This window comes from Microbacterium sp. 71-23 (genome assembly GCF_001897265.1).
GTDB lineage: Bacteria > Actinomycetota > Actinomycetes > Actinomycetales > Microbacteriaceae > Microbacterium > Microbacterium ginsengisoli.
This window is the reverse complement of the sequence record NZ_MKSL01000012.1, coordinates 187,810-300,191: the sequence shown is the minus strand read 5'-3', so window position 1 is coordinate 300,191 and position 112,382 is coordinate 187,810. Positions and strand designations below refer to the sequence as shown.

Genomic DNA, 112,382 nt, shown 5'->3' with positions numbered 1-112,382 from the left:
GCAGACCCCCCGCGATGACCACGGTGGTGTCCGGGTCGGCGGCGAGCACCAGCGCGACGTCGGGCGACGGGGTGACGATCGTGAGCCCGAGGCCCCGCCCGATGAGGGTGCGCGCCACGCCGTGGCCGATGGCGCCCCCCGCGATCATGACGGTGGATCCGGGTTCGAGCACGTCGACCACCGCCTCGGCGAGCGGGGCGGCACGATCGAGGTGCACTCCGGGAACGTCGGCGGTGCGACCCTCGGGCCGTGGGGCGGACGCGCGGCGCGGAATGGCCCCTGCGCTGCGCAGCGCCTCGATGTCGCGCCGCAGCGTCATCGCACTCACACCCAGCTCCGCCGCCAGACCGGCGAGTTCGACGTCGCCGGTCGATGCGACGCGCGACACGATCGCCGAACGGCGCTCCGCGACATCCATCGTCGTCCTCCATCCCGCCGCGGATCGGGTTCCGGGCGAGTGTGAGAAGACTGTCATACCCGGCGCCCGTGCGCCTATCGGCCGGCCGTGCGAATGCTCAACGTCGACGCGGCGATCTCAGTCGCGCGGCGCGTGGGTCGCGAGGAACTCGTAGACCTCCGTCGTGTCGACCCCGGGGAAGGCTCCGGTCGGGAGGGTGGCGAGCAGGGTGCGCGGGGTGCGCACGTTCGGCCACGCGTTCTCGCGCCATTGGGCTTCGAGCTCGACCGGTGCGCGGCGGCAGCACACCTCGACCGAGTGCTTCGAGACGCCCCGGTTGGGGGTGTCCCGTCCGAGGAACCACTTCGTGTCGTCGAAGCGCACCCCGACGCTCACCGAGTGCTGCCCCTCGCTGGAGTTCTCGACGCGGGCCGTGCACCAGTAGGTGCCGTTGCCGGTGTCGGTGTACTGGTAGTACGGGTTGAAGCGGTCGTCGACGTCGAAGACGGCCCGGCTCGTCCAGCGACGGCAGCACATCTGGCCCTCGGTGGCCCCCAGCCGGTCGGTCGGGAAGTTCACGTCGTCGTTCTCGTAGGACTTCGTGATCGTGCCCGACTCGTGCACCTTGAGGAAGTGCACCGGGATGCCGAGGTGCACCGTGGCGAGGTTGGTGAACCGGTGCGCGGCGGTCTCGTACGAGACCGAGTAGGCGTCGCGGAGGTCCTCGATCGAGATGGCCTTGCGCGTCTTCGCCTCGCCGAGGAACGGCACGGCGTGGGCCTCGGGAATGAGCAGTGCGCCGGTGAGGTAGTTCGTCTCGACCCGCTGACGCAGGAAGTCCGCGTAGCTGGCGGGTTCGGTGTGCCCGAGGATGCGGCTCGAGAGCGCCTGCAGCACCGCGGTGCGCGAGTCGCCCTTCTGCGTGAGCTTGCTGGAGAGGTAGAGCCGCCCGTTCTTGAGGTCGGCGACGCTGCGGGTGGTCTGCGGCAGGTCGGGCACGTAGTGCAGCGTGAACCCGAGGTGGGCGGCGATGTCGCTCGTGGTGCGCTGGGTGAGGGGGCCGCCCGGGTGGTGCACGGCATCGAGGATGTCGCGGGCCTGCCGTTCGAGCTCGGGGAAGTAGTTGTTCTGCCCGCGCATGAGATGGCGCAGCTCCACGTTCGCGCGCCGGGCCTCCTCGGGGGTGGCGGCGCGCTCGTCGCGGAGCCGCTCGATCTCGTGCTGGAGGGCGAGCATGGCCTTCAGCGCCTCGTCGGGCACGGTCTTGCCGATGCGGAAGGGCGAGATGCCGAGGGCCTGGAAGGTCTGCCCCTTCATGGCGCGCTCGAGGGAGACCTCGAGGGTGGCGCGCTCGTCGAGCGTCTCGGCCTCGAGCAGCGCGTCGATGGAGGTGCCGAGCGCCTTCGCGATCGCGCGCAGCAGGGTGAGCTTCGGCTCGCGTTTGCCGGTCTCGATCATGGACAGCTGGCTGGGGGCGCGTTCGACCGCCTCGGCGAGCGCCTCGAGGGTGAGCCCCTGCTTCGTGCGCAGCTGACGGATGCGTCGGCCGATCGTCAGCGCGTCGGCCTCGACGTCAGTTTCGGTGGGAGTTTCCGCGAGCGTCATGCCGCGCAGTCTGTCACGAAGAGTGAATTTTTTGCAATCTTCACTCCGAAAATCGCAGGGTTCGCTCTTGAACTTCACGGATAGTGGTCTCACGACGACCTGCCGGTCCACCGACGGACCCGGCATCCGATGAAGGAGACCGCCATGACGATTCAGGCCACGCCCGGACAGCCGCCGCTTCGCGCCGGCGACCAGACGCAGACCGCAGCCGAGCTGCAGGAGATCTGGGACACCGACCCCCGCTGGGACGGCATCGAGCGCACGTACACCGCCGAGGACGTCGTCCGTCTGCGCGGCTCGCTGCGCGAGGAGAGCACCCTCGCCCGCCGCGGCGCCGAGAACCTGTGGAACCTGCTCCACACCGAGGACTACATCCGCGCCCTCGGCGCGTACACCGGCGGCCAGGCCGTGCAGCAGGTGCGCGCGGGCCTGAAGGCCATCTACCTCTCCGGGTGGCAGGTCGCCGCCGACGGCAACCTCGCCGGCCAGACCTACCCCGACCAGAGCCTCTACCCCGCCAACTCGGTTCCGTCGGTCGTGCGCCGCATCAACAACGCGCTGCTGCGTCAGGACCAGATCGAGCACGCCGAGGGCACGATCACCCAGGACTGGCTCGCCCCCATCGTCGCCGACGCCGAGGCCGGCTTCGGCGGCCCGCTGAACGCGTACGAGCTCGCCCAGTCGCTCATCCAGGCCGGCGCCGCCGGCATCCACTGGGAGGACCAGCTGGCCAGCGAGAAGAAGTGCGGCCACCTCGGCGGCAAGGTGCTCGTGCCGATCCAGCAGCACATCCGCACCCTCAACGCGGCCCGCCTCGCGGCCGACGTCGCGGGCGTGCCGACCGTGATCATCGCGCGCACCGACTCGCTCGCCGCCGACCTGCTCACGAGCGACGTCGACCCCCGCGACCAGGAGTTCACGACCGGCGAGCGCACCACCGAGGGCTTCTACCGCGTCCGCGCCGGCATCGAGCCGGTCATCGCCCGCGGCCTCGCCTTCGCCCCGTACGCCGACCTGATCTGGGTCGAGACCGGCGAGCCCGACATCGAGCTGGCGCGCGAGTTCGCGGCCGCGATCCACGCCGAGTTCCCGGGCAAGATGCTCGCGTACAACTGCTCGCCGAGCTTCAACTGGAAGCGTCACCTGAACGACGAGCAGATCGCGACCTTCCAGCAGGAGCTCGCCGACCTCGGCTACAAGTTCCAGTTCATCACCCTCGCCGGCTTCCACGCCCTCAACTACTCGATGTTCGACCTCGCCCGCGGCTACGCCGAGCGCGCGATGAGCGCCTACGTCGAGCTGCAGGAGCGCGAGTTCGCCGCCGAGGACGACGGCTACACCGCCACCAAGCACCAGCGCGAGGCCGGCACCGGCTACTTCGACTTCGTGTCGACCGCGCTGAACCCCGACAGCGCCACCCTCGCGCTGGTCGGTTCGACCGAGTCCGAGCAGTTCCACTGATCCGCGACAGCGTCATCGGATGCCTCGGGGCCGGGGCACACCTCGCGCCCCGGGGCATCCCCCACACCCCCTGACAGAACATCTCCTAGGAAGAACGGGCCAATGACTCCCACCGCCACGGGCATCGCGCCCACGACGAACTCCACCCCCACGACCCACGCGGGTCCCGCGATCGAGATCACGGGCCGCCTCGGCGAGCGCTACGACGAGATCCTCACCCCGGACGCCGTCGCCTTCCTCACCGAGCTCCACCACCGCTTCTCGGGACGCCGCCACGACCGGCTCGCCGACCGCATGCGCCGCCGTTTCGAGATCGGCAACGGCCGCGACCCGCGCTTCCGCGACGACACCGCCGCCGTGCGCGCGAACCCCGACTGGAAGGTCGCCGGTGCCGGACCCGGCCTCGAGGACCGCCGCGTCGAGATCACGGGTCCGACCGACCCCAAGATGACCATCAACGCACTCAACTCGGGCGCCCGCGTGTGGCTCGCCGACCAGGAGGACGCCACCTCGCCGACGTGGAAGAACGTCGTCGAGGGCCAGCTGTCGCTGTTCGACGCGATCCGCGGCCAGTTGTCGTTCACCAGCCCCGAGGGCAAGGAGTACCGCGTCACCGCCGAGCGCACCCCGACGATCGTGATGCGTCCGCGCGGCTGGCACCTGGTCGAGAAGCACATCCGCTTCATCGACCGAACGGGCCGCGGGATGGCGGCATCCGGGTCGCTCGTCGACTTCGGGCTGTACTTCTTCCACAACGCGCAGCAGCTGATCGCGAACGGCTCGGGTCCGTACTTCTACATCGCCAAGCTCGAGTCGAGCGAGGAGGCGAAGCTGTGGGACGACATCTTCACCTTCAGCGAGGAGTACCTCGGCATCGCGCACGGCACCATCCGTGCCACGGTTCTGATCGAGACGCTGCCGGCCGCGTTCGAGATGGAGGAGATCCTCTACGAGCTGCGCGACCACTGCGCGGGCCTGAATGCGGGCCGCTGGGACTACATCTTCTCGATCATCAAGAACTACCGCGGCCGCGGCGCCCGCTTCGTGCTCCCCGACCGCAGCGACGTGACGATGACGGTGCCGTTCATGCGTGCCTACACCGAACTGCTCGTGAAGACCTGCCACAAGCGCGGCGCCTTCGCGATCGGCGGCATGAGCGCGTTCATCCCGAACCGTCGTGACCCCGAGGTGACGCAGCGCGCGTTCGAGAAGGTCGCGGCCGACAAGAAGCGCGAGGCCGGCGACGGCTTCGACGGCACCTGGGTCGCCCACCCCGACCTGATCCCGGTGGCGCAGGCCGAGTTCGACGCCGTGCTGGGCGAGAACCCCAACCAGGTCTCGCGTCAGCGCGACGACGTGGAGGTCACCCCGGCGCAGCTGCTCGACGTGCACATCGGCCTGCCGATCACCGCGGCGGGCGTGCACGGCAACGTGTCGGTGGCGATCCGCTACATCGAGGCGTGGCTGCGGGGCCTGGGGGCGGTGGCGCTCGACAACCTCATGGAGGATGCGGCGACCGCCGAGATCAGCCGCTCGCAGGTGTGGCAGTGGATCCACCAGGACCGCGAGACCGAGGACGGCACCCCCATCACGGTGGCCTACATCGAGGAGCTCATCGCGCAGGTGCTGGGCGAGGTCGACCGCCGCGACGGCGACCGGTTCGACGACGCGGCAGAGGTGTTCCGCGAGGTGGCGCTGCGAGAGGAGTTCCCGACGTTCCTGACGATCGTGGCCTACTCGCGGTTCCTCGTCGACACCGAGTGAGACGGCGCCGCGGGGGGACGCGGCGCGAAAATCGGATGCCCCGGGGCCCCGCACCCCGGGGCATCCGTCTGTCTGCCGGCAGGATGCCTAGGATCGCGGGTATGGGAGCGCAGGCATGACCCGCAACGGTGAGGTGTCGTTCTGGTGGGCGCGTCGGGGCGGGGCGCCCGCGCCGCGCGCGGCGCTTGCAGGGTCGATCGAGGCGGACGTGTGCATCGTCGGCGCCGGCTACACCGGACTCTGGACGGCGTACTCGCTCGCGGGCCTCGATCCGTCGCTGCGGATCGCGGTGATCGAGCAGCGCTTCGCGGGCTACGGCGCCTCGGGCCGCAACGGCGGCTGGCTCACCAACTCGGTGACGGGCGGCCGCGAGCGCTACGTCCGCAGCCACGGCCGCGAGGCCGCGATCGACCAGCAGCGCGCGCTCAACGACACGGTCGACGAGGTGCTCGCGGTCGCCGCCCGTGAGGGCATCGACATCGGTGCGCACAAGGGCGGCGAACTGACCGTCGCGCGCACGCCCGCCGAGCTCGCGCGGCTGCGCGCGTTCGCCGATGCCGAGGCGGCCTGGCCCCACACCGACCTCGAGTGGGCGGATGCCGCGGCCACCGCCGAGCGCGTGCGGGTCGCCGGGGCGCTCGGGTCCCTGTGGCATCCGCACTGCGCGCGCATCGACCCGGCCGCGCTCGCCGCGGGGCTGGCCGCGGCGGTCGAGCGGCGGGATGTGACGATCTACGAGCAGACCCGGGTCGAGGAGATCGTGCCGGGCCGCGCGCGCACCGCGCACGGCGACGTCAGGGCGCCGATCGTGATCCGCGCGACGGAGGGCTTCACGGCGGGCCTTCCCGCGACCCACCGCACCTGGCTGCCGATGAACTCGTCGATGATCGTCACCGAGCCGCTGCCGGCGGACGCGTGGGACGAGATCGGGTGGGACGGGCGGGCGACCCTCGGCGACATGGCGCACGTCTACATGTACGCGCAGCGCACCGCCGACGATCGCATCGCGTTCGGCGGCCGCGGGGTGCCGTACCGCTACGGCTCGCGGGTCGATGCCGACGGCTCCACCGCGCCGGGCACCGTGCGCCAGCTCACGGCACTGCTGCGCACCTTCTTCCCCGCGGCCGTGCGCGTGCCGATCGCGCACGCGTGGTCGGGCGTGCTCGGGGTGCCGCGCGACTGGGCGGCGACCGTCGGGTTCGACCGCGCTACCGGCCTCGGCTGGGCGGGCGGGTACGTCGGCACCGGGGTGACCGCCACGAATCTCGCCGGCCGCACCCTCGCCGACCTGGTGCTCGGCCGCGACACCGCACTCACCCGCCTGCCATGGGTGAACCACCGCGCCCACCGGTGGGAGGTCGAGCCGCTGCGGTGGCTGGCCGTCCGCGGGCTCTACGCCGCCTACCGCGCGGCCGACCGCGTCGAGGCGGCGACGGGCACGGCGCGCACCTCGGTCGTCGCCCGCATCGCGGACGCCATCTCCGGCCACTGAGGGCGGCGCCGCGTCGGCGGGGTGCCGTCAGCGCAGCAGCGCGGCGGAGTGCCGTCACCGGGGGAGCGCGGCGGCGAGACGGGCGTTGACCCGCTCGAGCTGCGACGCGAGGCGCGCGGCGAGGGCCGCGGCATCCGCGTCGTCGATGCGCTCGCACACGGCGTCCCAGTGCACCGTGACCGCATCTCCTACCGCGAGTTCGTCGCCGTACGGCACCGCCACCCGGCGCGGGACGGCATCGCCCCACGCCAGGCTGCCGTCGGCGTAGTGCAGCGCCGGGGCGTCGACGAGGCATCCGTCGTCGACGACCTCGCGCACGCGCGCCGGCACCACGCTGCAGTCGGCGAGCACCTGCACGGGCTCGGGGAGGCCGGTGTCGAGCAGGCGCGTCCACGGGTAGACGCCGAACACGTGGAACGCGTGGTGCGGTGCCGCCTCGGCGGCGAGCCTGTCGTCGAGGTGTGTCCAGTACGAGCCCGCCTGCGGCCCGATGATCGCGACCAGCCGTCGCCACACCTCGTCGGCGTCGAGCGCGTCGCCCTCGGCCGAGCCCGTCCAGTAGGCCCGCACCGCCCGCTCGTCGAGCGGGTCGACGCCCAGCAGACCGCCCACGACAGTGAGGTAAGGCCAGGCGCCCGAGAAGCGCCGGGCGACGTCGGGCACCGAGACGGATGCCGCCTCCCCCCGCGCGACCGCGGCGAGGCCGTCGGCACCCTCGGGGCCGCAGTACCCGCGTTCGTTCGGCTGATGCGCGTAGCGCGCGAACAGCCGCTCACCGGCGGCGGTCACGCCCGCGCCACCGCCTGCGCGGCCTCGCGGTGCAGGCGCCCGAAGTTGTAGTACGCGGCGCACGCACCCTCGGGCGAGACCATGCAGGTGCCGATCGGCGTCTCCGGGGTGCAGGCCGTACCGAACACCTTGCACTGCCAGGGCTTGATGACCCCGCGCAGCACGCTGCCGCACTCGCAGGCCGGCGGGTCGGCGACCCGCACGCCCGGCATCGCGAACTTCTGCTCCGCGTCGAAGCGGGCGTAGTCGGGGTGGATGCCGTAGCCCGAGCGCGGGATGTAGCCGAGCCCGCGCCACTCGAAGGTCTCGCGCACCGCGAACACCTGTCGCATGAGGGCGAGGGCGGCGGGATTGCCTTCGGGCCGCACGACGCGGGCGTACTGGTTCTCGACCTCGCAGCGCCCGCTCTCGTACTGGGCCAGCAGCATCTCGATCGACTGCAGGATGTCGAGCGGCTCGAAGCCGGTCACCACGATCGGCAGGCCGTACTCCTCGGGGATGAACCGGAAGATCTCGGTGCCGACGACGGTCGAGACGTGCCCGGGGCCGATGAAGCCGTCGAGCTCGAGGTCGGCCGAGTCGAGGATGGCGCGCAGCGGCGGCTCGATGAGCACGTGGTTGCAGAAGATCGAGAAGTTCCGCACGTCGAGGGCCGCGGCCCGCGCGATCGTCACCGCGGTGGAGGGAGCGGTCGTCTCGAAGCCCACGGCGAAGAACACGACCTCCTTGTCGGGGTTGTCGATCGCGATCTTCAGCGCGTCGAGCGGCGAGTAGACGAACCGCACGTCCGCGCCCGAGGCCTGCGCCTGCAGCAGGCTCCCCTCGGTGCCAGGCACCCGCATCATGTCGCCGAAGGTCGTGAAGATCACGCCGGGACGGTGCGCGAGCCAGACCGCGTCGTCGACGCGACCCATCGGGATGACGCACACCGGGCAGCCGGGACCGTGCACGAGCTGGATCGACTCCGGCAGCAGGTGCTCGAGGCCGTGCCGGTAGATGGTGTGCGTGTGACCGCCGCACACCTCCATGAACGACAGCGGGCGACCGAGGCGCTCGGCCTGGCCCTCGATGACCGTCAGCAGCGACCGGGCAGCCGCCGGGTCGCGAAACTCATCGACGAAACGCATCAGACGATCTCCGTCTCCATGAAGGCCTCGAGCTCCTCGTCGTAGGTGCGACCGAGCTTCCGGATCTGATCGAGGGTGAGGTCGGCCTCGCGCTCGTCGATCTTGCTCATCGCGAACCCCACGTGCACCAGCACCCAGTCCCCCACCCTCACCCCCTCATCGGCGAGGAGGCGGGTCGAGATGGTGCGGCGCACGCCGCTCACCTCGACGGACGCGAGGTCGTCGGCGTCGTCGACGATGGCGACGATCTCGCCGGGGATGCCCAGACACATGGGGGGTTCCTTCTTTCCGTGCGGCCGGTCAGCAGATCCGCGGGAGCGGATCGCCGACGAGCATGTCGACGATGCGGGTGCCGCCGAACGCATTGCGCACGGCGACGATGTCGGACGGCGAGGCGACGACCTCGCCGATGCGGGCGGCCTGCGCGCCGCCGGGCAGCGACCGCAGGGCGGCGAGCGCGGCATCCGCCTGCGCCGCCGGCACGATCGCGGCGAACATGCCCTCGTTCGCGACGTAGAGCGGGTCGATGCCGAGCATGTCGCACGCGCCGCGCGCGGCGGGTTCCACCGGCACCGCGTCGTCGTCGACGATCACGCCGAGACCGGCCGCCTGCACGAGCTCGTTGAGCACCGTGCCGAGGCCGCCACGGGTGGCGTCGCGCATCCACCTGGTGCCGGGCGCGGCATCCATCATCGCCTCGACCAGAGCGGACACTGCTCGTGAGTCGCTCGCGACCGGCGCATCGATCGCCAGGGTGCCGCGGGCGAGCATGACCGCCATGCCGTGGGAGCCGATGGGTCCGGACACGAGGATCGCGTCGCCGGGCTCGACGAGGTGCGCGCCAAGCTCACGGCCCTCGGGGATGAGGCCGACCCCCGCGGTGGTGATGAAGACCTTGTCGGCGGCTCCCCGCGGCACCACCTTCGTGTCGCCCGCGACGATCGCGACGCCCGCCGCGTCGGCGGCGCGCCGCATGTCGGCGGCGACCTCCCGCAGCACATCGATCGACAGGCCCTCCTCGATCACGAACGCGGCTGTGATCCACCGCGGCACGGCGCCGGTGACCGCGAGGTCGTTGACGGTGCCGTTGACGGCGAGGTCGCCGATCGAGCCGCCCGGGAAGCGGATCGGGTTGACGACGTACGAGTCGGTCGTGAACGCGAGACGCCCGGCGGGCACCTCGAGCACGGCCGCATCGCCCGGATCCGACGGTGTCGGCGAGCCGAACGCCTCGAAGAACACCGCGTCGACGAGCGCCGCGGACGCCTTGCCGCCGGCGCCGTGGGCGAGGGTCACGAACTCGTCGATGAGACGGGGCCGTCGACGGCGGAACGCCTCGATGCGGGCGAGGACGTCGTCCTCGCTGTCGTTGAGCCGGTTCTTGGAGCGCGGGGGCGCAGCCTGGTCGGTCATCGGGGGTCTCCGATCGGGGGAAGGGATGCGGGCTCGGCGACCAGGGCGATCGCGGTGCCCGCGTGGATGACGAGGAGGTCGCCGGGCAGCACCTGCCCGACGATCGTCACGTCGACGTCTTCGAGGCCATCGGCCGTGCGCACCCGCGCCGGCTCGAACAGGCCCTCGGGGGCGGCGACCACCTCGCCGAGGCGCCCCTCGTCGCTGCAGGTGATGCACACCTCGTCGGTGCACTCCACGATCGCCGGGGCGATCGCGAGCGGGTCGGCCGCCAGGCGCGGCGCCGACTCGGCCCAGTCGGCGAGGAGCTCCCGCGGGTCGCCCGGCACGCACACCGTCGCGAGCCCGTCGTCGGGGCGGGACGACTCCCCCACCCAGATCGCGTTCGCGCCCCACGCCGACGCACGGCGCAGGATGCGGTCGCGCCCCGGGAAGTCCGCCACTGCCACGACGCTGTCCCCGGCCCGCACCCGGGCGCGCAGCACCGCCTCGGCGCCCGCCGTCGGCACCGCGACGAACGGCGCGGGAGCCGCGGCATCCGTCACGACATACAGGGCGCCGTCGATCGCGCGACTGCGAGCGAGGTGCACCGCCGCGACCCGCCCGTCACTCACGACGCCACCGCCGGGAACTCGTCGAGCAGGCCCGCATCGCGCATCGCGGACATGACCTGCGCGACCTGCTCCTCGGGCACTCTGGTGAGCGCGAAGCCGGCGTGCACGATGACGTGGTCGCCGACCTCGAGGTCGGGCAGGAAGTTCAGCTTCACCCGGCGCAGCTCGCCCGCGAAGTCGACCTCCGCGAGCAGCGCGCCGCCCTCATCCCACCGTCGCAGGATGCGACCCGGAATCGCGAGACACATGTGCGTCCTCCCCTCTCTCCAGCAGCAGGGTGCCGGCCCAGGCCTGCCCCAGACTGAGACCTCCGTCGCCGGCCGGCACGCGCTCGTGCACGAGCACCGGCACCTGCAGTGCGGTGAGCGTGGCACGCACCGCCGTGCGCAGGGCGAGGTTCTGCCAGGTGCCGCCCGAGAGCCCCACCAGACGCGCGCCGCGGGCGGCGGCGACGTGCGCGAGGGTCTGGGCGGTCCACATGGCGATGCCGTCGTGGAACCGCCGCGCAAGGCACGCGACGGCGTCGCCGGCGCGCAGCCGGTCGGCGAGCTCGCGCACGAGCGTCTCGGGCGTGACGTCGGGTGCGGCGCCGTGGCCGCCGTGTCGGCAGGCGGATGCCGCGGCCTCCAGCTCCATCGCGGCCTGCGCCTCGTACGTCACCCGGTGGCGCACACCGAGCAGTGACGCGACGGCGTCGAACAGGCGACCGACGCTGGAGGTCGTCGGGCACGCGATGCCCGCGGCGAGCTGCGAACGCACGACGGCGAGCTCGGCGGGCGGGGCGGCGTCGAGGCAGGGCAGGCCGGTGTCGTCGATGCCCCAGTCGGCGAGCACGGCGACGGCGGTCTTCCACGGGTTGCGGGTCGCGCTGTCGCCGCCGGGCAGCCGGAACGGGCGCAGGTGGGCGGCGCGCTCCCACCGCAGCGGCCGCGCGTCGAGCGCGAGGAACTCGCCGCCCCAGCTCGTGCCGTCGTCGCCGAACCCGGTGCCGTCGAAGGTCGCGACGACGACGGGCTCACCGCCGGCCTGGTGCTCGGCGACGAGGCTCAGCGCATGCGCGTGGTGGTGCTGCACCTGCAGCAGGGGGATGCCGCGGGCCTCGGCGTGCCGCTCGGCCCACCGGGTGGTCGCGTAGTCGGGGTGCCGGTCGGCGACGAGCAGGTCGGGCTCGCGGCGGTGCAGGGCCGCGAGCTGGGCGACGCTGCGCTCGAACGCGCGCTGGCAGGCCAGCGACCCCATGTCACCGATGTGGGGCGAGAGGAACGCCATGCCGTCACGGGTGAGGGCGAACGTGCTCTTCAGCTCACCGCCGACCGCGAGCACCGCGCCGGCGCCCGAGGCGAGCCGCACCGGCAGGGGCGCGTAGCCGCGGCTGCGCCGCAGCGGCACGAGCTCGTCGCGGTCGGGGTCGGCGAGCACCACGGAGTCCTCGACGGGCACGTGGATCCGCCGGTCGTTCGACACGAACGCGTCGGCGATGCCCGCGAGCCCCGCCCGCGCCTCGTCGTCGTCGAAGAACAGCGGATCGCCCGACACGTTGCCGCTCGTCGCCACCCACACGTCGCCGTCGCCGAGCAGCAGCTCGTGCACCGCGGCGCTCGCGAGCATCACGCCCACCCGATCGAGCCCGGGGGCCACCGACGGTGCCAGATCGGATGCCGCGGCCTGCCCGGCGATCACGATGGGGCGCGCCGGTCCCGCCAGCTCCCGTCCCGCACGCGGGTCGAGGTCGATGAGCTGGGCGGCGAGCGCGACCGATCCCGCCATCACTGCGAACGGCTTGTCGGGGCGGTGCTTGCGCTCCCGCAGGCGCGACACGGCGTGCTCGTCGCGCGCGTCGCACATGAGGGTGTAGCCGCCGAGCCCCTTCACCGCGAGGATGCCCCCGGAGCGCACCAGCGCACGGGCGGCGTCGATCGCGTCGAGGCCGGTGGCCGCGGCATCCGGTTCGGCGTCCTCGTCGTAGCGGAGCGTGGGGCCGCACTCCCAGCAGCTGATCGGCTGGGCGTGGAAGCGCCGGTCGAGCGGGTCGTCGTACTCGGCACGGCACGCGTCGCACATCGGGAACACCGACATGGTCGTCAGCGGGCGGTCGTAGGGCAGGTCGCGGATGATGCTGAGCCGCGGACCGCAGTTCGTGCAGGTGATGAAGGGGTACCGGTAGCGGCGGTCGGTCGGGTCGTGCAGCTCGCGGCGGCAGTCGTCGCACAGCCCCGCGTCGGCGGGGATCAGGGTGCGCGCCCCCTCGGCCCGCCGCGAGGGCACGATGCGGAAGCCGCTCTCGTCGGGGATGGTCGCGACCGCGCGCACCTCGACGTCGTCGACCACGGCGAGCGCGGGCGCATCGGCGCGCACCGCGGCGACGAACGCGCCGAGAGCGCCCCTCGTGGCCTGCGCCTCGATGAAGACGCTCTCGTCGTCGTTGCCACACCAGCCGGTCACCCCGTAGGCGGCCGCCACCCGGGCGACGTGCGGCCGGAAGCCGACACCCTGCACCACGCCGCGCACGGTGAGTGCGTGGCGTTCGAGCGAGGGGGATGTCGGGGAGAGCACGTCGACCTCAGTGCGCGCCGCAGCCGCAGCCCTCGGGTCCGCAGGCGTGCGCGCCGACCCCGCAGGCGCCGATCGGCACGGCCCGGGGGCCGCGCAGCATCGCCTCGAGGCTCACGAACGCGGGTCGCCGCTCGACGGGAGCGGCGATCCCGGCCGGGTCGGGCATGCGGATGATGCCGTGCATGCCGAGCAGCATGCGCACGGCCGGGTCGTCGACGAGCTCGAACAGCAGCTCCTTGCCGCGCGGGTCGGCGCGGAGAGTGCGCACGATCGTGGTCAGCGCGTCCTTCGCGAGCGCGTCGGCGGCGAGCGCGAACTCGTCCGCGACCGCGCGACTCTCCGGAGACAGCTCGGCGAGGGCCGCGACGGCCCGGTCGAGCCGCGTGGCGGCGGCGTCGAGGTCGACGGTCTCGTCGGCGGGGGTGGGGGCGATGGTGGTCATGCGGGGCATCCTCTTCTCAGTCGTCGGCGCCCACGGCGATCAGGCTGCCGCGCAGATCGCGCACGATCGCGGCGGAGCTCTCATCGCCCTTCGACGCGAACAGGAACTCGGCCTCATCGAAGCGCTCGCGCGCATCGCCGAGCAGACCCAGGTGCGCGAGCGCGTTGCCCTGGTTCGACAGCACCCGCGCGCGCCCGAGGGCGTCCTTCTTCGGCGAACGGGTGCGCAGCACCACCTCGTACAGGTCGACGGCCTCCATGAGGTGGTCGCGCTGCTTCGCGGACGGAGCGTAGACGAGCGCGTTCGCGAGGTTCAGACGGGCGCTCGCCCATTCCTCGGCGTCGCGCTCCTCGTCGAGCAGCCGCACCGCGGTGCGCAGCGACTGCAGCGCGATGCCGACCCGCAGGTGATCGGCGTCCGAGACGATCGGGGCGGCGAGGTAGGCGGTGCCGAGGTTCAGATGGATGCGCGCGAACAGCGACCGCTGCCCGACCTCGTCGATCCGGCGCAGCGCCTCCGTGTAGCCCGCGATCGCGTCGCCGAGCGAGCGGCGTCCCTCGATCGCGAGGCCGTGCACGAGCCCGGCACGGTGGAAGAAGGCCTCGGCGGCCGCCGCCGGCAGGTCGGTGCCGCGCAGCAGCGCGACCGCCTCCTCGGCGTCGACCAGATCGTGGCCGCGGCCGGCGAGCTCGCTCAGCACCACGCCGGCGAGCGCCGGGGCGACGTCGCGGGCGGCGTCGGCGGCGAGCCGCAGGTGGGCGAGGGCCACGGGCTCGTCGCCGTCGGCGAGGGCGGCGGCTGCCTCGGCGGTGCCGACGAGCGCGGCCAGTTCGCCGTCGAGCCCCTCGGACGTCGGCGGCACGCTCGTGAGCCCGACCGTGTAGGCGACGTGATCGACGAGCGGACGCCAGTCGTCGCCGACGGCGGCGGCGGCCTCCGACCGGCTCACACGCTCGGGGTCGAGCACGAACAGGTTGTAGCGGTCGACGGGGTCGTCGGAGTCCGCGAACCAGGCGGCGGCCTCGTCGAGGCGGCCCTCGTGCACGAGACGCACCCCCTCGAGGCGGGCCGGCCAGGTCTCCGGCAGGATGCCGCGCACGAGCGCGGTGCGCGCGGCATCCGTCTCCTCACCCCCGGCGATCAGCAGAAGACCCGCGGGGAACGGGAACGCGCCCAGTGCCTGGGGACGGGCGATGCCGGTCACGACGTCGCCCCCGCGGGAATGGTGAGCCGGCGGCGCTTCGCCGACCACTCGGCGTCGACGGGGCCGACGGTGAACTCGTCCGAGAGGGCCTCGCGCAGCAGCGCGCTGCGGTCGCCGAGCAGGTTGCGCTGCTTCATCATGATGCCGTTCGGGGCGGCGACCCCGACCGGCATGATGACGATGTGCGCCGGGTCGGTGCGCAGCGCCGCCAGTCTGTCGTCGGGGAAATGGGCGCGCGCGAACGCCGCCGGCAACCGCAGATGCCCCTCGGCGGTGAACTCGACCGTCACGGTCTCGACGGCGACGTCAGGCATACTCGGCGATCCTCTCGGTGACCAGCGCCACGGCCCGCTCGACACCGCGCTCGACCGCGGGGCTGAGCGCGTCGCCGTAGCCGAACGAGGCGCCCTCGATCAGCACCACGTCGACCTCGGCGGGGAAGTACGGACCCAGCAGCCACCGCGCGAACGCGATGGCGTGGTCCCAGCGGAAGTCGTGGCTGCCCAGCGTGCCGGCCGCCGGAAGCCCCGCAACCACGTCGCCCGGCACCGCGTACAGCGTGCCGGGCTCGGCGCCCGTGCTCGCGGCATCCACGATCAGCACCCGGTCGGCGCGCTGCATCTGGAAGGCGACATCCATCCCGCTCGTGCCGCCGTCGGCGAGCCGCACGCTCTCGGGGAGGGCGCCCGCCTCCCACAGCCGCCGCACCACCACGGGTCCGGCGGCGTCGTCGCCGCGCAGCACGTTGCCGCAGCCGATCACCAGGAGGTCGAGCCGCGGCCCCACCACCTCATCGAGCAGCTCGTACGGAGCCGGTCCTGCGCCGGTCACATCACACCATGCTGTTGATCACGAACGACGACAGCTCGCGACCGGTCTTGCCGTCGTACGCGTGCACGGTGCACACGATGCAGGCGTCGAAGCTGCGGGTGACGTGCCCGAGCTCGATCGGATCCTCGGGGTTGTGGATCGGCGTGCCGATGAGGGCCTTCTCGATCGGGCCGACGACGGCGTCCTTGTCGCGGGGGCCGAGGTTCCACGCGCTCGGGGTGATCACGTTGTAGTTCGCGATCTTGCCGTCCTCGATGACGATCCAGTCCTGCAGCGCGCCGCGCGCGGCCTCCGTGCCGCCGTAGCCGCGGGCCGACACCGGGTCGACCGGGGTCTGGTAGAACGACCCGTGCAGGTCGATCTCGCCGAGCCACTGCAGCACCTTCTCGTAGTACTTCGGCGCCTCGTGCATGCGGGCGAGCTGCCGCACCAGCACCGACGGGCCCTTCTTGGCCAGCACGTCGGTGAACAGCGGGTCGTAGTCCTGGAAGTCGGATGTCGCGGGCTTGCCGGCGACGATCTGCCGGGCGAGGGGCCCCGCCTCCAGCGGCAGGCGTCCGATGCCGGGCACGTCGTAGCGGGGCGACTTGGCGAAGGAGTACTTGTCCTCCTTCGCACCGATGAACGGGTCGATCGCGTTCTGCTCGCCGTCGAACGGGTGCACGTTGTCGGATCCGCGGTAGAACGAGTGCGCGACATCCTCGGACACCCGTGCCTGGTCGTACTCGAAGTGCTGCCCGCCCGCGTAGACGCCGGAGCGCACGATGAGTCCCGCGTTGCGGCCCTCGATCGTCGGACGGTCGTAGGACGCCGGGTCGAAGTAGGTGCCCGAAGCGATGTAGTTGCCCCAGCCCTGCCCGTAGGTGTCGAGGCCGATGTCGAGCGCGAACCGGATGAAGAAGCCGCAGTCGGAGTTGCGCTGCGCGTGGTTCTCGTCGACCCAGGCCAGCACGTCCTCCCAGGTGCGGTTCTCGAGCCAGCGCTCGACCGACGACCCGAGCCACTGCTTCTCGAGCCAGTTGTCCTTCCAGTTCTTCAGGATCGCGACCGAGCGCGTCACGTCGCTCAGCGTCGGTGCGCCCATGATGCCGCCCGGCACCATGAACGACGAGTGCGGCCACTGCCCGCCGAAGATCGCGTAGATCTCGACCGGCTTCTGGCTGAGCACGACGCCCGGCTGGTAGCTCGTGCCGACGTACGGCGCGAACCGGCGCACGGCCTCCTCGTACAGCGGCGAGCTCTTGTACTTCTCGTTGACGAGGTCGATCGCGAAGATCGCGTAGAAGTAGCGCGGGATCGACTGCAGCGTCTCCACCGCCTGGGCGATGTTGCGCACGAGCGTCGCGTTGTGCGGCACGAAGGTCTGGAACGCGGTGTCGAGCGCGTAGCACGCCTTGTAGAGGTGGCTGCCGCCGCAGATGCCGCAGATGCGCGGCGTCATGATGAGGCCGGCGCGCATGTCCTTGCCCCGCAGGATCGTCTCGAACCCGCGGAACATCTGACACTGCGTCCAGGCGTCGGTGACGACGCCGTCCTCGATCGTGACGCGCACGTCCAGGTCACCTTCGACGCGGCCGAGGGGGCTGACGTGGAGATCGATGGTCGAACTCATGATCCGGATGCCTCTTCCTGCCCGTCAGACGACGAACATGTCTTCCTTCGACCACTTCGGGGCAGAGATGCGTGCCGCCGCAGCCATCGCGAGATAGGTGACGTGGTCCTCCCCGGGCGGGAGGTCCTTCGGGATCGCCCCGGCGATGAGCTGGGTGGCGAACACGGTGCCGGGCGCGAGGTCCGCGTGGGGGAACTCGGGCTCGGTGCAACCGAGGCAGGGCATGCCGGCGCGGGTCTTGGACGACTGTCGGTTCCACAGGATGCGGTTGCAGGGCGCGTGGGTCATCGGGCCGCGGCATCCGAACTCGTAGAACAGACAGCCCGTTCGGGTGCCTTCGCCGAAGGCCAGGGTGGACTGCTTGAACTCGAAGAACGTGTTGCGCGTGCAGCCGTTGTGCACGAACTGGGTGAAGAAGGTCTGCGGGCGACCGAGGTCGTCGAGGGCGATGTCGCCGGCGCGGCCGGTGGCGAGGGCGACGATGATCTGCGTGATCCAGTCGGGGTGCGCGGGGCAGCCGGGGATGTTCACGACCGGCAGGCCCGACTTCGACACCCAGTCGGCGCCGAGGTAGCCGCCGCGGGCCTTGCGGTGGAACTGCAGGCCGGTCGATCCGCTCGGGTTCGGGGCGACCGCCGGGAGACCTCCGAACGCCGCACAGTCGCCGATGGCGACGACGATGGATGCCGCGGCCGCGAGCTCGGTGACCCAGTCCTTCATGGGACGGTCGGCGAACAGGTCGAAGCGGCCGGTGCCGTCGGGGCCCTCGATGACGCTTCCCTCGAAGACGAAGATGTCGAGGGGGCGGGTGCCGTCGACGCAGTCGGTGAAGATCTTCTTCGCCGCCGCGCCCGCCTCGACGCCGAGCGAGGGATGCCACAGCACCTCGAGCCCGAAGTCGACGATGAGGTCGACGACGCTGGGCTCGTCGGCATTGAGGAACGACATGGTGTTCCCCGAACAGGCTCCGCCTTGGAGCCACAGCACACTGGTCACGCGGTCTTCCCCTCTTCCTGGGCATCATCGGCGGCGCCCTCTGCGCGCAGCGACCGGCCGAGTTCCTTCACGATGCGCAGCGCGAACACGAGTCCGCGGCGCACATCGGGGTCGTTCGCCATCCCGGCGATCTTCATGAGTCCCGCCGGCTTCTGGTCGGCCTCCTCGGTCGCCTGCCGCTGTGCCCGGTGCACACCCTCGGCGACCCGCCAGGTGAGATCGAGCAGGGCGGGATCGAGCAGTCCGGAGCGGTTCAGCCGTTCGACGAGGTCGACGTCGGCGATGTGCTCGACGAGCGGCAGGGTCTGGTCGGCGAGCTTCACGAACTTCGGCACCGCGTCGACGACGCGCTTGCCGACGGGGCTCGCGGTGACCATCGCGACGGCCTCGTGGTAGCTGACGGCCACGTTGTCGATGATGTTGTCGGAGTGGGCGAAGAACCCGGCGACGACGTCGAGCAGGCCCGCGACCATCTCGGCGTTGTCGAGCAGGTGGTTCAGGGTCGCGACGGTGCCGGGATCGCTGAGGCGCTGCTGCAGGCGGATCGCATCGGCGTCCGACGCGCCGACGACGTCGAGGACGGGTGCGCTCATGGCCTCTCTCCTTCGCTGGGGCGAGCCGGTTCGGTCGCAGCCGACCCCCTGGCGGGCTGCGTATTGGGGTCAATGTAGGCCGGTGCCTCACGGCGGCGTATCCGGATAGCGCCGTGAATATCCGCGGAGCGCACAATGGGTGTCGTGACGAGCGACCGCGCCCTCCGCGTGCCCCCTGCGCTGACGGGTGCGCCGCTGGTGCGCACCGACGATGCGGGCGTCGCCGCCGACGCCCTGCACGACCTGCTCGGCCGGGGCGTCGTCGCCCCCCACGATGCCCGGGAACGCCTCGACCTGGTCGTCGCCGCGCGCCGCTTCGGCACGGTGACCCTCGCCCACCTCGATGTGGGAGCGGCCGCGACCGTCGATGTGCCCGCGAGCGCCGACGCGGTGACCGTGCATATGAACCAGGCGCGCACCTCGACGACCCGTGTCGCCGGGAACGAGCTCACGACGTCGTCGGTGCAGGCGGTCGTCGTGTCCCCCGGCATGCCGGTGCGCCTCGAGCTCGCACCCGAGTCGCCGCGGCTGCTGGTGCGCGTGGAGCGCCGCGCGGTCGAGGATGCGCTGGCCCGCATGCTCGGCCGCCGCCTCGACGAGCCGGTGCGCTTCGCGCCGCTGTTCGATCTCTCCGGGCCCGAGACCATCCGGTGGAGCATCGCTGTGCAGCTGCTCAGCACCGAGTCGATGATGGATGCCTCGCTGCTGCAGGCGCCTCTCGGCCGCCAGAGCATCGAGGACCTGCTCGTCTCGTCGCTCCTGCTGCTGCAGCCCTCGAACCACTCGCCCCTGCTGCAGGCTCCCACCTCCGGCACGGCGCTCATGCAGGACGCCCTCGACCACATCGAGCGGCATCTCGCCGAGCCGTTCTCGATCGACGATCTCGCCGCGGCGGTGCACGCGTCCGCTCGCCACGTTCAGCAGACCTTCCGGGCGCGACTGGGCACGACACCCGGCGCCTACGTGCGGCGGCAGCGCCTGCTGCGGGTGCGCGCCGACCTGCTCGCGGGCGACGCACGCCGCGGTACGAGCGTCGCCGGCGTCGCCGAGCGGTGGGGCTTCGGTCACGGCGGCCGCTTCGCCGGCTGGTACCGCGAGGAGTTCGGCGAGACGCCCGCCGAGACACTGCACCGGGGCTGAGCGGGCTCGGCGACCGCCCCGGCGCCCGTGTCGCGCTGGGGATTCTCACGGCGATCGCCTCTCCCGCTGCCGCGGTGGGCGTCCTAGGGTGACCAGCACGCGGCATCCGCCGCGCACCCGAGGGAGGGCCGCCGATGCACGAGCTGTCGCTGTGCCGGTCGATCGCCGGCATCGCCACGCGCGCCGCCGGCGGGAGGCGGGTCGAACGCGTGCAGCTCGACGTCGGGCACCTTCGTCAGGTCGTGCCCGAGACACTCGTCTACTGCTGGGGAGTCGTCTGCGAGCAGACCCCTCAGCTGGCGGGCTCGCGGCTGGATGTGACATCCATCCCCGCCGTGCTCGACTGCCGGCGCTGTGGGGCCGAGACGACGCTCACGGGCCTCCCGATCATCGTGTGCAGCGCGTGCGGCACGAACGATGTGGCCGTGCGCTCGGGTGAGGAGTTCCTGGTGCGATCGATGGATGTCGCCACGACAGAGGGGTACGACCGAGATGGGTAGATTCCACCGCCACGACGATGGCACCGTGCACAGCCACGACCACGAGCACACGCATGGCGACGTGCATGACCACGCGCACGGCGACCACGACCACGATCACATCGGCGACCACTCCGGCTACGAGACCGGCAGCGAGCGCATCGAGGTGCTCGAGCGCATCTTCGACGAGAACGACGCCGCCGCCGCCCGCAACCGCGCCGCCCTCGACGGCGCGGGCGTCGTCGCCGTCAACGTGATGTCCTCCCCCGGCGCGGGCAAGACCGCGCTGCTCGAGCGCACCCTCGCCGACCTCGGCGCGCACGTGCGGTTCGGCATCGTCGAGGGCGACATCGAGACCTCGCTCGACGCCGACCGCCTCGACGGCCACGGCGCCCAGATCTCGCTGCTGAACACCGGCAACGGCTTCGGCGGAGAATGCCACCTCGACGCCCCCATGGTGCACCGGGCGCTGCACGGCCTCGACCTCGACGCCCTCGACGTGGTGCTGATCGAGAACGTCGGCAACCTCGTCTGCCCCGCGGAGTTCGACACCGGCGCACACCATCGCGCCATGGTCGCGAGCGTGACCGAGGGTGAGGACAAGCCGCTGAAGTACCCCGTCATGTTCCGCTCGGTCGACGTCGTGGTCGTCAACAAGATCGATCTGCTCCCCCACCTCGACTTCGACCTCGACCTGTTCCTCGCGAACGTGCGCGCCGTCAACCCGACGGCCCGCATCATCCTCACGAGCGCGCGCACCGGCGAAGGACTCGACGAGTGGGAGGGATGGCTGAGCTCGCTCGCTCCGAGCACGGTCGACGCGCGCTGAGCACGCGACACGCCCGGGTGCGAGACCCGTCGGGCGACTACGCTCGAGAGCGTGTCTGAACGCGCTCCGCTGTCCCGCAAGCTCTCCGCCATCGCCGAGTCCGCCACGCTGAAGGTCGACGCCAAGGCCAAGGCCCTTCAGGCCGCCGGCCGCCCGGTGATCTCCTACGCGGCCGGAGAGCCCGACTTCGCGACGCCGTCGTTCATCGTGGATGCCGCGGCCCACGCACTCGAAGACCCCGCGAACTTCCGCTACACCCCCGCGGTCGGCCTCCCGGTGCTCCGCGAGGCGATCGCCGCGAAGACCCTGCGCGACTCCGGTCTCGAGGTGGACCCGTCGCAGATCATCGTCACCAACGGCGGCAAGCAATCGGTGTACCAGGCCTTCCAGGCGGTCGTGAACCCCGGCGACGAGGTGCTGCTGCCGGCGCCCTACTGGACCACCTACCCCGAGGCCATCCGTCTCGCCGACGGGATCCCCGTCGAGGTGTTCGCCGGCGCCGACCAGGACTACAAGGTGACCGTCGAGCAGCTCGAGGCGGCCCGCACCGCGCGCACCACCGTGCTCGTCTTCGTGTCGCCGTCGAACCCCACCGGCTCCGTGTACACCCCCGACGAGACCCGCGCGATCGCCGAGTGGGCCCTCGAGCACGGCATCTGGATCATCTCCGACGAGATCTACCAGAACCTCGTCTACGAGGGCGCGCGCGCGGCATCCGTCGTCGAGGTGGTTCCCGAGGTCGCCGGCCAGACCATCCTCGTCAACGGCGTCGCGAAGACCTACGCCATGACCGGATGGCGCGTGGGCTGGATGGTCGGCCCGAAGGACGCCATCACGCTCGCCGCCAACCTGCAGTCGCATCTGTCGAGCAACGTCAACAACATCGCCCAGCGGGCGGCGCTCGCCGCGCTGACCGGCCCCCAGACCGAGGCCGAGGAGTTCCGGCAGGCCTTCGACCGACGCCGGCGCCTCATGGTCGCCGAGCTCGCGAAGATCCCGGGCGTCACGGTGCCGAACCCGCTCGGCGCGTTCTACGTCTACCCGGATGTCACAGGGCTGCTCGGCCGCGAGTGGGGCGGCGTCACGCCCACCTCATCGCTCGAGCTCGCCGACCTCATCCTCGAGCAGGCCGAGGTCGCCGTGGTCCCCGGTGAGGCGTTCGGCCCGAGCGGCTACCTGCGGCTGTCGTACGCGCTCGGCGACGACGCGCTGCTCGAGGGCGTGCACCGCCTGCAGCGCCTTTTCGGCGCCGCCTGACCGGGGTCGCAGCCTGACCGACCGCGGCAGAACCGAGGTCGCGGCCTGACCGCGGTCGTTGCGGGGCGCGTCAGCGGATCGTCGCGCCCGGCGTCGGCGTCGGCGTCGCCGGATCGATGATGTGGTCGACGACGGGCGACTTGTTGCCCGCCACGTCGAAGCCGTAGGCACAGAACCGCAGCGGCAGCGCGCCGCGCTCGTACAGGAACGGCTGACGGTAGGCCTCGGAGTAGCCGGTCGGATCCGCACAGACCGTCTCGGACGGGTCGCCGAACTTCACCCAGACGCTCGACATGTCGGGCAGGTCGAAGACCGGCTCCACGAGCACCCCGCCATCGGCGAAGCGCTGCACCGTGAGCTCGGGGCCGTCGGTGGGGGCGACGGTGTCGATCGAGAACACGATGCGGGCGGCGTTCGCCTCATCCCCCGGCACCGCGATGCACGCCACCACGAACGAGTTGGTCGTCGGCAGTGCCACCGGCACGACGCGCTCATCGCCGGGATCGAGGATGTAGCGCCGCCCGGCGTCGTACGTCGATGCATCAGTGCACGTCGCGGCATCCGCGATCGGCACGTTCAGCTGCACCTCGAGTCCTGCCGTCGTCGCGGCCTGGAGGGTGAGGGACGGGGTTCGTCCGGTGCCGTCCTGCCCGTCGCCGCCGAAGATGCCGCCGCCGTCGATGCTCCACTGCGCGTCGGAGAGACCGCACCCCGAGCCGAGCGCGAACCGCCCGGTCGCGAAGCAGCCGGACACGGATGCCACGGGCATGCTGTAGCTGGAGTCGGCGACGAACGTGGCACCGTCGGAGCCGACCTCGCAGGGTCGCCCGACGTAGCAGGAGGATCCGCGGCCGGTCGGCACGCCCACGTTCGTCGTGCCGATCATGCCGACCACCTGGCCGTCGGCGATGAGCGGGGCGCCGGCGGTTCCGCCGATCACGCCGGGACACGGCGTCGAGAGCGCACCGAACCACAGCCACTTGTACTCGAGCACGGTGCGCGTCGCACCGATCGTGCACTCGCCCTTGCGCATCACGCGATCCGCCTCGGGGAGGTCCTCCGTGGGCACCGCCACGTTCGTGACGGCGATGCCCTGGTCGGGCACTGTCGAGGAGACGGTGAGGGGTGTCACACCCTTCGCGGCCAGATCGGCCAGCGAGGCGTCGAGGCGGAGCACGGCGATGTCGTCACCTCGGCGCGTGGCGTACTCGACGCGCGCGATGTTCGACGTCACGATCGCATCGCTCGAGGCGCCGGTGATGTCGAGGAAGCGGGCCGTGCCGCGACCGGGCTGGTCGACGATCGTCTCGTTCGCCTCGCTCTGGGCGTCGAGGCCCGCGCAGCGACCGGTGGTCAGCACGTATGCCGGAGCGGATGCGGCATCCGTCGCCGATGTCGGGATCGAGATCAGGGTTCCGGTGCAGTCCAGGGCGCCACTGAGCCGCGCGACCGCCGTGTACGACGGCAGCTCGGCAGCGGTCACCGGCGTCGCGGGCTGGGCGGGCGGCGTCGCCGACGGCGAGGGAGTCGCGGGTCCGAGCGCATCGCCGGTGCACCCCGACAGCACGATCGCGAGGGCGAGGGTCGCGATCGCCGCGGCACGGCGCCGCGCGCTCACAGCTCCACCCCGACGAGCACGGGCTCGGGCTGCAGCTCGATGCCGAAGTCGGCCGCGACCCGCTGCTGCACGAACCGGGCCAGCTCGGCGACCTCGGCGGCCGTGCCGTCCTCGCGGTTCGTCAGGGCGAGGGCGTGTTTCGACGAGACGAAGGCGCGGGAGCGGCCCAGCCGCATCCCCTTGCGGATGCCGGCGTTCTCGATCAGCCACGCGGCGCTCAGCTTGTACTGCACGTTGCGGGGCGCCGCGCGGGGGACGTACCCGTCGTATGCCGCCAACGGAATGACGATGACGGGCTCGCGGGTCGACTCCATCGGCCACCGCGGGCAGGCATCGGGAAGGCTGCGGGCGAACTGCTCGGACACGATCGGGTTCTGGAAGAACGACCCGGCGCTGCGCGTGTCGGGGTCGGCCTCATCGAGCACCATCCCCTTCGCACGCCGGGTCTGCAGCACCAGATCGCGCACCTCCGCGAGCGAGAGCTCGGCGCCCGCCGCGACCGGCAGCGCCTGGCGCAGCCGGTCGGAGGTCAGCGGGCGCGGGGCGGTGCCGATCTCCGCGAGGTCGAGGGTGACGGTGAGGATGACGGCACGCCGGGCGGGCACCGATCCGTAGTGGTGCTTGAGCACCGACGTGCGGAAACCGAGGCCCAGCTCGCCCGCGGGCACTTCCACGACCTCGCCGGTCGTCTCGTCGATCAGCTCGACGGCGACGAGCGTGTCGGCGATCTCCTGCCCGTACGCGCCGACGTTCTGCACCGGCGCGGCGCCCACGGTTCCCGGGATGCCCGACATGCCCTCGATGCCCGACAGCCCCCACGCGACGCTCTGTGCGACCAGATCGTCCCAGGCGTGACCCGCCTGCACCCGCAGTCGTGCGATGCCCGGTTCCGGGGCTGCGAGCCGCTCGACGCCCGCTGAGCGCACCCGCACGACCGTTCCCTCGAATGGCTCGTCCCCGACGAGCAGGTTCGAGCCGCCGCCCAGCACGAGCCAGTCGTCGCCGCTCGCCCAGACGTCGCGCAGCACCGTCACGAGCTCGTCGCGGGTGAGCGCGTCGATCATGCGCTCGGGGGCGCCACCGGTGCGGAGGGTCGTGAGCTGCGCGAGCGGCAGCGGGTCGATCTCGGGCATGGGTCAGGCGGTGCGCACCCGCACCTGGGCCTTGCCCAGCACGGTCGTCTCGCCGAAGGTCACGGTGAGGTCGATGCGGGCCTCCCCGTCGCTGACGGCGCCGACGGCCGCCACGACGTGCACATCGGCACCGTCCTCCGCGTCAACCAGCACGGGCCGGGTGAAACGCACCCCGTACTCGAGGATGCGTCCGGCGTCACCGAGCCACGGCACGACGGTCTCGACAGCGAGGCCCATCGTGAGCATGCCGTGTGCGAGGACGCCGGGAAGACCCACGCGCTGGGCGATGTCGTCGCGATAGTGGATGGGGTTGAAATCTCCCGACGCGCCCGCGTAGCGCACGAGCGCCTCGCGGGTCAGGTGCACGTCGCGCTCCGCGACGACGTCGCCGATCTGCAGGTCGGTCATTCGTCGCCTCCCACGAGAAGGATGGATGTCGCGGTCACGACGTGTGCGCCCGAGGCATCCGTGACCTCGGCCTCGCTGGTCACCATCGCACCCTTGCCGACGGCGCGGACGCCCGTGACCGACAGCGTGCCGACGAGCTCGTCGCCGGCGACGATAGGCCGTGTGTAGCGGAAGCGCTGCTCGGCGTGGATGAGGCGCTCGAGCACGATGCCCGAGTCGGGCTCGGCGAGCAGCTGCTGCAGGGTGAGGTCCTGGATGACCATCGCGAAGGTCGGCGGGGCGACCACGTCGGCGTAGCCGAGCGCCTGGGCGGCAGCCGGGTCGACGTGCTGGGGGTCGGTGGCGAAGACGGCGCGCGCGAACTCGCGCACCTTCTCACGGCCGACGATGTACGGGGCGGTCGGCGGGAAGACGCGGCCGACGAGCTCGGTGTTCACGGGCACCCGATCATCCTACCGAGGGGGCCCGGCCGCGCCCGGGAGGACGCTGGAGGTGCGCACCGTGGACGTCGGGGCGCGTCGGGGGTGCGCCTCCGGCGTCAGCGCGCCCGGCGCGCCGTGAGCGCCTTGCGCGCCATCTGCACCGCGATGAAGACGAGGTAGGCGGCGAGCAGCACGTTGCCGACGAAGGGATCGACGATCGTCGCGACCCACGCCCCGAGGGCGGTGGTGGCGCACGCGGCGATGCCGATGATCAGGCCTGCGGCGAGGTCGACGTTGTGGCGGCGGAGGTTGCCGACGGTGCCCGAGATCGCCGTCGGGATCATCATGAGCAGCGACGTGCCCTTGGCGATCAGGTCGCTCGCGCCGAACGCGAGCATGAGCACCGGGGTGACGACGATACCGCCGCCGACCCCGATGAGGCCCGAGACGACGCCGGTGACGACGCCCAGGGCGACGAGGGCGATCGCGGTGTACCACGCGACGTCGAAGGGCTCGCCGCGGGAGGGGATGACGAGGAAGAGGCTCACGACGACGACCGCGAGGAACGCCACGAAACCCCAGCGCAACGCGTTCCGCGACACCTTCGGCAGCAGCCAGGTGCCGATCTGGGCGCCCACGACAGCGCCCGCGGCGAGCAGCAGCGCGGGGATCCACGCGACCGATCCGTGCACCGCGTAGGAGATCACCCCGACGGCAGAGGTCGGCACGATGGCCGCGAGCGAGGTGCCGGCGGCGCGCCGCTGGTCGAAGCCGAGCAGCAGCACGAGCAGGGGCACGATGACCGTGCCGCCGCCGACGCCGAACAGGCCCGAGAGGAAGCCCGAGAGGAGCCCGATGCCGATGCACGCGAGCACGAGGCGGCGCGAGCGGGAGGCGGGGGCGGCGGGGAGCGACATCCTTCGGAGCCTAACCGCCCCGCCGGCGCTACTCGCGGCCGGGGTCGATCGGCGCGAAGCGGCCGAGGGCGCCACGGCCGACGAGACGGGATGCCGCGAGCGAGCCGGCGACCGCGAGGAAGATCGGCACGAGCAGGTCGAACCCGGTTCCGGTGAAGCCGACGATCAGCGCGATCGCCGTGAAGGGGGCCCGCATGTTGGAGGCGAGGAAGGCGGCCGCCGCGACGATCGCGAGCGCCGTGCCGTCGGCGCCCGGCCAGATGAACGCCCATCCGGCCGCGGCCGCCGCTCCGAGCGCCGCACCGATCGCGACGGAGGGCTGCAGGGTGCCGCCGATCGCGCCCGAGCCCAGCGAGATCGAGGTGGCGACGTACTTGAGCACGGCGAGCACGAGCAGCAGCAGTGCGGGCTGCGACAGGTCGAAGCCGGCGGTCGCGAGCGCACGCCCGTTGCCGAGTATCAGCGGGAACACGATGCCGACGGCACCGACGGCGGCGAAGACGACCGGAAGCGCGACGAGCAGCCTCCAACCGGTGGGCCGCAGCCCGGAGAGCCGCTTGGTGGTCGCGGCGAACCCGGTGGCACCGAGACCCATGAGGGGGCCGATGATGATCGCGGCGACGATGAGGGACGCATTCACCTCGACGGATGCCACGTGGTAGAGCGACTCGTCGGGCACGAGCGGGCGCGCGACGAGCGTCGCGATGGCGCTGACCGAGAGGGCTGTCACCGCCGCACCGATGCTGAACTGGGCCAGCAGGATCTCGACCGCGAACAGCGCACCGCCGAGCGGCACGTTGTAGACGGCGGCGAGGCCCGCGCCGGCGGCGGAGGCGATGAGGATGCGGCGCCAGCGGGCGTCGAGTCCGAACCACCGCACGATCTTCGAGCCCGCCATGGCCGAGAGCTCGCGCGGGGCGACCTCCTTGCCGATGGAGGCACCGAGACCCACGGATGCCACCTGCAGCACCGTGTCGATGAGCGTCTCCCACCACGGCATGGGCGTGCCGGCGACGCCCTCCTCGACGCTGGCGATGCGGCGACCGAAACGTCGCACCAGGTACCAGCCGGTGGCGGCGATCACGCCCGCGGCGGTGACGCTGACGAGCGGCAGCCACCACACGCTCGGGTAGGCGATGCCGTCGAGGAACGGCCCCTCCTCGTGCCCCCACACGAGATGCTCGATCGAGTGCACGATCCACACCAGCAGCAGGACGGCAAGGCCCGTGGCGACCCCGATCACGACGGTCGCAAGCCCCAGTCGCAGCAGCGTGAGCAGTGCCGGCAGACGTCGCGCGGGCAGGGCGCGGGCGGCGGATGTCACGCCGTCACGTTAGCGCACCCGGTGAGACGTGCCCGGCGCTCAGGGGGTCGGCCGCATACGCAGGTGGGTGACGCCGCCGTCGACGTCGAGCGCCGTGCCGGTCGTCGACCCGGACGCCGGGTGGGCGAGGTAGAGGATCGCCGCGGCGACCTCGGCGGGCGTGACCATGCGACCGGTGGCCTGGCGTGCGTCGAGGGCGGCCCGCTCGGCGACGGGGTCGGGGAAGTTCTGCAGCATCCGATCGACAAACGGCGTGGCGACGGTGCCGGGGCACACGCAGTTGACGCGCACCCCCTCGCGGACGTGGTCGGTCGCCATCGCCAGGGTGAGCGCGTACACCGCGCCTTTCGAAGCGCTGTAGAGCGCGCGCTGAGGCAGGCCGTTGCGCGCGGCGATCGAGCACACGTTCACGATCGCCGCGCGCTCCGAGCGCCGCAGCCACGGCAGCGCGGCGGCCGACGCGCGCGCCATGCCGATGACGTTCACGTCGAGCACGCGCGCCCATTCGTCGTCGTCGTTCTCCTCGACCGTGCCGATCGCGCTGATCCCCGCGTTGTTGACGAGCACGTCCACTCCGCCGAGCGTCGTGGCGAGCGCATCGATGGCCGCGGCGACCGATGTCCGCGAGCGCAGGTCGGCGGATGCGCCGATCGCCGCGCCCGGCAGGTCGTCGACGGCGAGGTCGAGCACGCCGACCGTGGCGCCGGCGTCCTGCAGGGCCTCGACGGTGGCGCGTCCGATACCCGAGGCGCCGCCGGTGACGATCGCGCGCACACCCCGCCAGGCGCCGGCGCTCATGCCGCCACGCACAGCTGGCGCGCCGTGCCCAGACCGTCGATGCTGAGCTCGACCCGATCGCCGGGGGCGAGGTAGACCGGGGTGGGCATGCCCAGTGCCACCCCCGCCGGGGTTCCCGTGTTCACGACGTCACCCGGCCGCAGAACCATGAACTGCGAGAGGTAGCGCACCACCTCGAGCACGCCGAAGATCATCGTCGAGGTCGACCCGTTCTGGCGCTGCTCTCCGTTGACCGACAGCCGCATCCCGAGGTCCTGCGGGTCCGCTACCTCATCGGCGGGCACCAGCCACGGACCGAGTGGGTTGAAGCTCTCGCAGCTCTTCCCCTTGTCCCACTGTCCCCCGCGCTCGAGCTGGAACTCGCGCTCGGACACGTCGTTCGAGATCGCGTAGCCGGCGATGGATGCCGCCGCCTCCTCGTCGCTCGCGAGGTAACGCGCGGTCGTGCCGATGACGACGGCGAGCTCGACCTCCCAGTCGGTCTTGCGCGACCCGCGGGGGATCAGGACCTCGTCGAACGGGCCGACGACGGTGCCCGGGTCCTTCATGAACACGACGGGCTCCTGCGGGATCGCGGCGCCGGTCTCCTCGGCGTGGTCGCGGTAGTTGAGCCCGATGCACACGACCTTCCCGGGGGTCGCGACCGGGGCTCCGATGCGCGCACCCGTCAGATCGATGCGCTCGAGTCCGCCGCCGCGCGCGGCGTCGCGGGCTCGCCGCAGCCCGTCGGCGGCGAGGAACGCGCCGTCGATGTCGTGCGTGAGCGGGCGCAGGTCGTAGTGCGCCCCCTCGTGCCGGAGCACGGGGATCTCGGCACCGGGCGCCCCGATGCGCATGAACTCGGTCACAGGTCCTCCTTCGCCCGGGCCAGACGCCCAGGGTCGATCCGATAGCACTCGGCGGCCGTACCGCCGAGCAGGCGGGAGCGCTCGTCGGCGCTCCAGGTGTCGCTGGCCCGCTGGATGCCCTCCCAGGTGCGGGCATATCCGCCGGCGATGAGGGAGATCGGCCAGTCGCTGCCGGCCAGCAGCCGGTCCGCGCCGAACAGCTCACGCGCGGCATCCAGCAGGGGGCGGATGTCCCCTGCCGCCCAGTCGGCGGGAGTGACGGCGGGGTACAGTCCGGAGACCTTCGCGTGCACACGGGGGTTCTCCGCGGCCGCGGCGAGCAGGCGCCGCCAGAGCGCGGTGTCGCCGCCGCCTCCCACGGGCGGCTTGCCGAGGTGGTCGATGATCAGCCGCAGGTCGGGATGGCGCTCCCCGAGACGCGGGAGGTGCGCGAGCGCGGCCGGTGACGCCGTCACGTAGTCGAACGCGAGGCCTGCGGCGGCGACCTGCGCGAGACCCGCGGCCACGTCGTCGCGCAGGATCCAGTCCGGATCGTCGCGCTCATGGATGAGCGCGCGCACACCGACGATCCGGTCGTCCTCCCGCAGCCGCTCGAGGGCGCGGGCCGTGGCGGCCGGGGCGTCGAGGGGCACCCAGGCGACGATGGCGACAACGGCCGGATCGGCATCCGCGGCCCGCTGCATGTGGGCGGTGTCGCGCGCGTCGTCCGCGGCCTGCACGAGCACGACCCCGGCGACGCCGGCGGCACGGCGGTCGGCCGCGACATCCGCCATCGTGAAGTCCCGGTAGAGCACGCCCGCCGCGGGGGTCAGCCAGTCGTAGTCGGCGACGGTGCGCGTCCAGATGTGCTGGTGGGCGTCGATGATCACGGCGCCACCGTGTCGATCGCGTCGTCGGCGACGAGGAGGCCGGTGGCGCGCAGGTCGTCCCAGAGCGCGACGGGGATGCGTGCGGCGAGACGGTCGAGGGTCGAGTCGACCTGATCGGCCGTGCGCATGCCGACGACGACCGACGCGGTCGCGGGGTGCCGCAGCGGGAACTGCACGGCCGCCTCCGGGAGGCGCACGCCGTGACGCTCGCACACCTCGGCGATGCGGGTGACGCGCTCGATGAGAGACTCCGGCGCGGGCAGGTAGTCGTAGGTGAGGCCGGCGGCGGGGCGATCGGCGCTGAGCAGACCGGAGTTGTAGACCGCCGCGGCGATCACGGCGACGCCCCGATCGAGCGCGGCGGGCAGGAGGTCCTCGGCGGCCCCCTGCTCCAGCAGGGTGTAGCGCCCGGCGAGCATGACGACGTCGACATCGCACTCGCGGACGAACCGCGCGAGCATCGCCGACTGGTTCATCCCGGCGCCGATCGCCCTCGTCACGCCCTGGTCGCGCAGCTCGATGAGGGTGTCCACGCCCGTCGTCGAGGCGGCCTCCCACTCGTGGTCGGGGTCGTGCAGATAGAGGATGTCGACGCGGTCGAGACCGAGCCGGGCGAGGCTCTCGTCGACCGAGCGCAGGATCGCGTCGCGGCTGAAGTCGAAGACGCGTCGGTGGGTGGCGGGCACGACGAACCCGTCGTCGGTGCCGTGGGGAGGCTCGTTCGGCTCGAGCAGCCGGCCCACCTTGGTGGAGATGACGTACTCGTCGCGCGGACGGGCGGCGAGGGCGGCGCCGAGGCGACGTTCGGAGAGGCCGAGTCCGTAGTGCGGCGCGGTGTCGAAGTACCGGATGCCGCGGCGCCAGGCCTCCTCGACCGCGCCCGCCGCCTCGTCGTCGGTCGTCACGCGGCCGAGGTTTCCCAGCTGCGCGGCGCCGAATCCGACGTCGGTGAGCCGGACGCCACGGGGCGAGGGTCGGGTGCTCATCATCAAGCCTCTCTCTTCCCTACAGTTCTAACATGTGATGTATGCTCTTTCCAGCACGACTCGTGCAGGAGCTTCTCGATCAAGGACGACATGAAGATCACCGGATACCGCGTGCTGCGCACCCACCGAGACTGGGGCCGCCCCATCGGCGACGTCAATGGGCACATCGCCTCGGGCATCACCGACGTGCCCGTCGTGCTGCTCGAGACCGACGCCGGGCTCACCGGAATCGGCACCGGCTCCGACCACGATCTCGATCGGCTCTTCCCCGCCCTCGAGGGCGAGGACCCCCGGGCCGTCGGCGCGCTCTACGACCGCATGCTCGCCCGCGTGTTCAAGGACGGTCACGGCGGGGCGACCTTCGGCGGGATCGGCACCTTCGACATGGCACTGTGGGACCTCAAGGCGAAGGCCGCCGGGGAGCCGCTGTGGCGCCTCATCGGCGGACGCGACCGCTTCGTCGCCGGCTATGCGTCCGGCCTCGACATCGCCCTCGACGACGAGTCCCTCGCGACGTTCTACTCGGCCATGGCCGATCGCGGCTTCACGAGCGGGAAGCTCAAGGGCGGGCGTGACGCGGATGTCGACATCCGGCGCCTCGGCATCGTCTCCGACGCCCTGCGCCGCAACACCTCGCGGCCCGCGCTCATGCTCGACGCGAACGAGTCGTGGAACCTCAAGCAGGCCGTGCGCTATGTCAGCGCGGTCGAGGAGCACCACGACCTGACCTGGATCGAAGAGCCGCTGCGCCGGTGGGATGCCGCGGGCCACGCCCGCCTCACGCGGTCGATCCGCGCGGCTGTGGCGACCGGCGAGAACCTGACCGGACTCGAGCAGTACCGTGCGCTGTTCGACCACGGCGCCGTCGACATCGTGCAGTCGGGATGCGTCTGGGGCATCACCCACTTCCTGCGCGTCGCCCACGCCGCCCATGCCCGGGACCTGCCGATCAGCCCGGTCGGCCTCACCGCCAACGAGGCGGTGGCGCACGCCGCCGCGGGTGTGCCCAATCATCTCGCCGCCGAGGTGCAGGACCTCGGCATGCCGTTCGGCCTCGCGATCGACCGCGAGATCGCCGACGGCGGGATCGTCCTCGGCGACACCCCCGGACACGGCATCACGGTCGATGAGGACGCCATCGCGACCGAGCGACGCAACGGCAGCTGGACCGTTCCCGAAGGACCCCACGTGCGCTCCCGCCGCACCGGACTGCGTCTCGTCGCCGACGACGCCCCGCACGATCGGGAGGTCTGAGGTGCTGCTCCGTGAGGGACTCCACCGCGTGGTCGCACCCCTCGGCGAGCGCGTCGTCGCGCTCTACCTGCTCGAGGGCCCCGAAGGGATCCTCCTGTGGGACACCGGCGTCGCCGACAGCGTCACGGGCACGCTCCTCCCCTATCTCGCCGACGCCGGAATCGATCCGGCGCGCATCCGCTGGGCGATCAACTCCCACTGCGATTTCGATCACACCGGCGGCAACGCCGCCCTTCGCGAGGCGGTGCCGCACGTCGCCCTGTTCGCCGGCGCCGACGACCTTCCGCTCGTGACCGACCTCGATCGCCTGATCGCCGAGCGCTACGGCGAGTTCCGCGTCTCGGACGGCTTCGACGACCCGGCCGAGACCACCGCCCACATCCGCGCGGTCACGGGCCTCGTCGACGATGTGACGCCTCTCACCGGAGGCGAGACGTTCGACCTCGGCGACCGCCGCATCGTCGTCCTCGCCGCGCCCGGCCACAGCCCCGGTCATCTCGCGCTCTGGGACGATCGCTCGCGTGCGCTCCTCATCTCCGATGCGACACTCGGCACGACGGTGCCCTACGCCGACGGGAGCGCCGCGTTCCCCCCGACCTACCGCGATACCGACGACTACCTGCGCACGCTGGCCGGCTTTCGCACGCACGGGGCAGACCTGCTCCTCACGGCGCACTACCCGCTCTACGAAGGCACCGAGGTCGAAGGGTTCCTGGCGGCATCCGAGCAGTACGTCGACGTGCTCGACGCGGCGATCTCGCGTGTGCTGAGCACCACCGAGGACCTCACGACGCTCGAGATCGTGCGTCTCATCGCCGCCGAGGTCGGGACGTGGCCGGACGCCGCCGCCGACTACCTCGTCTTCCCGGTGACGGGAAACCTCGAGCGGATGCAGCAGCGCGGGCTCGTGCGGCAGTCCGCCCGCGGCGAGCGCCGCACGTGGCTGCGGAGCGCCGCGTGAGCCGCGTGCGCCTCGGCGCGATCGGTGCCGGATGGTGGGCGACCAGCAACCACTTCCCGATCTTCCAGGCGCGGGAGGACGTCGAGCTCGTGGGCGTCTGCGGTCTGGGCGACGACGTGTTCGCCGTGCGTGACCGGTTCGGCTTCGGCATGGCCACGCACGACATCGACGAGCTGCTCGATGCGGGCCTCGACGCGGTCGTCATCACGACCCCGCACGACCTGCACTACCCCGCGGCGGTCGCCGCCCTCGATCGCGGACTGCACGTGCTGTGCGAGAAGCCGATGACGCTGCACGCCGGGCAAGCCTGGGACCTCGCCCGGCGTGCGGAGACGGCGGGAGTGCACCTGCTCGTCCCCTACGGCTGGAACTACAAGCCGTTCACCGTCGCCGCGAAGCGCCTGCTGGACGAGGGGGCGATCGGGGAGATCCAGTACGCCCTGTGCCACATGGCCTCGCCGACGCGAGGTCTGTTCGGCGGCGACCCGACCCACATGCTCGAGCGCTGGGAGTCGGCCACCGCGCCCCAGCAGAGCACCTGGGCCTCACCCGCGCACGGCGGCGGGTATGCCCACGGTCAGGTCACGCACTCGTCCGCGCTGCTCTTCTGGCTGACCGGGCTGCGCGCCCGGACCGTCGCCGGACGCACGGCGCACGCCGGCTCCGCCGTCGACCTCTTCGACGCGGCGGTGGTGCGGTTCGACAACGGCGCGCTGGCGTCACTCTCGGGTGCGGCGACCCTCGCAGACGGCGATCCGTACCAGGTGGACATCCGGCTCTTCGGCAGCGACGGCGTGCTGATGATCGACGTCGAGCGCGAACGAGTGCGCCTCAGCCGTTACGACGGCGGACACGAGGAGCTCGTTATCCCGCCGGGTGAGGGTGAGTACGAGTGCCTGGTGCCGCCGGCGAGGTTCATCGACCTGATCACCGGAGCGCACACCGACAACAACAGCACGGCGGATGTCGCGGCCCGATCCGTGGAGCTCATCGAGGCGCTCCTGCGCTCATCCGCCGACGACGGACGGGAGGTCCGGATCCATGACTGATCACGACGAACCGCGCGGGGTGCTCTCGGGCTACCGCGTCATCGACTGCTCGATCGCGATGGCGGGGCCGTTCGCCGCCCAGCGCCTCGGCGATCTCGGTGCCGACGTCATCAAGGTCGAGCCGACCGCCGGCGAGTGGCAGCGTTTCGCGTCCGCCGGCGGCGCTCGGGGAAACCGCATCAACGTGTCGTTCCTGTCGCTGAACCGCAACAAGCGCTCTCTCGCGATCGACCTGAAGTCGGTCGAGGGCGCGGCGGCGGTGCGCGCGCTGCTGGCGACCGCCGATGTGTTCCTGCAGAACTACCGTCCGGGAGTGGCGGCCCGCCTGGGCCTCGACTACGAGAGCGTGCGCGCGGTCAATCCGTCGATCGTCTACGTCTCGATCTCGGGCTACGGCGAGACGGGCCCGTACGCGACGCGCCCCGGGCAGGACCTTCTCGTGCAGGCGATGTCGGGGGCGATGCTCTCGGCCGGCCGCGCCGGGGAGCCTCCGTCGCCCGCCGGCCAGTACCTCGCCGATGCGGTCACCGCCTCGACGGCGTTCGAGGGCGTGCTCGCGGCGCTCCTCCACCGTGAGCGCACCGGGGAGGGCCAATTGGTGACCGTCAACATGCTCGACGCGCTGACGACCCTGCAGATGCAGGAGCTGTCGGTGTTCACGGTCGGCGGTGTGCCCCAGGAGCGTGGCTCCGAGCCGAACGCGCACGTGTACATCCGGGCGCCGTATGGCGTGTTCGCCACGGCCGACGGCTACCTCGCGCTGGGCTTCGCCGACCTGGATACGCTCGGGCGACTGATCGACGAACCGACCTTCGCCGGCATGGATCCCGAGGTCGAGGGCTGGACGCACCGCGATGAGCTCTACCGCCGCACGGCCGACCGCCTGCGCGCGAAGACGACCGACCACTGGCTGGAGACGCTCCTCCCGGCGGGTATCTGGGCAGGACCCGTCTACGGCTATGCCGATCTCGTGGCCGATCCGCAGATCGCCCACAACGGCACGTTCGTCACCTACGACCACCCGACCGAGGGGACGATCAGCGTCCCCGGGTTTCCGTACCGCTTCTCGGCCACACCGCCGCGCATCGACCGCGGTGCCCCGCTCGTCGGGCAGCACACACGCGAGCTGCTCGACGAGCTCGGCCTCGACGCCGACGACCTGCTCGGACGCGGCGTGGTCGCCGAGACCGTGCTGACGCCGGCCGACACGCTGTCATGACGCACTATCGCGGGCTCACCTGGGACCATCCGCGCGGCACCGATGCGCTGCGCGCCGCCGCGGCGGCGTTCTCGGCGGACGGACCCGACACGCTGACATGGGAGGCGCAGCCGCTCGAGGGGTTCGAGTCCGCCCCGATCGAGCGGATCGCGGCGGAGTTCGACCTGGTCGTGCTCGACCACCCCCACCTGGGCGACGCGCGGGCCCATGATGCGCTGCATCCGCTGGACGCGCTGTTCTCGACGGACGAGCTCACCGCATGGTCGGATGCCGCGGTCGGCCCGAGCTTCACCAGCTACGTGCTCGAGGGTCGCCCGTGGGCGCTGCCGCTCGACGCCGCCACCCAGGTGGCGGCGTGGCGGCCTGACGCCCTCGATGCGGCGCCGGCGACCTGGGACGAGGCCGTGGCGCTCGCCTCGCGCACAGCACGCGTCGCGCCGAGCCTGGCAGGCCCGCACGCGTTCCTGAGCTGGTGCTCGATCGCGGTCGGCCTCGGCGAGGAGCCGGCGCGCGGCGACATCCTGCTCTCCCGCGCCACCGGCGCCGAGGCCCTGCGTGTGCTGCGCGCCCTTCACGGCAGCGCACCCGCGGGGACGATCGGGCAGAACCCGATCTCCCTGCTCGAACGTCTGCGCACCGGTGACGACCTCGACTACCTCCCCCTCGTGTACGGCTACGTAACCTACGCCCAGGGCGAGGGGGGCGTGCGGTTCGGCGCCCCACCCACCGCGGGCCCGCGGATCGGATCGACCCTCGGCGGGACCGGCATCGCCATCAGTCGGCGATGCTCGCCGTCCGCGGCGCTCATCGACCACCTGCGCGCACTCATGTCCAGCGACCTGCAGCGCGGCCTCATCCCCGCGCACGCCGGCCAGCCGAGCGCCCGTGCTGCGTGGACCGACGAAGCTGTCGACTCCGCGTCCGGGGGCTTCTACAGCAGCACGCTCACCACGATCGACCAGGCATGGGTGCGGCCGCGATTCGCCGGCTACATCCCCTTCCAGTCGGCGGCATCGGCGCTGCTGCGCGCCGGCGTCACCGACGACATCGAGACCGGGACGGTCCTCCACGAGCTCGAGGAGCTCTTCCACACCGCCCGAGCAGCCGCAGCCACCCCCGAGAGGATGCCCGCATGAGTCCCCTGACCGAGGAGTCGACCTTCGTCTCGCGCATCGCGGAGGTGGTGGTCGAGGTCGAGGACGGCGTCGCCGTGCTCACGATCTCGCGCCCCGAGAAGCTCAACGCCGTCACGCCGGAGATGTCGGCGGAGCTCGAGCGCGCCGCGCACTGGATCAACGACAGCGACCGCGTCCGCGCCGTCGTGCTCACCGGCGCAGGCGAGCGGGCGTTCTGCGCCGGATCCGACATCCGCACGCTCGACGCGTACGCCAGCCCCTGGGCGTTCCGCAACCGCCGCGACTACTGCGACGCCCTGCGAGAGGTGCGCAAGCCCGTCATCGCGGCGGTCAACGGCTACGCCTTCGGGGGCGGCCTCGAGACCGCGTTGACCTGCGACATCCGACTCGCGTCCTCGTCTGCGAGCTTCGCGGCGCCGGAGGTCAAGCTCGGCTGGATCGGCGGCGGCGGGATGTCGCCCCTGCTCGCGGCGGCCGTCGGACCCGGCAACGCCGCAATGATGCTCATGACCGGAGACGCGATCGACGCCGAGACCGCGCTGCGCTGGGGGCTCGTCTCGGAGGTGCTCGCCCCCGACGACCTGCTCCCGCGGGCACGCGGCCTGGCGCAGACGATCGCCGCCCGCCCGCCCATCGCCGTGGAGACCGCGAAGGCGAACCTCGTCGCGGCCGCCGACCTGCCGCGCAGCGGTGCGATGGCGTACGAGCGCGAGATGCAGGCGATCACCTTCGCGACCCGCGATGCCGCAGAGGGTCGCGCGGCGTTCGCCGAGCGACGCGCGGGCGTCTTCGAAGGACGGTGAGCGGGATGACGACGACGTGGCACGGCGGCGCGACCGCCGCCCTCCCGACAGATGCCGCCGACGCCCTGCTGGTCGGACGGGTCTGGGACCCCGCGGCCGAAGGTCCGTCGGTCGTGGCCGTGCGCGGCGACGACGTGATCGACCTCAGCGCGAGCTTCCCGACGATGCGCGCGCTCACCGAGAGCGCCACGCCGGCGGCCGCCGTGCGCGCCGCCTCCGGCCGGCGGCTCGGCTCCGTGGACGCCGTGATCGCGAACACGCCCGTCGAGGCGCGCGACCCGCGGCATCCGTGGCTCCTCTCCCCGATCGACCTGCACGTCGTCAAGGCGGCGGGGGTGACGTTCCCGGTCTCGATGCTCGAGCGCATCATCGAGGAGCGCGCGCACGGCGACCTCGACCTCGCCGCCGACATCCGCGACGAGGTGCTCGGCACGCTCGGCGACGACCTGCAGTCGCTCGTCCCCGGGTCGCCCGAGGCGATGGCGCTCAAGCACCTGCTCGTCGAGCGCGGACTGTGGAGCCAGTACCTCGAGGTGGGCATCGGCCCGGACGCCGAGGTGTTCACCAAGGCTCCCGTGCTCGCGACGGTCGGCGCCGCCACCGATGTGGGAGTGCGCAGCGACTCGGCGTGGAACAACCCGGAGCCCGAGGTGGTGCTGGTCGTGTCCTCGCGCGGAGAGATCGTCGGGGCGACGCTCGGCAACGACGTGAACCTGCGCGACATCGAAGGGCGCAGCGCCCTGCTGCTCGGGCAGGCGAAGGACAACAACGCATCCGCCTCCGTCGGCCCGTTCGTACGCCTGCTCGACGGGCGCTTCACCCTCGACGCGCTGCGTGCGCAGACCGTGACGCTCGAGGTCGTCGGCGCCGACGGGTTCACGATGGTGGCCGAGTCGCCGCTCGCTCTCATCAGCCGCGACCCCGTCGACCTCGTCGCCCAGACGATCGGTCCGAAGCACCGCTATCCCGACGGTTTCGTGCTCTACCTCGGCACGATGTTCGCCCCGGTGCAGGATCGGGACGCCCCCGGGCTCGGATTCACCCACCACCCCGACGACGTCGTGCGCATCGGCTCGCCGGCGCTCGGCACGCTCGTCAACCGCGTGCGCCATGCCGAGACGGTCGAGCCGTGGGCCTTCGGCCTGCACGACCTGTTCGCCTCGCTCGCGCGGCGCGGTCTCCTGACGGACGGAGCATCCCGATGACCCTGACCTCCACCGATCCGCGCACCGGCGTCGCGTCCCCGACGGCCCTCGAGGCCACCTCGGATGCTCAGGTCGACCGCATCGCGACGGCTGCGGCATCCGCCGCCGACGAGCTCAGACGGATGCCCCGGGCCGCCCGGGCAGCGCTGCTGCGTCGCATCGCCGACGAGATCGAGGCCGACCGGGACGCACTCGTCGCGATCGCGGCGGCAGAGACCGGACTCGCTGAGCCGCGTCTGAACGGCGAGCTGACCCGATCGGCGTTCCAGTTCCGGTTGTTCGCCGATGCCGTCGACGAAGGCGGCTACCTCGAGGCGGTCATCGACCACGCGGGTGACACGCCCATGGGTCCCGGTCCCGACATCCGCCGCATGCTCGTGCCGATCGGCCCGATCGCGGTGTTCGGCTCGAGCAACTTCCCGTTCGCGTTCTCCGTGCTCGGCGGCGACACGGCATCTGCCCTCGCGGCGGGCAACCCCGTCGTCGTGAAGGCGCATTCGTCCCACCCCCTCACCTCGGCGCGCTCGTTCGCGGCGCTCGAGGCGGCGGCCCGTGCGGCGGGCGCGCCCGACGGCGTGCTCGGCATCGTCTACGGCCAGCAGGCCGGCGCCGCGCTCGTCGCACATCCCCGGGTCGCCGCGGTCGGGTTCACCGGCTCGCTCCACACCGGACGTGTCCTGCGGGAGATCATCGAGTCCCGCGAGAACCCGATCCCGTTCTACGGCGAGCTCAGCAGCCTGAACCCGCTGATCGTCACCCCGGGCGCGGTGACGGCGCGGGGGGCCGACATCGCCGCCGGGCTCTTCGCCTCGGTGACCGGCTCGGCGGGTCAGCTGTGCACGAAGCCCGGCGTCGTCTTCATCCCGCGGGACGGCGACGCGGTCGTCGACGAAATCGTGCGTCTCGCGAAGGATGCCGCGGCCCAGCCGCTGCTCAACGGCGGCATCCACGCCTCGCTGTTCCGCATCGAGCACGCGCTCGTCAGCGCGGGCGGCGCGCACGCCCTGGTGCCGGCGCGGGTGGGCGACACCGGTTTCACCGCGACCCCGGCGGTGCTGGAGATCGATGCCGCGCAACTCACCCCGGCGGCGACCGAGGAGGCGTTCGGCCCGCTCGTCGTGGTGGTGCGGTACGACACGCTCGACGACGTGCTCGCCGCCCTGGACGCCGTGCCCGACTCTCTCACCGCGACTGTCCACGCACAGCCCGACGAGCTCGACGCGGCGGGCCCCCTTGTCGACGACCTCTCCCGGCGCGTCGGCCGGCTCGTGTTCAACGGCTACCCGACGGGCGTGCGCGTCTCGTGGGGTCAGCACCACGGTGGCCCGTGGCCGGCGACGAACACGCTCCACACCTCGGTCGGCGTGACGGCGATCCGGCGGTTCCTGCGCCCCTTCGCCTGGCAGGACGCCCCGGAGGCGCTGCTGCCGATCGAGCTGCGCGACGCCACGACGAGCGTGCCGCGTCGCGTGGACGGAATTCTGCGCCTGGCTACACTGGGCGCATGACCCTCGACCGCCCCGCCTCCGGCGCGACGTCGAGCGTGTTCGGCTCCGCGCCCGCGCGCCTGCCGGCGGCCCGTCTGGGCGTCGCCGTGGTGCGCGACCTCGTCGGCGTCGTCATCAACGGCGAGGTCGCCCCCGGCGACACGCTGCCCCCGGAGGAGCGCCTCGCGCAGCACTTCGGGGTCAGCCGCACGGTGATCCGCGAGTCGGTGAAGCGCGTCGAGGAGAAGGGGCTCGTCTCGGTCGCGCCCGGTCGCGGCACGACCGTGCAGCCCCCCACCTCGTGGAACGTGCTCGATCCGGTGGTGCTGTCGGTGATGGTCGAGAACGACGATTCGCTGGGTGTGCTCGATGAGCTCGCCGTCGTGCGCTCGGCCCTCGAGGGCGCGATGTCCGCTGCGACCGCCGAGCGGCGCACCGATGACGAGCTCGCCCGTGTCGAGGCGGCGCTGGCGCACATGGAGGAGTCGATCCACGACGTCGACGCCTACGCGCAGGCCGACGCCGACTTCCACTTCCTGCTCATGGAGCTTTCGGGCAACCAGCTCGCCAGCAACATCACGCAGATCCTGTTCCAGCGGGCTCGCTCCAGCTCGCGGTTCGTGCAGAACCAGACCGACGAGGCCTTCCGTCTCACGCTCGACGAGCACCGCCGCATCTACGACGCGATCGTCGCAGGCGATGCGGATGCCGCTGCTTCCGCGATGCGCTCCCACATCGTCGACGCCTGGCAGCGTCGTCGCCTCCCGACGCGGCGCGATCCGTCCTGACGGGCGTCAGTCGAGGTGCCACGCCTCGTCGAGCTCGACCCAGTTGGCGGCGCCCGACGACTCGTCGAACGGACGCTGGCACGGCCCGGTGCGCGCCCACCATTCCTGGGTGACGGGATCGGCGGCCATCCGCCGCTGGTCGGCGGCGTAGTCGTCGCCGATGTACTCGTAGTAGCCGAACAGCACGTCGCCGGTCACGAAGATCGTGAAGTTGCGGATGCCGCAGGCCGTGATGGTGGCCTCCACCCCGGGCCACACCGCCCGGTGCAGCGCGAGGTACTCCTCACGCCTCTCCGGGGCGGTGCGGGCCACCATGCCGAAACGGCGCACGCTCACTCCTTGGTGCCACCCGCGGTCATTCCCGTGACCAGGAACCGCTGGGAGAACAGGAAGATGATGAGCACAGGGGCGACGGACAGCAGCGTCGCGAGGGCGAGCGTCGGCATGTCGATCGTCACCGACCCCGCCGAGGTCGGGTTGAACAGCGGCACGTTCGAGAGCAGTTCGGCCAGGCCCACCTGGATGGGCGACTTGCGGCCGGGAGCCATGACGAACGGCAGGAAGTAGTTGTTCCAGTTGCCGACGAGGTTGAAGAAGCCGACGAGCGCGATCACCGGCGTCGCGAGCGGCATCGCCACCGACCAGAACACCCGGAACTCGCCCGCACCGTCGATGCGCGCCGCGTTGAGGAGGTCGCGCGAGACGCTCGTCGAGAAGTAGATGTACGTCAGATAGACCCCGAACGGGAAGAACGAGAAGGGCAGGATGACCGCCAAGGGGGTTCCGACCAGCTTCACCGCGCTGAGCTCGAGGAACACCGGGAGGACGAGCGCGGTGCTGGGGATGAGCATGACCACGAGGGTCACGGCGAGCAGCGCCCGGCGCAGCCGGAACTCCGTCAGCGCGAGGGCGTAGCCGGCAGGGATGCTCACGGCGAGGGTGATCACGAGGGCGACACCGCTGTAGAGCACCGAGTTGCCGAGCCACGTCCAGACGATGCCGTTCTGGAAGGTCATCAGGTTGTGCCAGTTGGTCGCGAGCGCGTCGAGGGACCCGATGCTGAACGGGTTGTCGACCAGCAACTGCCGGGCGTCCTTCGTCGGGGCCAGCAGCAGCCAGACGAGCGGCAGGGCGAAGAACACGACGAAGAACGCGGCCACGACGAGGGCGAGCACCCGCCCGACCCAGCGTCCCGGGGCGAAGCCGGTGCCGCGCACGGCGTGCGGCTCGGTCGTCGTGAGCGGTTCACGCACGTCGATGTCAATCACGCTCAAAGAGACCACCCCGGAAGACGAAGAAGGTGGCGAGTCCGAGCGCCACGACGAGCAGCATGAGCGAGATCGCGGCGGAGCCGTTGAAGTCGTTCTGCTTGAAGGCGAAGAGATAGGCGAGCTGGTTGAGCGAATAGTCCGGCGGGACGACACCCTTCGACGCCTGCGAGAGCACGCGGGGTTCGACGAACAGCTGCGTTCCGGCGGCGAGGGACATGATCCCCATGTAGGAGATCCACTTCTTCATGAGGGGCAGCTGGATGTACCAGGCGGTCTTGACGGCACCGGCGCCGTCGATGCGGGCGGCCTCCATGACCTCCACCGGGATGTTGTTGAGCGCGCCGTACATGATGACGATCCATCCGCCGGCGCCGGTCCAGAACGCGATGACGGTGAAGACGACGGGCAGGTTCTCCAGCGACACCGTCTGCACGAAGGACTGCAGGCCCAGCATGTTGAGCACGCCCGAGACCGGGCTCACCGTCGGGTCGAGCAGGAACAGCCACAGCATCACGCTCGAGGCCCCGGCGAGCGCGCCGGGGATGTAGTAGATGAACCGCACCGTCGAGGAGAGCCAGCGCGCCCCGATCGCGTGCACGATCAGCGCGAGAAGGACGACGAACACGGTCTGCATCACGAGCCAGATCACGAGGTACACCGCGACGTGCTGCACGGCGGGCCAGAAACGGTAGTCGTCGAACACCTTCGCGAAGTTGGCGACGCCGACGAAGGCGCCGTTCTTGGTGAAAGCCAGGTAGACGGCGTAGAGGGCCGGGATGACCCCGAACAGAAGCAGCAGCACGCTGTATCCGCTCGAGAACGCGTACCCCATGACGGCTTGGGCGCGGGTGGGGTTCCTCCGCGCGGCGGCGTCCCGCCGCCGACCCCGTGAGGAGCCGACGGCGGGCGCCGTCATCGTGTCGACAGTGATGATGTGTTCCTTCCGCTGCGGTGCGGGGCTGTCACTGGATCGTGTATCCCTGGACCTTCGCCTCGTTGACCATCTCGGTCTTCCAGTCGGAGGTGAGGGAGGCGAGGGTCTTGCCCGCGGCGAGGCCCGGGACGACAACCTTCGCATACGCGGTCTCGGGGCTGAAGCTGGGGTAGCCCCAGCCCGACCAGATCTCGCCCGCGGCATCCGTCACGTTCTTCTCGAAGTCGCCGACGAAGTAGCCGCCGCTGGCCTGCTTGGCGATCCACTTCTGCGCGGCCGAGGCGTATGCGGGGTAGCCCGGCGCGAGGTCGACCTGGTACTCGTCGGCGCTCGTCACGAACTGCAGGAACGTCTTGACGGCCTCGAGGTTCTTCGTGTGGCTGGAGGCGTACCAGACGCCGCCGCCCACGTTGCCGGTGCCGATCGAGTCGCCGTTCCAGTGGAGCGGCACTCCGGCGCCGATCTGGCCGGCGGGGACGTTCAGGCTGTCCTTGCTCTGGAAGATCGCTCCGGTGTACCAGACCGGGCCGGGCATGCCGAGCACCTTGCCCTGGTACTTCTTCACGAAGTCGGCGCTGAAGACGCTGTCCTGGACGAGAGTGCCGTTCTTGAGCATGTGGTCGATCAGGTCGGTCATCTTCTGCGACTTCGGGTCGTCGAAGTTGCTCGAGAAGGTCGACGCGGTCGACTGGAAGATCGGCGCCTGGGCTCCGTAGTAGTACACGTAGGTGCCGACGAACGAGTCGCCGACCGATCCGAGGATGTAGCCCGGGTGCTCGGCGGCGAGCTTGTCACTGAGGGCCGCGTAGTCCTCCCACGTCTGCGGGATCTGGTAGCCGAACTGGGTGAACAGCGACTGGTCGTACCAGAAGACGACCTGTGCGAGGTCGTTGCGCAGTCCGTACACCGTGCCGTCGACGGTCACCGGGTCGAGCGCGCCCTTCGAGAAGCCGTCGAGGAAGCTCTGGTCGAACCATCCCTTGTTCAGGGGCGCCGCGAAGGCCTGCTGGCCGTTGTTCTCCTTCGATGCCCATGAGGCGTCGTTCGTCTGGGTCGACCAGACGACGTCGGGCCAGCCCTCCCCCGACTGGTCGAAGAGGGAGATCTTGGTCTGGAAGGACCCGGACCCACCGGCGTTGCCGTCGTAGGTCTCCTTGTTGACCTTGATGTTCGGGTACTTCTTCTCGAACGCGGCGACCGCCGGCTCGCGCGCGGCATCCACCCACACCGTGATCGCACTGTCGGCGACCTGGTCGGCGGGCGTGAAGCCGAGACCGCTGTCGGTGGCCGTGCCGGTGCTGGATCCGCTGCAGGCGGAGAGCACCAGCAGTGCGGTGGCGGCGGTGGCGATGAGGGCGGCGGATCGGGAGAGGCGGGTGAAGCGTCTTTGCTGTGGAGCCATTGCTCGTCCTTTTCTGGTCGACGTCGTTGACGACTCGCGGCCGGACTGGCCGGCGGGTGAGTTGATTAGATCATACATGTGACCTATTAGCAATGAACCCCTGTTCTCGGCCCGGATCGACTGTTACATTCGTCTTACGTCATACCTTTGGAGTGCCATGCGTACAGTGCAGTACCTCGGCGACGCGACCGTCGCCGTCGCCCATGTCGAACCCACCCCGCCGCCGCGCGGCTACGTGCAGATCGCCGTCGCGTACACCGGGCTGTGCGGCACCGACCTCCATGTCGTGCACGGAAGCATGGACTCCCGCGTGACGACCCCTCTCAGTTTCGGGCACGAGATGAGCGGCACGGTAGCCCGCATCGGCGAGGGCGTGTCGGGATGGCGGATCGGCGCACCCGTGACCGTCATGCCGCTCTCGTGGGACGGCACCTGCCCCGCCTGCCGTGCGGGTCACTCCCACATCTGCCAGAACCTCGACTTCATCGGCATCGACTCCCCCGGCTCGCTGCAGGAGTTCTGGAACGTTCCGGCGGAGACCCTCGTCGCCCTCCCCGACGGACTCCCGCTCACCCACGCCGCACTCGTCGAGCCGACCGCCGTCGCCGTGCATGACGTGCGACGGTCGGGTCTGCGGCACGGCGACAAGGCCGTCGTGATCGGCGGCGGGCCGATCGGAACGCTCATCGCGACGGTGGCGCGCCGGTTCGGCGGTGAGGTCGTGCTGGTCGAGCTCGATGAGCGTCGTCGCGCGCAGGCCGCCTCGCTCGGATTCACGACCCTCGATCCGACGAGCGTGGACCAGGTCGCGTGGATCGAGGAATGGACGGGCGGCGCCGGCGCCGATGTCGTCTTCGAGGTCTCGGGCTCGGCGGCTGCCGTGCGCGGGGCGACGGCGCTCGCGAAGGTTCGGGGAACTCTCGTCGTCGTCGCGATCCACGGCGTGCCGCGTGAGATCGACCTGCAGCGGGTGTTCTGGCGGGAGCTGACCATCGTCGGCGCCCGCGTGTACGAACGCGCCGACTTCGAGACGGCGGTCGAACTCCTCGCCGAGGGCCACATCCCCGCCGATGCGCTCATCACGCGCATCGTGCCGCTGAGCGAGACCGCCGCCGCCATCGCCGACCTCGAGCAGGGGCTCGCGATGAAGGTGCTCGTCGACGTGGCGGATGCCTCGTGAGCTCGCCGTTCGATCTCACCGGACGTACCGCGGTCGTCACGGGGGCGCGGCGCGGGATCGGCTTCGCGATGGCCCGCGCCTTGGCGACCGCCGGCGCGGACATCATCGCGGTGAGCTCGCAGATCGAGGAATCGGGCAGTGCCGTCGAATCGGTCGTGCGCGGCCTCGGGCGCCGGTTCCGCGCCCTGGCGTGCGACCTGTCCGATCGTGACGCCGTCGACCGCCTGGTCGGCGCACTCGACGAAGAGCGTGTCGACGTGCTGGTCAACAACGCCGGCACCATCCTCCGGGCGCCGGCGGCGGAGCATCCGATCGAGTGGTGGGACGAGGTGCTCGACGTCGACCTGCGCAGCCAGTTCGTGCTCGCCCAGGCGGCCGGCCGGGCCATGATCGAGCGCGGCACCGGGAAGATCATCTTCACGGCGTCGCTGCTGAGCTTCCAGGGCGGCATCAACGTACCCGGCTACGCCGCGGCGAAGTCGGGGATTGCGGGGCTGACGCGGGCGCTCGCGAACGAATGGGCGCCTCGGGGTGTCAACGTGAACGCGATCGCGCCGGGCTACATCGCCACCGACAACACCGCCGCGCTGCGCGCCGACGAGGAGCGGTCGGAGAGCATCCTCGCCCGCATCCCCGCGGGACGCTGGGGCACGGCCGAGGATCTCGGCGGCGCCACGGTGTTCCTCGCCTCGGCGGCGTCGGACTACGTGTCGGGCGTCGTGCTCCCCGTCGACGGCGGATGGCTCGGACGATGACGGGCATCCCCGGCACCATCCTTCCCGTGGTCACCGTCTCGGCGGAGGAGGATGCCGTGGAACTCGCTCGCGCCCTCGCCGCGGGCGGAGTACGGGCCATCGAGATCACTCTGCGCACACCCGAGGCAGCGGCCGCGATCCGCGCGGTCGCCGCGGAGGTGCCCGAGATCACCGTGGGAGCCGGCACCGTGACCGACGGCCGCTTCGCCCGCGCCGCCTGCCAGGCGGGCGCGGCCTTCCTCGTGAGTCCGGGGCTCAGCGAGAGCGTCGCCGCCGCCGCGCGCAGTCTCGCGGTGCCGTTGATCGCGGGCGTCGCGACGGGAACCGAGCTGATGCGCGCGGTCGGCATGGGGCTCGAGGTCGTGAAGCTCTTCCCCGCACACCTCCTCGGCGGCGCCGCCGCCGTCGACGCCTTCTCGGCACCCTTCCCCGGGCTGTCGTTCGTGCCGAGCGGCGGCGTCGACGCCGCGAACCTCGCCGACTATCTCGCACGACCCGCGGTCGGCGCCGTCTCGGGCAGCTGGCTCGTTCCCCGGGGACCCCTCGACGCCGACGCCCTCGCGGAGGTCACCCGACGCGCAGCCGCGGCGACGGAGACCGTGCGGCGCCTGCGGGGCGACGAATGAGCGCCGACCTCGTCACGCTGGGCGAGACCATGGCGCTCGTGCGCGCGACGGAGGTCGGCTCCCTCGAGCACGTCACCGGGATGCGGCTCTCGGTGGGGGGTGCGGAATCGAACGTCGCGATCGCTGCGCGGCGACTGGGCGCATCGGTCGCGTGGATCGGACGGGTGGGCGACGACGGCGCGGGACGGCGCATCACGCGGGAGCTGCGCGCCGAGGGCGTCGACGTGCACGCCCACGTCGATGACGGTGCCGGCACCGGGATGATGCTGAAGTCTCATCCGTCGGCGACGACGACCGAGGTGACCTACGGCCGACACATGAGCGCGGGCAGTCGCCTCGCTCCCGACGATCTTCCGGCCGACGTGTTCGCGACGGCGCGGATCGTGCACGTGACCGGCATCACCCCGGCACTGTCGGCGTCGGCGGAGTCGGCGATGTGGGACGCCCTCGACCGAGCGGATGCCGCACACGCGATCGTGTCGTTCGACGTGAACTATCGTTCCCGGCTCTGGCGGCACCGTGACCCGTCGACGCTCTACCGCGCCGTGACGGCGCGGGCGGGGATCGTCTTCGCCGGGCTCGACGAGGCACGGCTCGTGGTCGGCGACGGCACACCCGCGCAGGTGGCGCGGCGCCTCGGCGAGCTCGGCCCCGCGGCCGCGATCGTGAAGCTCGGCGCCGAGGGGGCCGTCGCCGTGATCGACGGCGCGGAGCTGTGGGTCCCCGCGGTCCCCGTGGCGGTCGTCGACACGGTCGGCGCCGGTGACGGGTTCGTGGGCGCCTATCTCGCAGCGACCCTCGCCGGCGCCCCGGTCGCAGAGCGGCTCGCCCTCGCAGCGCGGGTCGGCGCCGCCGCGTGCACGGGACCGGGCGACTGGGAGTCATATCCCCACGCCCGCGACCTCGCCCACGAGGGGCCGCTCGATCCCGTGCAGCGCTGACCCGGGACATCCGGCGCGCCTAGAGTGTGCGCATGACGATCACCTTCCGCGGTACCACCGCGCTCATCACCGGCGCGAGCGCAGGGCTCGGCACCGAGTTCGCCGACCAGTTCGCCCGTCGCGGCGCCGACGTGGTGCTGGTCGCTCGCCGGGCCGACCGTCTCGAGGAGATCGCGGCCGAGGTGCGCTCCCGCCACGGCGTCAGCGCCCACGTCGTTCCGCTCGATCTCACCGAGCCGGGCGCCGTCGCGTCCCTCGCGGACGAGCTCGAGGGACGCGGCATCCGCATCGACCACGTCGTGAACAACGCCGGCTTCGGCATGAAGGGCGCGTTCGCCGAGGCCGATGCGGAGCGCATCGACGCGCTCGTGCAGCTGAACGTGGCGGTGCTCACGTCGCTCACGCGGGCGTTCCTGCCGGCGCTCGTGGCCCGCGGCAGCGGCACGGTCATCAACATCGCGAGCACGGCCGCGTTCCAGCCGCTGGCGTCGATGGCGATCTACGGAGCGTCGAAGGCCTACGTGCTGAGCTTCACCGAGGCGCTCGCGCACGAGGTGCGCCCGCAGGGCGTGACGGTGCTGGCGGTGTGCCCCGGAGCCACCGCGACCGAGTTCTTCGACGTGGTCGGCGATGCGCGCGCCGCGGTCGGCGCCATGCAGACCCCGACCCAGGTGGTGGATGCCGCGTTCCGCGCCCTCGCCCGCCGGAAGCCGCCGTACAGCGTCGTCTCGGGCGTGCAGAACAAGACCGGTGCGGTGATCGTCGGCCTCGTGCCCCGGCGGGCGCGCGTCGCGCTGACAGCGGGGCTGCTCGAGCGCTGAGCGCGGAGCAGGGGCAGGCTCAGGACGGCGCGAGCCCGGTCGTGCCGCGCACGATCAGGGTCGGGGCCGAGGTGCGCGTCAGCCGTTCCGCATCGGGACGCGAGACCCGCTCCGCGGCGAGCTCGGCGGCCGCGCGTCCGAGCTCCGCGCCGTGCAGGTCGACCGTCGTGAGCGCGGTGCCGGGAGCCCGGCTCATCGAGCTGTTGTCGTAGCCGACGACCGACAGGTCGACGCCCGGCACCAGCCCCCGGTCGTGGGCGGCATCGAGCACCCCGAACGCCGCCTGGTCGTTGTGCGCGAAGATCGCGGTGGGCGGCTCCGGCCCGTCGAGCAGCGCCGCCGCGTCGATCGCGGCCTGCGCGCGCAGGTACGAGCTCGACGCCACCCGGGGTGCGAGGCCGGCTGCGCGCATCGCCGCCGCGTAGCCGCTTCCGCGCCCGCCGTAGCCGTCGCCGGGCGGGTTCGCGAGGAACGCGATGCGCCGGTGGCCGAGCCCGGCGAGATGCTCCACCGCGGCACGCGCGCCCGCCTCGTTGTCGGTGATCACCGCATCCACCGACGGGATGTCGCGTGCCACCGCGACGACCGGAACATGGCGCGAGACGGCCTGCACCGCGACATCCGGCAGCTGGAGGCCCACCCCGACGATCACGTCGACGCGGCTGCGCCGCAGCGTGTCGAGGGCCGCCGCATCGCCGCGGCCGTCGAGTGTGCCGACGGCCATGACCAGGCTCTTCCGGGCCGGCTCCACGACGGCGCGCACTCCGTCGAACACGTCGGCGAACACGTCGTTGTGGAGGTCCTGGATGAACACGCCGACCGTGCGCCCGCCCACGCCGGCGAGCCGGGCCGCGACCTGGTCGGGTGCGTAGCCGAGCCGCTCGCCGATCGCGAGGATGCGGGCGCGGGTCGCGGCGCTGACGCCAGCGGCGTCGCGGTAGGCGATCGAGACGAGCGCGCGGGAGACCCCCGCCTCGCGCGCGACGTCCTCCATCGTGACCCGCTTCACGTCACGCACCTTCCCGTGCTCCTCACACTGACTCCCACCGTAGAGTGCGCGACGACCGGCGCACCGCCTCGGCGATCGCGAACGCCTGCGCGCCGTCGGCGAACGTCGCGAGGTCTCCGCTGCGGTCGCCGCCGTCCGCGATGGCGCCCGAGATCGAGACCCATTCGTGCAGCACCGTGTCGTCCCAGCCGAGCACGTGGCCCGGCGCGTACCAGTTCGCCATGAGCGGATGCCCCGGCTCGGTCACCAGCACACGGCGGAACCCCTCGCGCTGATCGTCTCCCGAGTCGAGGAAGAGCTCCAGGCTGTTGAGATCCTCCATGCTCCACCGGAGCGCGCCGAGGGACCCCGTGAGGTGGACGAATTGATCGCCCTTCCGGCCGGTGGCGATGCGGGACACCCGCACGTCGGCGGTGACACCGCCCTCCATCGTGAACAGCGCCGCGTAGGAGTCCTCCGGGTCGGTCCCCACGCGCGCCGGGACGACACCGCCGCCGCTGAGCGTCTGCACGTTCGCGACCGCGCTCCGCGGCTCACCGACGAGCCAGCGCAGCAGATCGAGCACATGCGACAGGTCGAAGACCACGCTTCCGTCGATGGGGTCGTCGAAGCGCCACCCGGTTCGGTCGACCGGGCGTGACGCCCAGTCCTGCTCGTAGCCGAGCGAGACCGATCGCAGCGCTCCCAGCTCGCCGGACCGGAGCAGCCGGCGGGCGAACTGCAGCGCCGGCACGAAGCGATAGTTGTACGAGGCCACTGCGAGGGTCGGCGCGGCGGCCGCGGCATCCACCATCGCGGCGACGTCTTCGGCGCGGGTCGCGAGCGGCTTCTCGCACACGACGTGCCGGCCCGCGGCCAGCGCGGCGATGCTGGCGGGCGCGTGCACGGCGTTCGAGGCGAGGTTCACGACGACGCCGACGTCCGGATGGGCGACGACCCGCTCCCAGTCGTCGGTCGACTCGCGGAAGCCCCAGGTGGCGGCCGCAGCCGAGGTGCGTGCCGCATCCCTCCCCGCCACGACGACGAGGTCGACGCCGTGGGCGCGTCCCGTCAGCACATCGAGGCGCCGCAACGCGCTGACATGGGCGCGCGCCATCCAGCCCGTACCGATGACTCCGACGCCGAGACGCGTGCGTGCGGTCATGCCCACTCCTCTCACGACGAGCATCGCCCGCCGTCGCTCTTGCACACAGACCTAGAGCGCTCTAGATTACCCTTTGTCCGTACAATAACAACCCGAAAGGAGTGCCGGTGAGCACCCCTGACAACGACGTCGCCGCTCCACGCGTCGGCATCGCCCCCGACTCCTGGGGCGTCTGGAACGCCGTCGACGACCGCCAGCCCCCTCCCGAGCAGTACCTGCGCGAAGTACAGGAGGCCGGCTACCACTGGACCGAGCTCGGCCCCTACGGCTACCTCGGCACCGAGGCATCCGCTCTCGCCGACGACTTCGCGGCCCACGACCTCGCCCTCTCGGCGGGAACCGTGTTCACCCACCTGCACCGGTCGCCGGAGGAGGTCGAGAACGCGTGGCGCGACGTCACCGAGGTGGCGCGACTGGTCACCGCGCTCGGCGGTGAGCACGTGATCACCATCCCCGGCCTGTGGGAGCGCGACGCGAACGACGACGTCGTGGGCGCCCGCACCTTCACGGCCGACGAATGGGGCACCTTCACAGCCGGGCACGACGAGATCGGCAAGCGCCTCTGGGAGGAGTTCGGCCTCCGCCAGCAGTTCCACTCCCACGCCGAGAGCCCCATCGGCTCGTACCTCGAGGTGGTGCGCCTGGTCGAGAACACCGACCCGCGGTACACGAACCTGTGCCTGGACACCGGGCACCTCGCGTACTACTGGGGCGACAGCGTGCGCCTCATCCGGGCCTTCCCCGACCGCATCGGCTACCTGCACCTCAAGCAGGTCGAGCCCGACCTGCTGGCGCACGTGCTCAAGAACGAGATCTCGTTCGTCGAGGCCGTCACCCGCGGCGTCATGGTCGAGCCGCCCCACGGCGTGCCTGACTACGGACCTGTGCTGCACGAGGCCGCCCTCGCCCACCCGGGCGTGTTCGCGATCATCGAGCAGGACATGTACCCCGTCGGCGACTTCGCCGCACCCCTCCAGATCGCGCGACGCACGCGCGAGTACATCACCGGATGCGGCGGCCCCGCACGCTTCCGCTGACCCCGCCTCGACACCCATCACCCAAGGAGAACCACCCATGTCCACCCCCATTCGTGTCGGCGTCATCGGCGCCGGAATGGCCGGCCAGGCGCACGCCTTCGGCTACCGCAACGCGATGATGGCGACCAGCTCGCCGCTCTCAGTCGAGCTCGTCGCCATCGCCGACCCCAACCTCGCCCTCGCCCAGTCGGTCGCGGACCGCTACGGGTTCGCGAGCGCCACCGCCGACGTCGACGCGTTCATCGCGAGCGACGTCGACGCCATTAGCGTCGCGCTTCCGAACTTCCTGCACGCCGAGGTGCTGCCCAAGGTGCTCGCCTCCGGCAAGCACGTCTTCGCCGAGAAGCCCATCGGTCGCACCCCGGCGGAGTCGTCGCACCTGCAGGCGCTGGCCGAGGCCTCGCCCGCCGTGACCGGTGTCGGCTTCTCGTTCCGCCGACTGCCCGGCCTCGCCGCACTCGCGCGTGCGGTCGCCGACGGGCTCGTCGGAGACATCCACACCGTGCGCGGCTGGTACAACGCCGACTACGCGGCCGACCCGGCCGGCGCGCTCTCGTGGCGCTTCTCGCAGGAGCAGTCGGGCGGCGGCGCGCTGCTCGACATCGGCGCCCACGCGATCGACGCCGTGCAGTTCGTCGCCGGACGCATCGCGGAGGTCTCGAGCGCGTCGCTGCGCACCGTGATCACCGAGCGACCCCTGGCGACCGCGGGCGCGATCGGCCACGGGGCATCCGGATCGTCCGAGAAGGGAGCGGTCACCAATGACGACGTCGCTCTGCTCGGGGTGACGCTCGACTCGGGCGCCATCGGGCAGATCGCGCTCAGCCGCATCGCCGCGGGGGTTCCGAATTCGCTCGGCGTCGAGGTGTTCGGCTCCGCGGGCAGCGCCGTGTTCGACTCGATCTCGGCGGGCGAGTTCCACCTCTTCGAGAACGCGACGTCGCCGGCCGCCTACAACGGTCCGCGCCGCATCTTCACCGGGCCTGCACACCCGTACTTCTCGGATGTCGCCGCCATGCCGGGCGCCGGCGTGGGCACCGGCTACGCCGAGGCGTTCGTCGCGGAGATCCAGGAGTTCCTCCGGGCCATCACGAACGGCACGCCGATCGACACGGACTTCGCCACCGCCACAGCGATGATGAACGTCGTCGGTGCGGCGTTCGAGTCGGCACGCACGCGAGGCCCCGTCCCGGTCGCCTGACCTCCGGGAACAACGAACCCCCTCCCCGATTCGGGGAGGGGGTTCGTGCTTCTGGGAACGCCAGCGCGATCAGGCGCGGATCGACGAGATCTCGTGGGCGAGGGACTCGAGCTCGGCACCGCCGGCCATCGCCTGGATGAGTTCCTCGAGCTGCACCTTGCCCCGCTCGAACTCCGCGAGCAGCCGGCCGCGGTTGAGCAGGTAGAACCGGTCGCCGACCATGAAGGCGTGGTGCGGGTTGTGCGTGATGAACACGACGGCGACGCCGCGGTCGCGCGCCGCGAGGATGTACTTCAGCACGATGCCCGACTGACGCACACCGAGAGCGCTCGTCGGCTCGTCGAGGATGAGCACCTTGGCACCGAAGTGCACGGCCCGGGCGATCGCGACGGCCTGGCGCTCACCGCCCGAGAGCGTGCCGATCGGCTGGTCGGTGTCGCGCAGGTCGATTCCCATCTGCTTGAGGGCGGACTTCGTGACGTCCTTGGCGTTCTTCACGGAAAGGAGTCCGAGAGCCTTCGGGCCGCTGACGGGCTCGTTGCCGAGGAAGAAGTTGCGCCAGATCGACATCAGGGGAACCGTGGCGAGGTCCTGGAACACCGTCGCGATTCCGCGCCCGAGCGCATCGCGCGGCGACGAGAACTCGACCGGCTCGCCGTCGAGCGTGACGGAGCCCGAGCTCGGCTTGTGGACGCCCGACAGGATCTTGATCAGCGTGGACTTGCCGGCGCCGTTGTCGCCGAGGACGCACGTGACGGTGCCCGGGTCGACACGGAGGCTGATGTCGCGCAGCGCGATCACGCTGCCGAAGGTCTTGCCGACCTTCTTCAGCTCGAGGGCGGCCTGAACTCCGGTGGGAAGCTCGTGCGCGTTCTCGGCCGCGGCTTCTTCGACGGCCGCGACGATCTCCTGGTCGGCGACCGCGTTCGTCTCGTCCTGAGGCTCGTTGACGGTGCTCATTTCTTGCGACCTCCCTGGGCGCGACGCGAGATGGTGATGTTGATCAGCACGGCGGAGAAGAGGATGACGCCGAGGAACGTCGACACCCAGTCCTGGTCCCAGAGCGCGTAGGGGATGCCGATGGCCGCGAAGCCCATGATCAGCGCACCGATCGAGGCTCCGATCGCGGAGCCGGCGCCACCGGTGAGGAGCGTGCCGCCCACCGCCGCGGCGATGATGTAGTAGAACTCCTGGCCGACACCCTGGCCGGCCTGCATGCCGCGAAGACGCAGCAGGAACATGATGCCGACGAGCGATGCGGACACCGAGGTCATCACGAACAGGGTGATCTTGGTGCGGTTCACCGGGACGCCGGCGTTGCGCGCGGCGTTCGCGTCGCCGCCCGAGGCGAAGATCCAGTTGCCGAAGACCGTGCGGGTGAGCAGAAGCGTCGCGAAGATCGTGATCACGAGCCACCACACCAGGGAGATCTGGAACTGGGTGCCGGCGACGTCGAAGGTCGAGGAGAACAGCGACCTGGCGGAGTCGAACCCATCCCCCTGGTCGACGCCCGAGACGCGGACCGTGCCGGTGAGACCCTTCGTGATGGCGAGGTTCGCGCCCTTGAGCACGAAGAAGGTGCCGAGGGTGACGATGAAGGACGGGAGCGCGGTGCGGATCACCAGGATGCCGTTGATGAAGCCGATCACGGCGGCCATGACGACGGTGGCCGCGATGGCGGCCCAGACGTTCCAGCCGAGCTGAGTGATCAGCAGACCCGCGAACAGGCCCGACGTTCCGACCATGACGCCCGAGGAGAGGTCGAACTCGCCGCCGATCATGAGGAGTGCGACGAAGACCGCGACGATGCCGACGGGGGCCGCGAAGTCGGTCCAGCCGGCCGCGCCCTCGAGGGTCGCGAACTTGCCGGTCGTGTCGACGAAGGTGAAGAGGAGGAAGATCGCGACCGCGCCGATCAGTGCGCCGAGCTCGGGGCGGCGGAGCGTCTTGAGGTACCAGGGGGTGCGGCTCACGCGTTCATCGACCGCGATGTTGCTCGTGTTCGTGAGGAAAGACATGTTGTGGCTGCTCTCTGAAGAAGGGCGGCGCGCCCGTCATGGTGACGAACGCGCCGCCCGGAGGGACTAGCGGGTGCCGGCCTGGACCGAAGCCTGGACCGCCTGGACGTTGTCCTTGGTGACGAACGCCGGACCGGTGTAGACGGGGTTGCCGCCACCGACCTCGATCGCGTCCTTCACGGCCAAGTACAGGAGCTGCACGGCGAGGAAGCCCTGCGCGTACTGCTGCTGGTCGATCGCGAAGGCGAGCGTGCCCGCGCTGATCGCCTTGAGGGCGTCGTTCGACAGGTCGACGGTGCCGACGACGATCTTCGGGTTGACGGCCTGCACGGCGGGGAGCACGGCTCCCGTGGCGACGTCGGCGTTGAGGGCGAACACGCCGTCGATCGTCGGGTCGGCCTGGAGGGCCGCCTGGATCTTCGCCTCTGCACCGGTCAGGTCGGCGAGCGCGCCGTCGACGTTGAACTGCTGCACGGTGCCCTTGAAGGTCTTCGCGGCGCCGTTGCATCGATCGGTGAGCCCGGAGTTCGCGGCCTCCTGGATCGGGCAGAGGATCTTCTTGAGGCCGAGGTCGTTGAACTTCAGACCCGCCTGCTCACCCGCCACGGTCTCGTCCTGACCGACGTGGGTGAAGGCGCCGAGATCCTTGTAGACATCCGAACCCGAGTTCAGGGTGAGGGTCGGCAGGTTCGCCGCCTTCGCCGCGAGCATCGCGTCCTTGATGGCGCCCGGGTCCGGAGCCGATGCGCCGATCGCCGAGCAGCCGCCCTTGACTCCGGCGGAGATCGTCGAGGCCTGCTTGGCGGAGTCGTTCGACGAGCCCTGGTAGTCCAGCGTGACGCCGAGCTGCTTGGCGGCGTCCTCCGCTCCCTTCTGCACGACGGACCAGAAGGTCCCGCCGTCACCGTGCGTGTAGATGCAGATCTTGATCGACGCGTTCGCCGCGTCTGCGGTTGAGCTGCTCGAGGCCTTCCCCGAACAACCTGCGAGGGCGAGAGCGAGGACCGCCACGCCTGCCGCCATGATGGCGAGCTTCTTCTTGACCAACTCTGGTGCTCCTTCTCTTCGTTGAGTGAGTGCGGACGGGCTCTGGGACCGACCCGTGAATGAGAGTATGTCCGATCAAATGAACGATGTCCAGCATTTCTCGACAATTTGTTCTTACATTCTGTCAACTAGCGCGTAGGCTGGCCACAGACTCGCGCGGGAACCCCGCCCGCGCACCGATGTCGATCCAAAGGAGGACCGAGATGACCACGCGCACGCCGCTCGGCGTAGGCCTGATCTCCGTCGGGTGGATGGGACGGCTGCATGCCCGCTCCTACCTCGCCGCCGGCCAGCACTACCCCGACCTGACCTATGCGCCGCGCCTCGTCGTGGCCGCCGACCCCGATGCCGGCGGACGCGAGTACGCGACCGACGTTCTCGGATTCGACCGCGCCGTCGCCGACTACAGCGAGGTGCTGGCCGACCCGGAGGTCGACGTGGTGTCGATCTGCTCGCCGAACTTCCTCCATCACGAGATCGCCCTCGCCGCCATCGAGGCGGGAAAGCCGTTCTGGATCGAGAAGCCCATGGGACGCGGTGCTGTCGAGTCCCGCGAGATCGCCGAGCGTGCCGAATCAGCTGGACTGGTCACGTCGGTGGGATTCAACTACCGGCACGTGCCCGCCGTCGCCCGCGCGCGCGAGCTGGTGCGCTCGGGGGCCATCGGCACGATCACGAACGTGCGGGTCTCGTTCCTCGCCGATTACTCGGCCGACCCCGCCGGAGCCCTGACCTGGCGGTTCCTCACCGCCCGCGCCGGCTCCGGAGTCCTGGGCGATCTGCTCTCCCACGGTGCCGACCTCGCCCAGTACGTCGTGGGGCGCATCACCTCGGTGAACGGGCTGACGGCGACCTTCATCCCCGAGCGCCCCCTCCCGGCAGCGGGTGCCGCCAGCCACTTCTCGAAGGGTTCCGAGGACGGCCCCCGCGGCGCCGTCGAGAACGAGGACTACGCCGCACTTCTCGCGCGATTCGAGGGAGGCGCCGTCGGTGTGCTCGAGTCCAGCCGCGTCGCGATCGGTCCGCGTGCCGAGTACGTGCTCGAGGTGTACGGCACCAAGGGCTCCCTGCGGTGGGACTTCCAGCGCCTGAATGAACTGCAGATCGCCGACGATCCGTCGGGCTATCGCACGGTCATGGCAGGTCCCGAGTTCGGTGACTTCTCACGATTCCAGCCCGGCGTCGGCACGAGCATGGGATTCGACGACCTCAAGGCGATCGAGGCATCGCTGTTCCTGCGCTCGGTGGCAACAGGCACGCAGCTCGCCCCCTCCGCCGCCGACGCCTGGGCCGCCGCCGAGATCGTCTCCGCGGCGCTGCGCTCCGCGGAGACCGGCGGCTGGGTCGAGGTGCCCGAGGTCGACGGCGAGACCACGTTCGGCTGAGGCATGACGAGAGGGGCCGGTGAGCGAACCGCTCACCGGCCCCTCTCGTCATCAGCTCAGGCGAAGGCGCGTCGGAAGGCGTCGAGAGCGTCGTCGCTCGATCCGCTCGCCCAACTCTCCAGCCCCACCACGCCGTCATACGCGATCGCGGCGAGCGCATCGCCGATCGCACGGTAGTTGATCTCACCCGTCCCCGGCTCCTGTCGACCCGGGACGTCCGCCACCTGGATCTCGCCGATCCAGGGCTGCGCGCGACGCACGAGCTCGATGAGGTTCCCCTCGCCGATCTGCGCGTGGTAGAGGTCGAGGTTGAGTCGCAGCCCGGGGCTGTCGACCGCGGAGACGAGCGCGAGGGTGTCCTCGGCGCGGGCGAAAGGTGTGCCCGGGTGGTCGACGGCGGTGTTGAGGTTCTCGAGTGTGAACACCCGCCCGGCGCGCTCCCCGAGCTCGGCGAGACGGCTGAGCGTGTCGGCCGCGATCAGCCACTCGGCGCCGGTGACGACGTCGTGCGGCACGACGGGCAACCCGTTCGGGTCGAGTCCCGTGCCGTGGAGGTTCAACCGCGGCGAGTCGATGAGCTCAGCGGCCCGAAGGGACTCTTCGGCAGTCGCGAGCAGTTCGGCGATGCCGTGCGGCGTCGTGAGGTCGCCGCGCAGATATCCCGTCATCGACGAGAAGGTGGCACCCGTGGCGGCCAGCTCCGAGAGGTCCTTCGTGCTCCAGTCCCAGATCTCGACCTCGAAGCCGAGTTCGTGGATGCGGCGCACCCGATCGACGAACGGGAGGTCGCGGAAGAGCATCTCCGCGGAGGCCGCGAGACGGACGGGCATCTCAGGCCGCCGGCACGAGGATGTCGCGCACGAGCGCGTCGAGCTGGGCGTCGGCCTCGAGGAACTGCCGCAGGGTGTTGCGGGAGGCGCCGAACGTCGCGAACTCCTCCGGCGCGAGCCCGTCGGGCTCGTACGCGCGCCGGAACTCGCTGAGCGTCTCGAGCTCGGCGAGGATGTCCGCCGCAACCGGCACGTCGATGCGGTCGGCCACCGCGATGCGGTTCTCGTTGATGCGAGCCTGCCAGTCGAACGGCGGCGAGACGACGAGGTCGCCCCCGACCAGCTCCGACCACTGCAGCGCGTTGCGGAAGGCCGCCGAGAGGATGCGGCTGCGGTATCCCCGCTCCCGGAAGAGGTGATGCGCCCGCTTGAGAGCTGCCACTCCCGCCCAGTCGAGCACCCCGGGGGTGGTGAGGATCCGCTGCGCGTTCGCCCACTTCTTCAGCCAGTCATCGAGACGACCGCCCATGATCGTGACGACGTGACCGAACTCGCGCTCCTCGAGCCCGTCGGCCGCACGCCGGTCGAGTGCCCGCTCGAGCGCTGCTCCGACGGCGAGCGCCTGCGGCACCGTGAAGCTCAGCGTCGCGTTGATGCTGACGCCGCGGTACGCGGCCTCCTCCATCGCGGCCACGCCCGTCGCGGTCGCGGGGATCTTCACGATGATGTTCGGCGCGAGCGTCGAGAACTCGACCGCCTGGGCGACGAGGGCATCGCGATCGCGGTGGAGCCGCGGGTCGGTCTGGATCGACAGTCGCCCGTTGCGTCCGCCGCTGGCGGCGAAGGCCGGTTCGAGCAGCCGCGCCGCGGCCACCGACAGCTCGCGCACCGCCGCCCACCCGAGCTCCGACTCGCCCCACGTCGGATGCTCGTCGGCGAGCTCGCGCAGGCGGGGACCCCAGACATCCGGTCGCTTGGTGATCGCGGTCAGCGCGATGACCGGATTGCAGGTGGCTCCGACCGCGCCGAAGGCGATGGACTGCGCGAGCTCGTCGGGGTCGGCCGAGTCGTTCCAGAGCGAGGTGGGGGTGGTCGCGGCCGCGCGGGCGAGCGGGGCGTCGGTGTCGATGGTCATGGTGGATCCTCGGGGGTCAGGAAAGGTCGACAGGCACGATGACGCGCTCGGTCGCCGAGCGCTGCGCCGCGTCGGCGAGAACGAGCGCCGCACGGCCGTCCTCGAAGGTGGGGCTGGTGGACGCCTCGCCGCGGGCGAGCTTGATGAACTCGTGCAGCTCCGCCGCATAGGCGTCGGCGTAACGCTCGAGGAAGAAGCTCTGATACGGCGGACGGGCTTCGACGGCGGCGGCGCCCGAGACGCTCACGAGGCTCGTGGGCATGTTGGCGACCGACAGCGAGCCGAGCTCACCGAACGCCTCGATGCGCTGGTCGTATCCGACCGCGCTGTGGCGGGAGTTCGTGATCGAGACGATCGCCCCCGAGGCGGACCGCAGCGTGATGACGGCCGTGTCGAAGTCGCCGTGCTCGCGGGCGCCCGGGTCGAAGGTGGTGGTGCCCGTCGCGCTCACCTCGACGATGTCGGGCAGGAAGAAGCGCGCCATGTCGAAGTCGTGGATCGTCATGTCGCGGAAGATGCCGCCCGAGATGCCGACGTAGGCGGCGGGCGGTGCCGACGGGTCGCGGCTGATGATCGACAGCTGCTCGAGCGCACCGATCTCGCCCGCGTCGACCCGTGCCCGCACCTCGGCGAACGCCGGGTCGAAGCGACGGTTGAAGCCGAGCGCGACCGGCACGCCGGATGCCGCGACGCGGGGGCGCAGCGCGTCGACGCGGGCGATGTCGAGATCGATCGGCTTCTCGCACAGCACGGCGATGCCCGCGTCGATCGCACGGGCGATCAGGTCGACGTGCGTCGGCGTCGGGGACGCGATGAGCACCGCGTCGAGGTCGCCGGCGGTGAACAGCTCCTCGGCGTCAGCGGTCGCGATCGCGCCGTACGTCTCGGCGACGGCGCGGGCGCCGTCGATGAAGGGGTCGGCGACGCGCGCCAGCACGGCGTCGGCATCGGCGGCGATGCTCGCTGCGTGCACCTGGCCGATCCGGCCGGTGCCGATCAGACCGAAGCGGAGAGGGGTCGTCATGGTGGTGTCCTCGAAGGTCTCAGGCCCAGATGCGCAGGGCGTCGCGGTTGATCTGCTGGTCGGCGGCACGGTCGCGCTGGAACGCCGAGAGGGAGACATCCGGGCCGTTGAGCACGTCCTGCTCGACGACGATCCATCCGTCGTAATCCTGCGCGGCGATGGCGTCCATCACCGCGGCAAGGTCGACGTCGCCGCGCCCGAACGCCACGAACGACCCCGACGACCACACCTCGGGCATGCCGCCGCCGGCCGCGAGCACACGGCGCAGCTCGGCGAGATCGACATCCTTCAGGTGGAGGTGGTTGATGCGGGACCCCCAGCGGCGCACCGCGTCGGCCGGGTCGCCGCCCGCGATGAACAGGTGCCCGGTGTCGAGGGTGAGGTCGACGTTCACGTTCGCGAGGAACCGGTCGATCTCCGCGGGCGACTCCACGAACGTGCCGGCGTGGTGGTGGAACGTCGGCTCGAAGCCCGCAGCCCGCACGATGTCGGCGGCGCGCTCCGCGTTCGCGATCAGACGCTCCCAGGCCGCCTCCGCGAGGGGGTCGACCTCCTCGCCGCGCCCCGGGGCGCCGCGGCGGGCGACCGACCCGTCGTCGGCGAGGGTGGGCAGCGGCAGTCGCGCGGGCCCGGCGGCCGCGGCATCCGAGAACACCCGGAGGGCGGCGTGCAGCGACGGGATGCTGGCGGCGAACGCATCGTCGTCGGAGAACGGCAGCTGCACCCACCCGCCGGCGAGCGACAGGTCGTACTCGGCGAGACGGCGACGCAGCACGTCTCCCTCGCCGAGGAAGCCGAGGGGACCCAGGTCGACGCCCCGGTAGTCGGAGTCGGCGAGGATGCGCAGCATCGCGTCGGGACTGAGGGTCTCGGCACCCTCGGGGGTGAGCTCGAACACTCCGAAACTGACGGGTGCTCCGGCGACGGTGGCCTTCATCGCCCACCTTCCTCTCCGAGCAGCGGGCGCTGGGCCCGACGCTGCTCCTCGTATGCGGCGCGTGCGCGCTGGGTGGACGGCAGGGTGGAGACGGCCGGGATCGGCACGTCCCACCAGCCCTCGCCGTCCGGGGCGTAGACGAGAGGATCGCTCTCGATGTGGATCAGCGTCGACCGGGTGCTCGCCTTGGCCGCGACGACGGCGGCGTGAAGATCGGCGGTCGCGGTGGCGCCGGGGGCGATCTCGACGACGTCGAGCCCGTAGCTGCGGGCGTTCGCCGCCAGGTCGACCGGCAGCACCTGGTCGCCCTGGAAGTTGCGTGCGTCGGCGTCGTAGGTGCGGTACTTCGTGCCGAAGCGGTCGGACCCGACGGTCTCGGACAGGTGGCCGATCGACGCGTAGCCGTGGTTCTGCACGAGCACGACGATGATCTTGATGCCCTCGGCGACCGCCGTGACCAGTTCGGAGTTGAGCATGAGGTACGACCCGTCGCCGACCATGACGATGACGTCGCGGTCGTCGTCGAGGGCGTCGAGCCCGCGCTTGACGCCGAGGCCGCCCGCGATCTCGTATCCCATCGTCGAGAACGCGTATTCGACGTGGTACCCGAGCGGATCGCGCACCCGCCACAGCTTGTGGAGATCTCCCGGCAGCGAACCGGCGGCCTGCACGATGACATCCGCCGGGGCCGACGCCGACTGCACGGCGCCGATGATCTCGGGCTGGCCGGGACGCGGCGCGTCGGTCGCGGCGAGCGCACGGTCGACCGCGGCATCCCAGACGCCCTTCTCCTGCGCGGTGCGCGCAGCGTACTCGGCCGACACCTCGAAGCCCTCGAGCTCGATCGCGAGCTCCGCGAGGGTCTCGCGCGCGTCGGCGACGACGGCGATCTGCGTGCCGTGCTTGTAGGCGTCGAAGGAGGCGATGTTGATGTTGACGAAGCGCACGTCCGGGTTCTGGAAGGCCGTGCGCGAGGCGGTCGTGAAGTCGCTGTACCGCGTGCCGATGCCGATGATGACATCGGCCTCTGCCGCGAGCCGGTTCGCCGCGGTCGTTCCGGTCGCCCCGACCCCGCCCAGGTACTGCGGGTGGTCGAAGGCGAGCGCGCCGCCGCCCGCCTGCGTGGTTCCGACCGGGATGCCGGTGGCCTCGACGAGCGCGCGCAGGTGCTCCTCAGCCCCGGAGTAGATCACACCGCCGCCGACGACGAGGAAAGGACGCTCCGCGGAGCGGATCGCCGCGACGGCGCGCGCGAGGGCGGCACGCTCGGGGAGCGGCCGGCGGATGTGCCACTCGCGGTCGGCGAGGAACGCGACGGGCACGTCGATGGTCTCCGCCTGCACGTCCTCGGGCAGCGCGATCGTGACGGCGCCGGTCTCGGCCGGGTCTGTCAGCACGCGCAGGGCGGCGAGCGCGATCGAGTAGAGCTGCTCGGGCCGCTGCACGCGGTCGAAGAAGCGCGAGAGCGGACGGAACGCGTCGTTGACCGTGAGCCCGATGTCCCAGGGCTGCTCGAGCTGCTGCAGCACCGGGTCGGCGACGCGGGTCGCGAACGTGTCGGAGGGCAGCAGCAGGGCGGGCAGACGGTTGGTGGTCGCGAGCGCGGCGCCGGTGAGCATGTTCGTCGCGCCGGGCCCGACCGACGCGGCCGAGGCGAACGTGGCGCGGCGCCGGTGGATGCGCGCGTAGCCGACCGACTGATGCACCATCGCCTGCTCGTTGCGCGCCTGGTAATAGGGCATCAGGTCGGGCTGCTCGACGTTCAGCTGCTTGAGCGCCTGGCCGACACCCGCGACGTTGCCGTGGCCGAAGATGCCGAAGACGCCCGGGATGGTGCGTTCGCGGATGTCGCCGTCCACCGTCCACTGGTGGGCGAGGAACTCGACCAACGCCTGGCTGACGGTCATGCGCTTCGTCGCGCTCATCGGGTGCTGCCTTCCTCGCCGGCCGCGGTGAACGGCAGGCGCGGGTCGATCTCGAGGCCGTCCCAGGTGCTGCGCACCCAGGCGTGGGCGGGGTCGTCGCTGATGAGCCAGGCGCGATCGGGGTCGGGGCCGGCCATCACGTTGAGGTAGTAGAGGTCGTAGCCGGGCGCCGCGACCGCGGGGCCGTGGTAGCCGTAGGGCACCAGGGCGATGTCGCCCGAGTGCACCATCGCGTCGATCTCGATGTCGCCCGCGGGAGACGAGTAGGTCGAGAACATGCCGAAGGCGGATGCCGCGGCTCCCCCGGCGGCGCCGCGCGCCGGCGCGGACTCGAAGTAGTAGATCTCCTCGAGCCGTGTCTCGTGACCGGGGTCGTGCTCGTCGTGCTTGTGCGGCGGGTACGATGACCAGTTCTCGGCGGGGGTGATCACCTCGCAGACGATCAGCCGCGCGGCGTCGAGGGCCTGCGGGGTGCCGAAGTTGTGCACCTGGCGGCTGGATGCCCCCGCCCCCCGCAGCTCGACGGGCACATCGCTGCGGGCGATGTGGCGCGTCGGGCGCTGCTCGGTCGTCGGCGAGGTGGCGACGGCGACGCGCCCGCTCCCCGTCAGGGTCGCGGCCGCGCCCGCGCCGAGGTAGAGCACGTCGGTAGGGCCGTCGAACACGCTCGCCCGCCCGGCGAGGTCGTAGGCGGCGTCCGCCGTCTCGATCCGGAAGCTCCCCGCGAGCGGCACCACGATGCGCTCCACGTCGCGCTCATCGAGGGCGAGCACGTCGCCGGCGGCGAGCTCGGCCACCCGGATGCCCGTGTGGGCCCAGCCGGGAGTCGAGGCGTCGACGACGCTCTCCCACCCGTCGCGGGCGAGGGCGCCGCGCCGGTGGAACCAGCGCTGGTCGGGAGCGGGCATGGCAGTGCTGCTTTCGTGAGGGAGGAGAGGAGCGGATGCCGCGGCCAGATCGGCGGGGCCGCGGCATCCGGGTCTGGATCAGGTGTTCTGCGGGAACCCGAGGTTGATGCCGCCGTGGGTTGCGGGGTCGAGCCAGCGGCTCGTGATGGCCTTCTCGCGGGTGAAGAAGTCGAACCCGTGCACGCCGTAGGCCTTCGCGTCGCCGAACAGCGACGCCTTCCAGCCGCCGAACGAGTGGTAGGCGACCGGCACGGGGATCGGCACGTTGATGCCGATCATGCCGACCTGCACCTCGTTCTGGAACCGCCGTGCGGCGCCGCCGTCGTTGGTGAAGATCGCGGTGCCGTTGCCGAACTGGCCCGAGTTGATGAGGTCGAGACCCTCCTGGAACGTCTGGATCCGCACGACCTCGAGCACGGGGCCGAAGATCTCCTCCTGGTAGGCGCGGGAGGTCGTCGGGATCTCGTCGATCAGGGTCGGACCGAAGAAGAAGCCGTCCTCGTGACCGTCGACGGTGAAGCCGCGACCGTCGACGACGATGGTGGCGCCATCCTGCTCGGCAATGTCGACGTACGACGACACCTTGTCGCGGTGCACACCCGTGATGAGCGGCCCCATGTCGGGCTCGACGCCGTCGATGCCCGCACCGTTGCCGATTTTGAGCTTGCCGATGCGCTCGACGATCTTCGCGATCAGCTCGTCGGCGACCGGCTCGACGGCCAGCACGACCGAGATCGCCATGCAGCGCTCGCCCGCAGCGCCGTAGCCCGCGTTGACAGCCTGGTCGGCGACGAGGTCGAGGTCGGCGTCGGGCAGCACCAGCATGTGGTTCTTCGCGCCGCCGAGGGCCTGCACGCGCTTGCCGTTGCGCGAGGCGGTCTCGTAGATGTACTGCGCGATGGGAGTCGAGCCGACGAAGGAGACCGACTGCACGACGGGATTCGTGAGCAGCCCGTCGACGGCGAGCTTGTCTCCCTGCAGCACCGTGAAGACGCCGTCGGGAAGTCCGGCCTCCTTCCACAGCTGAGCGATCCAGAGCGAGGCGGAGGGGTCCTTCTCGCTGGGCTTGACGACGACGGCGTTGCCGGCGGCGATCGCGATGGGGAAGAACCACATCGGCACCATCGCCGGGAAGTTGAACGGCGAGATGATGCCGACGACGCCGAGGGGCTGACGCAGCGAATAGACGTCGATGCCGGTGGAGACGTTCTCGGAGTACGCACCCTTGATGAGGTGCGGGAACCCGGTCGCGAGCTCGACGACCTCCTGGCCGCGCAGGATCTCACCGATCGCATCGGAGACGACCTTGCCGTGCTCGGCGGTGATGATGCGGGCGAGCTCGCCCTTGCGGGCGTTGAGCAGCTCGCGGAACGCGAACAGCACCGTCTGGCGCTTCGCGATCGAGTAATCCTTCCAGATCTCGAAACCGCGCTGCGCGGAGGCGATCGCCTCGTCGATCTCGGCCTGATCGGCGAGCGCGACGTGCGCGCTCACGGCGCCCGTAGCCGGGTTGTAGACGGGGGCGGTGCGGCCGCTCGTCGACACGCGTTCGGCGCCGTCGATCCAGTGCGAGATCACACGCACATCGGTGGCGTCGGCGGTGCCGGCGGGGGCGGAGACAGTGGTGCTCATGTCGGAACTCTCCTCGGTTGGGGTCACAGGTCGGGGTGCACGAGGCCGGCCGCGATGTCCACGGCCGCGGCGACGTCACCGTCGGGCGGATAGAGCAGGGTACGGCCCACGGTAAGGCCCCGCACCCCGGGAAGTCCGAGCGCGGCCTCCCAGGACGCGAAGGTCTCGTCGGGATCGGCCCCCGAGTCTCCGCCGAGCAGCAGGGTCGGCAGCGTCGTCGCCGCCATCACCCGCTCCATGTCGTCGACGACCGGCAGCTTCAGCCAGGTGTAGGCACTCGTCGATCCGAGACCCTGGGCGATGGCGATCGAGAGGATGACTGCGTCCGTCGACAGGTCGTTGACGATCCGTCCGTCCACCCACCGGCTGATGAACGGCTCGAGCATGATCGGCAGTCGGGCGGCGGCGGCCTCGGTCACGGCGTGCGCCGTGGTCTCGAGCGTCGGGGCGGTCGCGGCATCCGCGAAGTTGACACGCAGCAGCGTCTTGGCGACGTCGATGCCGTCGGACACCATGCCCGCGACGTCGTGGCCGGTGAAGCGGTCATCCATCTCGAACGCGGCGCCGCGCAGCCCGCCGCGGTTCATCGAGCCGACGACGATCTTGTCGTCGAGCAGGCCGAGGGCGGCGAGGTCGTCGATCACATCAGGGGTGCCGAGCACGCCATCGACGCCGGGCCGCTGCAGGGCGGTCGCGAGGCGGTCGAGCAGGTCGTAGCGGTCGGCCATGGCCTGCGCGTCGGCACCGACCGAGAGGGCGCCGCGCGCCGGGTGGTCGGCGGCGACGATGAACAGGCGCCCGTCACCGCGCAGCAGCGGCCGGCGGACACGGTCGGCCAGGGCGGTCCGAATCGATTCGGGCCGGTGGGCGCGGATGTCCCGCACGCGGGCGAAGTCCGCGTCCCCCAGAGTGTGCGCGGCCATCTCAGCGGATCCTCTCGAGTACGGCCTCGACCTCATCGGTCGTCGGCATCGCCGTCGAGCACTCGCGCCGCGAGGCGACGATGGCACCCGCGACGTTCGCGAAGCGCACGATGCGCCCGAGGCTCCACCCCGACAGCAGTCCATGACAGAGCGCCCCGCCGAAGGCGTCGCCCGCGCCGAGGCCGTTGACGACATCCACGAAGTAGGGAGCGACCTCGACGCTCTCGTCCGCGGTCTTGGCGAGCACGCCACGCGGTCCCTGCTTGACGATCGCGATCTCGACACCCCGCTCGAGCAGTGCGTCGGCGGCGCGGTGCGGATCGGTCTCGCCGACGGCGACCTCGCACTCCTCACGGTTGCCGACGGCCACCGTGACCTGGCCGAGGACGGGCTCGATCTGCTCGCTCGCAGCGGCAGGACCCGACCAGAACATGGGCCGGTAGTCGAGATCGAGCACGGTGTGGCGGGCACGGTCGCGTGCGGCGAGAGCGGTGTGGTGCGCCGAGCGACTGGGCTCCTGGGTGAGTCCGGTCGCGGTGAGCCAGAGCACGTCGGCTCCGCGCACGGCGGCGAGGTCGAGCTGCGCGTCGTCGATGTTGAGGTCGGGCGCCTTCGGCTCGCGGTAGAAGTACAGCGGGAAGTCGTCGGGCGGGAAGATCTCGCAGAAGGTGACGGGGGTCTTCAGCGCCGGATCCACGGCGACGAGCCGCGGGTCGACGCCGAGGCGGTCGAGCTCACGCAGCAGATAGCGACCGAACGGGTCGTGGCCGACGCGGCTCACGAGGCCCGAGCGCCGACCGTGGCGTGCGGCGGCCACCGCGACGTTGGCGGCGCTGCCGCCGAGGTATTTGCCGAACGTCGCGACGTCCTCGAGCCCGACACCGTCCTGAAGGGGATAGATGTCCACGCCGAGGCGACCGATCGCGAGGATCTCGGGTGCCGTGTTCTGCGTCATACTCCGCTGTACAACTCTCTTCGGAAACCTGCGCCGCCCTGGTCGACGGCATGTCCTAACAATAGCACATGTTGACCTGTCGGCAAGGGGCACTTCGGATGCCGCAACACCCCGCTCCGCGTCGATATCACCGAACATGTGTCGACATACGTAAGATTGTCGCGACATGGGAGTGAGCCCCGAAGAGGAGGCGGCGAGCGCGATGGCGAGCGACGAGATCTACTGGCCGGAAGAGCTGTTCACCGACCTCGACCGCACGGGACCGGTGCCCCTCTACTTCCAGGTGTCGAGCCGGCTCGAGGCCGCCATCCACGACGGCGTGATCCCCGCCGGCGCCCGTCTCGAGAACGAGATCGCCATCGCCGTACGGCTCGGTCTCTCCCGGCCGACCATCCGGCGCGCGATCCAGGAGCTCGTCGACAAGGGCCTGCTCGTGCGCCGCCGCGGGATCGGCACTCAGGTCGTGCAGGGGCAGGTCACCCGCCCCGTCGAGCTCACGAGCCTCTACGAGGACCTCCGCAACAGCCACCACGAGCCCGGCACGCGCGTGCTCGCCCACGAGATCGTGCCCGCGACCGATCCGGTCGCGGAGGGTCTCGGGGTGGCCGTCGGCACCGACGTCGTCTTCATCCGCCGCCAGCGCAGCACCGACGGCGTGCCCGTGGCCGTGCTCGAGAACTACCTCCCGATCGAGTTCTCCGACATCACGACCGAGCAGCTGCAGGATCGCGGGCTCTATCAGATCCTCCGTGCGCGCGGTGTGACGATCCAGATCGCCAAGCAGAAGATCGGCGCCCGGCGCGCGCAGGGCGATGAGGCCGAGTTGCTCGATGTCGAGCGCGGCGGCCCGCTGCTCACGATGGAGCGCATCGCTTTCGACAACTCCGGCCGTGCTCTCGAGTACGGCCACCACTGCTACCGGCCCGACATGTACAGCTTCGAGACGACCGTCGTCGCGAAGTAGCGGGGGTACCGCCAGTACCTCCCGCGCCGCACCGGCGAGACGTAGCGTGGACGCATGCACGACATCCGCGCCGAGGTGCGCGAGTTCCTGAGCTCGCGTCGCGCGCGCATCACCCCTCAGGAGGCGGGTCTGCCCGCCTACGGCGGCAACCGTCGCGTGGCGGGGCTGCGCCGCGAGGAGGTCGCGATGCTCACGGGCGTCTCGGTCGACTACTACATCCGTCTCGAGCGCGGGAACCTCGCGGGCGCCTCCGAGAGCGTGCTCGACGCGCTCGCGCGCACGCTGCGGCTCGACGCGGCCGAGCGCGACTACCTGTTCGACCTCGCGCGGGCGGCGAGCCCCGGCATCCGCGTGCCCGCGAAGCCCGCCGAGACGGTGCGCCCCGCGGTGCGGCAGGTGCTCGATGCGATGGCCGACGCACCCGCGTGGGTCCGCAACGGTCGACACGACATTCTGGCGGCGAACCGTCTCGGCCGCGCCCTCTACGCGCCGGTGTTCGACAGCCCCCGCCGCCCGGTCAACACGACCCGGTTCACGTATCTGGATGCTGCGGCCCGCACCTTCTGGCGCGACTACGACCAGATCGCGAACGACGCCGCCGCGATGCTGCGCCTCGAAGCGGGCCGCACGCCGCACGACACCGACCTCATCACGCTCATCGGCGAGCTGTCGACGCAGAGCGAGCTGTTCCGGCAGCGGTGGGCCTCGCGCGACGTGAAATACCACCGCAGCGGGCGCAAGCGTCTGCACCACCCGGTGGTCGGCGATCTCGATCTCGACTTCGAGTCGATGGAGCTGCCCAGCGAGCCGGGTCTCGTCATGAACGTCTACACGGCGCCGGCGGGCTCGCCGAGCGCCGATGCGCTGACCCTGCTCGCCTCGTGGGCGGCGAGCGCCGACTTCACCGCCGACGCGGCGCTCATCGGCGCGGAGTGATCCGGGCGGGCTCCCCCGCCCGAACCGTCAGCGGGGGTCGACCCGCAGCGTCGTCTCGAGCACGTCGTCGCCGGTGATCGCCCCGACGTAGGCGGGACCGAACCGGTCGTACTTCGCGTGCAGCGCGGCATCCAGTGCCGCCCGCACCGCCGCGTCGGCGGGGGTGAAGGTGACGTCCTGCTCGACGCCGCCCGCGGCGACACGGCCGGTGCCCGCGGCGCGGGCGCGGCGGTACCAGCCGTTCTCCGGGCCGTGCGCCGAGCGCACGTAGAGCACGCCGTCGACGACGCCGTGCCAGATCGTCACCCAGGGACGCAGGGTGCCGTCGGCGCGGGTCGAGGCGATGCGCAGTTCGGTCGCGTCGCCGATGCGGGCGAGCTCGGTGGGGTTCCAGTCGGACATCGGATGTCTCCTTCGTCGCCGTTCAGGCGGGGTATTCGTCGTCGGTGAGCTTCGCGCCCCACTCCGTCTCGGGAACGCCCTCCTCGAGGGGCGCCTCCCAGAGCGCGAGATGGCACATCGCATTCTGCGCCGAGGCGCCGTGCCAGTGCCATTCCCCCGCAGGCGTGAAGACGGTGTCGCCGGGGCGCAGCTCGATCAGCTCGCCGCCGCGCGACTGCACCCAGCCGAGCCCGTCGGTGACATGCAGCACCTGGCCGACGGCGTGACGATGCCAGGCGGTGTGGGCGCCGGGCATGAAGCGGACGAGGTTGAGGCGCGCGCGCGAGGGGGCGACGCCCGTGTAGTGGGCGTTGACGTACACGTCGCCGTCGAACCACTCAGCAGGGCCGCGGAAGGTCGGGGCTACGGGGAACTTGGTCGTGCTCATGGGGTGTCCTTTCGAGTGTGGGCGCGTCGTTCGCGCATGAGCGGAGGCAGCACGAGCGTCGCGGCGACGATCGCGCACAGGGTCAGGAGGACGGCGGCGGCGGTGAGGGCGGCCGCGACCTCTGCCGCAACGGAGGCGGCGGCATCCGTGCCGTGCGCGCCCGCCGCGACGACCACCAGCACACCGAGGCCGAGCGACATGCCGACCTGGTGGAACGTGTTGACGAGACCGGATGCCGCGCCGGCATCGGCGGCGGCGACCCCGGCGATGCCCGCCGCGGTGAGCGGCGCGAAGGCGAGACCCTGACCGGCGCCGATCACGAGCATGGGGGCGGCGACGGCCGTGAGGTAGTCGCTCTCGGGCACGACCCGACTGAGCCACGCGACGCCCACGAGTGTCAGCACGATGCCGGCGACGAGGGTGGGACCGGCACCGATCGACCGCACGACGCGGGTGACCGCGAGCGCGACGGCGAAGTTCACGACCGTCATCGGCAGGAAGCCCAGCCCGGCCTGCAGCGGCGTGAAGCGGAGCACGTCCTGCAGGAACTGGGTCGTGAAGAAGAAGAACCCGATCATCGCGCCCATGTAGAGCAGCCGAGCGAGGTACGCGCCGACCCTCACCCTGCTGCGCAGCAGGCGCAGCGGCAGGATGGGCTGCGGCGCCACCGACTCGTTCACGACGAATCCGACCAGCAGAAGGATGCCGACCGCCCCCGCGACGAGCGTCGGGGTCGCCGTCCATCCCTGCTCGGCGGCGGTGATGATCGCGAAGACGAGCGAGCCGACGCCGAGAGTCGCGGTCAGCGCGCCGACGAGATCGAACCGACCCGTCGCCCGGGCGGTCTCGGGCAGGTAACGCGGGGCGAGCACGATCATGGCGATGCCGATGGGCACGTTGAGGAAGAAGCCGGCGCGCCAGCTGAGCAGTTCGGCGCAGGCGCCGCCGACGACCATGCCGAGGCTCGCGCCGATGCCGGCCGTGGCGCCGTAGAGCGCGACGGCTCGGGCGCGTTCGCGCCCCGCCGGGAAGGTCGCCGTCAGGAGGGCCAGCGACGTCGGCGCGACGATCGCGGCGCCGACCCCCTGTACCGCCCGCGCGCCGATCAGCCACCCGCCCGACGGTGCGAGCCCGATCGCGAGCGATGCGGCGGCGAAGATCGCGAGCCCGGCGACGAAGACGCCGCGGCGGCCGAGCAGGTCTCCGGCCCGCGCACCGAGCAGCAGCAGACCGCCGAAGACGAGGGTGTAGGCGTCCTGCACCCACGACAGCTCTCCCGGTCCGAGGCCGAGGTCGACCTCCAGGCTCGGCAGCGCCGTGAAGATCACGGAGTTGTCGAGCAGCACCATGAAGTAGCTGAGCAGGATGACGACGAGGATCGCGATCGGATGCCTCGCCGCCACTGTGCGCCCTCCGGCCGTCAGCGGCTGTGCGGTCATCAGAAGGAGACCATGACCTTCAGTGCCTCGCGCGCGTCCATGGCGGCGTAGCCGGCGGGAACGTCGTCGATGCCGACGGTGCGGTCGAAGACGCGGCCCGGGTCGATGACACCGTCGAGCACCTGCTGGATGGCCGGCTCGAGGTAGGCGCGCACCGGCGCCGGCCCGCCCGCGAGACGGGCGTTCTTGCCGAAGAGAGATCCGAAGCCGATCGGGGCTTCCTCGTACTGCGGCACGCCCACGCGGGAGATGATGCCGCCGGGACGCACGATGCCGTAGGCCTGCTCGTAGGCGGGCATGTGGCCGACCGCTTCGAGCACGATGTGCGAGCCCTCGCCGTTCGTGAGCTCGAGCACGCGCGCGACGCCGTCGGCGCCTCGCTCGGCCACGACATCGGTCGCGCCGAAGGCGACCCCGAGGTCGGTGCGCGAGGCGTGACGACCCATGAGGATGATCCGCTCGGCGCCGAGCTGACGGGCTGCGAGAACGGCCGAGAGCCCGACCGCGCCGTCGCCGATCACCGTGACGGTCTTCCCGGGCTGCACCTCGCCCATGTAGGCCGCGTGGTAGCCGGTGAGGTAGACGTCCGAGAGCGTGAGGAGCGACGCGAGAAGCTCCTCGGAGGCGGTGTCGGGGGTGAGTCCGGGCACGACCACGAGGCTGCCGTCGGCCTGGGGCACGCGGGCGAGCTCGGCCTGCAGCCCGCCGACCTCCGGCGAGCCGTACCAGCCGCCGTGCACGCAGGAGGTCTGGAAGCCCTCCCGGCAGAACACGCAGGTGTTGTCCTGGAACGCGAACGGCACGACGACGAAGTCGCCGGGCTTCACCGTGCGTACGTCCGCACCGATCTCCTCGACGACGCCGATGAGCTCGTGGCCCATGGGCCGCCCGGTGTCGCTCGCGTGCAGGGAGTGGTAGGGGTGCAGGTCGGAGCCGCAGACGCACGCGCGCACCGCGCGCACGATGGCGTCGGTGGGCTGGCGGATGACCGGGTCGGCAACGGTCTCGACGCGCACATCGCCCGCGCCGTACATGAATGTGGCCTTCATGGAGTCCTTCACTGTCGTTCGAGCACCCGGATGGGGTGTGATCCCATTTCACGACCTCGCGCGCGGGCGCGGGAGGACCGCTCGTGCCGGGTAACGCCAGTACCTCCCGGGGCATCCGCTCGCGGCGTACCGTCACGGGCATGAGCATCCCCACCCTGACGCTGAACAACGGCGTCACCCTGCCCGCCCTCGGCTACGGCGTCTTCCAGACCCCGCCGGACGAGACCATCGCGTCGGTCACCGAGGCGCTGCGCGTCGGCTACCGCCACATCGACACGGCCGCCGCCTACGGCAATGAGCGCGAGGTCGGCCGCGCGATCGCGCGGAGCGACGTCGCCCGCGACGACATCGTCATCGAGACGAAGGTCTGGGTGTCCGACTACGGCTACGACGAGACGCTGCACGCGTTCGAGAAGGCCACGGCGAAGCTCGGGGTCGACACCCTCGACATCCTGATCCTCCACCAGCCCGCGCCGACCCGGTTCGAGAGGACCATCGCCGCCTACCGGGCACTGGAGTCGCTGCTGGCCGACGGCCGGGTGCGCGCGATCGGCGTGAGCAACTTCCTCCCCCACCACCTCGAGCGCCTGCGCGCCGAGACCGAGGTGGTGCCGGCCCTCAATCAGCTCGAGATCCACCCGTACTTCGCGCAGCGAGAGCTGCTCGCGGTCGACGAGGCGCAGGGCATCCTCAACCAGGCGTGGTCGCCGATCGGCGGCATCACCTTCTACCCCGGCCCCTGGGGCGACGAGCGGCGCAGCGTCATGCACGACCCGGAGATCGCCGCGATCGCCGAGCGCGTAGGCGCGACCCCGGCGCAGGTCATGCTCGCGTGGCACCTGCAGCAGGGTCGGTCGGCGATCCCCAAGTCGGTGAACCCCGCCCGCATCGCCGAGAACTTCGCGGCGGGCGAGGTCGAGCTGGATGCCGCGGCCCTCGCCGCGATCGACGGCCTCGACCGCGGCGTGCGCAACGGCCCCGACCCCGACGCCCCGCGCGAGGAGTTCTTCAACCGGCTGATCCCCGAGGCGTGACCCGAACGGGGCGGATGCCGCGGCATCCGCCCCACCGACACGGGAGATGGCCGCACGGCGACACATAGACACGCCCGGGCTGCGACTCGCTAGAGTGTGCTCGTGGTCCGCCGGAACATTCCACCCGGCTCACAGTCGTCTCTGCGCGAGGCGAACCGGGTGCGCCTCGTCGAGTCGCTGAAGCGACACGGCAGGCTCACCCAGGTCGAATTGGCTGAGAGCACGGGTCTCTCCCCCGCCACGGTGTCGAACATCGTGAAGGAGCTCACCGCGTCCGGTGTGCTCGACACGTCGACCACGTCGCGCAGCGGACGCCGCGCGATCCTCGTCTCGCTCGCCCGCCAGACCGGCCTCGTCGCCGGCGTGCACTACAGCGCCCGGCACCTGCGCATCGCCCTCGCCGACGCGACCCGCACGATCGTCAGCGAGACCTCCCTCCCCCTCGCCCCCGACCACCGTCATGACGCCGAGCTCGACCGGCTCGCGCTGCTGCTCGGCGACATGCTCGACTCGCTCGGCATGACCACCCGCGACCTGCTCGCGGTCGGTGTGGCCCTGCCCGCCTCGCTCGACCCGCGCACCGGCATGGTGTCGACACCGGGCCTGTTGCGCGGCTGGGAGGGCATCGACATCGCCTCGAGCCTCGAGGCGCGCATCGACTGCGCCGTCATCGCCGACAGCGAGGCGAACGCGGGAGCAATCGCCGAGGCGCGCGAGGGCGCCGCGATCGGCATCGGCAGCTCCGTGTTCGTGCGGGTGGGTCACACCATCAGTGCGGGCATCGTCGTCGGCGGCGACGTGCTGCCGGGCGCGCACGGCAAGGCGGGCCAGATCGGCCATGTGACCATCGACGAGAACGGCCCGGTCTGCCGTTGCAACAACCGCGGGTGCCTCGAGACGTACGCCGCCGGACCCGCGCTCCTCTCGCTCTTCCCGCGTTCGGAGGGGATGCAGCGCCTCGGCGACCTCATCCAGTCGGCCGAGGGCGGCGACGGCCGCTCGCACCGGGTGATCGCCGACGCGGGGCGCCACATCGGCGTCGCGCTCGCGAGCCTGTGCAACCTCGTCGACCCCGAGGTGGTCGTCATCGGCGGCGAGCTCGCCCAGGCCGGAGAGATCCTGCTCGCCCCCATGCGCCACTCCCTCGAGCGCAGCGCCCTGCAGTCGACCTCGGGGGTGCCGACCCTCGTCGGCGCGTCCCTCGGCGAGTGGGCCGAGACCCGAGGTGCCATCATCAGCGCACTGAGCGTGGGCGGAGCCGCGACATCCGCCATCTCTTTGCCCGCCTGACGCGCGAGAGCGCCGCGGATGGGTTTGAATAAGAGGCGTGAACCTGGCGAGGACGCTGGCACGTGCAGCGCTGGGGGTCGCCGTCACCGTCGCGCTCGCGGCGTCACTGGTCGGATGCGCCCCCGCGGGTGATCAGCGCGCCAAGATCGCGCTGCTGCTCCCCGACGCCAAGACCGCCCGCTACGAGTCCTTCGACCGCCCGTTGTTCGAGAAGTCCGTCGCCGCTCTCGGCCCGTACGACGTGATCTACTCGAACGCCGACCAGGATGCCGCGGAGCAGCAGTCGCAGGCCGAGTCGGCGCTGGCCGCCGGCGCCAAGGTCCTGGTGCTCGATCCGGTGGACTCGAATGCGGCCGCGAGCGTCGTCGCCGCAGCGCGCGCCGCGGGAGTGCCGGTCATCGCCTATGACCGGTTCATCACCGGCGGTGGGGTGTCCTACTTCGTCGGCTTCGACGGCCAGAAGGTCGGCGAGCTGCAGGCGACCGCGCTCGTACAAGGGCTCACCGACCGCGGCACACTGTCGCAGGGCGGCATCCTCGTCGTGAACGGCTCGCCCACCGACAGCAACGCCGCACAGTTCGCGGCGGGCGCGGCATCCGTCTTCTCGACCAGCGGCGTGCAGATCCTCGCGTCGTACTCGACGCCCGACTGGAGCCCCGACAAGGCCCAGGAGTGGGTCGCCGGACAGATCACCCAGTACGGCGATCGCATCGTCGGTGTCTACGCCGCCAACGACGGTGTCGCGAGCGGCGCGATCGCCGCACTGAAGGCCGCGAACGTGTCGCCGATGCCGGTGGTGACCGGACAGGATGCCGAGCTGTCGGCCATCCAGCGCATCGTGTCGGGCGACCAGTACATGACCGTCTACAAGGCCATCGGACGCGAAGCCGACCGTGCGGCGCAGGTTGCCGTCGATCTCATCCGCGGCACGCCTCCCGCGTCGCCGACCCTCATCGACGGGGTGCCGAGCACGCAGTACCAGCCCGTCGCCGTCACCGTGCACGACATCATGGCGACCGTGGTTGCGGACGGCTTCTGGACCGTGAAGGATATCTGCTCGCCCGCCTACGCCGCCGCCTGCGCCGCGGCGGGCATACGGTGAGACGCACGATGGCAGCGATGGTGAATCAGACGAAGACGGCACGCCCCCACAAGGGCGTGCTCACCATGCGCGGGATCGGCAAGCACTTCGGCGCGATCAAGGCGCTGAGCGGAGTCGACTTCAGTGTGAGCGAGGGCGAGGTCGTCGCTCTCGTCGGGGACAACGGGGCCGGCAAGTCGACCCTCGTGAAGATCCTCGCGGGGGTGTACCGCGCCGACGCCGGAACCGTCGAGCTCGACGGCACGCCGATCGAGGTGTCGAGCCCCTCGCACGCCCAGCAGCTCGGCATCGCCACCGTCTTCCAGGATCTCGCCCTGTGCGAGAACCTCGACATCGTCGCCAACATCTGGCTCGGCCGCGAGCTCGTGCACGACCGTCTGCTCGACGAGATCGAGATGGAGGAGCGCACGATGCTGCTCCTGCGGGAGCTCTCGGCGAAGATCCCGTCGGTGCGGACACCGGTCGCCGCCCTCTCGGGCGGGCAGCGCCAGACCGTCGCGATCGCCCGGTCGCTCATCGGGGAGCCGCGCGTGATCATCCTCGACGAGCCGACCGCCGCGCTCGGCGTCGCTCAGTCCGCCGAGGTGCTGAACCTCATCGAGCGGCTGCGCGAGCGCGGACACGGTGTCGTGCTCATCAGCCACAACATGACGGAGGTGCTCGCCGTCGCCGACCGGGTCGTGGTGCTGAGGCTCGGACGCAACAACGGCGAATACGACGCAGCCGACCTCACGAGCGAGACCCTGATCGCCGCGATCACGGGTGCGTCGACGTCGGGGGTGCCGCAGCGCTCCCGCGAACCGCGAACCGTCCCCGTCGACACGAACGTCATCTCCCTGCGCACGAAGAGCCATCCGTTGCCGGGCGGCCGTTCGTGACGCGCCCGGGCACCGGCGAGCTGCTCGATCCCGACGAGGAGCGCGGCGCCCGGAGGCTCGTCGCGGTGGCGATCGCGCGGGTGCGCGGGGGCGATCTGGGCGCGGCGCCGGTGATCATCGGGCTGGTGATCATCTGGACGGTGTTCCAGTCGTTGAACCCGGTGTTCCTCTCGAGCACCAACCTCGTGAACCTCACGATGCAGTGCGCCTCGATCGGCATGATCACCCTCGGTGTGGTCGTCGTGCTGCTGATCGGGCAGATCGACCTGTCGGTCGGCTCGGTCTCGGGGCTGTCGTCGGCGCTGCTCGCGGTCGCTCTCGTGCAGTGGGACTGGCCGTGGCCGCTCGCGCTGCTCATCGCCGCCCTGTCGGGCGTGGTCGTAGGGCTCGTGTACGGCGTGCTGCTCACCCGGTTCGGCGTACCGAGCTTCATCATCACGCTCGCCGGGCTCCTGGCCTTCCTCGGCCTGCAGCTGCGCGTGCTCGGCGACACCGGATCGATCAACCTGCCGTTCGATTCGGCGCTCGTCACGTTCGCGCAGCAGATGTTCCTCCCGTGGTGGGCGGGGTACGTGATCTCCGTTCTGGCCGCGGGCGCCTACGCGCTCTCCCTCGTGCGACGCGCGCGTCGCCGCGAGGCCGCTGATCTCGGCTCGGACAGCGTCACCCGCATCGTCGTGCGCTCGGGCGCACTGCTGGTGGTCCTGCTCGTCGCCTCGTGGTACCTCAACCTCTCGCGCGGCATCGGGGTCATGTTCCTGCTGTTCGTGGTCGCGGTGGTTCTCATGAACGTCGCGCTCACGCGCACTCGCTGGGGGCGTGCGGTGTACGCGATCGGCGGGTCCGCGGAGGCCGCACGCCGTGCCGGAATCCACGTCAGCCGCATGTACATGTCGGCGTTCGTGGTGTGCTCGACGCTCGCGGCGATCGGCGGCATCCTCGCGGCATCCCGTCTCGCGGCGGCCAATCAGAGCTCGGGTGGCGGTGACACGAACCTCAACGCCATCGCCGCGGCGGTCATCGGCGGGACGAGCCTGTTCGGCGGCCGAGGGTCGGCGTTCTCGGCGCTGCTGGGCATCGTGGTGGTGCAGTCGCTCTCGTCGGGGCTCACCCTGCTCAACCTCGATTCCTCGGTGCGGTACATGATCACGGGTGCCGTGCTCGTGCTCGCGGTGATCGTGGATGCCGCGGCCCGCCGTTCGCGCGCGGCCGCCGGTCGCGCCTGACATCGTCAGGCACCATCCGTTCACGCCTCGAACTCGGCGTTGCATGCCGGAAACATTCGACCGTCGGATCGTCAGCGGAATCATCGAATCGGTTCGCACAACGCGCAGAATCGGGGCGGAATCGCCCTGAAGCCACCGGTTGACCGCATTTCCCCCGCCGTTGCCGAAGCGTTATCTTCACGGATTGACTTCAAGGCTTGAAGTCATAAAGATCGAGAAGCGATCAGCACCCGAACGCTGGTTCTGCTGTTTCAACGACGAAAGGCACATGATGAAGAAGTCTTCGATCCTGCTCGCGGCGGCAGTCGTGGGCGCTGGAGCGATGCTCCTCGCCGGCTGTTCCGGCACGAGCAGCAGCTCGAGCAGCGGCTCGGCTGCGGCAAGCGGCAAGCGCGCTTGTGTGATCCTCCCCGACTCGGCGTCGTCGCCGCGCTGGGAGAACTTCGACCGCAAGTACCTCACCGACGGTCTGCAGGCGGCCGGCTTCACCGCCGACGTGCAGAACGCCCAGGGTGACACCAGCAAGTACGCCACCATCGCCGACCAGCAGCTCACCCAGGGCTGCGGCGTGATGATCCTCACCGACTACCAGGGCGCAGCCGTGGGCGTCGCCAAGAAGGCCAAGGCCCAGGGCATCCCGGTCATCGCCTACGACCGCTCGTTCACCGGCTCCGACTACTACGTGTCCTTCGACAACGTGCAGGTCGGCAAGCTCGAGGGTCAGATGATCGTCGACGGCCTCAAGAAGCTGGGCAAGGACCCGGCCTCCTCGACGGTCGTCTACATGGGCGGCGACCCGACCGACAACAACGCGGCCATGTTCCGCACGGGTGCGAACGACGCCATGTCGGCTGCCGGCATCAAGCCCGCCGCTGAGCCCGCCGGTGTCTGGGACCAGTCCAAGTCGGCCACCAACTTCCAGCAGGCGCTGACCTCGCTCGGTGGCAAGGTCGACGCGGTGTGGGTCGCCAACGACACCAACGCCGCCGGTGTGATCTCGGTGCTCAAGAACTCGTTCCAGGCCGGTCAGATCCCGGTGTCGGGCCAGGACGCGAGCGTCGTGGGTCTGCAGAACATCCTCCTCGGATGGCAGTCGGGCACGGTCTACAAGCCCGTCAAGGATGAGGCCGACGCCGCCGTCAAGGTCGCCGTCGCCCTCCTGAACGGCCAGACCGTCACCGCCGACCAGAAGCTCGCCGATGGCACGCCCTACATCTCGGTCACGCCGAAGTCGGTCGACGCCACCACGGTCGAGACCGTCGTGAGCGCCGGTGACGCCTCCGCGTCGGACATCTGCAACACGGCCGAGCTCCAGGCCGCCTGCACGAAGTACGGCGTCAAGTAATCACGCCTGCGGGAGGCGTCGCGTCACCTGACGCGGCGCCTTCCGCGCGCTGTCCGACACTCTCGAAAGAAGGCACCATGCCAGATCCGATCATCGAACTCGTGGGCGTGAAGAAGTCGTTCGGCCCCGTCAACGTCCTCAAGGGTGTCAACCTCAAGGTGCACCCGGGCAAGGTGACCGCCCTCGTCGGCGACAACGGCGCCGGCAAGTCCACGCTCATCAAGGGCCTCGCGGGCGTGCAGCCCTACGACGACGGCGACGTGCGCATCGACGGCCAGCACCGCGACCTGCACAGCCCGCGCGAGGCCGCCGCCCTCGGCATCGAGGTCGTCTACCAGGACCTCGCGCTCGCCGACAACCTCGACATCGTGCAGAACATGTTCCTCGGCCGCGAGGAGACCAGCGCCGGCACGTTCGACGAGGGTCGCATGGAGAAGGAGGCCTCAGACACGCTGCGCTCCCTGTCCGTGCGTACGGTCAAGTCGGTGCGCCAGAAGGTGTCGAGCCTCTCGGGCGGTCAGCGCCAGACGGTCGCGATCGCCCGCGCCGTCCTCAAGAAGGCCCGCGTGGTCATCCTCGACGAGCCGACCGCGGCGCTCGGTGTCGCGCAGACCGAGCAGGTGCTGAACCTCGTCAAGCGCCTCTCCGAGCAGGGCGTCGCCGTCGTGCTCATCTCCCACAACCTCGCCGACGTGTTCGAGGTCGCCGACGACATCGCCGTGCTCTACCTCGGCCAGCTCGTCGCGCAGCTCGAGACGTCGCAGACCACCCGCGACGAAGTCGTCGCCTACATCACCGGTTCCAAGAGCGACGTTCCGCTCGTGGGCACCTCGACCATCTCTGTGGAAGGCGGCAACGCATGAGCAGCACGACGCGGACGAACGCCGCACCCGACCCGGTCGCCGGCGACCTCATCGGCAGCGGGGTCGAAGGCGGCCTCGGCGACCAGGTCGCTGCCTGGTGGCAGCGGGTGCGCGGTGGCGAGATGGGCGCACTCCCGGCGCTCGGCGGGCTCATCGTGCTCGCCATCCTGTTCTCGTTCCTGAGCCCCTACTTCTTCACGACCGGCAACCTCGCCAACCTCCTCAACCAAGCGGCGAGCCTCGTCATGCTCGGCATGGCCCTCGTGTTCGTGCTGCTGCTGGGTGAGATCGACCTGTCGGCCGGTGTGACCGGTGGCGTCTCGATGGCCCTGTTCGTCGTGCTGAACGACCGGGTGGGCGTGCCGTGGATCCCGGCGCTGCTCATCGGCTTCGCCGCGGGCATCGCGACCGGTGCCCTGATCGGATTCTTCGTTGCGAGGGTGGGCATCCCGTCGTTCGTCGTGACCCTGGGTCTGTTCCTCGGCTACCAGGGTCTCGCCCTCATCATCATCGGGTCGGGCGGCCTGTACCAGATGAACGTGCAGTTCCTCAGCGACATCCAGAACAGCAACATGCCGATCTGGGCCGGCTGGGCGCTGCTGGTCGTGGTGCTGGTCATCACGGCGGTCACGGCGTTCTGGGATCGTGCACGTCGCACCCGCGCCGGCGTTCCGAACCGCGCGATCTCGCTCGTGTGGATCAAGCTCGCCGTCATCCTCGTGCTCGGCGGCGTCGCGGTGTACTTCCTCAGCCTCGACCGCTCGCAGTCGGTGCGTGCGGTGACGGGCGTGCCCGTGATCGTTCCGGTCGTGCTCGCGATCCTGTGGATCGGCACGTTCGTGCTCGACCGCACGAAGTTCGGCCGCTACATCTACGCGATCGGCGGCAACGCCGAGGCCGCCCGCCGCTCGGGCATCAAGGTGCGCTGGGTGAAGTGGTCGGCGTTCGTGGTCTGCTCGGGTCTCGCCGTGCTGTCGCAGCTGTTCGACGTCGCGCGCATCGGCTCGGTCGACGCGACCGCGGGCCGCGACATCGTGCTGAGCGGTGTGGCCGCAGCGGTCGTCGGCGGCGTCAGCCTCTTCGGCGGACGCGGTCGCCTGATCCACGCCGCGCTGGGCGCCCTGGTGATCGCGATGATCACCAACGGCCTCGGCCTGCTGGGCCTGCCGGCGGGCATCAACCTGCTCGTCACGGGTGGCGTGCTGATCCTGGCCGCCACCGTCGACGCCGTCTCGCGTCTGCGGTCGGGCGGCACCTCGCGCTCCTGACGCGCAGAGCGGATGCTGCGGCGCCCGGTCCTCTCACGAGGGTCGGGCGCCGCGGTGGTCTGCGGGTCAGTGTGTCGGGTGAGTTCCCAGCGGGATCACGTCGGGCTGATAGCCGCGCCGACGTACGCTCGCGTCGTGCCCGCGCATCTCACGCTCCCGTCGTGGTTGGCGAGCATGTCGTTGGTGGACTCGGCGGTCTCGGGGACGGTCCTGATGCTTTCCGTCCTGCTCGGTGTGGTGGCTCTCGCTCGCCGCCGCTCGCGTCGCGCCGCACTGGTCGCCGCGGGTACCATCGCCGGCTCAGTCCTCGCCGCCGCGCTCGCCCTGACAGCCCTCCTCGACCTTGGGCCGGGGGTCGGTGTCGCCGTCCCCTTCGCCGGGAGATCCTGGGTCGTCGTCGCGGTCGCGGGTCTCGCTGTCGGCGTGGCCGCGATCGCGGGCGCACGATGGTGGCACAGACTCGCAGGCGCCGCGGCGGCGGTCTCCGCGATCACGGCCGCAGCCCTCGGCGTGAACGCAGTCTTCGGCGTCTACCCCACCGTCGCCGATCTGTGGGGGCGTCCGGCACCACCCGCACTGGCGGATGTCGCCTCCGGAGAGCATGGTTCGGTCGAGGCCGTGGGCACCGACTATGTGTCGACCGCCGCGGGAGGGGCCCCGGTGCCCGCGGCCGGCGCGGTCGTGTCGGCCACGATCCCGGCGACGGTCTCCCACTTCGCCGCGCGGCCCGCGACGATCTATCTGCCACCCGCGGCCCTGACGGCGCACCCGCCGGTTCTTCCGGTGGTGCTCGCCTTCTCCGGCCAGCCCGGGAGCCCGTCGGATCTCTTCACCTTCGGCGGCCTCGCCACTGTGCTCGACACCTTCGCCGCCGCTCACCACGGATTCGCGCCGATCGTCATCTCTCCCGACCAGCTGGGCGCCGCGTCGTCGAATCCGATGTGCGTGGATTCGACGCTCGGCAACGTCGACACGTACGTCGCGACCGACGTGGTGACCTGGGCGAAGTCGCATTTCCGCGTCAGCAGCAGCCCGCTCGCATGGGGAGTGCTCGGATTCTCCGAAGGCGCCACCTGTTCCATCCAGTTCGCCGTCACGCATCCGGACGTCTTCGCCTCGGCGCTCGCGATCTCGAGCGAGCTCGTGCCGACGATCGGGGTCGATACGGTCAAGGTGGCGTTCCGAGGCTCGGCGGCCGAATACGCCCGACATCATCCGCTCGCGCTCATGCATGCGCACGGCCCGTTCCGAGATTCGCGCGTCACGTTCGTTGCCGGCGAACAGGACCCGATCTTCGTGACGGCGGCGCGAAAACTGGCCGACGGGGCGCGCGCCGCGGCGATCGCGACCGACGTGCTCATCTCACCCGGCACCGGCCACGATTGGAACACCGTGCGCTGGGGACTGCGCCACGGCCTCGCCGGCTTCTTCGGGCACCTGGGGCTCATCCCCGCTCACTGAGGCGCGACGAGTCCCGCCGCGATCATGCTGCGGGCCGCGTCGACGACGGTCTCCCGCGCCGGGCGTGCGCTCCAGCCGAGCACTCGGCCGGCGGCGGATGCGTCGATGCGCTTGACGTGACCGAGGTCGGCGGCGACGCCGCGCAGCTCCGGCTTGCGTCGCGCGGCGAGCCGCACGAGCCAGTTCGGCGTCGTGCGCGTCGGCACGCGTGCGGCATCCGTTCCGAGCTCCTCGCGCAGCACGCGCGCGACCTGCGGCAACGTGAGGCCCTCGCCGCTCGCGAGGAGGAAGCGGTGGCCCGCGGCATCCGCGGTCGTCATGGCCCGCAGGTGCGCGTCGGCGACGTCGCGCACGTCGACGATCGGCAGCCACAGGTTGATGGCCGACGGCATCCCTCCGGAGAGCAGCCGCCGCACCATCGCGTTTCCGCCCGAGAGCGAATCGGATGCCACGGGCCCGAGCACCGCGACAGGGTTGATGACGGCGAGCTCGAGGCCGGTCTCGCCGACGATCTCCCACGCGGCGCGTTCGGCGAACACCTTGCTGCGCCCGTAGGCGTCCATGCCGGGGCCGTCGAGCGGCGACCAGTCCGCCTCGGTGAACAGGTGGTCGGTACGCCCGCGGCCGAAGCCGATCGCGTGGAAGGCCGAGGTCAGCACCACACGGGAGACCCCGGCACGGGGCGCCGCGCGCAGCACGCGGGTGGTGCCGTCGACGGCGGCGGCGATCATGGCGTCGTCATCGAGCGGCGCACCGTGAGGGACGGGCGACGCGACGTGCAGCACGAAGGTCGCCCCGGCGAGCGCGGCGTCCCAGCCGTCGTCGGCGGTGAGGTCGGCGGCGACCACCTCCAGGCCGTCGGTGGATGCCGCGCCCAGCCGCGCGAGCTGCGCACGCAGGGCGGAATCGCGGTCGAGGGAGCGGGAGGTGGTGCGCACGCGGTAGCCGGCGGCGAGAAGCTGCACGATGCACTGCGACGCGATGAACCCGGCACCGCCGGTGACGACGACGAGAGGAGAGGGGGCGGTCATGGCTACATCGTGCGCGCGCACGGCGGCCATCACCAGTGCCCGGACGATCCTGGGGATGACGGGACCAGGATCGGCCGCGGCATCCGTCGTACTCTCGCAGCATGGGCGATGACGAGAACCGACTCGGCGCATTCCTGCGCGCCCGGCGCGAGCTCATCACCCCCGATGAGGCGGGCATCCCGGTGGTCGGGGTGCGGCGAGTCGCAGGGCTGCGGCGCGAGGAGGTCGCGATGCTCGCGGGCATCAGCGCCGACTACTACCTGCGGCTCGAGCAGGGCCGCGACCGGCATCCGTCGCCGCAGGTGCTCGACGCGCTCGCACGCGTGCTGCGGCTGGATGCCGACGCTGCCCGCCACCTGAACGAGATCGGGATGCCGCGGCCCCGCGCCGTGCGCACCCGTCGACGCGCGGAGGTGGTGCCGGCCCACACGCTGCGCTTCGTCGGCCAGGTGCCGTTCCCGGCGTTCGTCGAGGGGCGCTGCCTCGACGTGCTGGCCGCGAATCCGCTCGCCGCCGCACTCTCGCCACGTCTCACGGTGGGCGGCAACCGGCTGCGGGACTTCTTCCTCGACGACGCCGAGCGCGACCTGTTCCCGCACTGGGACGAGGCCGCGGCGGGCCTCGTTGCGGGGTTCCGGCAGTCGATCGGCGCCGACACCGACGACCCGCGCGTGATCGCACTCGTCGGGGAGCTGTCGCTTGCGAGTCCTGTCTTCGGGCGGCTCTGGGCGCGCCACGACGTGCGGATGCGCCAAGGTGCGACGGTGACGTTCGCGCACCCGAGCGTGGGCGCGCTCACGGTCGACCGCGAGAAGCTTGCGATCCCCGGCACGGACGGCATGATGCTGGTGATCTACCACGCCGAGCCCGGCACGGCGGATGCCGACAAGCTCGCCCTCCTCGCGGCGAGCGCCGCCCCGGCGCGGTGAACGTCGGGGGGTTGCGGCAAGCGGGTGCGATGCCCGCAGGGGGCGCGTCTAGGCTGACCCCCATGGCCCGGCGCGACACCCCCGCTCCCCCACGCGACAGCGCGCCGGACGTTCCCGACGACCTCGACGAGGCCGGCGGACTCTCCCCACGCGATGACCTCCTCGCGGCCCGGATCACCGGGCTCGCCGACGATGTGCTCGCCGCGCACGCCCGACTCGTCGAGTCGCGGGTGGAGGCGGCATCCGTGGCGCTCTTCGACGCGACCGGCACGACGTTCACCGATGTCGTCGTCGACGACCTGCGCGCCGTCGAGCTGCGGCTGCGCGACGCCCGGTGGCGCAACGTCGCCCTCACGGGCGGACGCATCGGCACCCTCGACGGCCTGCGCGCCGCCTGGGACGGCGTGACGCTGCGCGGCATCCGCGTGGGCTACCTCTCGCTGCCGTCCGCCGAACTCGCCGACGTGCGATTCGTCGACTGCGAGATCGGCACGCTCGACCTCCCCGACGCGACCCTCACCCGCGTGACCTTCGACTCCTGCCGCGTCGACGAGGTCGACACCCGCGGCCTGACGGGCACCGACCTCGACCTGCGCGGACTCGATGCGCTCGCGTTCACCGACCCGCGGGCCCTGCGCGGGTCGACCCTCTCGACCCGTCAGGTCGAGCAGCACGCCGCCGCCTTCGCCGCGGCGCACGGCGTGCACATCGCCGACTGACGCGACGCCCGGCGTCACGTGTCGTGCGCTCCCGGGCAAGCGGCGACGCACCGCCCGATCGACACTGGACATGATCGACCGAGGAGTCCGCATGTCGCACGCATCCGCCCCGCACACCCACGCCCCGCACGAGCACGCTCCTCGTGCGCACCAGCCCCACACCGCAACCCACCCGCGCGACCCGCTCTCGGCCGATGAGATCGCCGCCGCCCGCGCGGTTCTCGTGGAGGCGGGTCTGCTCGGGAGCAGCGTGCGCGTGCCGATGCTGCTGCCCGACGAGCCCAGCGCCGACGACCTGAGCCGATTCGTCTCCGACGGCACCCTCGACCGGCGCGTCGATGTGACCCTGCTCGATACGGCGACCGGCGCCGTCACCGAGGCGATCGTGTCGATCACCCGCGGCACCGTCGACGCCGTCACCCCGATCGACACGGCGTCGCACCCCTACGGTCAGCCCCAATACCTGTTCGAGGACTACGAGCGCGCCGAGCAGATCGTGAAGGCGTCCGCCGAGTGGCGGGCCGCCATGACCCGGCGCGGTCTCGCCGAGCACATCGACCTCGCGTTCTGCTCGCCGCTCGCGCCGGGTTTCGTCGGGCGCGAGAACGAGGTCGGGCGCCGCGTCATCCGCTCGCTCACGTTCCTGCGCCACTCTCCGGACGACAACGCGTGGGCCCACCCCGTCGAGGGTCTGATCGTGCACGTCGACCTCGTGACCGGGGCAGTCATCGACATCGAGGATGTGGGCGACATCCCCGTGCCCGCAGGTGACGGTCGGTACACGCCCGATGTCGTCGGACCTGCGCGCACCTCTCTCAAGCCGATCGAGATCACCCAGCCCGAAGGCCCGAGCTTCACCGTCGACGGATCGGCGGTCGACTGGGAGAAGTGGCGGCTGCGCGTCGACTTCAACGCCCGCGAGGGCCTGGTCCTGCACGACATCTCGTTCGACGGACGCTCGGTGCTGCGCCGCGCGAGCGTGCCCGAGATGGTCGTCCCGTACGGCGACACCGTCAACACGAAGTTCTGGATCAGCTACTTCGACGCCGGCGAGTACCTTCTCGGCAAGAACGCGAACGCGCTCGAGCTCGGCTGCGACTGCCTGGGCGTGATCCACTACTTCGACGGCGTCGTGGCAGACGATCACGGCCACCCGGTGCGCATCCCACAGGCGATCTGCATGCACGAGGAGGACTACGGCATCCTCTGGAAGCACACCGAACCGGGACCCATCGGCTCGCAGGTGCGCCGTTCGCGGCGCCTCGTCGTCTCGTACTTCGCGACCATCGGCAACTACGACTACGGCTTCTTCTGGTACTTCTACCTCGACGGCTCGATCCAGGTCGAGGCGAAGGCCACCGGCATCGTCTTCGTCGGCGCAGGAATCCCCGGCACCGCGAACCCGCACGCGCCCGAGATCGCGCCGGGCGTGTTCGCCCCGGTGCACCAGCACCTGTTCTGCGCGCGCCTCGAGCCGGCGATCGACGGTGCACGGAACCGGCTCGTCGAGATCGACGCGGCCCGCGTGCCCATGGGCCCCGACAACCCGTTCGGCAATGCGTTCACCTGGACCGAGACACCCCTGCTCACCGAGCAGAGCGCGCAGCGCGAGGCCGACACATCCGTCGCGCGCGTGTGGGAGGTGCGCAGCACCAGCCGGACAAACTATGTCGGCCGGCCCACCGCCTACCATCTGCTGCCCGAGCCGACGGCCTTGCTGCTCGCGGACCCCGCCTCGTCGGTCGCGGCCCGCGCCGCGTTCGCCACGAAGCACCTCTGGGGCACGGCCTACGACCGCGACGAACGTTGGCCCGCAGGCCGGTACCCGAACGCCCACGCGGGCGGCGCAGGGCTCCCCGCCTACACGGCCGACGACCGCTCGATCGACGACGCCGAGCTGGTGCTCTGGCACACGTTCGGCCTCACCCACGTGCCCCGCCCCGAGGACTGGCCGATCATGCCGGTCGACTACGCGGGGTTCTGGTTCAAGCCGTACGGGTTCTCCGATGTGAATCCGGCACTGGATGTCCCTGAGGCACCGCGCTCCCACGGCGGTGGCGCGTGCTGCACCGGCGGGGCATGCACCTGCGCACACTGACCCGTGGCGCGGCCTAGGGTGAGAGGACGCACACGCCACGACGGGGGGATCCGGTGCCGAAACGGGTCGACCACGACGCGCGCCGAGCGGAGATCATCCAGGCGACCTGGCGGCTCATCGCGGAGCGCGGCATCGAGGCGACAACGATGCGTGAACTCGCCCGCGAGATGGGCCTCGCAAACGGCAGCGTGACCCACTACTTCCCCGACAAGAAGGCGATCCTCGTCGGTGCGTTCCGGCATGTGTTCGCCGCCACCAATCGGCGGTTCGAGGCGGCCGCGGCCGCCGCGCCGTCGCGCGGACTCGCGCGGCTGCGTCTGTTCCTGCTCGAGACGCTGCCGCTCGACGACGAGCGTCGACTCGAGGCGCGCATCGTCATCCCCTTCCTCGAATACGCGGCCGTGGATGACGGGCTGTCGGTGGAGTTCCAAGACATGATGCGCGAGTGGCGCGGACTCTTCCGCGGCATGCTGATCGAGGCCCAGGCTGACGGCGAGCTCGCCGACGATGCCGATCCGGACGCCCTCGCCGACGTGCTCATCAGCGCGATCACCGGGCTCCAGTCGGTCGCGATCCTCGTTCCCGAGACCGGCGCGGCCGAGCGACTTCTCGCGATGGCCGACGCGCTGCTGGGCCTCGCCGCCCCGCGCTCGGCGACGACCGCGCACTGAGCTCTCGCCATCCGTCGCGCGGCCGGGCGCGGCATCCGTCGTTTCCAGGACTCCGCATGCCCGGCACCCCTCCCGATTCCGGACATCACGTTGTAACATCGAGGAAATCATGGTTCTACAAGCGTCGGATAAAAATGACGCAGAGACCCTGGCCGAGGGATACAAGGAGGTCTCCCGTGGCGAACGACGCCCCCCGCCCGACCGTCGAGGTGATCGACGCCCCTGACCTGAACACGTTCCGTGTCGCCGTCAGCGACTCGTTCGTGCCGCTGCGGGTCACGAGCCGCGACGACCGCGCGTTCCACGGCACCATCCGCTCGGCGTCGGCCGATGCGGTGCATGTGACCGACATCCGCGCCGGCGCGCACGTCGTGGAGCGCACCCCCGAGCTCATCGCCCGCTCTCCCCTCGCCGCCTTCAAGGTGAGCCTGATGGTCGAGGGCACGGGCCTGCTCATCCAGGAAGGGCGCGAGGAGCTGCTGCGCCCCGGCGACTTCGCGATCTACGACACCAGTCGCCCGTACACGCTCGCGTTCGACGGAGAGTTCCGCACGATCGTCACGATGTTCGGTCACGATGCCCTCGCACTGCCGGGATACGCCCTGACTGAGCTGCGCGCCCTGCGCATCGGCGGCGACCAGGGGATCGGCCCCTTCGTCGCACCTTTCCTCACACAGCTCGGCACCCACCTCGACGAGTACGCCGGCTCATGCGGCGCCCGGCTCGCCCACAGCGCCCTCGATCTCCTCTCGACCGCCTGCACCCGCGCACTCGGCCTCGACCGCGGCATCGATCCGCACCGGGTCCTGTTCGGGCGTATCAACGACTACATCGACGAACACTTGCAGGCCGGCGACCTCGGGCCCGCTCGGATCGCCGCCGCGCACTACATCTCGACCCGCCACCTGCACGGCCTGTTCCAGGATTCGGGCAGCACGGTCTCGGCGGTCATCCGCGCCCGACGGCTCGAACGCTGCCGCCGCGACCTGCGCGACCCGCTGTCGAGCGACATCGCCGTCGCCGCGATCGGAGCCCGATGGGGCTTTGCGGATGCCGCACACTTCAGCCGCACGTTCAAGGCGGCCTTCGGCACGGCCCCGAGCGACTACCGCCACGGCGCCCTCGCGGCCTGAGCGCACGACGAGAGGGGCGGATGACGCGTCCGTCACCCGCCCTCTCAGGTCCGATCCAGCCCGGCAGATCAGACCCCGACCGTCTCCTCACCGAGGTGCACGGCCGCCGGCGCGTCGGCACCGTGCCCGATGCGCCGGTAGACGTCGGGACGTGCGCGACGCAACCACAGCGCCCAGAACACCGCGAGCACGGCAGGCACGAGCAGCACCGCCGGCAGGAGGAACGTCGTCGGGGTCGACTCGGTCTGGCCGAGCAGCACGTCCCAGTTCATGAGGATGAGCACCCAGACGTAGCCGAGCGCCACGAACGAGAGAACAGGTGCGACCACGCGGCTCCACAGTCCCGCGTCACGACGGTCGCGGCGGAAGAAGCCGATGACGGCGAGGGAGACCAGAGCCATCAGGAGCACGAGGCCGAAGGCACCGAGGTTCGTGAGCCACGTGAACAGCGTGATCACCGGGTACGGGCCGTTATTCGGGTCCCAGCCGCTCTCCCCGAAGACGAAGCCGAGGATGACGAGCACCGCAACGACGGTCTGGGTGACGGAGCCGACCCAGGGAGCGCCGCTGTGGCGGCGCACCCGGCCGACCGCAGATGGCAGAACTCCCTCGCGGCCCAGCGAGAAGGCGTAGCGGGCGACGGCATTGTGGAAGCTCACGAGTGATGCGAACAGGCTCGTGATGAACAGCACCGACATCAGATCGACCCACAGGGTACCCAGGTGCGCGGCGACGAAGTTGAAGAAGAGGGGCGGGCCGGCCTCGTCGGCGGTGATCCCGTTCGGATCGAGGATCTTGCCCGGGCCGACCGCGAGCGCCAGCGCCCACGACGAGAGGGCATAGAAGATGCCGATCACGGCGACAGCGAGGAAGGTGGCGCGCGGGATCGTGCGCTTGGGGTCCTTCGACTCCTCGCCGTAGATCGCGGCCGACTCGAAGCCCATGAAGGCGGCGATGCCGAACGCGAGCACGGCGCCGACGCCCGGGACGAACAGCGTCGAGGGGGTGATCGGGCTCGCGGTGACGGTTCCCTCCGCCGGGTTGAAGAACGCCGCGACGTCGAAGACGATCACGACGACGAACTCGAGGGCCACGAGCACTCCGAGGATCTTCGCCGACAGGTCGACCCGGTTCACTCCCATCAGCGCGACGATCGCGATGCAGACAAGCACCCACACCCACCACGGGCTTGCCCAGCCCGTCTTGGCCTCGATGAGGGTGGAGACCTGGAATCCGAACATGCCGTAGACGCCGATCTGCATGGCGTTGTACGAGATGAGCGCCAGGATCGAGGACCCGACGCCGGCCGGGCGACCGAGGCCCTGGGCGATGTACGAGTAGAACGCCCCGGCGTCGGTGACGTAGCGGCTCATGGCCGCGTAGCCGACCGCGAACACGGCGAGGAACACGGCGAGCACGATGTAGCCGAACGGGATGCCGACGACGTGGGTGACCGAGAAGGCGCTCGTGGATCCGCCGGCGATCACGGTGAGCGGCGCCGAGGCGGCCACGATCATGAAGGCGACGGCGGGCACGCCGAGTCGGCGGTGCGCGGCGGTGCGCCCAGGGGGTGGGGTGGCGGACATGTGACTCCTTAGTGGGGGACGGTATCGCCGAGACGATCACTCCGTCGAGGGGATGCCGCGGCTCGCGGCGGGGGTGTGGACGTGTGGTCCCAGAGGTGGAGCATGGGGTGCGCTCATCCTCCGGCGGCCCGGAAGCGAGCGGTTGACGATTTCGGCACCGCGGTTGACGATCGCCGCAGAGTCCCGGTCAGTAGGCGAGCACCTCGTCGAGGGCACCCGACAGCGCGGTGACGAGCGGCTCGACGTGGGTGTCGTCGAAGGCGAGAGGCGGGCGGATCTTCAGCACCGAGTCGGCACGGCCGATACGGCTGAGCAGCACGCCGCGGGCCTTCACGCCCTCGACGATGCGGCGGGTGGTCGTCGGGTCTGCGAGCGCGGCTCGGTCGGCGGCATCCCGATCGAAGACGTCGAACCCGAAGAAGAGCCCGCGGCCTTTGACGGGTCCGAGCCGCGGGTGCGCGGCCAGGAGGGGGGTGAGGATGTCGCGGATCGCGCCACCGAGCCGATCGCTGCGCTCGCGCAGGCCTTCGTCGGCGATCACGTCGAGCACGGCGGCGCCGGCGGCGGCCGAGACCGGGTTTCCGCCGAACGTGTTGAAGTACATGTTGCGGGAGCCGAACTCCTCCTGCAGCGCCGCCGAGGTGACGACACCGCCGAGCGGGTGCCCATTGCCCATGGGCTTTCCCATGGTGACGAGGTCGGGATCGATGCCGAGGTTCTGGAACCCCCAGAATGCGCTGCCGGTGCGTCCGAAGCCGGCTTGCACCTCGTCGGCGATCACGAGCCCGCCTGCCCGTCGGACGCGGCCGACGAGCGCGGTCGCGAAGCCGGCCGGCACGCGCGCGAGCCCCTCGGTCGAGAAGACCGACTCGAGGATGACGGCCGCCACCCCGTGGCCTGCGGCCGTCAGCTCGTCGATCGCACGGTCGAGGTCGGCGAGGGCGTCGGCGAGCACATCCGCCTCGGCCCGCCCGGCAGCGCTCGGGGCGTCGAGGTCGGGCACGGCGAAGCCGCGCACGTCGGGGGCGAGCCCTTCTCGGGCGACGAGTCCGGTGGTGATGCCCGCGAGAAGGGTCGTGTGGCCGTGGTAGCTGAAGTCCGAGACGAGGATCCCGCGGGCCCCCGTGTGCTGCCGGGCGATACGGAAAGCGAGGTCGTTCGACTCCGAGCCGCTGTTCGTGAAGAACACTCGGTCGAGACCCTCGGGGTAGGTGGCGAGCAGACGTTCGGCATAGTCGACGACGCGGGCGTGGAGGTACCGGGTGTGGATGTTGAGAGTCGACGCCTGCGCGTGGATCGCGGCGACGACACGAGGGTGCGCGTGGCCGACGTGGGGGACGTTGTTGTAGGTGTCGAGATAGCGAGTGCCGTCCGCGGCCGTCACCCACACGCCCGATCCCGAGATCAGCTCGATCGGCTCGTCGTAGAAGAGGGGCGAGTGGCGGCCGAGCGTGGCGTTGCGGCGGTCACGCAGCGAGGTCATCGGGGGTTCTCCGTCGGGGTGAGGGGGGTCCAGGGCAGGGGGGATGCGGTGACGTAGGCGTGCGCGGCGCGCACGACCCAGGGCGCGACGTGCCCGGAGATGAAGGCCTCCGCCTCGTTGCCGGGTCGCGCGGCGCTCCAGCCGAGGTAGGTCATGCCGCGGGCGAGCAGCAATGCGTCCCAGGAGGCGAGTTCAGGTGCGGTGAGCGATCGCCGGGCGCGGTAGCCGTGGAAGAGCGCATCACGCAGCGCCGGATAGTCCGATCGCGGCGTCGCGAAGAACATCGCGGTGGCGAGATCGAACAGGTACCAGCTCTCGCCGAAGTCGTCGAAGTCGATGAGGGTCAACTCGCCCGACGGCGAGATGAGCACGTTCTCCGGCGTCATGTCGGCGTGCACGATGCCGGCGTGGTCGCGGTCGACGGGGAGTGCGGCCAGGTCGCGTCGCAGGTGCACGCGAGCCTGATCGAGCACGCGGCGGTCGGCGGCATCCAGTGTTCTCAGTCCGCTCGGGTCCCCCCAGAGGGGTTCGGGCCCGGTGAGTGCGTCGGCGTCCCACGCGCGACGGTCGAAGCCGGCGGGCGTGCCGCGCTCCGCGACCGTGTGGCAGCGGGCGGCGAGGTCGCCGAGCGTCTCGAACCGCAGGTCGGGATGCAGCGGCTCCCCCGCGAAAAGGTCGCCGACATCGCCGAGCGGGCCGGCGCCGTCGATCCATCGCTGCACGGAGGTGTTTCGCTGGTGGGATCCGACGCGTATCGGCGCCCAGAGACGCCCGTCGCGGTCGGGCACCACCTCGGGGACGCGCACGCCGGCCCGCTCGAGCGTGCGCACCCAGCCGAGCTCGGAGGCGAGCTCTGCGTCGCTGTGATAGCCGACGCGGTGGAAACGCAGGGCGAGGGCGCCGAGGCGCGCGGAATCGACCCGGTAGACGACGTTCTCGCGGTGCTTGATGAACGTGACCGGCGCGGACGCCTCGATACCCCACGCCTCGAGCGCGGCGGAAACGAGCCCGCCCATCGGATCGCCGCCGGCCGACGGCGGCGGCGAGGTCTCGATCACCGTCGCCATCAGCCGTTGATCACCTGCGGGCGCGCGACGGCCTTCAGACCCTCCGCGCCGAACTCGAGCCCGTAGCCCGACGACTTCACGCCGCCGAAGGGGATGCGGGGATCGACGCCTCCGTGCGAGTTGATCCACACGGTGCCTGCCTCCACGTGCGCGGCGACCGCGCGCGCCTCGTCGCGGTCGCCCCACACCGAGGCGCCGAGGCCCACGTCGAGTCCGTTCGCGCGGGAGATCGCATCGTCGACGTCGTAGTAGCGGATGATCGGCAGCACCGGACCGAACTGCTCCTCGTCGACGATCGCGACACCGTCGGTGACGTCTGCGATGAGAGTGATCGGGTAGAACAGCTCACCCAAGTGCACGGCCGGCGTGCCGCCGGTGACGAGACGTCCCCCGTGTGCGACGGCGTCGTCGACCAGACGCGCGACGATCGCGAACTGCGCCGCGTTCTGGAGCGGACCGAGCACGTTCGCCTCCTCGAGCCCGTGCCCCATGGGCGTCGCCTCGGCGACCTTCGCAAGCTCGGCGACGACCTCGTCGTAGACCGAGTCGTGCACGTACAGGCGCTTGAGCGCGGCGCACGTCTGGCCGGTGTTGATGAACGCACCCCAGAAGATGTCCGGCGCGATGGCCGCGGCATCCGCCCCCGGCAGCACGATGCCCGCATCATTGCCGCCGAGCTCGAGCGTGAGACGGGCGAGGTTGTGCGCGGATGCCTCGACGATGCGTCGGCCGGTGGCGGTCGAGCCCGTGAACATCACCTTGTCGATGTCGGGATGCGCGGCGAGCGCCGCACCGACTTCGCGGTCACCGGGCACCCCGATCAGGACGTCGGCCGGCAGCACGTCGTTGAGCACCGAGAGCAGGGCGAGCACGCTCAGCGGCGTGTACTCGCTGGGCTTCACCACCACGGTGTTGCCCATGCGCAGCGACCCGGCGATCTGCCAGACAGTGATCATGATCGGCCAGTTCCACGGGCCGATCGCGGCGACGACGCCGAGGGCCCGGTAGTGCAGCTCGGCGTGGGTCCGGCCGTCGTCGACGATCACCTGCGCCTCGAGCGGGGTGTCGGCGGCCGCACGCAGCCACGCGGCGGCGGCGCCGACCTCGAACCGCGCGTTGGGCCCGTTGAGCGGCTTTCCCTGCTCGCGCGACAGCAGCCGGGCGAGCGCCTCGGCATGAGCATCGACGGCATCGGCGGCGCGATGCAGCAGCTGGGCGCGCTCCTCGTGGCCGCGCGCCTCCCAGGCGGACTGTGCGGCGCGGGCGGCCGCGATCGCAGCGTTCAGGTCTGCGACGGTCAGCTCGGGGGTGCGGGCGATCGGGCGGCGCGTCGCGGCATCCACGATCTCGCGCCCCTCGCCGGGGGCGGCCTCGATACGGGTGATGAGCACGTTGTCGTCAACGGGGGTGACAGAAGCGGACACCGGCGTCTCCTTCTCTAGGCGGCGTGAGCCGAGGCGTCCCGCCATCGTGACGCGTCAGCGCCCTCGCTCTCTTGTCCGCGAGCGCGGCCCCCATGCCCGTCAGTGAAGAGCCGCGGGGACCGGGACAGACCCTGCCCCGCGCACCATCGGACGCACAGATCCTGCGCGGGCGAGCGCGATCACGAGAACGATGCTGGTCAACAGCAGGCACTCCCGCAGAGCAGCCGCCCACGGCCAGAACGGCCACAGTGCGGAGAGGAGAAACTCGCCGAGTCCTGGCCCTGCCGCGAGTACGGGCAAGCCGACGGCGAGCGCCACGACCCTCGTGCGCACCCCCGCACGGGAGAGCACGACGACGGCGGCGGGAAGGATGTATACCCAGTGATGGATCCAGCTGATCGGCGAGACCATCGGGGCGACGAGCCCGACGATGAGCACCGCCTCGATCGCCGCGCCGCGCCGATAGGCGCGAGCGGCGAGCATCAGTCCCCCCAGCGCGACCACAGCCGCGACGGCGCTGCCGACGACCGGAGCAGCGCCCGCGGCGGCGAGCACACCGGGCACGGAGTTGTTGCCGTAGCTGGCGAAGCCACCTCCCGTGAAGTCCACGCGACTCGAGAGCTGCCAGATGACCGAGGTCCAGAAGCGCGCACTCACCGCGGGCAGCAGGGCGAACGCGAGCGCCGTCGCCGAGAGGAAGCCGACGAGCGCCCATCCCGCACGTCGCCACTGCCGCGTGACGAGCAGATGCGCGATGAACAGGCCCGGGGTCAGTTTGATCGCGGCGGCGACGCCGACGAACAGACCGACCGGAACGCGGCCAGCGCCACGCGAGTCGGACCGGGTGAGGTCCCACAGCACCAGCGCCATGAGGGGCAGGTTGATCTGTCCGAAGGAGAGGTGCTGGGTGACCATCGTCGTGGATGCCGCGGCCACGACGAGCGACGTCATGACGACCGGACGCCCATGCCACCGTTCCGGGGCGAACCGCCAGACCGCCCACGCCACGACGGCCATGCTGGCGATGCTCCACAGCACGTAAGCGGTACGTGTGTCGAAGAGCACGGTGGGCACGAGACTCAGAACCGCGAACGGCGTGTAGGTGAAGGGCATGCCGCCTTCCGGCATCATCGGGCCCTGCAGGTTGCCCGCGTACGGGTCGCCGCCCGCGAGCATCAGCTGGGCACCATACCGGTAGACGAGGAAGTCCACGGGATTCACCTGGGTGATCCACGTGATCGTGATCCAGGTGCACGCCGCAGCCGCGAGGGCGACCGCGGCCATCGACAGACGTCGCGCAGTTCTCATGCACCGATCGTGGGGGCCGTGGTCTGAGCGACGCTGACTGCGCCTGACAGGGCCGTCAGCCTCGCGGGCGACGCCGGCCACGCAGCGATGGCACCCCCACATAATGGGGACATGCGGGTGCTGATCGCCGAGAACGAGGTCGACCTCGCCGCGGCGGTTCGCGCGGGACTGGTCGCCGAAGGGTTCTCCGTCGACGTCGTCCACGACGGGCTCGCCGCCTACCAGCGCATTGCGGAAGGCGAGTACGACGTGGTCATCCTCGACCTGATGATGCCGCACCTGTCGGGCTATCGCGTGATCGAGCGGGCACGCTCCCGCGGCATCGAGACGCCGATCCTCGTGCTCACCGCGAAGACGGGCGTGTACGACCAGACCGAGGCGCTCGACGCGGGCGCGGACGACTATGTGACGAAGCCGTTCCCGTTTGCGGTGCTCGTCGCGCGCGTGCGGGCGCTCGTGCGCCGCACGCCGGCCTCGACGACGGTGACGGTCGGCGAGCTCGAGCTCGACCGGCTGAGCCGAAGTGTCACGCGGGCGGGACGGGTGATCGATCTCACCTCGATCGAGTTCGCGGTGCTCGAGGCGCTCGTGCTCGCGGCGGGGCTCCCGGTGTCGAAGGCGGATCTTCTGCGCGAGGTCTGGGACGGCACCGGCACGGCGAATCAGATCGAGGCGCACGTCCACCGCCTGCGCACGAAAGTCGACGCCCCGTTCGAGCACCGCATGGTTCAGACGGTGCGGCACGTCGGCTACCGCCTGGTGCCGGAGGCGCCGCATGGCGCGTAGGCGACCGCGTGTCGGCTTCACCCGCATCCGCATCGTCTCGGCCGTGGTCGCCGTCACGGCTGCCGTGCTCATCCCGGTGGCTCTGGTCGGATACCGGGCCCTGACGAGCGCCCAGCAGCAGAGCGTCGACGCGACGGCGGTGACGCAGCTGCAGGGCATCACGGCGCTGCTGCGCACGTCTGCCCTCCCCGACGGCTACCTGGCCTTCCTCCCCTACCTGGTCAGCGACGAGAGCGGCCGGGTGATCGGCACCAGCGGCGACGTCGGCGCGGATGCCTCGACCGCCCTGATCGCCCAGGCGTGGCGCACGGACGCTCCGCTGTCGACATCGGACGCCACCTCCTACCGGCAGCTGTCGGTGACAGCCGGCGAGGTGCAGACCCGCGCGCTCGAGGCCTACGTCGAGGTGGGCGCCACCCAGGCCGCAGCCACCGGCGCGACACCCGGCACGGTCGTGCGCGTCGATGTGGTGCAGTCGGATGCCGGCTCCCGGCCGGTCCTCGACGAGGTGCGCGGTCAGCTCATCACAGGCGTCGCCCTCGCTCTCGTGATCATCGGCGCGGCGACGTGGCTGGCGGTCTCCCTCGCACTCCGTCCGGTCGAACGCATCCGCCGGGACGCGGCGCGGTTGACCGCGGCGAGCCGTGACGCGCGTCTCACGGTGCCGGGAACGCACGACGAGATCGCCGACCTCGCCCGCACGTTCAATGAGCTTCTCGCCCGACGCGGTGAACTCGACGCCGCGCAACGCCGGTTCCTCGACGATGCCGCGCACGAGCTTCGCACGCCGATCGCGAGCCTGCTGACGACCCTCGAGGTCGCGTCGGGCTATCCCGACGCGCTCGATCACGCGGGCGCCGTGCAGACCGCGCTGCTGCACACGAGACGCCTCCATCGGCTCGCCGCCGACCTCCTCGCCCTCGCCGCGATCGACTCGGGATCGCACCGGTTCACTTCCGTCGATCTGGCCGATGCCGCGATCTCGGCCATCGAGGCACTCGGGCATCGCGATGCCGACGGACCCACCATCGAGATCGAGATGGCCACGGGCCTCATCGTCGACGGGGACAGAGCCGCGCTCGAACGCCTGGTGACGAACCTCGTCGTGAATGCCGTGAGGTTCGCCGAGACATCCATTCGGGTGGTCGGCGGACGCGACGGTGCCGACCTCGTCGTCGACGTGTCGAACGACGGCGAGTCCATCTCCCCCGAGGATCGGGAGCGGATCTTCGGGCGATTCACCCGACTGGATGCTGCGCGCGACACCCCCGGCTCCGGTCTCGGCCTGGCGATCGCCCGCGACATCGCGACGGCGCACGGCGGCACGCTCGTGGTCCTCGACGCACCCCGAACGACGTTCCGGCTCAGACTTCCGGGAGCGCTGGGAGCGTCGAGCGCCTGACGACACGCGAGCGGATGCCGCGGCATCCGCTCGTCGCTTCGGGCGGCCGAAAGGTGTTCGGAAACCCGAAAGCGTGAGACTTCCGCTCTCAGCTTGCTCGCGCGGGGCGGCGCCCGTCAGGGTGGAGGGAGCGAAGGGGAGTAGTTCCTCGCGGCTGCGTCGACATACTGATCGGTTCACGGTGATCCGATCCGGCGGGCCACTCCGTCCGCGGAGCGAACGAGACCTTCGGCCATGTCCCTGGCCGGAGTGTCTGCGTCACCGCGCCCTCTCGGCCTGCCCGATGGAGGAGTCTTCGATGCCCCCCGCCCTCATCCGAAAGATCGCCCTGTGCCTGGCGATCGCCGCCCCCGCGATCGTGTTCCGCGCGACCGGATTCGCGCCCAGCCCGCTGCTCGACATGGTGGTCTTCGGCGCCGCGGTCGTCGCGTCGTCGTTCCTGCTGGCGTGGGCCGCGGAGTCCGCGCAGAAGGACATCTCCGGCGGGCTCGCGATCGCCATCCTCGCTCTGATCGCCGTGCTGCCCGAGTATGCCGTCGATCTCTACTGCGCCTACCGCTCGGGCTTCGACCCGGCGTACGAGCAGTATGCCGCGGCGAACATGACGGGCTCCAACCGCTTGCTGCTCGGGTTCGGCTGGCCTCTCGTCGTGATCGTCGCGATCGCGGTCGCGAACCGTTCACTCCCCCGGCGCGACCCGGCCCGACGCGCGTTCCTTCCGCTTCCGCGTGCGGCGCGTTTCGATGTCGGCTTCCTCGCCATCCTCGCGGTGATCGCCTTCGCCATCCCGCTGCTGGGTGCCATCCCCATCTGGTTCGGCGTCGTGCTCATCGCGGTGTTCGCCGTCTACCTGTGGCGATCGGGACGCATCCACTCGGAGGGCGAGGAGGAGTTCGTGGGCACCGCAGCGCTGATCGCGGACCTCCCGACCGGCCGGCGTCGAGCCGTCGTGATCTCACTGTTCGTGGTCGCCGCGGCGATCATCCTGGCGTGCGCGGAGCCGTTCGCGACGAGCCTCGTCGACACGGGTGTCTCGCTCGGATTCGACAGCTACTTCCTCGTGCAGTGGCTGGCGCCGCTGGCGTCGGAGGCACCCGAGTTCATCGTCGCCGTGATGTTCGCGCTGCGCGGCATGGGTGCCGCCGCCATCGCGACGCTCATCGCCTCGAAGATCAACCAGTGGAGCCTGCTGGTCGGGTCCCTCCCGATCGCGCACTACCTCGGTGGCGGCGGCAGTGAGCTCGGCCTCGATGCTCGCCAGGTCGAGGAGTTCGTGCTCACCGGCACGCAGACGGTAATGGGGGTGGCGATCATCATCGGCCTGCGGTTCCACCGCTGGTCGGCGATCGCGTTGGCGGCGATCTTCGCGGTGCAGTTCTTCGTCACCGACACGACCGGGCGCTACGTGCTCAGCGCCGTGCAGGTGCTCATCGCGGTCGGACTCCTCATCGCGCACCGTCGCGACATCGGCGCGACGCTGGCCGCCCCGTTCCGACGGTCGACGCACTTCGCCGCCGACGAGCGCGACGAGCTGGTCGCCGCGCGCTGAAGTCGTGTCGGGCGCTCAGCCGACGCGGCGGTAGCGGATGTGGGTCGCGAGCGGCGAGTGCAGCACCTCGACGGGTTCGAACCCGAAGGTCTCGCGACCCTCGAAGATGCGCTCCCCTGACCCCAGCAACACGGGTGCGATGTCGAGGGTGAGCTCGTCGATGACATCCGCCTCGAGAGCCTGACGAACAGTGGATGCCCCGCCGGCGATGTCGACGCCGAGGTCACCCGCCGTCTCGACCGCTCGGGCATAGGCGGCATCGAACCCGTCGGTGACGAAGTGGAAGACGGTGCCGCCCTCCATCACGATCGACTCGTGCGGGTGGTGGGTGAGCACGAAGACGGGTGCGTGGTAGGGCGGTTCGGCGCCCCACCATCCGCTCCACTCGTCGGCCCAGGCACCGCGCGACGGGGCGTACATGTTGCGACCCATCACGTAGGCACCCCTCGGGCGCATGAGCCAGCCCGCGGCGACCGCGTCGGCCTCGTTCGCCCGGGGGTCGCCGATGTGCCACCGGTGCAGCTCGATGCCCCGCTCCCCCAGTCCCGCATCGATCGACTGGTTCGGACCGGCGATGAACCCGTCAAGCGAGATCGAGACGTGACACGTGGTGTCGGACATCGGCGGGGTCCTCTCGGGGGGCGGGACGTGCTGCCGACACGCTACCTCGTCGGCGGCGTCGGTGGATGCAGGTCATGGTCTGGGTGACGTGCGGCGTGGTGGTGATCGGGCTGGCATCGCTGACGATTCCCATGGTGTCGGCCGTGATCGACACGGCCACGCGCACGTCGGGTGCCGCAGCGTCGTCCGGGAAATCTCCGCACGCCGTCACACCGTCCGACGCGCAGTCAGACCCGCGGCGGTCGGCACCGACGACGGCCGCTTCCACTCCCGGAAGCGGCGGCACGTCGTATCACATCGATCCGGATGACGTTCTGCTGCTCGACCCTCGGTCGTCGACGTCCCCCTGAGCGTTCGGCGAGGTCCCGCCCGTGAACGACGAAACCCCCGGCGAACCGGGGGTTTTCTTCTGTAGCAGGAGCGGGGCTCGAACCCGCGACCTCACGATTATGAGTCGTGCGCTCTCACCAACTGAGCTACCCTGCCGCAACGCATGTCAGACATGCTGCGAGCCCCGAGTCAGGATTGAACTGACGACCCCTTCCTTACCATGGAAGTGCTCTGCCACTGAGCTATCGGGGCGTGCCGCCCTTTCGGGCAACCACACGAGGATATCAGAGCCGCGGCCGGTCACCGAACCGGATCCTCCCCGCGGATGACGGGTCATCCGCCCGCGTGCGAACGCAACCAGGGCAGCGGATCGATGGGAGTCGTGCCGTTCTGCAGCACCTCGAAGTGGAGGTGCGCACCGAACGAGTACCCGGTGTCGCCGACCTGGCCGATGATCTCGCCGACCTTCACGTGGTCACCGGCCTTGACCCGCAGCGAGCCGTACGCCATGTGCGCGTAGCGCGTCGCGACGGGCTGCCCGTCGATCACGTGATCGATGATGATCATCACGCCGTATCCGCCGCCGCTCTCGGTGGCGACGCGTACGACGCCGTCGGCGACGGCCTGGATCTTCGCTCCGGCGCCCGGGGTGAAGTCGAGACCCTCGTGGAACTCACCCGTGCGCCAGCCGAAGCCGTAGCTGATCGAGACGCCGACGGCGAACGGCCACTGGATGGGCGAGTTCGGGTTGTTGGTGAAGAAGTTCGAGAAGTGGGAGATGCCGAGCGAGGCCGCCATGTCGGCCTTCGAGCCCGTGGTGTAGTCGCTGCGGTCGAGCGAGGATGTCTGCACCTCGCTGGGTACGGCGAATGCCTGAATCGCACTCTCACCGCCACCGGTGCTGTTCGATGCGGCGAGCGAGACCGCGTTGGTGACAGATGCGGTGCCGGATGCCGCGGCCACCGCCTGGGACGGAAGCGTCATGCCGACCGCGACGAGGCCGACGATGCCCATCGCGCCGACCGAGAACGAGGTGGTGGCGACCCGGCGGAACACGCTCTTGCGCGGCATGGCCGACGACGGAGCAGATGCCGGTGCGTTCTTCGCGCCGCGGCCTCGGTGCGCGCGGCCGGTCGGAGCCTCGTCGGCGATGACCTGCTCGGGAGCCGACTCGGCCACAGAGATGATGGGGGTGGGGCCGCTCTCAGCGAATCGGCGCAGAGCCTCAGCGAAGGCGTCGACATCGTCGGCCTCACGCGACGGCGCCGATGCGTCCGCATCTGCTGCGGGGGCATCGGCGCGGGGAGCGGACTCTGCGGCGGTGTGCGCGTGAGCGACCGGTGACGTCGGCAACGCCAACGGAAGCTCGCGCTGCGGGCTCGCGACGATCTCGACGACCGTCGCAGCGGCGGGAGCCTGCTCGGCGGCCTCGGGCTCGACGGCGACGAGTTCGACCACCTCGGCGCCGACGACCTCGCTCAGCGCCGGCAGTTCGAGCTCACGGCCGCGCGCAGCGCGGCGGGTGAGGGGAGCGACCACCGGCGCCGCCGCACGAACGGAGCGGCGGGTGAGCGGAGCGACGACAAGAGCGTCAGCGATGGCGACCGCATCGACGATGGATGCCGCGGGCTCGACGGTCGACGAAGTGACGGGCTCCTGAATCTCGGTCACCGACGGCGCCGGCGTCGCAGCGCTCGCGGAATCGCGGCGGGAACGACGGGTCGGCAGGCTGTCGGATGCGGGTGTCTCAGAAGTCAAAGCACAAAAGTCTCACGTCTTGTCGCGCCAGCGACGGTCTTGCGTTCGGGTGGTGTTCGTGACTCGGCGGGTACCGGAAGATAACGAACTCATAAACAGTAACCCGATCGCCTGAGGATTGCCAGGGCATGTCGCGGCACGAAACCTAGCCGTTACGCAGGGCCTCGGCGAGCTTCTCAAACAGGGGAGCCGGGGCCGCGATCGAGAGTGGTCGGGCCGCGGCATCCGGACCGCCCTCGCGCCAGAACACGCCACCCGCCTCTTCGACCAGCAGGGCTCCGGCGGCGACGTCCCACGGCTTGAGTCCGCGCTCGTAGTAGCCGTCGAGCCGGCCGGCCGCGACAGCGGCGAGATCGAGGGATGCCGCGCCCATACGCCGCAGGTCGCGCGCGAGGGGCAGCACCGCGCCCACGGCGGCGAGATCGCCGGCGTGGGTGGCGGGGTCGTAGCCGAAGCCGGTTCCGAGCAGGGCACCGGCGGGGCCGATCTCGGGAGATACGTGCAGGCGGTGATCGCCGAGCCAGGCACCTTCGCCGCGCGCGGCCCGGTAGAGCTCTCCGAGCGCCGGGGCGTAGACGACGCCCGCGAGCGATTCCCAGGCGGTCGGGTCGCTGCTGCCGGTCACGATGCCGATGCTGACGGCGTAGATCGGGAGTCCGTACGCGTAGTTGACCGTGCCGTCGATGGGGTCGACCACCCAGACGATGCCGGTGCGGGAATCGGCGCCGCCGGACTCCTCGCCGAGGAAGCCGTCATCGGGGCGGGCGGCGGCGATGCGATCGCGGATCAGCGCCTCGACCTCGCGGTCGGCCTCGGTCACGATGTCGGCGAGCGCGGACTTCGTCGCCGCGATCGTCACACCCTCGGCCCGTCGGCGGGCGGCGAGCTCTCCCGCCTCCCGGGCGATCTCGACGGCGAGCGACTGCAGTTCGAGCGGGAGGGTCATACCGCCACGCTATCGCCCGGGCCGCGGCATCCGGCCCGTCGGTGACGCCGCAGGGCGGACCGCTAGCGTGAGGCCATGACCCCCACGCACGATGTCGTGATCATCGGCGGCGGCCACAATGCCCTCGTCGCGGCCGCCTACCTCGGCCGGGCTGGACGCTCGGTCGTCATCCTCGAGCGGCTCGCTCATCTCGGCGGCGCCGCCGTCTCAGAGCGCCCGTGGGCGGGCGTGGATGCCTCACTCTCGCGCTACTCGTACCTGGTGAGCCTGCTCCCCCGCCGCATCGTCGACGACCTGGGCCTGCGCGTCGAGCTGCGACGCCGGCGCTACTCGTCCTACACACCAGACCCGGCTGACCCGTCACGGGGCGTGCTGGTCGACACGCAGGATGCCGCGGCCACCGCCCGCTCGATGACCGCCACGACGGGCGACCCGGAGGAGGCCTCCCGCTATCGCGACCTGCTCACCAGGCTCGCGCCGCTCGCGACGGCGGTGTTCCCGACGATGACCGAGCCGCTGCCGACGGCGGCGACGGTGCGCGCGCGGCTCGGCGACGACGAACTGTGGGAACAGGTGACCGAGCGACCTCTCGGCGAGCTCGTGCGCGCGAGTCTCCTGACCGATCTGATGCGCGGGGTCGCTCTCACCGACGGGCTCATCGGCACGTCGTCATGGTCGGACGACCCCTCTCTCGCCCAGAACCGGTGCTTCCTCTATCACGTGATCGGTGGCGGCACCGGCGACTGGGACGTGCCCGTCGGCGGCATGGGACGGGTCAGCGCAGAGATGGAGCGGGCAGCCCGCGAGGCGGGTGCCGAGGTGCGCACGCGCGCGGAGGTGACGAGCGTGTCACCCGACGGCGAGGTGCGCTGCGCCGATGGGCGGGTGGTGCGCGGGAGGCTCGTGCTGTCGGGCGTGGGGGCCGCCGTTCTCGCCGATCTGGTGACGGCCGGTGGGGGCGAGGCATCCGCTGTCTCTCGTCCGGCCGGCGCGCAGGTGAAGGTCAACATGCTGCTGCGTCGACTGCCGCGGCTGCGCGACACATCCGTGGCCCCCGAGGCGGCGTTCGCGGGAACCTTCCACGTGAACGAGCGGATGAGCGATCTGGATGCCGCGTACGCCACGGCGCGCGCCGGTCGCGTGCCCGATCCGCTGCCGGCGGAGATCTACTGTCATTCGCTGACGGACCCGTCGATCCTCGGACCCGAGCTGCGCAGCGCCGGCGCCCAGACCCTGACACTGTTCGGGCTGCAGGTGCCGCACGCGTTGGTGACCGGACGCGACGCCGCGGGCGCGCGCGACGAGGTGCAGTCCGCGGCGATCCGGTCGCTGAACGCGGTGCTTGACGAACCGATCGAGGACTGCCTGTGGATCGCGCCCGACGGGTCGCCGTGCATCGAGGCGCGCACGACCGACGATCTCGAACGCTCACTCGGCATGGTCGGCGGTGACATCTTCCACGGCCCGTTGTCGTGGCCGTGGCTCGATGACGCCCCCGATGCCGCACCCGCCCGCTGGGGCGTCGCGTCAGGCGTCGACGGGGTGCTGCTGTGCGGATCGAGCGCGGTGCGAGGTGGCGCGGTCAGCGGAATCGGCGGTCACAACGCGGCGAGGGCGGCGCGGGAGCTGCTCGAGGCCTGAACCCCAGGTTCAGTCGCGGGCCGCCGTTCCATCGGGTCGCGCGGCCCGTCGCCGAGTCAGGTCACGCGGGGAGGGCGCGATCTGACCGTGGGTGTGCGACCCGGCGGTCACTCCGTGGGCGTCTGCGGCGGCAGCGGAGGGCGCGGCGGAAGCGTCGGGTCACCGGTCGGCGCAGCGACGGGAGCCGCGGGCGCCGGTGCGGCAGCGGGGGCCGTGCCCGGAGCGGGATAGCTGGGCCGGCCCGTGTAGTACGCGTTCCAGTCCGGCGTGCCGTTCGGCAGCGGAGGCAGCGGCGTGACCCGGTCGGCGTAGGTCGGCCATCCGGGCGGGGGCCCCGCGACCAGGGGCTTGGGAGTCCGCGGCGCGAACAGCACGGTCACGAGCGGCACGAGGGCGGTGCCGACGGCGGCGAGGATGGCGACGGCGACCGTGAGGCGCCAGTAGATGTCGTGGAAGCGCAGGAACTCCTGCAGCACGAGCGGGATCACCAGCAGCACGGCGAGGATGCCGACCAAGGCGATGGTCGCGAGAGACGTGACCGTGGTGAACGACGTGCGGAACCGCAGCCATGCCTTCACGTAGAGGCGCACGTGCAGCACGGCGAGCTGGAGGATCAGCACCACGAGAAAGAACGAGAAGGTGCGCTGCGCGCCGAGAAGCGGGTCGACACCGTCATACGACGGGACGAGCGGGTTGGAGCCGCTGCCGTAAGGATCGTCGTAGCCGCTTTGCGCGGAGCCTGCCGGCATCCAGATGAAGATCGCGCCGATGAGCAGCGTCACGACCCACACCGTCATGCTGACCAGCACGAACCACACCGGACGCCGCGATGACAGCCGCGCCTCGAGGATCGAGACCCCGGCGAATGCGGCGAGCAGGAAGATCGTGAGGAACGCCCGCCCGATGAGGCCGTTCTGGTTGCCCACGAGCACCCAGACGACGCTCACGATTGCTGCGGCGATGAGTGCGCCGATGGCGACCCAGATCGATGCACGCACCAGTGGGGACGAGGTCGACCCGTTCGCGGCGGGCGGGGTGGCGGGCGTCGGCTGCGTCATGAGAGGGATCCGTTCTGCGGGTCGGTCGCGCTGCCCCCATCGTGGCATGCGGCGTCCCCGCGGCCCAGGACGATGACGTCCCGCTGTGGATGACCGCCAGCGGGAAGCGTGCGGGGAGGGCTACTGGGGGTGCGGACGCTCACCGCGCGCGAACTGCGCGACCAGCCGGTCGAGTCGCGCGGCGCGGGTCTCGGCCGTGGTGGCGGTCATGAGGCGGTGCAGCACTGCGTAGCGGTTGTTCGCGTTCGCCGTGGCGAAGGTCTCGACGGCGGTCGGGCCGGCCGCGGCGAGCGCGGCGACGAGGTCGTCGGGCACCTCCGCGGTCGCCGCCCCGGAGTATGCGCGATCCCAGCGACCGTCGGACTGTGCCGCATCGATCTCGATCTGGCCACGCGCGCGCATGCGCGCATCGGCGATGAGTCGTTCGACGATCTCGACGTTGCGGGCCGACCACATCGATCGCTTGCGGCGCGGGGTGAAGCGCTGCAGGAAGGTGGCCTCGTCGTTCGAGCGCTTCTGCCCGTCGATCCAGCCGCTGCACAGCGCCTCTTCGAGCGCCTCCTGGTAGACGAGGGAGGTCGGCTCGGTCACGCCCTTCTTGGCGAGCGCCAACCACACCCCGTCGGACTCGTCATCGTGAGCGATCAGCCATTCCCGCCACGCGGCGACGTCGACGACGACGAACACCTCGATGTCGGTCATTGATCGAATCCGGATGCCGCGGTCACGCGCCCGAGCATACGGGCGGGGCGGGACATCCGCCCGGAAAAACGAGGAACGGGCCTCGACATGCGAGGCCCGTTCTGGGGTGGCAGGTGAGGGATTCGAACCCCCGAAGGCTGAGCCGGCTGAGTTACAATCAGATCCCTTTGGCCGCTTGGGTAACCTGCCATGGCGCACCCGCCCGGCTTTTTCAGTCGACCGGAGGCGCGATCTCCGATCTTACCCGGGATGCGGTCCGTGTCGAAATCGGCCCGGGTGCGCGCTCAGGTGCCGATGCGGTCGAGGTCGATGCCGCCCAGCGACTCGGGGAGCCGCAGCAGGGCGCCCTCGACGCGGCAGGTCGCGGCCGCGACATCCATCGCCCGGTGCAGCACCGCGCGCCACGCGTCGCCGCTCTCCGGACGCCCCTCGATGACGGATGCCGCGACCGACGCGAGCACCGCATCGCCGGCTCCCATCGTGTCGACGATGCGTCCCGGCAGGGCCGAGACGGGCAGCGACACATCGGCGTCCCCGGCGACGATGCGCGCGCCCGCAGAACCGCGGGTCGCGAGCACCGCCCCGACGCCGAGGCCGACGAGTCGGTCGGTGAGCGCATCGAGGGAGATGCCGTAGAGCAGCTCGGCGTCGTCGTCGCCCACCTTGACGAGGGTCGCCCCCGCGGCCGCGCGCTCGAACCCGCGCACGAACTCGTCGCGGTCGTGCAGCATGCCGGCGCGAGGATTCGGATCGATGGCGACGACGGATGCCGCGGCCACCGCGTCGATCAGCTCGTCGGTCTGGGCGCGGTCGTCGAACGGCACGCAGCTGATCGCGACGAGCGGCGCGGCGGCGATGGCCGCACGCTCGGCGGCGCCGTAGACGACTCGCCGCTGTTGGGCGGCCGTGTTGAAGACGTAGGTCGGCTCGCCGCCGGCGCTGCGCGTGCTGACCGCGCGCGAGGTGCCGTGCGGTGACGCGGAGGCGATCAGCTCGACCCCGTAGTCGGCGAGGAACCCGCGGATGCGCTCCCCCGGCTCGTCGTCGCCGACCATCGCGATGAGGCTCGTCGGCACGCCGAGACGCGACAGTCCGACGGCGACGTTCAGGGCCGCACCGCCGACGAACTCGCGCACCCCGCTGTCGTCGCGCAGTTCGTCGATGAGCGCGTCGCCGATCACGACGACCCGGGATTCAGCGGCCATGGATGCTCCTTCGCAGTCGTGCCCACTCTGTCAGCGCGGAGCGCAGGGCGCCACCGCGCGCGGGGCGTGTCAGACGCGCTCGGCGACGCGGGCGACGAACGACTCCGCCCGCTCCTTCGTGCCGTCGATGCGCACGTCGACGCTCGCCCGGATCTCGCCCGGCGCCAGCGGCGCCGCCAGCCGCACGTTCTCGTGGCAGCTGAGATCGGCGCAGATGTAGGTGCCGACGCTCGACCCCGAGGCATCCGGAAGTCGCGCCGAGAAGAGCGTCACCTGGTTGCCCGGCTGCATCGTGTGGCAGAGGTTGCACAGGCCCACATGTCCGCGTGACGACGAGGATGCCGCGCGCAGCACGACCCCGTGCGGGGAGCCGTCGCGTTCGGCGACGAGGTAGCCGCGGTCTCGGTTCTCGGGGTCGCGCCAGGCGAGGAAGTCGAGGTGGTCCCAGTCGAGGATCGGGAAGTCGTGCGGCAGGGCCAGCAGACGCAGGTCGTCGGTCGAGGCGTTCACGAACGCGGCGCGCAGATCGTTCTCGGTGAGCGCGTGCATGCCGACCAGTCTACGAACCGGGCAGCGCCCCGGCTCGGGACGCCGCCACACGCCGCGGCTAGACTCGCGGGCATGGCAGACAGCTCCTTCGATATCGTCAGCAAAATCGATCGTCAGGAGGCCGACAACGCCCTCAACCAGGCGCACAAAGAGGTCGAGCAGCGCTACGACTTCAAGGGCACCGACGCGTCGATCGCGTGGAGCGGCGAGCAGATCCTCATCAAGGCGAACAGCGAGGAGCGCGCGAAGGCCGTGCTCGACGTGTTCCAGTCGAAGCTCATCAAGCGCGGCATCTCGCTGAAGTCGCTCGACTCCGGGGACCCCGTCGCCAGCGGCAAGGAGTACCGCATCACCTCGAGCCTCAAGGAAGGCATCTCGCAGGAGAACGCGAAGAAGATCGGCAAGATCATCCGCGACGAGGGCCCCAAGACCGTGAAGAGCCAGATCCAGGGCGACGAGCTGCGCGTGACCTCGAAGTCGCGCGACGACCTGCAGGAAGTGCAGCGCCTCCTCAAGGCCGCCGACCTCGACGTCGACCTGCAGTTCGTCAACTACCGGTGATCGCGCCGGACCTCGAGGACTCCGACCGGGCCACCGACGACCAGATACTCGCCGCATATCGCGAGATGGGATTCGAACCCTACGAAGCCAAGGCCTACCTCGCTGCTTTTCGCGGCCGAATGCCGCCGGGGCCGGGGGTGGACTAAGTCGCGGAGAGCGGGACCGCGCGGTGATCGACCCGGATGCCGCGGCATCCCGTCACAGCAATCGCATAGCGTTCTCTCCCCGCCCGCCCGGCGCAGACCTCGGGAGCGCATCAGTGCGACGCGCACGCTTCTTTCACAACGGAAGGAGCATCCGATGCGCAGAAGTGAGAAGGCGAAGCTGCGGGCGACCCTCGCGACCGCCGCGGTGATCTCAGCCGGAGCGGGCGTGCTGATCGCCGCCGCCCCCGCGGTCGCGACCGAGTGGAGCGGAACGAGCACGACCTCGACGTCGTCCTCGAGCACGGGCACCTCGAGCACGGGGACGTCGAGCACGGGCACATCCGGCTCGAGCACGTCGTCGTCGGGCACCACCAGTTCGGGCACCACCAGCTCGGGCACGACGTCGTCCGGTTCGAGCTCGAGCTCGAGCAGCGGATCGACCAGCTCGAACTCCGGCTCGGTCTCGAGCGGATCCGGCACCACCTCGCACGGCACGACGTCGGGCTCACGATGACCGCCGCGCACGAGTGGGCGCTGTGGTCGACCGACGCCCGCCTCGTGGTCACCCGCGACGACGCCCTCCCGATGGCGATCGAGGTCGCGCAGCGCGAGCTCGCGATCATCGCCGCCGCGGTCGACCGGTTCGACGCGACATCCGAACTCAACCGCATCTCCGACCGGCTGCCGGACGGAGTGCGTGTGAGCGCCACGCTCGCCGACTTCGTGCGCGCCGCCCTCGAGGCCGCCGAGCTCACCGGCGGACTCGTCGACCCCACCGTGCGCACCGCGATGGACGCCCTCGGCTACGACCGCGACATCCGCCTGATCCTCGACGACGACCGGCCCATCCGCGTCGTCGTGCGTCACACCCCCGGGTGGCGCCGCATCACGCTCGACGGCGACCTGCTAACAGTGCCCGCGCACCTCTCCCTCGACCTCGGCGCGACCGCGAAGGCGCTCGCCGCCGATCGCGTGGCAGCCGCAGTCGCCGTCGCGTGCGACTGCGGCGTGCTGCTCTCCCTCGGCGGCGACATCGCCTGCGCCGGCCCCGAGCCGGTCGGCGGCTGGCAGGTGACGGTGCAGGATGCCGCGGGCGAGCCGATCGACCAGGTCACCCTGCGCGCGGGCGCGGGCATCGCGACATCCAGTGTTCTTCATCGCCGGTGGCAGCGGGCGGGGCGCGACATCCATC

General features: G+C 71.1%; 108 protein-coding genes and 3 tRNA genes (1 of these 111 running past the window's edge). 47 read left to right on the top strand and 64 right to left on the bottom strand.

The genetic code is table 11. The features are described 5' to 3' along the window. Both BGO15_RS05740 and BGO15_RS05735 read right to left on the bottom strand, forming a co-directional pair. Positions 1-418, bottom strand: the 5' portion of a protein-coding gene (locus BGO15_RS05740; RefSeq protein WP_056207549.1) for a DeoR/GlpR family DNA-binding transcription regulator. It extends 332 nt beyond the left edge of the window; only the first 418 of its 750 coding nucleotides appear in the window; the start codon lies at positions 416-418; its stop codon lies off the left edge, out of view. A gap of 117 nt (positions 419-535) precedes the next feature. Continuing rightward, complete coding sequence (locus tag BGO15_RS05735; RefSeq protein ID WP_056519407.1) at positions 536-2,002, bottom strand: helix-turn-helix transcriptional regulator; 1,467 nt, start codon at positions 2,000-2,002, stop codon at positions 536-538. Between the two features lie 144 nt (positions 2,003-2,146). Here BGO15_RS05735 and aceA point away from each other — a divergent pair, with 144 nt between their 5' ends. From aceA to BGO15_RS05720, 3 genes are all read left to right on the top strand, one after another. Then, entirely contained in the window at positions 2,147-3,463 is a 1,317-nt protein-coding gene (gene aceA / locus BGO15_RS05730) for an isocitrate lyase (RefSeq protein ID WP_045247336.1), read from the top strand. Between the two features lie 102 nt (positions 3,464-3,565). After that, positions 3,566-5,227, top strand: coding sequence for a malate synthase A (aceB, locus tag BGO15_RS05725; RefSeq protein WP_045247337.1), 1,662 nt, complete (start codon positions 3,566-3,568; stop codon positions 5,225-5,227). 115 nt (positions 5,228-5,342) lie between these two features. After that, positions 5,343-6,719, top strand: coding sequence for an NAD(P)/FAD-dependent oxidoreductase (locus BGO15_RS05720; protein ID WP_056207551.1), 1,377 nt, complete (start codon positions 5,343-5,345; stop codon positions 6,717-6,719). Between the two features lie 54 nt (positions 6,720-6,773). Here the strand turns inward: BGO15_RS05720 and BGO15_RS05715 are convergent, their stop codons facing one another. Genes BGO15_RS05715 through BGO15_RS05650 form a run of 14 tightly spaced genes read right to left on the bottom strand, consistent with a single transcriptional unit; the run spans position 6,774 to position 18,893 of the window. Continuing rightward, positions 6,774-7,508 (bottom strand): DUF6390 family protein, encoded by a 735-nt coding sequence (locus BGO15_RS05715; RefSeq protein ID WP_056207554.1) that lies wholly within the window; start codon positions 7,506-7,508, stop codon positions 6,774-6,776. Beyond that, complete coding sequence (gene hypD / locus BGO15_RS05710; protein WP_056207556.1) at positions 7,505-8,635, bottom strand: hydrogenase formation protein HypD; 1,131 nt, start codon at positions 8,633-8,635, stop codon at positions 7,505-7,507. Before hypD ends, BGO15_RS05715 begins: the two co-directional genes overlap by 4 nt. After that, the gene (locus BGO15_RS05705) at positions 8,635-8,907 is read right to left on the bottom strand and encodes a HypC/HybG/HupF family hydrogenase formation chaperone (RefSeq protein ID WP_045247836.1); all 273 of its coding nucleotides are present in this window, start codon (positions 8,905-8,907) and stop codon (positions 8,635-8,637) included. Before BGO15_RS05705 ends, hypD begins: the two co-directional genes overlap by 1 nt. Positions 8,908-8,935: 28 nt before the next feature. Beyond that, on the bottom strand, positions 8,936-10,048 hold the full coding sequence (gene hypE, locus BGO15_RS05700; protein ID WP_082483107.1) for a hydrogenase expression/formation protein HypE: 1,113 nt from the start codon (positions 10,046-10,048) through the stop codon (positions 8,936-8,938). After that, entirely contained in the window at positions 10,045-10,662 is a 618-nt protein-coding gene (locus BGO15_RS05695; protein ID WP_056519404.1) for a hypothetical protein, read from the bottom strand. The genes hypE and BGO15_RS05695 overlap by 4 nt, the downstream gene beginning before the upstream one ends. Then, positions 10,659-10,910, bottom strand: a complete 252-nt coding sequence (locus BGO15_RS05690; protein WP_045247835.1) for a HypC/HybG/HupF family hydrogenase formation chaperone — start codon at positions 10,908-10,910, stop codon at positions 10,659-10,661. Before BGO15_RS05690 ends, BGO15_RS05695 begins: the two co-directional genes overlap by 4 nt. Next, the gene (gene hypF / locus BGO15_RS05685; protein WP_082483089.1) at positions 10,867-13,215 is read right to left on the bottom strand and encodes a carbamoyltransferase HypF; all 2,349 of its coding nucleotides are present in this window, start codon (positions 13,213-13,215) and stop codon (positions 10,867-10,869) included. The genes BGO15_RS05690 and hypF overlap by 44 nt, the downstream gene beginning before the upstream one ends. 7 nt (positions 13,216-13,222) lie before the next feature. Then, entirely contained in the window at positions 13,223-13,657 is a 435-nt protein-coding gene (locus BGO15_RS05680) for a NifU-related iron-sulfur-binding protein (RefSeq protein WP_045247834.1), read from the bottom strand. A gap of 16 nt (positions 13,658-13,673) precedes the next feature. After that, positions 13,674-14,861, bottom strand: coding sequence for a hypothetical protein (locus tag BGO15_RS05675; protein WP_056207559.1), 1,188 nt, complete (start codon positions 14,859-14,861; stop codon positions 13,674-13,676). After that, the gene (locus BGO15_RS05670; RefSeq protein ID WP_056519401.1) at positions 14,858-15,175 is read right to left on the bottom strand and encodes a hypothetical protein; all 318 of its coding nucleotides are present in this window, start codon (positions 15,173-15,175) and stop codon (positions 14,858-14,860) included. The genes BGO15_RS05675 and BGO15_RS05670 overlap by 4 nt, the downstream gene beginning before the upstream one ends. Then, positions 15,168-15,692, bottom strand: coding sequence for a hydrogenase maturation protease (locus BGO15_RS05665; protein WP_200930869.1), 525 nt, complete (start codon positions 15,690-15,692; stop codon positions 15,168-15,170). Before BGO15_RS05665 ends, BGO15_RS05670 begins: the two co-directional genes overlap by 8 nt. A 1-nt stretch (position 15,693) precedes the next feature. Beyond that, positions 15,694-17,304, bottom strand: coding sequence for a nickel-dependent hydrogenase large subunit (locus tag BGO15_RS05660; RefSeq protein WP_056207562.1), 1,611 nt, complete (start codon positions 17,302-17,304; stop codon positions 15,694-15,696). A gap of 24 nt (positions 17,305-17,328) precedes the next feature. Next, positions 17,329-18,291 (bottom strand): NADH-quinone oxidoreductase subunit B family protein, encoded by a 963-nt coding sequence (locus BGO15_RS05655; protein ID WP_268768775.1) that lies wholly within the window; start codon positions 18,289-18,291, stop codon positions 17,329-17,331. A gap of 5 nt (positions 18,292-18,296) precedes the next feature. Next, positions 18,297-18,893, bottom strand: a complete 597-nt coding sequence (locus tag BGO15_RS05650; RefSeq protein WP_056207565.1) for a DUF1641 domain-containing protein — start codon at positions 18,891-18,893, stop codon at positions 18,297-18,299. A 144-nt stretch (positions 18,894-19,037) separates the two neighbouring features. Here BGO15_RS05650 and BGO15_RS05645 point away from each other — a divergent pair, with 144 nt between their 5' ends. From BGO15_RS05645 to BGO15_RS05630, 4 genes are all read left to right on the top strand, one after another. Beyond that, entirely contained in the window at positions 19,038-20,033 is a 996-nt protein-coding gene (locus BGO15_RS05645) for an AraC family transcriptional regulator (RefSeq protein ID WP_162237858.1), read from the top strand. Positions 20,034-20,167: 134 nt separating this feature from the next. Next, positions 20,168-20,533, top strand: coding sequence for a hydrogenase maturation nickel metallochaperone HypA (locus BGO15_RS05640; RefSeq protein WP_045247830.1), 366 nt, complete (start codon positions 20,168-20,170; stop codon positions 20,531-20,533). A gap of 25 nt (positions 20,534-20,558) precedes the next feature. Next, on the top strand, positions 20,559-21,341 hold the full coding sequence (gene hypB / locus BGO15_RS05635) for a hydrogenase nickel incorporation protein HypB (protein ID WP_235557441.1): 783 nt from the start codon (positions 20,559-20,561) through the stop codon (positions 21,339-21,341). 51 nt (positions 21,342-21,392) lie between these two features. Continuing rightward, positions 21,393-22,598 carry a pyridoxal phosphate-dependent aminotransferase gene (locus BGO15_RS05630; RefSeq protein ID WP_056207570.1) on the top strand — a complete coding sequence of 402 codons (1,206 nt, stop codon included), beginning with the start codon at positions 21,393-21,395 and terminating at the stop codon, positions 22,596-22,598. Between the two features lie 70 nt (positions 22,599-22,668). On the opposite strand, the gene BGO15_RS05625 is transcribed toward BGO15_RS05630, so the two are convergent. From BGO15_RS05625 to BGO15_RS05580, 10 genes are all read right to left on the bottom strand, one after another. Then, positions 22,669-24,216, bottom strand: coding sequence for a trypsin-like peptidase domain-containing protein (locus tag BGO15_RS05625; protein ID WP_045247822.1), 1,548 nt, complete (start codon positions 24,214-24,216; stop codon positions 22,669-22,671). Then, a complete protein-coding gene (locus tag BGO15_RS05620) occupies positions 24,213-25,349 on the bottom strand; it encodes a UDP-N-acetylmuramate dehydrogenase (protein ID WP_056207573.1) in 1,137 nt (378 codons plus the stop codon). Before BGO15_RS05620 ends, BGO15_RS05625 begins: the two co-directional genes overlap by 4 nt. Before the next feature lie 3 nt (positions 25,350-25,352). Further along, a complete protein-coding gene (locus BGO15_RS05615) occupies positions 25,353-25,757 on the bottom strand; it encodes a MaoC/PaaZ C-terminal domain-containing protein (RefSeq protein ID WP_045247820.1) in 405 nt (134 codons plus the stop codon). After that, positions 25,754-26,200, bottom strand: a complete 447-nt coding sequence (locus BGO15_RS05610) for a MaoC family dehydratase N-terminal domain-containing protein (protein ID WP_056207576.1) — start codon at positions 26,198-26,200, stop codon at positions 25,754-25,756. Before BGO15_RS05610 ends, BGO15_RS05615 begins: the two co-directional genes overlap by 4 nt. A gap of 95 nt (positions 26,201-26,295) precedes the next feature. Further along, entirely contained in the window at positions 26,296-27,171 is an 876-nt protein-coding gene (locus BGO15_RS05605; RefSeq protein ID WP_327037322.1) for a sulfite exporter TauE/SafE family protein, read from the bottom strand. After that, positions 27,125-28,420, bottom strand: coding sequence for a chloride channel protein (locus BGO15_RS05600; protein WP_056207580.1), 1,296 nt, complete (start codon positions 28,418-28,420; stop codon positions 27,125-27,127). The genes BGO15_RS05605 and BGO15_RS05600 overlap by 47 nt, the downstream gene beginning before the upstream one ends. 39 nt (positions 28,421-28,459) lie before the next feature. Next, complete coding sequence (locus tag BGO15_RS05595; protein WP_056207793.1) at positions 28,460-29,218, bottom strand: SDR family NAD(P)-dependent oxidoreductase; 759 nt, start codon at positions 29,216-29,218, stop codon at positions 28,460-28,462. Then, positions 29,215-30,054, bottom strand: a complete 840-nt coding sequence (locus BGO15_RS05590) for a fumarylacetoacetate hydrolase family protein (protein ID WP_045247863.1) — start codon at positions 30,052-30,054, stop codon at positions 29,215-29,217. Before BGO15_RS05590 ends, BGO15_RS05595 begins: the two co-directional genes overlap by 4 nt. Positions 30,055-30,062: 8 nt before the next feature. Further along, the gene (locus BGO15_RS05585) at positions 30,063-30,935 is read right to left on the bottom strand and encodes an amidohydrolase family protein (RefSeq protein WP_056207583.1); all 873 of its coding nucleotides are present in this window, start codon (positions 30,933-30,935) and stop codon (positions 30,063-30,065) included. Further along, positions 30,932-31,921 carry an aldo/keto reductase gene (locus BGO15_RS05580; RefSeq protein WP_056207799.1) on the bottom strand — a complete coding sequence of 330 codons (990 nt, stop codon included), beginning with the start codon at positions 31,919-31,921 and terminating at the stop codon, positions 30,932-30,934. Before BGO15_RS05580 ends, BGO15_RS05585 begins: the two co-directional genes overlap by 4 nt. A 90-nt stretch (positions 31,922-32,011) precedes the next feature. Here BGO15_RS05580 and BGO15_RS05575 point away from each other — a divergent pair, with 90 nt between their 5' ends. Genes BGO15_RS05575 through BGO15_RS05535 form a run of 9 tightly spaced genes read left to right on the top strand, consistent with a single transcriptional unit; the run spans position 32,012 to position 41,823 of the window. Further along, positions 32,012-33,175, top strand: a complete 1,164-nt coding sequence (locus BGO15_RS05575) for a mandelate racemase/muconate lactonizing enzyme family protein (RefSeq protein ID WP_045247814.1) — start codon at positions 32,012-32,014, stop codon at positions 33,173-33,175. 28 nt (positions 33,176-33,203) lie between these two features. Continuing rightward, the gene (locus BGO15_RS05570) at positions 33,204-34,136 is read left to right on the top strand and encodes an MBL fold metallo-hydrolase (protein ID WP_162237857.1); all 933 of its coding nucleotides are present in this window, start codon (positions 33,204-33,206) and stop codon (positions 34,134-34,136) included. Continuing rightward, positions 34,133-35,185 carry a Gfo/Idh/MocA family protein gene (locus BGO15_RS05565; protein WP_045247862.1) on the top strand — a complete coding sequence of 351 codons (1,053 nt, stop codon included), beginning with the start codon at positions 34,133-34,135 and terminating at the stop codon, positions 35,183-35,185. The genes BGO15_RS05570 and BGO15_RS05565 overlap by 4 nt, the downstream gene beginning before the upstream one ends. After that, positions 35,178-36,404, top strand: a complete 1,227-nt coding sequence (locus tag BGO15_RS05560) for a CaiB/BaiF CoA transferase family protein (RefSeq protein WP_056207588.1) — start codon at positions 35,178-35,180, stop codon at positions 36,402-36,404. The genes BGO15_RS05565 and BGO15_RS05560 overlap by 8 nt, the downstream gene beginning before the upstream one ends. Further along, positions 36,401-37,540 (top strand): extracellular solute-binding protein, encoded by a 1,140-nt coding sequence (locus tag BGO15_RS05555; protein ID WP_056207591.1) that lies wholly within the window; start codon positions 36,401-36,403, stop codon positions 37,538-37,540. The genes BGO15_RS05560 and BGO15_RS05555 overlap by 4 nt, the downstream gene beginning before the upstream one ends. Beyond that, positions 37,537-38,343: an enoyl-CoA hydratase/isomerase family protein gene (locus BGO15_RS05550; RefSeq protein ID WP_045247810.1), complete on the top strand. Its 807-nt coding sequence runs from the start codon at positions 37,537-37,539 to the stop codon at positions 38,341-38,343. Before BGO15_RS05555 ends, BGO15_RS05550 begins: the two co-directional genes overlap by 4 nt. 5 nt (positions 38,344-38,348) lie before the next feature. Then, the gene (locus BGO15_RS05545; RefSeq protein ID WP_200930871.1) at positions 38,349-39,548 is read left to right on the top strand and encodes a fumarylacetoacetate hydrolase family protein; all 1,200 of its coding nucleotides are present in this window, start codon (positions 38,349-38,351) and stop codon (positions 39,546-39,548) included. Continuing rightward, the gene (locus BGO15_RS05540) at positions 39,545-41,056 is read left to right on the top strand and encodes an aldehyde dehydrogenase (NADP(+)) (protein WP_056519395.1); all 1,512 of its coding nucleotides are present in this window, start codon (positions 39,545-39,547) and stop codon (positions 41,054-41,056) included. Before BGO15_RS05545 ends, BGO15_RS05540 begins: the two co-directional genes overlap by 4 nt. Then, positions 41,053-41,823, top strand: a complete 771-nt coding sequence (locus BGO15_RS05535; RefSeq protein ID WP_056519392.1) for a FadR/GntR family transcriptional regulator — start codon at positions 41,053-41,055, stop codon at positions 41,821-41,823. Before BGO15_RS05540 ends, BGO15_RS05535 begins: the two co-directional genes overlap by 4 nt. 6 nt (positions 41,824-41,829) lie before the next feature. Here the strand turns inward: BGO15_RS05535 and BGO15_RS05530 are convergent, their stop codons facing one another. From BGO15_RS05530 to BGO15_RS05515, 4 genes are read right to left on the bottom strand one after another with little or no spacing between them, the layout of a single operon-like run. Further along, a complete protein-coding gene (locus BGO15_RS05530) occupies positions 41,830-42,153 on the bottom strand; it encodes an L-rhamnose mutarotase (RefSeq protein WP_048809018.1) in 324 nt (107 codons plus the stop codon). Between the two features lie 2 nt (positions 42,154-42,155). Further along, complete coding sequence (locus BGO15_RS05525) at positions 42,156-43,091, bottom strand: carbohydrate ABC transporter permease (protein ID WP_048809017.1); 936 nt, start codon at positions 43,089-43,091, stop codon at positions 42,156-42,158. Next, positions 43,084-44,010, bottom strand: coding sequence for a carbohydrate ABC transporter permease (locus tag BGO15_RS05520; protein ID WP_056207597.1), 927 nt, complete (start codon positions 44,008-44,010; stop codon positions 43,084-43,086). Before BGO15_RS05520 ends, BGO15_RS05525 begins: the two co-directional genes overlap by 8 nt. 46 nt (positions 44,011-44,056) lie before the next feature. Continuing rightward, positions 44,057-45,430, bottom strand: coding sequence for an ABC transporter substrate-binding protein (locus BGO15_RS05515; RefSeq protein WP_045247807.1), 1,374 nt, complete (start codon positions 45,428-45,430; stop codon positions 44,057-44,059). A 157-nt stretch (positions 45,431-45,587) separates the two neighbouring features. Between BGO15_RS05515 and BGO15_RS05510 the strand changes: the two genes are divergently transcribed. Genes BGO15_RS05510 through BGO15_RS05490 form a run of 5 tightly spaced genes read left to right on the top strand, consistent with a single transcriptional unit; the run spans position 45,588 to position 49,753 of the window. Continuing rightward, positions 45,588-46,610 carry a (R,R)-butanediol dehydrogenase gene (locus BGO15_RS05510; RefSeq protein WP_045247806.1) on the top strand — a complete coding sequence of 341 codons (1,023 nt, stop codon included), beginning with the start codon at positions 45,588-45,590 and terminating at the stop codon, positions 46,608-46,610. Beyond that, on the top strand, positions 46,607-47,365 hold the full coding sequence (locus tag BGO15_RS05505) for an SDR family oxidoreductase (protein WP_056207600.1): 759 nt from the start codon (positions 46,607-46,609) through the stop codon (positions 47,363-47,365). The genes BGO15_RS05510 and BGO15_RS05505 overlap by 4 nt, the downstream gene beginning before the upstream one ends. Continuing rightward, on the top strand, positions 47,362-47,991 hold the full coding sequence (locus tag BGO15_RS05500) for a bifunctional 4-hydroxy-2-oxoglutarate aldolase/2-dehydro-3-deoxy-phosphogluconate aldolase (RefSeq protein ID WP_048809015.1): 630 nt from the start codon (positions 47,362-47,364) through the stop codon (positions 47,989-47,991). The genes BGO15_RS05505 and BGO15_RS05500 overlap by 4 nt, the downstream gene beginning before the upstream one ends. Continuing rightward, entirely contained in the window at positions 47,988-48,932 is a 945-nt protein-coding gene (locus BGO15_RS05495; RefSeq protein ID WP_056207603.1) for a sugar kinase, read from the top strand. The genes BGO15_RS05500 and BGO15_RS05495 overlap by 4 nt, the downstream gene beginning before the upstream one ends. 32 nt (positions 48,933-48,964) lie before the next feature. Then, positions 48,965-49,753 (top strand): SDR family NAD(P)-dependent oxidoreductase, encoded by a 789-nt coding sequence (locus BGO15_RS05490; protein WP_056207606.1) that lies wholly within the window; start codon positions 48,965-48,967, stop codon positions 49,751-49,753. Between the two features lie 19 nt (positions 49,754-49,772). Here BGO15_RS05490 and BGO15_RS05485 read toward each other — a convergent pair whose 3' ends face one another. Together BGO15_RS05485 and BGO15_RS05480 are read right to left on the bottom strand one after the other, a co-directional pair. Continuing rightward, positions 49,773-50,771 (bottom strand): LacI family DNA-binding transcriptional regulator, encoded by a 999-nt coding sequence (locus tag BGO15_RS05485; protein ID WP_235557440.1) that lies wholly within the window; start codon positions 50,769-50,771, stop codon positions 49,773-49,775. A 13-nt stretch (positions 50,772-50,784) separates the two neighbouring features. Continuing rightward, positions 50,785-51,906, bottom strand: a complete 1,122-nt coding sequence (locus BGO15_RS05480; RefSeq protein ID WP_056207612.1) for a Gfo/Idh/MocA family protein — start codon at positions 51,904-51,906, stop codon at positions 50,785-50,787. A gap of 107 nt (positions 51,907-52,013) precedes the next feature. Here BGO15_RS05480 and BGO15_RS05475 point away from each other — a divergent pair, with 107 nt between their 5' ends. Further along, complete coding sequence (locus BGO15_RS05475; protein WP_045247801.1) at positions 52,014-52,943, top strand: sugar phosphate isomerase/epimerase family protein; 930 nt, start codon at positions 52,014-52,016, stop codon at positions 52,941-52,943. Positions 52,944-52,980: 37 nt separating this feature from the next. Further along, on the top strand, positions 52,981-54,144 hold the full coding sequence (locus tag BGO15_RS05470) for a Gfo/Idh/MocA family protein (protein ID WP_056207615.1): 1,164 nt from the start codon (positions 52,981-52,983) through the stop codon (positions 54,142-54,144). A 69-nt stretch (positions 54,145-54,213) separates the two neighbouring features. Here BGO15_RS05470 and BGO15_RS05465 read toward each other — a convergent pair whose 3' ends face one another. From BGO15_RS05465 to BGO15_RS05455, 3 genes are all read right to left on the bottom strand, one after another. Beyond that, positions 54,214-55,104 (bottom strand): ATP-binding cassette domain-containing protein, encoded by an 891-nt coding sequence (locus BGO15_RS05465; RefSeq protein ID WP_048809012.1) that lies wholly within the window; start codon positions 55,102-55,104, stop codon positions 54,214-54,216. Beyond that, positions 55,101-56,162, bottom strand: coding sequence for an ABC transporter permease (locus BGO15_RS05460; protein ID WP_045247799.1), 1,062 nt, complete (start codon positions 56,160-56,162; stop codon positions 55,101-55,103). Before BGO15_RS05460 ends, BGO15_RS05465 begins: the two co-directional genes overlap by 4 nt. Positions 56,163-56,228: 66 nt before the next feature. After that, positions 56,229-57,209, bottom strand: coding sequence for a substrate-binding domain-containing protein (locus BGO15_RS05455; protein ID WP_048809011.1), 981 nt, complete (start codon positions 57,207-57,209; stop codon positions 56,229-56,231). A 203-nt stretch (positions 57,210-57,412) separates the two neighbouring features. Here BGO15_RS05455 and BGO15_RS05450 point away from each other — a divergent pair, with 203 nt between their 5' ends. After that, entirely contained in the window at positions 57,413-58,594 is a 1,182-nt protein-coding gene (locus tag BGO15_RS05450) for a Gfo/Idh/MocA family protein (protein WP_056519390.1), read from the top strand. 56 nt (positions 58,595-58,650) lie between these two features. Here the strand turns inward: BGO15_RS05450 and BGO15_RS05445 are convergent, their stop codons facing one another. The 9 genes from BGO15_RS05445 to iolC all read right to left on the bottom strand — a co-directional run bounded on the left by BGO15_RS05445 (position 58,651) and on the right by iolC (position 68,803). After that, entirely contained in the window at positions 58,651-59,424 is a 774-nt protein-coding gene (locus tag BGO15_RS05445) for a TIM barrel protein (protein WP_056519387.1), read from the bottom strand. A gap of 1 nt (position 59,425) precedes the next feature. Then, positions 59,426-60,499: a transaldolase family protein gene (locus BGO15_RS05440; RefSeq protein ID WP_056207623.1), complete on the bottom strand. Its 1,074-nt coding sequence runs from the start codon at positions 60,497-60,499 to the stop codon at positions 59,426-59,428. A 16-nt stretch (positions 60,500-60,515) separates the two neighbouring features. After that, positions 60,516-61,523 (bottom strand): inositol 2-dehydrogenase, encoded by a 1,008-nt coding sequence (gene iolG / locus BGO15_RS05435; RefSeq protein ID WP_056207626.1) that lies wholly within the window; start codon positions 61,521-61,523, stop codon positions 60,516-60,518. Positions 61,524-61,542: 19 nt separating this feature from the next. Beyond that, complete coding sequence (locus tag BGO15_RS05430) at positions 61,543-62,460, bottom strand: sugar phosphate isomerase/epimerase family protein (protein ID WP_045247794.1); 918 nt, start codon at positions 62,458-62,460, stop codon at positions 61,543-61,545. Beyond that, on the bottom strand, positions 62,457-64,385 hold the full coding sequence (gene iolD / locus BGO15_RS05425; RefSeq protein ID WP_056519384.1) for a 3D-(3,5/4)-trihydroxycyclohexane-1,2-dione acylhydrolase (decyclizing): 1,929 nt from the start codon (positions 64,383-64,385) through the stop codon (positions 62,457-62,459). Before iolD ends, BGO15_RS05430 begins: the two co-directional genes overlap by 4 nt. After that, on the bottom strand, positions 64,382-65,293 hold the full coding sequence (gene iolB, locus BGO15_RS05420; protein WP_056519380.1) for a 5-deoxy-glucuronate isomerase: 912 nt from the start codon (positions 65,291-65,293) through the stop codon (positions 64,382-64,384). Before iolB ends, iolD begins: the two co-directional genes overlap by 4 nt. 78 nt (positions 65,294-65,371) lie before the next feature. Next, the gene (locus BGO15_RS05415; protein WP_056519377.1) at positions 65,372-66,925 is read right to left on the bottom strand and encodes a CoA-acylating methylmalonate-semialdehyde dehydrogenase; all 1,554 of its coding nucleotides are present in this window, start codon (positions 66,923-66,925) and stop codon (positions 65,372-65,374) included. Positions 66,926-66,948: 23 nt separating this feature from the next. Beyond that, the gene (locus BGO15_RS05410; protein WP_056207640.1) at positions 66,949-67,848 is read right to left on the bottom strand and encodes a Cgl0159 family (beta/alpha)8-fold protein; all 900 of its coding nucleotides are present in this window, start codon (positions 67,846-67,848) and stop codon (positions 66,949-66,951) included. Position 67,849: 1 nt separating this feature from the next. Continuing rightward, a complete protein-coding gene (gene iolC, locus BGO15_RS05405; protein ID WP_056519374.1) occupies positions 67,850-68,803 on the bottom strand; it encodes a 5-dehydro-2-deoxygluconokinase in 954 nt (317 codons plus the stop codon). Positions 68,804-69,005: 202 nt separating this feature from the next. Here iolC and BGO15_RS05400 point away from each other — a divergent pair, with 202 nt between their 5' ends. Together BGO15_RS05400 and BGO15_RS05395 are read left to right on the top strand one after the other, a co-directional pair. Further along, positions 69,006-69,767 carry a GntR family transcriptional regulator gene (locus tag BGO15_RS05400; protein ID WP_056207643.1) on the top strand — a complete coding sequence of 254 codons (762 nt, stop codon included), beginning with the start codon at positions 69,006-69,008 and terminating at the stop codon, positions 69,765-69,767. Positions 69,768-69,821: 54 nt separating this feature from the next. Beyond that, the gene (locus tag BGO15_RS05395) at positions 69,822-70,703 is read left to right on the top strand and encodes a helix-turn-helix transcriptional regulator (protein ID WP_045247787.1); all 882 of its coding nucleotides are present in this window, start codon (positions 69,822-69,824) and stop codon (positions 70,701-70,703) included. A gap of 27 nt (positions 70,704-70,730) precedes the next feature. Here the strand turns inward: BGO15_RS05395 and BGO15_RS05390 are convergent, their stop codons facing one another. The 4 genes from BGO15_RS05390 to BGO15_RS05375 are packed head-to-tail and all read right to left on the bottom strand — an operon-like array spanning position 70,731 to position 74,020. Then, a complete protein-coding gene (locus BGO15_RS05390; protein WP_056207646.1) occupies positions 70,731-71,105 on the bottom strand; it encodes a DUF2255 family protein in 375 nt (124 codons plus the stop codon). Positions 71,106-71,127: 22 nt separating this feature from the next. Beyond that, entirely contained in the window at positions 71,128-71,532 is a 405-nt protein-coding gene (locus BGO15_RS05385; RefSeq protein ID WP_045247785.1) for a (R)-mandelonitrile lyase, read from the bottom strand. Beyond that, the gene (locus BGO15_RS05380) at positions 71,529-72,971 is read right to left on the bottom strand and encodes an MFS transporter (RefSeq protein WP_056207649.1); all 1,443 of its coding nucleotides are present in this window, start codon (positions 72,969-72,971) and stop codon (positions 71,529-71,531) included. Before BGO15_RS05380 ends, BGO15_RS05385 begins: the two co-directional genes overlap by 4 nt. Beyond that, on the bottom strand, positions 72,971-74,020 hold the full coding sequence (locus BGO15_RS05375) for a zinc-binding dehydrogenase (RefSeq protein ID WP_048809009.1): 1,050 nt from the start codon (positions 74,018-74,020) through the stop codon (positions 72,971-72,973). The genes BGO15_RS05380 and BGO15_RS05375 overlap by 1 nt, the downstream gene beginning before the upstream one ends. A gap of 140 nt (positions 74,021-74,160) precedes the next feature. On the opposite strand from BGO15_RS05375, the gene BGO15_RS05370 reads away from it, so the two are divergent. From BGO15_RS05370 to BGO15_RS05330, 9 genes are all read left to right on the top strand, one after another. After that, positions 74,161-75,054, top strand: coding sequence for an aldo/keto reductase (locus tag BGO15_RS05370; protein ID WP_056519371.1), 894 nt, complete (start codon positions 74,161-74,163; stop codon positions 75,052-75,054). Positions 75,055-75,156: 102 nt separating this feature from the next. After that, entirely contained in the window at positions 75,157-76,344 is a 1,188-nt protein-coding gene (locus BGO15_RS05365; RefSeq protein WP_235557439.1) for an ROK family transcriptional regulator, read from the top strand. A 37-nt stretch (positions 76,345-76,381) separates the two neighbouring features. Next, positions 76,382-77,446: a sugar ABC transporter substrate-binding protein gene (locus BGO15_RS05360; protein ID WP_048809006.1), complete on the top strand. Its 1,065-nt coding sequence runs from the start codon at positions 76,382-76,384 to the stop codon at positions 77,444-77,446. 17 nt (positions 77,447-77,463) lie between these two features. Further along, a complete protein-coding gene (locus BGO15_RS05355; RefSeq protein WP_082483095.1) occupies positions 77,464-78,324 on the top strand; it encodes an ATP-binding cassette domain-containing protein in 861 nt (286 codons plus the stop codon). After that, positions 78,321-79,550 (top strand): sugar ABC transporter permease, encoded by a 1,230-nt coding sequence (locus BGO15_RS05350; RefSeq protein ID WP_082483096.1) that lies wholly within the window; start codon positions 78,321-78,323, stop codon positions 79,548-79,550. Before BGO15_RS05355 ends, BGO15_RS05350 begins: the two co-directional genes overlap by 4 nt. A 268-nt stretch (positions 79,551-79,818) precedes the next feature. After that, positions 79,819-80,895: a sugar ABC transporter substrate-binding protein gene (locus BGO15_RS05345; protein WP_235557438.1), complete on the top strand. Its 1,077-nt coding sequence runs from the start codon at positions 79,819-79,821 to the stop codon at positions 80,893-80,895. A 77-nt stretch (positions 80,896-80,972) separates the two neighbouring features. Then, complete coding sequence (locus BGO15_RS05340) at positions 80,973-81,758, top strand: ATP-binding cassette domain-containing protein (RefSeq protein ID WP_045247782.1); 786 nt, start codon at positions 80,973-80,975, stop codon at positions 81,756-81,758. Then, positions 81,755-83,026 carry a sugar ABC transporter permease gene (locus tag BGO15_RS05335; RefSeq protein ID WP_045247781.1) on the top strand — a complete coding sequence of 424 codons (1,272 nt, stop codon included), beginning with the start codon at positions 81,755-81,757 and terminating at the stop codon, positions 83,024-83,026. Before BGO15_RS05340 ends, BGO15_RS05335 begins: the two co-directional genes overlap by 4 nt. A 135-nt stretch (positions 83,027-83,161) precedes the next feature. After that, a complete protein-coding gene (locus BGO15_RS05330) occupies positions 83,162-84,487 on the top strand; it encodes an alpha/beta hydrolase (protein WP_056207652.1) in 1,326 nt (441 codons plus the stop codon). On the opposite strand, the gene BGO15_RS05325 is transcribed toward BGO15_RS05330, so the two are convergent. Continuing rightward, positions 84,481-85,518 (bottom strand): NAD-dependent epimerase/dehydratase family protein, encoded by a 1,038-nt coding sequence (locus BGO15_RS05325; protein ID WP_082483111.1) that lies wholly within the window; start codon positions 85,516-85,518, stop codon positions 84,481-84,483. The two genes, BGO15_RS05330 and BGO15_RS05325, sit on opposite strands and share 7 nt — an antisense overlap. A gap of 101 nt (positions 85,519-85,619) precedes the next feature. Between BGO15_RS05325 and BGO15_RS05320 the strand changes: the two genes are divergently transcribed. The 5 genes from BGO15_RS05320 to BGO15_RS05300 all read left to right on the top strand — a co-directional run bounded on the left by BGO15_RS05320 (position 85,620) and on the right by BGO15_RS05300 (position 91,068). Then, positions 85,620-86,447 (top strand): helix-turn-helix transcriptional regulator, encoded by an 828-nt coding sequence (locus BGO15_RS05320; protein ID WP_045247780.1) that lies wholly within the window; start codon positions 85,620-85,622, stop codon positions 86,445-86,447. 62 nt (positions 86,448-86,509) lie between these two features. Further along, on the top strand, positions 86,510-87,166 hold the full coding sequence (locus tag BGO15_RS05315; protein ID WP_056519368.1) for a pentapeptide repeat-containing protein: 657 nt from the start codon (positions 86,510-86,512) through the stop codon (positions 87,164-87,166). 91 nt (positions 87,167-87,257) lie between these two features. Next, on the top strand, positions 87,258-89,264 hold the full coding sequence (locus BGO15_RS05310; RefSeq protein WP_056207661.1) for a primary-amine oxidase: 2,007 nt from the start codon (positions 87,258-87,260) through the stop codon (positions 89,262-89,264). Positions 89,265-89,317: 53 nt separating this feature from the next. Continuing rightward, positions 89,318-89,935 (top strand): TetR/AcrR family transcriptional regulator, encoded by a 618-nt coding sequence (locus BGO15_RS05305; protein ID WP_056207664.1) that lies wholly within the window; start codon positions 89,318-89,320, stop codon positions 89,933-89,935. Between the two features lie 176 nt (positions 89,936-90,111). After that, positions 90,112-91,068: an AraC-like ligand-binding domain-containing protein gene (locus tag BGO15_RS05300; protein WP_235557437.1), complete on the top strand. Its 957-nt coding sequence runs from the start codon at positions 90,112-90,114 to the stop codon at positions 91,066-91,068. 68 nt (positions 91,069-91,136) lie between these two features. On the opposite strand, the gene BGO15_RS05295 is transcribed toward BGO15_RS05300, so the two are convergent. The 5 genes from BGO15_RS05295 to BGO15_RS05275 all read right to left on the bottom strand — a co-directional run bounded on the left by BGO15_RS05295 (position 91,137) and on the right by BGO15_RS05275 (position 97,936). Beyond that, the gene (locus BGO15_RS05295) at positions 91,137-92,654 is read right to left on the bottom strand and encodes an APC family permease (RefSeq protein ID WP_056519365.1); all 1,518 of its coding nucleotides are present in this window, start codon (positions 92,652-92,654) and stop codon (positions 91,137-91,139) included. 187 nt (positions 92,655-92,841) lie between these two features. Then, positions 92,842-94,137: an aspartate aminotransferase family protein gene (locus BGO15_RS05290; RefSeq protein WP_056519362.1), complete on the bottom strand. Its 1,296-nt coding sequence runs from the start codon at positions 94,135-94,137 to the stop codon at positions 92,842-92,844. Next, positions 94,134-95,204 (bottom strand): phosphotransferase enzyme family protein, encoded by a 1,071-nt coding sequence (locus BGO15_RS05285; RefSeq protein ID WP_056207669.1) that lies wholly within the window; start codon positions 95,202-95,204, stop codon positions 94,134-94,136. The genes BGO15_RS05290 and BGO15_RS05285 overlap by 4 nt, the downstream gene beginning before the upstream one ends. Further along, positions 95,204-96,628 (bottom strand): aldehyde dehydrogenase family protein, encoded by a 1,425-nt coding sequence (locus BGO15_RS05280; RefSeq protein ID WP_056519360.1) that lies wholly within the window; start codon positions 96,626-96,628, stop codon positions 95,204-95,206. The genes BGO15_RS05285 and BGO15_RS05280 overlap by 1 nt, the downstream gene beginning before the upstream one ends. Positions 96,629-96,727: 99 nt before the next feature. Beyond that, entirely contained in the window at positions 96,728-97,936 is a 1,209-nt protein-coding gene (locus BGO15_RS05275; protein ID WP_162237856.1) for a glycosyltransferase family 87 protein, read from the bottom strand. 111 nt (positions 97,937-98,047) lie between these two features. On the opposite strand from BGO15_RS05275, the gene BGO15_RS05270 reads away from it, so the two are divergent. The 3 genes from BGO15_RS05270 (at position 98,048) to BGO15_RS05260 (ending at position 101,673) form a co-directional block, all read left to right on the top strand. Next, positions 98,048-98,722, top strand: a complete 675-nt coding sequence (locus BGO15_RS05270) for a response regulator transcription factor (RefSeq protein WP_056207678.1) — start codon at positions 98,048-98,050, stop codon at positions 98,720-98,722. Beyond that, entirely contained in the window at positions 98,712-100,124 is a 1,413-nt protein-coding gene (locus BGO15_RS05265) for a sensor histidine kinase (protein ID WP_056519357.1), read from the top strand. Before BGO15_RS05270 ends, BGO15_RS05265 begins: the two co-directional genes overlap by 11 nt. A gap of 298 nt (positions 100,125-100,422) precedes the next feature. Further along, positions 100,423-101,673, top strand: coding sequence for a calcium:cation antiporter family protein (locus tag BGO15_RS05260; RefSeq protein ID WP_056207683.1), 1,251 nt, complete (start codon positions 100,423-100,425; stop codon positions 101,671-101,673). 15 nt (positions 101,674-101,688) lie between these two features. Here the strand turns inward: BGO15_RS05260 and BGO15_RS05255 are convergent, their stop codons facing one another. Continuing rightward, positions 101,689-102,294, bottom strand: a complete 606-nt coding sequence (locus BGO15_RS05255) for a dihydrofolate reductase family protein (RefSeq protein WP_056519354.1) — start codon at positions 102,292-102,294, stop codon at positions 101,689-101,691. 74 nt (positions 102,295-102,368) lie between these two features. Here BGO15_RS05255 and BGO15_RS05250 point away from each other — a divergent pair, with 74 nt between their 5' ends. After that, positions 102,369-102,644 carry a hypothetical protein gene (locus BGO15_RS05250; protein WP_056207686.1) on the top strand — a complete coding sequence of 92 codons (276 nt, stop codon included), beginning with the start codon at positions 102,369-102,371 and terminating at the stop codon, positions 102,642-102,644. A 62-nt stretch (positions 102,645-102,706) separates the two neighbouring features. On the opposite strand, the gene BGO15_RS05245 is transcribed toward BGO15_RS05250, so the two are convergent. The 4 genes from BGO15_RS05245 to BGO15_RS05230 form a co-directional block, all read right to left on the bottom strand. Next, positions 102,707-102,780 (bottom strand) — tRNA-Met (locus BGO15_RS05245). 24 nt (positions 102,781-102,804) lie between these two features. Beyond that, positions 102,805-102,876 (bottom strand) — tRNA-Thr (locus BGO15_RS05240). Positions 102,877-102,957: 81 nt separating this feature from the next. Then, positions 102,958-104,295, bottom strand: coding sequence for a M23 family metallopeptidase (locus tag BGO15_RS05235; RefSeq protein WP_056207689.1), 1,338 nt, complete (start codon positions 104,293-104,295; stop codon positions 102,958-102,960). 232 nt (positions 104,296-104,527) lie between these two features. Continuing rightward, entirely contained in the window at positions 104,528-105,328 is an 801-nt protein-coding gene (locus BGO15_RS05230; RefSeq protein WP_056519350.1) for an inositol monophosphatase family protein, read from the bottom strand. Positions 105,329-105,403: 75 nt separating this feature from the next. Here BGO15_RS05230 and BGO15_RS05225 point away from each other — a divergent pair, with 75 nt between their 5' ends. Beyond that, positions 105,404-106,969 (top strand): phytoene desaturase family protein, encoded by a 1,566-nt coding sequence (locus BGO15_RS05225; RefSeq protein ID WP_056519347.1) that lies wholly within the window; start codon positions 105,404-105,406, stop codon positions 106,967-106,969. Between the two features lie 107 nt (positions 106,970-107,076). On the opposite strand, the gene BGO15_RS05220 is transcribed toward BGO15_RS05225, so the two are convergent. From BGO15_RS05220 to BGO15_RS05200, 5 genes are all read right to left on the bottom strand, one after another. After that, positions 107,077-108,027, bottom strand: a complete 951-nt coding sequence (locus BGO15_RS05220) for a hypothetical protein (protein WP_056519344.1) — start codon at positions 108,025-108,027, stop codon at positions 107,077-107,079. A 120-nt stretch (positions 108,028-108,147) separates the two neighbouring features. Continuing rightward, positions 108,148-108,729 (bottom strand): YdeI/OmpD-associated family protein, encoded by a 582-nt coding sequence (locus tag BGO15_RS05215; RefSeq protein ID WP_056207692.1) that lies wholly within the window; start codon positions 108,727-108,729, stop codon positions 108,148-108,150. Between the two features lie 107 nt (positions 108,730-108,836). Next, positions 108,837-108,918: transfer RNA gene (locus BGO15_RS05210), tRNA-Tyr, on the bottom strand. A gap of 95 nt (positions 108,919-109,013) precedes the next feature. After that, a complete protein-coding gene (locus BGO15_RS05205; protein WP_056207694.1) occupies positions 109,014-109,934 on the bottom strand; it encodes a PfkB family carbohydrate kinase in 921 nt (306 codons plus the stop codon). 69 nt (positions 109,935-110,003) lie between these two features. Continuing rightward, positions 110,004-110,483, bottom strand: a complete 480-nt coding sequence (locus BGO15_RS05200; protein ID WP_045247769.1) for an FBP domain-containing protein — start codon at positions 110,481-110,483, stop codon at positions 110,004-110,006. A 72-nt stretch (positions 110,484-110,555) separates the two neighbouring features. On the opposite strand from BGO15_RS05200, the gene BGO15_RS05195 reads away from it, so the two are divergent. Together BGO15_RS05195 and BGO15_RS05190 are read left to right on the top strand one after the other, a co-directional pair. After that, on the top strand, positions 110,556-111,044 hold the full coding sequence (locus BGO15_RS05195) for a YajQ family cyclic di-GMP-binding protein (protein WP_045247768.1): 489 nt from the start codon (positions 110,556-110,558) through the stop codon (positions 111,042-111,044). A 407-nt stretch (positions 111,045-111,451) separates the two neighbouring features. Beyond that, on the top strand, positions 111,452-112,382 hold a 931-nt coding region (locus tag BGO15_RS05190), incomplete at its 3' end, for an FAD:protein FMN transferase (protein ID WP_286747469.1).

What these genes read in the sequence shown, in the direction of transcription:
- BGO15_RS05440 (WP_056207623.1), bottom strand. Translation starts at nt 60,499, where the DNA reads ATGACCATCGACACCGACGCCCCGCTCGCCCGCGCGGCCGCGACCACC.
- BGO15_RS05580 (WP_056207799.1), bottom strand. Translation starts at nt 31,921, where the DNA reads ATGAGCACCCGACCCTCGCCCCGTGGCGTCCGGCTCACCGACGTCGGA.
- BGO15_RS05670 (WP_056519401.1), bottom strand. Translation starts at nt 15,175, where the DNA reads ATGCCTGACGTCGCCGTCGAGACCGTGACGGTCGAGTTCACCGCCGAG.
- BGO15_RS05220 (WP_056519344.1), bottom strand. Translation starts at nt 108,027, where the DNA reads ATGACGCAGCCGACGCCCGCCACCCCGCCCGCCGCGAACGGGTCGACC.
- BGO15_RS05215 (WP_056207692.1), bottom strand. Translation starts at nt 108,729, where the DNA reads ATGACCGACATCGAGGTGTTCGTCGTCGTCGACGTCGCCGCGTGGCGG.
- BGO15_RS05290 (WP_056519362.1), bottom strand. Translation starts at nt 94,137, where the DNA reads ATGACCTCGCTGCGTGACCGCCGCAACGCCACGCTCGGCCGCCACTCG.
- BGO15_RS05195 (WP_045247768.1), top strand. Translation starts at nt 110,556, where the DNA reads ATGGCAGACAGCTCCTTCGATATCGTCAGCAAAATCGATCGTCAGGAG.
- iolD (WP_056519384.1), bottom strand. Translation starts at nt 64,385, where the DNA reads ATGAGCGCGACGAAGCGCATGACCGTCAGCCAGGCGTTGGTCGAGTTC.
- BGO15_RS05520 (WP_056207597.1), bottom strand. Translation starts at nt 44,010, where the DNA reads ATGACGGCGCCCGCCGTCGGCTCCTCACGGGGTCGGCGGCGGGACGCC.
- BGO15_RS05275 (WP_162237856.1), bottom strand. Translation starts at nt 97,936, where the DNA reads ATGAGAACTGCGCGACGTCTGTCGATGGCCGCGGTCGCCCTCGCGGCT.
- BGO15_RS05660 (WP_056207562.1), bottom strand. Translation starts at nt 17,304, where the DNA reads ATGAGTTCGACCATCGATCTCCACGTCAGCCCCCTCGGCCGCGTCGAA.
- BGO15_RS05690 (WP_045247835.1), bottom strand. Translation starts at nt 10,910, where the DNA reads ATGTGTCTCGCGATTCCGGGTCGCATCCTGCGACGGTGGGATGAGGGC.
- BGO15_RS05650 (WP_056207565.1), bottom strand. Translation starts at nt 18,893, where the DNA reads ATGAGCGCACCCGTCCTCGACGTCGTCGGCGCGTCGGACGCCGATGCG.
- BGO15_RS05230 (WP_056519350.1), bottom strand. Translation starts at nt 105,328, where the DNA reads ATGACCCTCCCGCTCGAACTGCAGTCGCTCGCCGTCGAGATCGCCCGG.
- BGO15_RS05225 (WP_056519347.1), top strand. Translation starts at nt 105,404, where the DNA reads ATGACCCCCACGCACGATGTCGTGATCATCGGCGGCGGCCACAATGCC.
- BGO15_RS05310 (WP_056207661.1), top strand. Translation starts at nt 87,258, where the DNA reads ATGTCGCACGCATCCGCCCCGCACACCCACGCCCCGCACGAGCACGCT.
- BGO15_RS05325 (WP_082483111.1), bottom strand. Translation starts at nt 85,518, where the DNA reads ATGACCGCCCCCTCTCCTCTCGTCGTCGTCACCGGCGGTGCCGGGTTC.
- BGO15_RS05380 (WP_056207649.1), bottom strand. Translation starts at nt 72,971, where the DNA reads ATGACCGCACAGCCGCTGACGGCCGGAGGGCGCACAGTGGCGGCGAGG.
- BGO15_RS05205 (WP_056207694.1), bottom strand. Translation starts at nt 109,934, where the DNA reads ATGGCCGCTGAATCCCGGGTCGTCGTGATCGGCGACGCGCTCATCGAC.
- BGO15_RS05270 (WP_056207678.1), top strand. Translation starts at nt 98,048, where the DNA reads ATGCGGGTGCTGATCGCCGAGAACGAGGTCGACCTCGCCGCGGCGGTT.
- BGO15_RS05490 (WP_056207606.1), top strand. Translation starts at nt 48,965, where the DNA reads ATGACGATCACCTTCCGCGGTACCACCGCGCTCATCACCGGCGCGAGC.
- BGO15_RS05450 (WP_056519390.1), top strand. Translation starts at nt 57,413, where the DNA reads ATGACCACGCGCACGCCGCTCGGCGTAGGCCTGATCTCCGTCGGGTGG.
- BGO15_RS05460 (WP_045247799.1), bottom strand. Translation starts at nt 56,162, where the DNA reads ATGTCTTTCCTCACGAACACGAGCAACATCGCGGTCGATGAACGCGTG.
- BGO15_RS05615 (WP_045247820.1), bottom strand. Translation starts at nt 25,757, where the DNA reads ATGACCGACCTGCAGATCGGCGACGTCGTCGCGGAGCGCGACGTGCAC.
- iolB (WP_056519380.1), bottom strand. Translation starts at nt 65,293, where the DNA reads ATGCCCGCTCCCGACCAGCGCTGGTTCCACCGGCGCGGCGCCCTCGCC.
- BGO15_RS05575 (WP_045247814.1), top strand. Translation starts at nt 32,012, where the DNA reads ATGAAGATCACCGGATACCGCGTGCTGCGCACCCACCGAGACTGGGGC.
- iolC (WP_056519374.1), bottom strand. Translation starts at nt 68,803, where the DNA reads ATGACGCAGAACACGGCACCCGAGATCCTCGCGATCGGTCGCCTCGGC.
- BGO15_RS05390 (WP_056207646.1), bottom strand. Translation starts at nt 71,105, where the DNA reads ATGTCCGACTGGAACCCCACCGAGCTCGCCCGCATCGGCGACGCGACC.
- BGO15_RS05510 (WP_045247806.1), top strand. Translation starts at nt 45,588, where the DNA reads ATGCGTACAGTGCAGTACCTCGGCGACGCGACCGTCGCCGTCGCCCAT.
- BGO15_RS05285 (WP_056207669.1), bottom strand. Translation starts at nt 95,204, where the DNA reads ATGGCGACGGTGATCGAGACCTCGCCGCCGCCGTCGGCCGGCGGCGAT.
- BGO15_RS05640 (WP_045247830.1), top strand. Translation starts at nt 20,168, where the DNA reads ATGCACGAGCTGTCGCTGTGCCGGTCGATCGCCGGCATCGCCACGCGC.
- BGO15_RS05370 (WP_056519371.1), top strand. Translation starts at nt 74,161, where the DNA reads ATGAGCATCCCCACCCTGACGCTGAACAACGGCGTCACCCTGCCCGCC.
- BGO15_RS05395 (WP_045247787.1), top strand. Translation starts at nt 69,822, where the DNA reads ATGCACGACATCCGCGCCGAGGTGCGCGAGTTCCTGAGCTCGCGTCGC.
- BGO15_RS05555 (WP_056207591.1), top strand. Translation starts at nt 36,401, where the DNA reads ATGACGCACTATCGCGGGCTCACCTGGGACCATCCGCGCGGCACCGAT.
- BGO15_RS05480 (WP_056207612.1), bottom strand. Translation starts at nt 51,906, where the DNA reads ATGACCGCACGCACGCGTCTCGGCGTCGGAGTCATCGGTACGGGCTGG.
- hypD (WP_056207556.1), bottom strand. Translation starts at nt 8,635, where the DNA reads ATGCGTTTCGTCGATGAGTTTCGCGACCCGGCGGCTGCCCGGTCGCTG.
- aceA (WP_045247336.1), top strand. Translation starts at nt 2,147, where the DNA reads ATGACGATTCAGGCCACGCCCGGACAGCCGCCGCTTCGCGCCGGCGAC.
- hypE (WP_082483107.1), bottom strand. Translation starts at nt 10,048, where the DNA reads ATGACCGACCAGGCTGCGCCCCCGCGCTCCAAGAACCGGCTCAACGAC.
- BGO15_RS05265 (WP_056519357.1), top strand. Translation starts at nt 98,712, where the DNA reads ATGGCGCGTAGGCGACCGCGTGTCGGCTTCACCCGCATCCGCATCGTC.
- BGO15_RS05500 (WP_048809015.1), top strand. Translation starts at nt 47,362, where the DNA reads ATGACGGGCATCCCCGGCACCATCCTTCCCGTGGTCACCGTCTCGGCG.
- BGO15_RS05400 (WP_056207643.1), top strand. Translation starts at nt 69,006, where the DNA reads ATGGCGAGCGACGAGATCTACTGGCCGGAAGAGCTGTTCACCGACCTC.
- BGO15_RS05250 (WP_056207686.1), top strand. Translation starts at nt 102,369, where the DNA reads ATGGTCTGGGTGACGTGCGGCGTGGTGGTGATCGGGCTGGCATCGCTG.
- BGO15_RS05620 (WP_056207573.1), bottom strand. Translation starts at nt 25,349, where the DNA reads ATGCCCGAGATCGACCCGCTGCCGCTCGCGCAGCTCACGACCCTCCGC.
- aceB (WP_045247337.1), top strand. Translation starts at nt 3,566, where the DNA reads ATGACTCCCACCGCCACGGGCATCGCGCCCACGACGAACTCCACCCCC.
- BGO15_RS05590 (WP_045247863.1), bottom strand. Translation starts at nt 30,054, where the DNA reads ATGCGCATCGGGGCGCCCGGTGCCGAGATCCCCGTGCTCCGGCACGAG.
- BGO15_RS05410 (WP_056207640.1), bottom strand. Translation starts at nt 67,848, where the DNA reads ATGGCCGCGCACACTCTGGGGGACGCGGACTTCGCCCGCGTGCGGGAC.
- iolG (WP_056207626.1), bottom strand. Translation starts at nt 61,523, where the DNA reads ATGACGACCCCTCTCCGCTTCGGTCTGATCGGCACCGGCCGGATCGGC.
- BGO15_RS05445 (WP_056519387.1), bottom strand. Translation starts at nt 59,424, where the DNA reads ATGCCCGTCCGTCTCGCGGCCTCCGCGGAGATGCTCTTCCGCGACCTC.
- BGO15_RS05375 (WP_048809009.1), bottom strand. Translation starts at nt 74,020, where the DNA reads ATGAAGGCCACATTCATGTACGGCGCGGGCGATGTGCGCGTCGAGACC.
- BGO15_RS05355 (WP_082483095.1), top strand. Translation starts at nt 77,464, where the DNA reads ATGGTGAATCAGACGAAGACGGCACGCCCCCACAAGGGCGTGCTCACC.
- BGO15_RS05320 (WP_045247780.1), top strand. Translation starts at nt 85,620, where the DNA reads ATGGGCGATGACGAGAACCGACTCGGCGCATTCCTGCGCGCCCGGCGC.
- BGO15_RS05705 (WP_045247836.1), bottom strand. Translation starts at nt 8,907, where the DNA reads ATGTGTCTGGGCATCCCCGGCGAGATCGTCGCCATCGTCGACGACGCC.
- BGO15_RS05540 (WP_056519395.1), top strand. Translation starts at nt 39,545, where the DNA reads ATGACCCTGACCTCCACCGATCCGCGCACCGGCGTCGCGTCCCCGACG.
- BGO15_RS05200 (WP_045247769.1), bottom strand. Translation starts at nt 110,483, where the DNA reads ATGCACGCGCTCACCGAGAACGATCTGCGCGCCGCGTTCGTGAACGCC.
- BGO15_RS05535 (WP_056519392.1), top strand. Translation starts at nt 41,053, where the DNA reads ATGACCCTCGACCGCCCCGCCTCCGGCGCGACGTCGAGCGTGTTCGGC.
- BGO15_RS05545 (WP_200930871.1), top strand. Translation starts at nt 38,349, where the DNA reads ATGACGACGACGTGGCACGGCGGCGCGACCGCCGCCCTCCCGACAGAT.
- BGO15_RS05595 (WP_056207793.1), bottom strand. Translation starts at nt 29,218, where the DNA reads ATGAGCGCCGGCGCCTGGCGGGGTGTGCGCGCGATCGTCACCGGCGGC.
- BGO15_RS05470 (WP_056207615.1), top strand. Translation starts at nt 52,981, where the DNA reads ATGTCCACCCCCATTCGTGTCGGCGTCATCGGCGCCGGAATGGCCGGC.
- BGO15_RS05465 (WP_048809012.1), bottom strand. Translation starts at nt 55,104, where the DNA reads ATGAGCACCGTCAACGAGCCTCAGGACGAGACGAACGCGGTCGCCGAC.
- BGO15_RS05255 (WP_056519354.1), bottom strand. Translation starts at nt 102,294, where the DNA reads ATGTCCGACACCACGTGTCACGTCTCGATCTCGCTTGACGGGTTCATC.
- BGO15_RS05340 (WP_045247782.1), top strand. Translation starts at nt 80,973, where the DNA reads ATGCCAGATCCGATCATCGAACTCGTGGGCGTGAAGAAGTCGTTCGGC.
- BGO15_RS05430 (WP_045247794.1), bottom strand. Translation starts at nt 62,460, where the DNA reads ATGAAGGCCACCGTCGCCGGAGCACCCGTCAGTTTCGGAGTGTTCGAG.
- BGO15_RS05735 (WP_056519407.1), bottom strand. Translation starts at nt 2,002, where the DNA reads ATGACGCTCGCGGAAACTCCCACCGAAACTGACGTCGAGGCCGACGCG.
- BGO15_RS05335 (WP_045247781.1), top strand. Translation starts at nt 81,755, where the DNA reads ATGAGCAGCACGACGCGGACGAACGCCGCACCCGACCCGGTCGCCGGC.
- BGO15_RS05550 (WP_045247810.1), top strand. Translation starts at nt 37,537, where the DNA reads ATGAGTCCCCTGACCGAGGAGTCGACCTTCGTCTCGCGCATCGCGGAG.
- BGO15_RS05345 (WP_235557438.1), top strand. Translation starts at nt 79,819, where the DNA reads ATGATGAAGAAGTCTTCGATCCTGCTCGCGGCGGCAGTCGTGGGCGCT.
- BGO15_RS05315 (WP_056519368.1), top strand. Translation starts at nt 86,510, where the DNA reads ATGGCCCGGCGCGACACCCCCGCTCCCCCACGCGACAGCGCGCCGGAC.
- BGO15_RS05415 (WP_056519377.1), bottom strand. Translation starts at nt 66,925, where the DNA reads ATGAGCACCACTGTCTCCGCCCCCGCCGGCACCGCCGACGCCACCGAT.
- BGO15_RS05680 (WP_045247834.1), bottom strand. Translation starts at nt 13,657, where the DNA reads ATGACCACCATCGCCCCCACCCCCGCCGACGAGACCGTCGACCTCGAC.
- BGO15_RS05495 (WP_056207603.1), top strand. Translation starts at nt 47,988, where the DNA reads ATGAGCGCCGACCTCGTCACGCTGGGCGAGACCATGGCGCTCGTGCGC.
- BGO15_RS05515 (WP_045247807.1), bottom strand. Translation starts at nt 45,430, where the DNA reads ATGGCTCCACAGCAAAGACGCTTCACCCGCCTCTCCCGATCCGCCGCC.
- BGO15_RS05560 (WP_056207588.1), top strand. Translation starts at nt 35,178, where the DNA reads ATGACTGATCACGACGAACCGCGCGGGGTGCTCTCGGGCTACCGCGTC.
- BGO15_RS05385 (WP_045247785.1), bottom strand. Translation starts at nt 71,532, where the DNA reads ATGAGCACGACCAAGTTCCCCGTAGCCCCGACCTTCCGCGGCCCTGCT.
- BGO15_RS05295 (WP_056519365.1), bottom strand. Translation starts at nt 92,654, where the DNA reads ATGTCCGCCACCCCACCCCCTGGGCGCACCGCCGCGCACCGCCGACTC.
- BGO15_RS05260 (WP_056207683.1), top strand. Translation starts at nt 100,423, where the DNA reads ATGCCCCCCGCCCTCATCCGAAAGATCGCCCTGTGCCTGGCGATCGCC.
- BGO15_RS05720 (WP_056207551.1), top strand. Translation starts at nt 5,343, where the DNA reads ATGACCCGCAACGGTGAGGTGTCGTTCTGGTGGGCGCGTCGGGGCGGG.